The following is a 111,320-nucleotide window of genomic DNA, read 5'->3' as shown; positions in this document are numbered from 1 at the left end:
GGCAGCGCTGACCGAGGCGATCGAGGGCGCGGAGGACGCGTTCGACCCCGCCGATCTCGCCGACCTGACCGAGGCCGACGCGCTCGTCGGGATCACAGCGTCGGGCCGCACGCCATACGTGCTCGGGGCGCTCGAGCATGCGCGCGCGGCGGGCGCGCTGACCGTCGCAATCGTCAACAACCCGGGCAGCGAGGCGTCTGCCGATGTGGTGATCGAGCTGCTGACGGGGCCCGAGGTGCTCGCCGGCTCCACGCGGCTGACCGCGGGGACGGCCCAGAAGGTCGTGCTCAACGCGCTCTCGACGAGCGTGATGATCGCGCTCGGTAAGGCGTACGGACCTTGGATGGTCGACGTGCGCGCCACTAGCGCGAAGCTGCGCCGCCGCGCGGTTCGGATCGTCTGCGACGCGGCCGGCGTCGACGAAGACACCGCGACCGCCGCGCTGGCCGCTGCGGACGGTCACGCCAAGACCGCGATCGTCGCGCTACTCGCGGACGTCGACGCTGCCGAGGCCGCCATCCGGCTCGACCGGGCCCGGGGACGCGTGCGCGACGCGATCAAGAAGCGATAACCGTGTTGGCGATTTCCAGCGCCAGCTGGTACGGCTCGGGCTCGTTCCGGTTGGTCAGCACGACCACCGTGATGTGCCGCTTCGGGTAGCGCACGATCACATTGCGGAAACCCACCGTCTCGCCGGAGTGCCAGAGCGTCTCGCCGGTGATGCGCCAGCCGTAGCCGTACTCGATCTCGGGATTGTCGGTGTGCGTCGCAGGTGTGAACGCCGCCTGTAAGGAGCTCGGACGCAGCAGACGCTCGTCGTACAGCGCTGCATCCCACTTCGCGAGATCGTCGATCGAAGAATATATTCCGCCGTCCCCGAGCACCGCGCTCGTCTGGTCTTGGTCCGTTTGATTCCAGCAGCCCGCCTCTTCCGTGTAGCCGAACGCGCGGTTATTCACCGTCGAAATACCTTTCTGGTGGGCCACGGTGTTTTTCATGCCGAGCGGTTGGAAGATGCGTTCACGCAGGAACATCGCGAAGGTCTTTCCCGACGCCCGCTCCACAATCAGTGCCAGCAATGCATAGCCGCTGTTGCTGTACCGATAGCCGGTGCCAGGGCGGAAGTGGGTGCGATCCTGCGTTTCCAGCAGCCGCAGGACATCCGCGTCGTGCAACTGCGCAGTGACGTTTTCCGGGATCAGATCCTCGTAATCGATGAGACCCGAAGTGTGCGTCAGCAGATGGCGAATCAGGACCGTCTCGTCGGCCTTCGGCAGCGAGGGCAACCACTCGCGGACGCGGTCATCGAGGCTGAGGCGGCCGTCCTCGGCCAGCAGCAGGATGCTCGCGGCGGTGAACTGCTTCGTGACCGATGCGAGCCGGTAGTTCGTCTCGGGCGTGGCCGGCGTGTTCGTTTCCAGTTCCGCGAGACCGTAACCTGCGCGCACGATCGGCTCACCGTCGCGCAGCACGAGCACGGCCGCGCCCGGCACGTCGCCCGTGTAGTTGCTCATCAACGCATCAACTTCCGGTTTCATCGCACAATCGCCCACAAGCGCAATATCCCCTCACTTGTGCGTAGCATCCCCGTATGAAAAGGACTTTCGTCGTTACATTCGCGGTCGGGTTGATCGTCGCGCTGTTCGGTCTGATCTGGGCACTCCAGGGATTCGGAGTGCTCGGTGGTAGCCCGATGAGCAACACCACGACCTGGTCCATCATCGGTCCGATCACGGTGGTGATCGGCATCGTGATCGCGCTATTCAGTTGGCGCAAACTGTCGTCGAAATAGTGCTCATGTCTCCGCCACGGTGAAGTCCACCGTGTGCCAGCCGGTGGCGCCGTCTGGGACCGGACCAACCCGCTCTGCCGTTTGGATAGCTCCGGTGTTGTCGGTGGCGCGCACGGTAATGGTGTGTTTCCCAGGGCTTTTCGCCTGCCAGGGAAAGCTCCACAACCGCCACGTCTGGTTGGAATAGCGCGCGCCCTGTTGCGCGGGCTGCCACACGCCATCGTCGATAAGGACTTCCACGGCCCGCACGCCACGATTCTGTGCCCACGCGACACCGCCAAACACGACGTTCCCCATCGGCACCCTCTGACCGCCTTTCGGCACGTCGATCCGCGACTCGGTCTTGATGGGTGCACGCGGTGCCCAGCCCTGGCGCGTCCAGTACGCCTGTGCTTTGTCGAAGCGAGTCAACTCAATCTCGACGACCCACTTGGTGGCCGACACGTACCCGTAGAGCCCGGGCACTACCAACCGGGCCGGGTAGCCATGTTCGATCGGCAGCGGCTGACCGTTGAGACCCACCGCCAGGAGCGCGTCGCGGCCGTCGGTGAGCGCCTGCACTGGCGTGCCGGCGGTGAACCCGTCGATCGACGTCGAGAGCACCATGTCGGCGTCCGCGTGCACGCCTGCCGCGGCCAGCAGATCAGCTACCCGGTAGCCTGTCCAGACGCCCGTCGAAATCAGGTTGCCTCCAACGGGATTCGACACACAGGTTAGCGTCGTCACCGTTTCTACGACGTCGAAGTGGGCCAGGTCGTCGAAGCTGTAGGTGGCTTCGCGGTCCACCATGCCGTGGATGCGCAGCCGCCAGTCGCCGCGGCCGAGTTGGGGGACCACGAGCGCGGTGTCCACCCGATAGAAGTCGGCGCTGGGGGTGATAAAGCTCGGCAGCGCAACGCCTTTTGGCTGCACATCAGGAGGTATGTGTGGCGCCGATGTGCGCGGACGGGGGAGAGCGAAGGCGTTGCGATCAGTGGCCACCGAATGCACCAAGCGCGTGACAACCGCACCCGCTACGCCACTCACTACTCCGAATCCGAGCAATCCGTATACGACCAACCGGCGTCTGCTGGCGTCCGGCTCGTCGTGATCGGCTCTGTCTTCCGGCCCGGCCCAGAACCGACGGGTCAGCAAGCGGAGGGTCGCTACGCCGCAGGCGGCGCCCGCGACGGTGGGGATGATGTCGAGTGCTGTCGCACCCTGCCGCGACAGCACTGCGATGCATCCCAAGACGCCCGCCGCGGCGATAACGGCGCTGCCGAGCGGACGGCGCTGAGTCTCGAGGGTCCCGGCGATTGCAGCGATCGTAGCGATCACGACGAGCACGACGACGCCCACAAAGAATTTGTCCAGAGAGCCCAGGGTCTGAATCGCCCACTCTTTGATTGGCCCCGGTGTCAGGTCGATGGCCACCGAGCCGATCGCAGTCCGCGCATCGGCTAGCGCGCCGAACGGGATGCCCACCAGCTGGGCTACTCCGAGCGCGACGGACGCGGCGGCGACCCCGGCGATCATCCGCGCATTGGACGGCGCGACAGCCATCGAACTACTGTATTCGCGTCCCCTCAACGACCGCAAACACCTTGCCGTGCAGGCGAACCGGCAGATCGGCGTGCGGCCGTAGCCGCGGCGCTACGGAAGCTCGCCTTGATGGCTTGGGCAGTAGACGTCCACTGATGCAATGACAAATCTGACCGCGGTGCGTCTAACGCGAGGGGCAAGTAGGCGTAAAGACGGATTGTCCCCATACACCCTGTTCATCTCCTCTTGTACTACGGACTGGACGGAGGCGCCGCCATCGAGCTCGCCACAAATTTCATGGGCTCGGTAGACGAGCCCCGGCACATTATCGATGGCGGGAATCTGTTCCTGTTGGAGCAGCGCCACAAACTGGTCATCCTGGCTTGGGTCGGCGCCTGCTGCGCCCGCGCAGATTATTGCGGCCGTCAACATCACCGAAGCGCTAACCAGCGCGTCTGCGACTCTGGTGATGCCGATGCGCACGGCAGGATTCCATTTCTTCGGTGTCACGGCTCGACACCTCATCGAATCGACATCAAGCGGTAACAGTGGAAGCGGCTTGCGCCTGCAATGATGGGTATCGTAACTGGTTGTAACCGTGAATCACCACTGGACTTTCGCGCAAACGAAGACGATGGCTACGCATAGGCGGCGAATACACGCTGAGTATGCGTTGGTCACCGCCTTGATAAGCATTGCCTTGAGCGTGGTCGGTACTGCGCAGTTGCCGGTCGGCATTGCGCTTACAGCATCGATCAAGCCAGCCCCGTTAGGGGAGATCGCGCCGACTCCACCTCAGATCCCAGCGCCGACGGTGAACCCGGTCGCGCCACCTGTCCCGGCGCCGCCACCTCGAGCAGAACAGCCGCTGTCCCCCCCACCACAGCAGCAGGCACCCGCACCGCAACCGGAGGGACCCGCACCACAACCGGAGGAACCCCCGCCACAACCGGAGGTGCCTCCTTCGCCGCCTCCGCCGCGGGGCCATGTCCAGCTCGCGCCGTGAGGCAACATCACTGAAAGTCGCTCGGAGCCGGGCACTTTGCATAGTGGTTCGGCATAGTGACCGGTGCTACAGAAGCGACATACACACCAATTGGCCGGCGCAGCAGCTCATTTCGTGTCGTCGACGAACAGCGCCATCGACGCGGTAAATCCGTACAGCGTTGCGGCCCGCGATCGGGCCGATCTCCCGGCGGCGAAGAAACCGGCGTGCGGATTACTGGCGAACTTTGGGAGCCGAGCGCGGGTTCCCGGACATTCTTCAGACCGTCACTGTTGCGACGGCGATCCCGACGGCTAGCCAGCGGTCGCGAACTTCATTGAGTTGATCGGGGGGTGCGGAAAGTAACAAGCCGAAGGCCGCTGGTGGATTGGCTTCGTCGCGGTAGTAGTCACGGTAGAACGGCATGCAACTGGCAAACCAGGAAAAGGCTTCGGGTTGGTCGGCGAGGATTAGGTGCGCATCGGTGATGTAAGTCAGGTAGGCGGGCGCAGGCGGTCTTCCGGTCGCAGTGTTAACCATCGTTTCTAGGTCACGCATGAAATCATCAAAGGCATGCGAATTGCGGCCGAACCAGGGCGGGAAATGCCAGGCCTCGGCGAAGGCCTCGAATAGGGCATCCAGCGTTTTGGTGTGCGACCCGTCGATTGTTCGAAGTTCGATACCTGCCGGCGCTACGACCGGCGAGGCCGCAGAGGGGTGGATACCGACGCAGGGCCCGTGATCACCGGCCTGTGAGACGAATTCGTTAAGGTTCACGGTTGTGCGCTATCGGATCCGGTGAAACGTGTCGTAATGGTCAGTGGTATACCACGCCGAACCGTCACTGCCGGTGATAATGCGTTCAGTATCGCGGTCCTGTCCCGGCACCCTGGGGTTGACATCCCACTCCTGGTAGGTGATCGGCTTGCCAGAAGCATCCGTGGTCGGTAAGGGATGCTGTCCGCTGGGCGTGACATTTCGGAATACCCCTCCGCCACTCGTGCCTGGCGCGTTGGCTGATCCGGGCCATTTCCCGGCATCGATCTGGTTGAGCGTGTCTTGGACGTTTTGCGGTATTGGCGGTTCGCCCGCGCCACCGCCGCCGGGCTCGCCTGGCGAAGCAGGCACTTCGCCGTCTATTGGTATGCCGAGTTGCCCTAGCCGGGCTCTGATCGCAGCCTGCCTCTCCAGAAGAGGAGCCTGCGAGGCGACGCAGGCGCTGTATTGCGCCGGCGGCAGCAGCCCGACGTTTTCGACGGCGCATCGAGCGTTCCACGCTCGTATCTCCGCATTCACTTCGGCCCATGCTGCGCGCGCTTCATCGGCTGTCATATTTTTCGGGTCGAGCGGCAACGGCGATGGCGGATCTTGCTTGTAGGTGCCATTGCCGAAGGCGCGCACGCCGGTCGGCGCGGCGACAGGCGCGGGGATTTGCGGGAAGCTATTGCCGACGCCGGCCACGGCCGCGGTGACCTTGGCCGCGACCTGAGCATCCAAGCCGACCAGCTGGGCGGCGCGCTGCCGGATATCGCCCGCAAAGGCTTGTGCTGCGGCTTGTCGGGCAACTCGCTGCGCGGCGGATCCACCGGTCATGCGATCGGTGACCGAAAGGTCTTCGCCCACCTGGAATCCCGCCGTGTGGGCGTCCTCGACGGCGTACCGGACTCGCGCGCGGGCCGCATCCAGATCCGAGGCCCCGCCGCGCGCAACGCTGGCCGCCGCCTGCAGCTGGTCGACGACGGCACTGGTGGTTTGCATGTCGGCATGCGTTGCGGTGCGCAGCGCCTCGGCCGCCTCACCCTGCCAGTCGGCCGACATCGCGTCCCGCCACACCTGGTGGGCCACCCCGTAGCTTCGCTCGCCGACGGCCTCCCAATGATCGGCGGCCTCAGTGAGGTGCTCGGTGGGCCAGTCCAACAGCGCCGACAGGCCAGGAACCCCCGTGACCGCCGGCATCGCTACAGGCTGATCACCGGCAGAGCCACAGCAGCCAGCTCGCTCGCCGAAGCAGCTTCCTGGGCGAGATAGCAGCTATCGGCCTGGGCGACGCCCGTGGCGTGAACACCCATTCGTGCCGCCAGCCCGGCGGCGAACGCCGCGACATCACCATGGGCGGCGTTCACTGCGGCCGCACTGACCTGACACGACAACCCCAGCTCTGGCGGAGCTACCGTCGCGTCAAGCTCACCCGCCGACGCACCCCAGCGGGCAGCCATCGCCTGCACACCAGCGGTATCCACACGCAACATCTGCTGCACGGGCGAAAGTGTAGGCAAACCCATCACTCACTAACCAGTCACCGCAAGTACCGTCGGTCGCCCGGCTCGTTCTGAAAGTCGCTACGAGGCGGGCATTTCGGATGGTGGTTCGGCTGCATGACTCCCGTGACAGACGTGACGCTCACGCCACCACGCCGCACTAATAGCTCACTCCACAAACAGCGCCATCGACGCGGTAAACCCGTGCAACGCATTGCGTCCCGCTATCGGGCCGATCTCCCCGGCGGCGAAGAAACCGGCCAGCGGAATCCCGCCCAGCAGGTCTGAGATCGTCGACGCGTCGTGGTCGGCGACCCCGAACATCCGCCGCCCTCGCGCGTTGCAGGTGAACAACAACGCGCCCACCGGACGCCCGGGCAGCGCCGCCGAAGCCCGCTCCAAAGCCAGTCGCAAGTCCTTAGAAGCCCCCGCCGCGTCACGAACCTGGAACTGCACGGTCGCGCCGACCTCGACAATCTCGCCGACCTCAATCGCCCCGCTCGACGGGTCGGCGCCCAGCAGCCCGCGAATCATGAAGTCGCCCTGGCCCGGAGTCGCCAGGTGCTCGTCGACCACGATCCCGATCTGCAGCCCGCGGCTGACCATCTCCTGCTCGTCGCGCGGCAGCCCCTCGACGATCTCCCGCAGCCGCACCAGCGGCGGCCGACCGCCCAGCTCGGTGATCACGTTGTCTTCCGCGCCGGTGACGACATAGGGGTAGCCGATCGGCCGGCAACCCTGCGACACGATCGGCACACCGTGCACGCGGGGCAGGTGCACGCCGACCAGCCCGGAGCTGAGCACGTCGTGGTCGCGGAACAGTCGGGTGTCGCCCGCTCCTCGCCCACCGCTCACCAGGCCGCCCGCGACCGTCGTTCCCGGCATATCGGTGTTGAGGTGCTCGATGAGCAGCTCCGACGGGAACGTGTACGGGTCCGGCAGCAGCAGGTGCAGATCGTCCGCGCTTTGGTCGAACCGGTATCCCGTGAGCAGTCCACCCGAGCCGGTGCGCACGAATTCCAGTTGGAACGTCTCGGCAGCCAGGCCTGACGCCAGCCATACCGCCACCGCGGGCCCGTCCTCGATCTCACGGCGGCCGGCGACAATCGCCTGGGCGATGCATCCGATCAGCGCGGGCGGCTCGACCGCAGCCTGCACCGCCTTGAGGATGTCCACAGCCTTGTCGGTGTGGGCTCGCGATCCGAGCAGCACGGCCAGCGACGGCGCCTCACCCGCGAGCTCGTCGCGTGCCTGCGCCGCAGCCTCCACCGCGCCCTGCCGCCCGTCGGGCACCGTGGACACTCCGACTGCAATCCGCACCCTTCCATCATGCGCCGCCCGGGGCCCGACCAAACTGATCCTCATGCAGATCCCGTTCGCCGACGCGATGCTGGGCCGCCTCGGCCGCCGCGAGGCCGGTCTCGAACTGATCGAGGAGATCGAGTACGAGGCGGTCGAGACCCCCGACGCGGCCGACCTGACATCGGCCGAGCCGGCCCTGCTGCTGCAACGAATGGAAAACCGGCTCATCCGGCACCACCTCGCTAACCCCGAGGTGTTGAGCAGCGATGAGCTGCGCAAGCTGCGCTACATCCTCAACTTCGCCAGGCTCGCCGACTTCGAACCCGGGGCCGCGGGCCCAGGCGGACGCCGCGGGCGAGGAGACGTCTCGGTCGGCGCCGAAATCGGGCCGTGGCGCTCCCGGGTCGCCGACGCTCTGTACGGGCCATTGCGCGAGGAGCCGGATCAGGTCACTGCTCTGACGACAGCGCGAGAAGCGCTGACGACGCTGGCCGCCGACCAGGACGATCAGCGGCAAGTGCTGATCCAACGCCACGGAAATGACTTCTCTCCAACGGAACTGGACGCCGAGGTCGGCTACAAGAAGCTCGTGACGGTGCTCGGCGGTGGCGGGGGAGCGGGTTTCGTCTACATCGGCGGCATGGCGCGGCTGCTGGAGGCCGGGCACGTGCCGGACTACATGATCGGCTCGTCGTTCGGGTCGATCTTGGGCAGCCTCGTGAGCCGCGAATTGCCGGTGCCGATCGAGGAATACATCGCGTGGGCGAAGACGGTGTCATACCGGGCCATCCTCGGGCCCGAGCGGCTGCGCCGCCGCCATGGGCTGGCAGGTATGTTCGCGCTGCGCTTCGACCAGTTCGCCGGCGCCATGCTCCGCCGCGCGGACGGCCAACGGATGCGTATGTCGGACTTGGCAATTCCGTTCGACGTCGTCGTGGCCGGTGTGCGCAAACAGCCCTATTCTGCGCTGCCGTCAAGGTTTCGCCGTCCGGAATTGGCGGCGCTGCAATTGCGCTCGCTTCCGTTTCGGCCGATCGGCATCGGCCCGCTGGTGGCCGCTCGGATGTGGCAGGTAGCCGCCTTCATCGACTTGCGCGTTGTCAAGCCGATCATCATCGGCGGCGACGACCCAGCCCGCGACTTCGACGTCGTCGACGCGGCGTCGTTCTCGTCGGCGATTCCGGTGTGCTGCACCACGAAACGACCGACCGGCGGATGATCCCTCTGCTCGACGCGCTATGCGAAGAAAAGGACGTCGCCGCCCTCGTCGACGGCGGGACCGCGAGCAATGTGCCGGTCGAACTGGCGTGGAAGCGAGTCCGCGACGGCAGGCTGGGCACGCGCAATGCCTGCTATTTGGCCTTCGATTGCTTTCACCCGCAATGGGATCCGCGGCATCTGTGGCTGGTGCCGATCACGCAGGCGGTCCAGTTGCAGATGATGCGCAACGTGCCCTACGCCGATCATCTTGTGCGGTTCGAGCCGACGCTGTCGCCGGCCAACCTGGCGCCCTCCGTGGCCGCCATCGATCGTGCGAGTCGATGGGGCCGCAAGAGCATCGAGGCGGCGATCCCGGTGACGTCGGCGTTGTTGGAGCCGACGTGGTGGGAAGGCGATTGCCCGCCTGCTGGTGAACCCACGCCGCGGGCCAAGTCGGTGGCCTCGCCGATGAGCGCGGTAATGGCGGCGATGCAGGTGCCGACCAGTCGCTTTGCGCGCTGGCGAAACCGCCGCCTGACGTGACGGCGTTGAGGTCTATTCGGCTCGTGCGCGAATGTGCGGTTTCATACGCGACGCGCCGCGGATGCCGTATGAAACTGCATTCCCGGCAACAGGATTCAGCACCAGGCTGCTCGCCGCGTGAACGTGCGACGCTATAGGCCGAGAGCTGCGCGCAGCCGGCCTACGTCCATGCCCCCGCGGGCGGCTGCCCCGGCCGGGAAGCTGTCCAGGAGTTTGATCAGGTCACCGCGCCGGGTCGGGTCGTCGGCGGCCTGCCGCGGCGAGTGGCCGTCGAGCGCGGGGATGGGTTCGTCGAGCCACTTGATCTCGTAGTCGCGGATGAACTCCTCAAAGGCGGCGGCCAATCGTGGATCGTCGGGTTCGAGCGCGTCGTCGTCGGCCATGGGGATCCGCTTGGCCATCTCTGCGGCCCCGACAGTGTGTCTTTCGCCGAAGCAGATCTTGATGGTGTGGTCGGTCACCGACAGGTGACCGATGCCTACCTTGCTCAGCTAGCACGAAGTCGCAAAGGGCAGTTGGCGACTCTCGATAGCGGCCTGGCGCACCTGCACAGCGATGTCGCGGTGCAAATTCCGACAACCACCTGAAGCTCGGTCACAGAGCCATGGTAGCAGTTCTGCTACCATGGCCCCTGTGACGACCATCCCGCAGAAGGAACTTCGCAATAACGTCAGCGAGGTGCTGCGCCGGGCCGAAGCTGGCGAGCAGATCACGATCACGGTCGCGGGCCGGCCGGTGGCGCAGCTTGGCCCAGCGATGCAGAGGCGATGGGTCAGCGGGCCCGCGTTGCATGCGGTCTGGCAGGCCCCGGCTCCGAAAACGCTTGCCGCAGACGTTGAGCGGTTTCCGGCTGCGATTGTCGACCCGTTCGAGTAGCGGATGCGCGCAGTCCTCGATACTTCCGTCCTTATCGGAGAAGAACCGCCGCCATCGCAGGTCGAGGCCGCGATCAGTGTTGCCTCGATTGCCGAGCTCCATTTTGGTGTGCTTGTCGCTCGCGACGATGACGAACGGGCAGTTCGTACCGAGCGGCTGGGCGCAATCGAATCCACCTTTGACCCGTTTCCGGTCACGGTCGCGATCGCTCGGGAGTGGGGTCGGCTGTCAGCCGCCGTTGCTAATCGGGGCGGCCAGCCGCGGCGTCGCTCAATCGATCTCGTAATTGCTGCCACCGCCAACATTCACGGCGTACCCCTCCTCACCCACAACACCGCCGACTTTCAGATCATTGGCGATCTCGTCGACGTTCGCGCGCCCAGTTCGCGCGCGTCCGCCGGGGACGAGTAGTCGCTCAGAGACGGGCATTTAGCATGGTGGTTCACCAGCGTGACTGGTGAGACTGACGTGACCAAAGCGGCCAGCTGAATCTGCGACTTCCAACCGATTCGGAGCCTGCAGCTGGCAGACTTCAGTGATCAGCCGGTGAGCAGGTGATAGCGCTATGCATGCCGCTACAACTGGGATCAGTCTGGCCGCGACGATGAGCGGTGCAGCGATAGTCCCTTCCGCGCCGGCCCCGGATACCCCGTTTGCGACTCCCACCTCGTTGCCTGGGCAATCCCATGAACGGAGCGATCGGATCGGACCGAACAACACCGAAGGGAGTACGCAGATGTTAAACAGCGTTACGGTCCACAACACTCGGGGCGCTCAGCAGCGCACGCAGGATGCCAAGTTATTAAAAGAGTCAGGGGTGCACAAGCTCGTCATCGAAGACCGCGATGGCAACTGCTTGGCGTTCATATTGGCTTGGGACAGCTTCGAATACGACGCCGAGACCGACACCTATGTATGCGTCGCCGACAGCGATGGCAGAGAACTCATGACCATGTACGCCCCCGGTGAGATCAAGTCGGCACCCGGCGCGAACATGTACGTCGTGACTGCACCGGATGGACGCGCTAGCCGCAGGCCACTGCAGGCTCTGTAGGCCTGCGGGCCGCGCCGTCACAACCAGGGGACTTGCGCGGCCAAGTATGATGACCGGTCGTACGGTTAGTTTACGCTGAAGGGTTGAAATGCCCAGGTCGCCGGGCCGGCGAAGCGAGATTCTTGACGCATTCGTCCGTTACGTCGCCGAACGTGGCTACGACAAGACGAACATCGGCGACATCGCCGACGAGCTTGGCATGTCCAAGGGCACCATCGTTCACCACTTCGGAACCAAAGCGCAGATGTTGCGCGAGCTCGAGGAAACCCACTTGGCCCGCCAACTCGATGTATTGCGGATGGTGTGGGGTCGCCTGACCGCCCCGCACGAGCGCATCGCCGCGATCATTTACGCCTCCGCACTGCTACAGGTGATCGCCCGCAACGCGACGGTAGCAAGCCAGCGTGAGGTGGCCCAGTTATCTGATGACCCGGCGATGCAGCAAGTGCGTAAGTTGCGACATCAATTGCAAACGCTCACGATTGACGAGATCCGCAATGGGATAAAGAGCGGCCTATTTCGAAGCGTGGACGTCGAACTGGCGGCACTGCAGCTATGGGGATCGCTGGAGTGGATGTGGGTCTGGTTCGACCCGCTCGGTTCCCGCACACCCGAACAAGTCGGGGCCGCGTTCGTCGACGTGTTCCTCGGCGGACTGCTGCTCGATCGCTTGGGGCTCAGCACGTGGGCGAACCCTTCCGCAGAAGTGGTTTCAGTTGTGCGCGAATGCCTCGCCGAGGTAACGGGCGCGACGGGTTGATCGCGTAGCGACAGCACACGGCTGTCTGACTGTACGTATAGTCGACCGTCTCATCGTTGGGATCCGCAAATACCTGGTAATGGCCGCCCAGCCGCTAGCGCAGCCCTTGATTGTTGACTGTACGGACGGTCGACTGCCATAGTTACGGGGTGGCGCAAAGCAGGGCGACATCCAGCCAGAGCGCGGGTCGACGGAGCCGGAAATCGTTCGCGTTCACAGATAGCGCGAAACACCTTCTAGCGAAGCGCTTTTCACGATGACCACCTCGGACGCCGTTGCCGGCAGAATCCGCGAGCAGATCCGGCCGGGGGTGGAAGTCGCCGGCGGGTTCTTCCGGATGTGCGTGCTGACCGCCAAAGCCCTGAAAAAGCCGTTCGACTGGCGCGAGTTCATCTTGAACGGCTGGTTTTTGATGCGGGTGTCGCTGCTGCCCACTATCGCGGTCTCGATCCCGGAAACCGTATTGCTCATCTTCACGCTCAACGTCCTGCTGGGCGAGTTCGGCGCCGCCGACGTCTCCGGTGCTGGTGCCGGGATCGGCGCGGTCACCCAGCTTGGCCCGATCGTGACCGTGCTGGTGGTTGCCGGCGCCGGGTCCACCGCCATTTGCGCCGATCTCGGCGCCCGCACCATCCGCGAGGAGATCGCCGCGCTCGAGGTGCTCGGCATCGACCCGATCCAGCGGCTGGTGCTGCCCCGCGTCGTCGCCTCGACCGTCGTCGCGGTGCTGATCAACGGGCTCGTGATCGCCGTCGGGCTGGGCGGCGGCTACCTCTTCAGCGTCTACCTGCAGAACGTCTCGAGCGGCGCCTACCTCTCCACGCTGACAACGCTCACCGGCCTACCCGAGGTGGTGATCGCGTTTCTCAAGGCCACGACCTTCGGGATGATCGCCGGGCTGGTCGGCTGTTATCGCGGGCTGATCGTCCGCGGCGGATCCAAGGGCCTGGGCACCGCCGTCAACGAGACGGTCGTGCTGTGCTTCATCGCGCTCTTCGCGGTTAACACCGTGCTGACGACCATCGGCGTCCGGTTCGGAACGGGGCGCTGACATGGCAACTGCCGCCGCCACCCTCCGCCGATACGGCGGTGCCCCCACCCGGCAGCTGACCGAACTCGGAGAGATCGTCTGGTTCGCGGTGACCGCAATCCGGTTGATCCCCTTCGCTCTTCGCCGCTATCCCAGAGAGCTGCTGCGGATGATCGCCCAGATGGGGATGGGGACCGGCGCCCTGGCCGTCGCCGGTGGCACCGCCGCCATCGTCGGCTTCATCACCATGTCCGCGGGCTCACTGGTCGCCATCCAGGGTTTCGCGTCGCTGGGCAACATCGGCGTCGAGGCATTCACCGGATTTTTGGCCGCCATGGTCAACGTCCGGTTTGTGGCGCCGGTGGCCTGCGGTCAGGCGCTGGCAGCCACGGTCGGCGCCGGCGCCACCGCCGAACTGGGCGCGATGCGCATCAGCGAGGAGATCGACGCACTCGAGGTCATGAGTATCCGGTCGATCGCCTACCTGGCCTCCACCCGAGTGGTGGCGGGATTGATCGTCATCATCCCGCTCTACGCATTGGCGATCACGCTGGCCTTCCTGTCCGCGCAGATCACCACCGTCTTCTTCTACGGGCAGTCCATCGGCACGTACAACCACTACTTCCACACGTTCATCCGCACCAACGACGTCGGTTGGTCGTTCGCGGAGGTGATCCTCGTTGCGCTCGTCGTGATGACCACCCACTGCTACTACGGCTACACCGCCAGCGGCGGGCCGGTCGGCGTCGGTGAGGCGGTCGGCCGGTCGATGCGGCTGTCGTTGATCACGATCGTCGTCGTGGTCGTGCTGACCGCGATGGCGGTGTACGGCAAAAACCCGAACTTCAACCTCACGGTATAGCCGTCATGACCACCCCGGTGAAGGAGAACCCGCCCCGCATCCCGCTCTACAAGACTGCGGCCATTGTCTTCTTGTTGGTCGTTGCGTTGGTTCTCACCTTCGTATGGCTGCAGTTTCGGGGCCGGCTCACCCCAAAGGTGCCCTTGACGTTGGTGGCGGCCCGGGCTGGTTTGGTGATGGATCCCGGGTCGAAGGTCACCTACAACGGGGTGGAGATCGGCCGGGTGGCCAGCATTTCGGAGACCCAGCGTGACGGCAAGCCCGCGGCAAAAATCGTCATGGACGTGAATCCGAAGTACATCAGGTTGATCCCGGCGAATGTGGACGCCAATATCAGGGGCACCACGGTATTCGGCAACAAGTACGTGTCGTTGACCTCGCCGAAACACCCTGTGCCGCAGCGCATAACCTCGCAGCACGAGATCGATGCGCGGTCAGTGACGACAGAGTTCAACACGCTTTTCGAAACGCTCACCTCGATCGCGGAGAAGGTGGATCCGGTCAAGGTGAACCTGACGCTGGCCGCGGCCGCGGAGGCGTTGAACGGATTGGGCGACAAGTTCGGGCAGTCGATCGTCAACGCCAACGCCATCCTCGACGACATCAATCCGCGAATGCCGCAGATACGCCACGACATTCAGCAGCTCGCGGCGCTCGGCGACACCTACGCCGACGCCGCACCGGATCTGCTCGATTCGCTCGACCATGCGGTGATCACGGCCCGCACGCTGCACCGCCAGGAAGCCGACCTGGACGCCGCGTTGTTGGCCGCGACCGGGGTGGGCAACACCGGCGAAGACATCTTCCGCCGGGGCGGGCCCTACCTGCAGCGGGGGATCGCCGATCTGGTGCCCACCGCCCAGCTCCTCGACACCTACAGTCCCGAGATCTTTTGCACCATCCGCGGTTACCACGACGAAGAACCCCTGGCCTATGCGACGACGGGCGGCGGCAACGGCTACGCGCTGAAAACGATGACCGAGCTGACCTCCGGGTTGGGCGGCATCCTGACGCTCCCCGGGTTGGCGGGTGTCATCGCCACCCAGGGCCTCCTGGGGCTGGCCGGATTGGTCGGCGGGGCGCCGAATCCCTATGTCTATCCGGACAATCTGCCGCGCGTGAACGCGCGCGGTGGGCCGGGAGGTGCGCCGGGCTGCTGGCAGACGATCACCCGTGATTTCTGGCCCGCGCCCACGCTGGTGATGGATACCGGCGCCAGTCTCGCTCCGTACAACCACGTCGATACCGGCTCGCCGTACGCAATCGAGTACCTCTGGGGCCGCCAAGTGGGGGACAACACGATCAACCCATGAAAGTCACTGGCGCCGCTATCAGACTCGGCATCGTCTCGTTGGTGCTGCTGCTGATCACTGCGTCCATCGTCCTGGTGTTCGGTCAGATGCGCTTCAACCGCACCAACCGCTACTCCGCGGAATTCAGCAATGGCAGCGGGCTGCGCAACGGACAGTTCGTCCGCGCCTCCGGAGTAGAGATCGGCAAGGTCAAAGCGGTCCGGCTGATCGACGGCGGCAGGCGGGTAGCGGTGGACTTCGACGTCGACCGCTCGATACCGCTCTATCAGTCGACCACCGCACAGATCCGCTATCTCGACCTGATCGGTAACCGCTACGTGGAACTCGGCCGCGGCGAGGGTGAAGGCGCCGACCGGATCCTGCCGCCCGGCGGACTCATCCCGCTGTCCCGAACTTCACCGGCGCTGGATCTCGACGCGCTGATCGGTGGTTTCAAGCCGCTGTTCCGCGCGCTCGATCCGGAAAAGGTCAACACCATCGCGTCGGCCATCGTCACCGTATTCTCGGGTCAGGGCGGCACCATCAACGACATCCTCGACCAGACCGCGCAAGTCACTTCGAAACTGGCCGAGCGTGACCAAGCGATCGGCGAGGTGATCAAAAACCTCAACACCGTGCTTGACACCACGGTCCGGCACCGAAAGCAGTTCGACGACACCGTCGACAACTTCGAGAAACTGATCACCGGGCTGTCCAAACATGCCGAACCGCTGGCCGCCGGCACCGCGAACATCAGCAACGCCGCCGGAACGGTAGCCGACCTGCTGGCCGACAACCGCGCTCTGCTGCACAAGGAGATCGACTACCTCCAGGTTCTTCAGCAGCCGCTCGTCGACCAAAGAGATCAGCTGGGAGATCTGATCCACAAGACACCGACCGCGCTCAACCTGATCGGACGCAGCATCGGCCTCTACGGAGACTGGGTGAACTTCTACGTCTGCGACCTCACGATCAAATGGAACGGCCTGCAAGCCGGCGGCCCGGTCCGCACGGTCAGGATCTGGCAGCAGCCAACGGGCAGGTGCACGCCGCAATGAGAACGCTGCTGGAATTCAACCGCTTTCGCGTCGGCCTGATGGGCATCGTCGTACTGGTGCTCGTCGTCGCCGTCGGCCAGAGCTTCACCAGCATCCCGATGCTGTTCGCCAGCCCCGCCTACTACGGAGAGTTCACCAATACCGGTCAACTGAACAAGAACGACAAGGTGCGCATCACCGGTGTCGATGTCGGCAAGGTGCAGGGATTCACAATCGACGGCGACCACGTCGTGATCAAGTTCACCATCGGCAGCAAGACCATCGGCACCGAGAGCCGGCTGGCGATCAAGACCGACACCATCCTTGGTAAGAAAGTGCTCGAGATCGAGCCCCGGGGAAACCAGATACTCAGGCCCGGGGGCGTGTTGCCGCGCGGCCAAAGCACCACCCCCTATCAGATCTACGACGCGGCCTTCGACGTCACCAAGGCCGCCACCGGCTGGAACATCGACACCGTTAAGCAGTCGCTGAATGTGTTGTCGCAGACCGTGAACCAGACATACTCACACCTCACCCCCGCCTTACAGGGTCTGCAAAGATTCTCCGACACCATCGGCAAACGCGACGAACAGATCAAGCACCTGCTTGTCCAGGCCAACAAAGTAGCCGGCGTCCTCGGTGACCGCAGCGAACAAATCAACCGGCTGCTCGTCAACGCCAAGACGCTGCTGGCCGCCTTCAACGAACGTGGACGCGCCATCGACGCACTGCTGCAAAACATCTCCGCGTTCTCGGCGCAGGTGCAGGGGTTCATCAACGACAACCCGAACCTGAACCCTGTGCTGGAGCAGTTGCACGCCATCAGCGATGTCCTGGTAGCACGCAAGGACGACCTGGCTCAAACACTGCGGTATGTCAGCCAATTTGCCGCATCGCTGGGAGAATCCGTCGCCTCGGGACCGTACTTCAAGATAGTCCTGGCCAACTTGCTGCCGTACTGGATCTTGCAGCCGTGGGTCGATGCCGCGTTCAAGAAGCGTGGTATCGACCCAGAAGACTTCTGGCGCAGCGCCGGCCTGCCCGCGTTCCGCTGGCCCGACCCGAACGGCACCCGGTTCCCCAACGGCGCGCCGCCGCCTGCGCCGCCGGTGCTCGAAGGCACCGCGGATCACCCGGGTCCCGCGGTGGCGCCGGGGACACCCTGCTCGTACACGCCACCGCCGGAATTGATTCCGCGGCCGGGCAACCCGATGCCCTGTGCGGGCGTCGCTCAAGGGCAAGGTCCCTTTGGACCCAACGGGCCGTATCCCGTGCTGCCCGATGTTCTTTCGTCGCCGCCGAACCCGAACGGCCTGCCGCCGACGCCGGGGATTCCGATCGCCGGGCGGCCCGGCGCGCCGCCCCCGGACCTGCCGGGCACGCCGGTGCCGTTGCCGCCGAACGCGCCACCGGGCGCACGCACCGAACCCCTGGGGCCGGCCGGTCCGGCGCCGCCGCCGTCGACGTTCGCGCCGGGGCTCCCGCCCGGGCCCGCGGCGCCACCGGGACCAGGGGAGCAGCTGCCGGCTCCGTTCATCACATCGGGCGGAACGGGAGGTAGCGGCGCGGCGGGAGGTAGCCAGAATTGACCGCCTTCTTCGGTAACCGAAACCGGCGGCGCCGCAGCCTCATCGGAGCGCTGGCGGTGGTGCTGGCCCTCGCTGTCGGGTACGTGGGGATCCACCTGTATCAGAGGTTGGTCAACAACACCGTGGTGGCCTACTTCCCGGCGGCGAACGCGCTCTACTCCGGCGACAGGGTCCAGATCATGGGTGTTCGCGTCGGTTCGGTCGACAAGATCGAGCCGGTCGGCGACAAGATGAAGGTGACCTTTCATTACGCCAACAAGTACTCGGTGCCCGCCAACGCGTCGGCGGTGATCGTGAACCCGACTCTGGTGGCGTCGCGCAGCATTGAATTGCAGCCGCCGTACCAGGGCGGTCCGGTGATGGCCGATAACGCGGTGATCCCGATCGAGCGTACCCAGGTGCCGACGGAGTGGGATCAACTGCGCGACAGCGTCGCTAACATCATCTCCAAACTCGGCCCGACACCCCAGCAGCCCAAGGGTCCCTTCGGTGACGTCATCGAGTCGTTCGCCAACGGGCTGGCGGGCAAGGGCAAGCAGATCAACACGACGTTCGACAGCGTGTCGCGGTCGTTGACCGCGCTGAACGAGCGCCGCGGCGACTTCTTCGCGGTGGTGCACAGCCTGGCGCTGTTCGTCAACGCTCTGCACAAAGACGACAAGCAGTTCGTCGCGTTGAACACCAACCTGGCCCAATTCACCGACAGGCTAACCGGTTCCGACCAGGACCTCGCCAACGCGATACAGCAGTTCGACGCCCTGCTCACCACCTTGCGCCCGTTCTTGGTCAAAAACCGTGAGGTGCTCGCGGCCGACGTCAACAACCTCGCCGAGGTTACTACCACGCTGGTGCAACCCGAGCCGCTGAATGGTCTGGAGACCGCGCTGCACGTCCTGCCGACGCTGGAGACGAACCTCAACGAGATTTATCACCCGTCGCACGGCGCGGTGATGTCGATTCCGGCGATCCCGAACTTCGCGAACCCAATGCAGTTCATCTGCAGCATGATTCAGGCCGGTAGCCGACTCGGCTATCAGGAATCCGCCGAGCTCTGTGCGCAATACCTCGCACCGATTCTCGATGCGATCAAGTTCAACTACCTGCCGTTCGGCCTCAACCTGTTCAGCACCGCCGAAACGCTGCCGAAGGAAGTCGCCTATTCCGAGCCGCGGCTGCAGCCGCCGAATGGATACAAGGACACCACGGTGCCGGGAATCTGGGTACCGGATACCCCGTTGTCGCACCGCAATACCCAACCGGGCTGGGTCGTCGCGCCGGGCATGCAGGGCACCCAGGTGGGGCCGATCACCGCGGGCCTGTTGACGCCGGAATCCCTCGCCGAACTCATGGGCGGCCCGGACATCGCACCGCCGCAGTCGGGGCTACAGACCCCGCCGGGACCGCCGAATGCGTACGACGAGTACCCGGTGGTGCCCCCCATCGGCTTGCACGCCCCGCAGGTGCCGATCCCGGCACCGCCGCCCGGGCCGGGCGTAATCCCGGGACCGGTCGCGCCGACGCCGGCGCCCGGACCGGCAGGAGCGCCGCTACCCGCCGAGGCCGGCTCATGAAGCGGGGGCTGGCGCTACTGGTAGCCGTCGTCGCACTGACGTCGTGCGCGAATTGGCATGGAATCGCCAATGTCCCGATGCCCGGCGGGCCGGGCACCCGGGCCGGCTCCTACACCGTCTACGTCCAGATGCACGACACGCTGGCCCTGAACCTCAACAGCCGGGTGCGGGTGGCCGATGTCTTTGTCGGCACAGTGCGCGCGATCAAGCTGACGAACTGGGTCGCCACGCTGACGCTGGGCTTGGACAAGAGCGTCAAGCTCCCCAAGAACGCCACCGCCAAGATCGGGCAGACCAGCCTGCTGGGTTCTCAGCATGTCGAGTTGGCTGCCCCGCCCAACCCGTCGCCCGAACTGCTCAAGGACGGCGACACCATCCCGCTGAAGAACTCGTCGGCTTACCCGACCACCGAGCAGACGCTGGCCAGTCTCGCCCTTATCTTGCGCGGAGGCGGAATCCCGAATCTCGAAGTGGTGCAAAACGAGGCCTACAACATCGTGCACGGGCGGGCCAACCAGATCCGGGCCTTCCTGGGCAAGCTGGACACGTTTACCGCGCGACTCGACGAGCAGGCCGATGACATCACCCGAGCCATCGATTCCACCAACCGGCTGTTGGCCTACGTGGGTCCCCGCGCGGACGTTCTGGATCGGGTTTTCACCGAATTCCCGCCGCTGATCAAGCATTTCGCCGACAAGCAGAACCTGTTGATCGACGCGGTCGACGCCACGGGTCGGCTCGGCCAGGTTTCCAACCAATACCTGTCCGCCTCGCGGAGCAACCTCCACCAGGACCTGCTGGCGCTGCAGTGCCCGTTGCGCGAACTCGGCCGTGGCTCACCGTATCTGATCCAGGCGCTCAAGCTGATCCTCGTGCGGCCGTTCGATGTCGACGCCGTGCCGAAGTCGTTCCGCGGCGACTACTTCAACCTGTCGCTGACACTCGACCTGACCCTCAGCGCCGTCGACAACGCGGTCCTGACCGGAACCGGATTCTCCGGAGCACTGCGCGCGCTCGAGCAATCGTGGGGGCGCGACCCCGAAACGATGATCCCCGACGTCCGCTACACACCGAACCCGAACGACGCCCCCGGCGGGCCGCTCGTCGAAAGGGCGGATCGGCAATGCTGACCCGGTTCATCTGGCGCCAGCTGATCCTGTTCAGCATCCTGGCCGTGATCACCGCGATCGCGCTTGGCTGGTACTACCTTCGGATTCCGAGCCAGGTGGGGATCGGCCAGTACGAGCTGAAGGCGGACCTGCCCGTGTCGGGCGGTCTGTACAGGACCGCCAACGTGACGTATCGCGGCGAGACCATCGGCAAGGTCGTCGCCGTCGAGCCGACCGAGACCGGGGCGCAGGCGACGATGAGTATCGCCAGCAAGTACAAGATCCCGATCGACGCATCGGCGAACGTGCACTCGGTGTCTGCGGTCGGAGAGCAGTATCTGGACCTGGTGTCGGTGGGCAACCCGGGCAAATACTTCGCGCCGGGGCAGACCATCACCAAAGCCACCGTGCCCGCTGAGATCGGGCCCGCACTGGATGCCGCCAACCGCGGGCTTTCCGTGCTGCCCAAGGAGAAGATCAGTCAGCTGCTCGACGAAACAGCCCAAGCCGTCGGCGGATTGGGGCCCGCGCTGCAACGGCTGGTGGATGCAACACAGGCGCTCGCCGGCGACTTCAAGACCAACCTCGGCGACATCGACGACATCATCCAAAACTCCGGGCCGATCCTGGACAGCCAGGTCGACTCGGATCAAGCGATCAAGCGCTGGTCGCACAACCTGGACGTGCTGACTGCGCAGACCGCCGAAAACGACCAGCACGTGCAAAGCATCCTCACCCAGGGGGCGCCGACCGCCGACGAGGTCAACGCCGTGTTCAGCGATGTCCGCGAGTCGCTGCCGCAGACCCTGGCGAATCTCGAGATCGTGCTGGAGATGCTCAAGCGCTACCACAAGGGCGTCGAGCAAATTCTGGTTTCCTATCCGCAGGGCGGCGCGGAAGGCCAGGCGGTGACGGCGTCGTTCCCGGGCTACGCGTCGCTCGGCAGCATGCTGACGATCAACCAGCCCCCGCCGTGCCTGACCGGCTTTCTGCCGGCATCGCAGTGGCGGTCTCCGGCGGATACCAGCCTGGCGCCGATGCCGTCCGGAACATATTGCCGGATCCCACAGGACGCTCAGGCCAACGCCGTGCGCGGAGCACGCAACCTTCCGTGTGTCGACGTCCCGGGTAAACGCGCCGCCACGCCACGAGAATGCCGCAGCAACAAGCCATATGAGCCATTAGGTACCAATCCGTGGTACGGCGACCCGAATCAGATTCGCAACTGTCCCGCGCCCGGCGCGCGCTGCGATCAGCCGGTGAACCCGGGCCAGGTGATACCCGCGCCGTCAGTCAACAACGGGATGAACCCGGCGCCCGCCGACCGGTTACCTCCGGGTGGAAGTCCGCCGCCGAAGAGCGATCCACTGCAACGCCCGGGATCGGGCACCGTCCAGTGCAATGGTCAGCAGCCAAACCCCTGCGTGTACGTCCCGAGTGGGCCTCCCGCGGCCGTCTACAGTCCGCAGAGCGGCGAGCTGGTAGGCCCCGATGGTGCCAAGTACGCGGTCGAAAATTCAAGTGAGACAGGGGATGACGGCTGGAAGACGATGTTAGCGCCGGCCGGTCGGTGAATACGAGGATCGGAGCGAAATGCGGGAAGTGATTGGGCTGGGCCAACTTCGGAGCAATGCGTGTAACTATCTCGAGCGGGTGGTAGCGGGGGAGACGATCGATGTCATCCGTCGCGGCAAGCTGGTGGCCCGGATGGTATCGCCCGGTGACTGGGGACCCGACTCCGGTGGTCGGGTAGGGCTTGACGAACTGCGAAAGCGCGCCGGGCGGTGTTTCGACAAGGTTCAGGCAGGGCAGACGATCGAAGTCATCCGCGGCGGCGCGCCGGTCGCTCGGATCGTGTCGGCCTGAGCGCTGCGAGGAGAGGAGGGCAAATGTCGACCTATCAGACCGTCGTCGTCGGCACCGACGGCTCGGACTCGTCACTGCGCGCGGTCGAGCGTGCAGGCGAGATTGCCGCCGAATCGGACGCAAAGCTGATCATCGCGACGGGCTACACCCGGCCCAAAGAGGATGCGCGCGCGGCCGACGCCCTGGGACAGGAGGCCTACAAAGTGACCGGCGCCGCGCCGATCTACGGGATCTTGCGCGACGCCCGCGAGCGAGCCAAGGCGGCCGGGGCGAAGAACATCGAGGACCGGCCGATCGAAGACGCTCCGGTCCATGCACTGGTAGACGTGGCCGAGGAGGTCGGGGCCGACCTGCTGGTGGTCGGCAATGTGGGACTGAACGCGCGATCCGCGATCGTCGGGCGGGTGTTCTCGATCCCCGGAGCTCTCGCCAGCCGGGCCAAGATCGATGTGCTGATCGTTCACACCACCGGCTGACCGATTCGCGGGCGCGACGATGCCGGCCATGCGGCATGCTAACCATCTATGCGACGCACTCGGGACCTGCTGGCCATAACCCTCCTGCTTACGTTGGCCGCGGCGGCGCTGGTCGGGTGCACCGCCACGGTGTCCGGCGTGGCGACCAAGGTTCGGGCCTCCGACGAGGCGAATGTCGCGTTGATGGACACCGGCGCCTACCCGACGGCAGGGGGTCACCCGTTCGGTCCCGCCGGCGACGATGTGACCCTGCGCGGTTACCTGGAAGGTCAGCGGATGGCCGAGTACGTCGTCGGCCCCTGGCAGGTCGACGTCGCCCTGCGTCAGCGCCCGCCGGTCGAGACAGCGATCCAAAACGGGGCGATCGGCTCGGCACACGATCTCGACCGCATTCTGGATGATCCCCTGCCGGGAATCGCCGGGGCCCATGGGTTTATCGCCGGATTCTCGTCGCAACGGGTATCGGCCACCGGCACGCCGCGCGGACTGCTCAACGCGGTACTGCGGTTCCCCGATCCCGGTGCCGCCAGCGCGGCCGCGACGGAGATGGCGGCCGCCAATCCGACCGGGCCCGCCGAATCGCCGCACCAACCGGTCGCGATTCGCGACCATCCCGAGGCTTTGGCGACGACCTATACCCTGGCTGATCGCACGATGGTGCAGAGTTTCGCCGCGCACGGGCCCTACGTCCTACACCAATACGCATACGTCGCCAAGACCAACGAGATCTTGGGGATCTCCGCGGAGAACATGGTCTTCGACGCTCTGATCCAGCAGCAGAAGCAGATTGATCACTTCCAGCCCACCGACCCGGCAAGGCTAGGCGACTTGCCGAAAGACCCCACCGGAAAGGTGTTGGCCGAAACCCTGTACGGCGACGGCGTGGCGCAGCCGGTCATGATCGGTGCGTGGGGGTCGAAGGCGTGGCTGCACTTCGAGAACGACCCGGTGCAGGCCGCCACGCTGTTCGGGGGAAGCGGCGTCGACTGGGTGACACAACGGTTGGCGACGGTGTATCAGGCCCGCGACGAAGATGCGGCCGGCCAACTCGCCGACCGCATCGCCGACGACATCGACAAGACGGCCGGCGCCAAAGCGTTCGGCGGGGTGCCCGGTCTTCCCGGCGCTCGATGCTTCATGCGGACAAAGGATTTCCTGCCGCCGACGGCGGCGGCGACGTGGAGATGGGTTGCGTGGCACTACAAGTGCGTCGCCTCGGCGGATCGCTATGCCTACACCGTCTTCTCCAACGACAAGAAAGACGTGATGCAGCAGGTATCGGCCCAATACCGGATGTTGGCCGGCAAATAGCCGCTACCGCTTATACATTCGCGTGACGACCGGCAAGGCCAACGGAGTCGGTATGTACCGGGAGGACTTCAGGAAAGACCGCACGTGCGGGCCGCCCGGCACCACCGACGCGCGGCCACGCTCCGCGGCCTTCAGGGCGTCGGCCGCGACCCGCTCGGCGGAGACGTGGGCAAAGCTCGGTAGCCGGCCGACCAGGAAATCGGCGTCGTTGGTGGCCTGAAACTCCGTCGGCACCGGACCGGGGCACACCGCGGTGACCGTCACACCGGCGTCCGCGACTTCGGCGTTGACGGCCTCGGACAACCACAGCACATAGGCTTTCGCGGCGGCATAGCCGGCGTTGTACGGCGCGGGCTGGAATCCGGACACCGATGACAGGTTGATGATCGCGCCGCGCCCGCGATCGACCATGCCCGGCAGGTAGCGCAGCATCAGATCGACCACCGCCTCGACATCGACGCGCAGCATCTGCAGTTCCTTGTCGCGACCCTCGGCGCCGAACTTCGTGTAGATGCCCAGCCCCGCATTGTTCACCAGGATGTCGACCTGCGCGCCCAGCTCGTCAATCCGCGCGGCCAGCCGGTCTCGCTCCTCCGGAACCGCGAGATCGGTACCGACCGCGACCGCGTGCTCGTCGCCGCCGAGTTCGGTGCACAACTTCTGCAGCCGGTCCTCCCGACGGGCAGTGACGACGACGCGGTAGCCGCGGGCCACGAGTTGACGGGCGAATTGCTCGCCGATGCCTGAGGATGCGCCGGTGACCACGGCGACCGATCCTGCCGATGGCGGTGGAAGTGTCATTGACCGAGCGTAGCGGCTCTCAGCGACCCGGAGCAGCGATCGGCAGGCCTGCGTCTGCTGCCGCAGTGAGGAGGCGTTCGTCGTAGGTGACGAACGCGGTCAACTGCGAGCCGAACACCGCATCCCCGGTCGCGAGATGAATTGCATCCAGCGACCGTAACGCGGTGTCCGGATACGCTGCGGCAGCGGCGCGGACCACCTCGTCGATTTCATAGCGCGCTACTCGGGACACGATCGCCGGAACATCGGCAAGCAGCGCGGGCTCAATCCGGCGCAGTGCGTGAGGCAGTTCAACCTCGATGAGCATCGACGACACCCACGGCGCCGGTGCCTGGGTGTCAAGCCAGTCAGCGAGGGCATCGCTTTCGGCTTCACGCCGTATCAGTTTCATCAACGCCGACGTGTCTAGGTACAGCATCAATAGCGCTCGGTGTCTCGCAGCTCCCGCAGCAGTTGCCCGGCCTCATGGTCTGTCTTGATCGGACCGGATGGGCGTGGCGCCGGGCCGCTGAGGGTGGCTGGACGAAGCTTTCCAGCACTGATCATTTCGGCTAGAGGGTTTTCCTGCGCGGGGACCAGGCGGGCCACGACGGCTCCGCGTTCGGTGATATCGATCTGTTCCCCACGTTTGACCCGTGCGAGCACGCCAGCAGTATTTTGGTTCAGCTCACGAACGGGGACCTCAGACATACAGTCAGTGTACTACTTATTCGTAGTACAGTTTGGCGCCGGCGAAACCAGCGCTGTCACCCGGCTTCCCGTGGTGCAATCACCCGATGGGCCACTACCGATCGAACGTGCGAGACCTGGAGTTCAATTTGTTCGAGGTCCTCGGCCTCGACGCCGTGCTCGACTCAGGCGCATACGGCGACCTGGATACCGCGACGGTGCGTGAGATTCTCCGCGAGGTGGCGCGGCTGTCCGAGGGACCTATCGCGGATTCGTTCGTCGACGCCGACCGCAACCCGCCGCGGTTCCTTCCGGACGAGCACACCATCGCGGTGCCGGATTCGGTGCGGCCCGCCGTCGCCGCATTCAAGGACGCGGGATGGTGGCGGATAGGCATGTCCGAGGTGATCGGTGGTATGCCGGCACCGGCCCCGCTGGTCTGGGCGGTCAACGAGATGATGATCTGCGCCAACCCGGCCATTCAGTGGTACAGCACTCCGGTCATGTCGCAAGTGCTCGCGCTTGTCGGCACCGAGCAGCAGAAGCGTTGGGCGCGAATAGGTTTGGAGCGCGGCTGGACGGGCACGATGGCGCTGACCGAGCCTGACGCGGGTTCCGACGTCGGCGCAGGCCGCACCAAGGCGATTCCGCAACCGGACGGCACCTGGCACATCGAGGGTGTGAAGCGGTTCATCTCCGGCGGCGACGTCGGTGACACCGCGGAGAACCTGTTCCACCTGGTGCTGGCACGTCCGGAGGGTGCCGGACCCGGTACGAAAGGCCTCAGCCTGTTCTACGTCCCGAAATACCTGTTCGACCCCGACACACTGGACCTGCGTGAGCGCAACGGGGTGTTCGCGACGGCCCTGGAAGACAAGATGGGCATCAAGGCGTCGCCGACCTGCGAGTTGACCTTCGGCGCGACCGGCATCCCCGCCGTCGGGTACCTGGCCGGCGACGTGCACGACGGCATCGCCCAGATGTTCAAGGCCATCCAGTACGCGCGGATGATGGTCGGCGTCAAGTCCATCGGGACGTTGTCGACCGCGTATCTGCACGCGCTCGACTATGCGCAGCAGCGTGTGCAGGGCCCGGACCTGACCCAGTTCACGGACAAGACCGCGCCCCGGGTGCCCATCACTCGCCATCCGGATGTGCGGCGAAGCCTGATGTTGCAGAAGTCTTATGCCGAAGGGCTGCGCGCACTGTACATGTACGCCGCCTCGTACTACGACGAGTTCGGAGTCGCGCCGTTGGCGGGTGTGGACGCCGACTTGGCGGCGCGTGTGTACGACCTGCTGCTGCCGATCATCAAAGGTGTCGGATCCGAGAAGTCCTACCAGTGGATCAATGAAAGCCTTCAAACCCTCGGCGGCTCCGGCTTTCTGAAGGACTATCCCATCGAGCAATACCTCCGCGATACCAGGATCGACTCGCTCTACGAAGGCACCACCGCGATCCAGTCGCTTGACTTCGTGTTCCGCAAGATCGCACGCGACCAAGGCGTGGCCTTTGCGCACCTCGGCGAGCAGATCGCGGCGTTCATCGACAACATCGCCGGCGACCGGCTCAAGGCCGAGCGTGCACTGCTGGCGGCCGCGCTGTCCGACGTGCAGGCGATGACCGGTACGATCACCACGTATCTGCTTGCCGCACAACGTAACCCGATGGAGCTGTACAAGATCGGGCTGGTGTCGGTGGCTTTCCTACACGCCGTCGGCGACCTGCTCGTCGGGTGGCGACTGCTCGTGCAGGCCGACGTCGCCGCGGCCGCACTCGATGCCGGCGCCGACGACTCCTTCTACCGCGGCAAGCTTGCTGCCGCCTCGTTCTTCGCCAAGACCATCCTGCCGACAATCTCGGCGACCCGGGTCGTCGTCGAGAACGTCGACACCGAGCTGATGGACGTCGCCGACGACGCCTTCTGACACGTTAAGCGCAGCGGGGCATGCTGGTAGGCATGACCAGAAACGAGATCACCGAACAGATCGTCGTCGCGCGGCTGGCCAAGGGTCTGAGCTGGCAGGAGCTGGCCGACGCCATCGACCGGCCGGTCATGTGGACCACGTCGGCACTGCTGGGTCAGCACCCGATTCCCGCCGAGCTCGGCAAGGTCCTGGTCGAGATGCTGGGCCTCGACGACTCAGCGATCGCAGTGCTGGCGGCGCCGCCGATGCGCGGCGGGCTACCCACCGCGGTGCCGACCGACCCGACCATCTACCGGTTCTACGAAGCCTTGCAGGTCTACGGCGGAGCGATCAAAGAGCTCATCCATGAGCAGTTCGGCGACGGGATCATGAGTGCCATCAACTTCAGCGTCGACCTGAAAAAGAAACCGCATCCGTCGGGCGACCGTGTTGTCGTCACCTTCGACGGGAAATTCCTTCCCTACGACTGGATCTCGGCAGAAGGCTGAGAGCATTTAGGGTCAGCGAGACATCCGGTGACGCAGCGCGGGTACACCTGGCCCGTCGAGCGCATCGAGCACGGTTGGGCGGCCCACTGCAGCCATCAGCAATTCGGCTGCCCGCCCGCGGATTTCCTTGCCTTTACCCCACGTTCGGTCCATGTCGGTGGCCCGCAAGCGAATCCCGCGCAGTCGTCCAAGCGGGACGAGACCGAGTGGCGCGGGGCCGGTCAAGAAGTCCAGCGCGATTGCAGTCGTCTGCGGATCGAGTTCCAACGGGAGCCCAAGTGGGATTCTGATGTCGCCGCTATGGGCCAAGACTTCGGCCAGCAGACCCGGCGCTTGCGGCGGGGGCCTCCAGTAGCGGCGATCAGCGAGATCGCGCAGACTTGCAGCGATTTCGGTAGCTGGCCGCTTCGCATAGCGGCGCGCGGCCTCATCGATTGCCCCATCAGGACCGCCGCGGTGCATGCCAAACCGGGTAACCCTGAAATTGCCCTCGGCCAAAAAGCTCACCAGGTGAGCGCCCACCGTCTTTATGTCCCACCCTGTACACAGGCTGGGAGTCGACAGCTGCGCCTCGTCAAGATCGTCAATCAGATCGGCGATGCGGCGGCGCTCCTGGGCCGTAGCCGCATGAATTTGATCCCGATCCATCCGCCAAGGATATGACCGCGGTGGGTTTGTGCCCGCGTTCGAGCGACTAGGGTCGACGCGTCGAGCACTCCACCGTGGGTTGTCGCTACGAGGCGGGCAGAACGTCGCATCCTTCTTCGCGGGGACTGGCGTGGCAGATGTGACAGCGGTGTCGCGGGCCCGTCGCGCCGATGCCCACCCTTAGGCTCGAGTAAGGAGGGGAGCCATGACCGCAACCACGCCATTGAAGGCGGATCTTGTGCTGTCCGGCGGCGGCGTCAAGGGCATCGGCCTGGTCGGCGCAATAGTGGCGCTGATGGAGGCCGGTTACGCCGTCCAGCGCGTCTCGGGCACGTCAGCCGGCTCGGTCGTCGGCGCGATCCTGGCCGCCGGCTCGCGTGGTGGTGATTATCAGCTGACGCCCGAGCAGGTGCGGGAGCTGGCGATGACGGTGCCCTACCGCAAGTTCCTCGACCCCACGCCGATCACCGGCATCCCGCTGCTCGGCCCGGCCTGGGGCGTGCTGAGCGAAGAAGGCATCTACAAAGGCGATTTCGCGCACGACTGGGTTCGCTCTGAGTTGCAGAACCTGGGTGTGCGGACCTTCGGGGATCTGGCCGTCGACGACGACAACCTGCTGCCGGAGCGGCGCTACAAGCTGGTGGTCACCGTCGCCGACGTGACCACCGGCCAGATGGTGCGGCTGCCCTGGGACTACCGCCGCCTCTACGGGCTGGACCCTGACGAGCAGCCGGTCGCCGATGCCGTTCGGGCGTCGATGGCGATCCCGTTCTTCTTCCGCCCAGCCAAGCTGACCAGTGCCGGCGGCACGACGTCGACGTTGGTGGACGGCGGGCTGCTGTCGAACTTCCCGATCGACTCGTTCGCCCGGCCGGACGGCAAACCGCCGCGCTGGCCAACTTTCGGCGTCACCGTGCTACCGAACCTTCCGCAGGGCAACGACAAGGTGATTCCCGGGCTGGCGCCGCTGCATTGGTTCGGCGGTCCGACTCTGCTTGAAGACCTGATTACCACGATGATCGTCGGCCATGACCAGGCCTACCTGAGCCAGCCGTGGGTCAGTGCGCGGGCCATCCGGGTGGATTCGACCGACGTCGGCTTTCTCGACTTCAAGATCTCCCGCAGGCAGATGGATGCGCTCTACGAGCGCGGCTATGACGCGGCGCAGACATTCCTGTCCCACTGGGACTGGGAGGATTACCTCAATCGCTATTGGCGACGCTAACTGGTCAGCACTTGCGGCGAAAGCTGTTTGAGCATCGCGTTGGCCCAACGCATTTGGCGCAGCGTCTCCGGATGGCAGCGCGACGTCAACTCGAGCAGCTCTTCGTCTTTCGCCGCCTGCGCGGCCTGGCCCAGCAGCTCCCAGTCCACCGACGCCCCGGCGGCCAGCCGGTGGAGTTGCCGCAGATCGGCGAGCAGTAACAGTCCGGGTTCCGGACGCTTTCGTAACATGCGACTCATCCGGGTCTGCAGAAAACCGGTCAAGACGCTTGTTCGCGGGTTGGCCGACAGTCGCAGACCATAGTGACGGCCATGCTCGGCCAACTCCCGCAGGTGATTCCGCGACCAGCCGGCCAAGTCGTGCGCCACGTGGTAGATCTCCTGGTCGGTGCGATGCCGGGCCGCCATCACGTTGAGTTGGTGGGCCAGTTTGCGTTCCGAGCGGTGCAGCTCGCGGATCGCCAGTTTGATTTTCATGGCTGGCCCGCCGGGACCTTTGCCGCCACCGGCACCTGGCCGTTCACCGGCGGGGCTTTGGCACCGGTGCGCCGCAGCTGCGCGGCGGCGGTCTTGAAGATCGGCTGCTTGGACGCCGGATCCCAATCGGTGACCGTCAATTCGTTGCCGGCCCGATGGTGGCCCTTGTTGTCGTCGGCGTCGAAATAGCCGTAGTGGAACGGCACAAACAGCACCCCGCCGCGTATGCCGCTGATCCGTGCGGCCGCGCTGATGCTGCCGCGCGGAGTGCTCACCTCGACCATGTCGCCGTCGTTGATGCCCAGACGACGGGCGTCGCCTTGGGACACCTCCACCCACACCTCGGGTGCGGCCTGTGCAAGCTGCGGCGCCCGAGCGGTTTTGGTGCGGGTATGGAAGTGATACAGAGTGCGCCCGGTGATCAACGCGAACGGATAGTGCGAAGACGGGGACTCGTGCGGTGGAATGTATTGCGCCGCCTTGATAATCGCCTTGCCGTCGGGGTTCATCGCCCGGTATTCGGTCGGCTCCAGCGGTGCGCCGGTGATGAGGTCCTTGCCGTAAGCCTCGCAGTAATCCGGCGAAGCCCAGAACTTCGCGTCGGCATACAGTCGTTCGGTGCCGTCGGGATTCTCGTCGTTGCACGGCCACTGGATGCCGCTGCCGCCGCGCAGTTTCGAGTAGCTCAGGCCGGTGTAATCGCAGGGCCGGCCGGCGCTGCACTTCTTCCACGCGTCGAACGCCGACTCGGCGTCCGTCCACGGCGGAAGCGGCTGGCCGTCCTTGTCGCGGAAATCCATCCGCCGCGCGTAGTCGAGGAAGATGTCGAGGTCAGGTCGTGCGGATCCCGGTGGGTCGACAGCCTTTTCGGACAGGTGCACGGTGCGGTCGGCGTTGGTGAACGTGCCGGTCTTCTCGCCCCACGCCGCAGCGGGCAGCACTACGTCGGCCAGCTCCGCGGTCTCGGTCAGGAAGATGTCTTGCACCACCAGGAACAGCCGCTTCTGGGACAGGATGTCGCGGATCCGTCCCAGCTCCGGCAGCGACACCGCGGGATTGGTCGCGGTCACCCACAGCATCTGCAGGCTGCCCTCTTCGGCGAAGCGGAAGATCTGCATGGCGTGCGTCGGCGGTGCGTAGTGCGGAATCTGTTGCGGCTCAATGTTCCACAGCCGAGCCAGCTCGGAGATGTGGTCATCGTTGGCCCAGTTGCGGAACCCGGCCAGATCGCCGTCGGCGCCGCACTCGCGGGTATTCTCCGCGGTCGGCTGTCCATTCATCTGCAGCACACCGCAGCCCGGCTTGCCCAGCATGCCTCGAACCAGGTGAATGTTGTTGACCTGCACCGCCGCCGCCGTCGCCTGATGCGACTGGTAGAACCCCTGCAAGACGGTGGACAGCAGTCGCTCGGCATGCCCGATCAGCAACGCGGCGTGCCGGATGTCGTCGGCGTCCACACCGCAGATCTGCGCGGCGCGCTCCGACGGGAATTCGCCGACCCGGCTGCGCAGCTCGTCGAAACCCACAGTGTGCGAGTCGATGTAGTCGTGGTCCAGCCAGTCGTGGGCGATGATCTCGTGCAGCAGACCGTTCATCAACGCCACGTTTGTTCCCGGCAGCGGCGCCAGGTGCACGGTGGCATGCTGGGCCACCGGGGTGCGCCGCGGGTCGACGCACACGATCGCCGGCGGCGTCGGGCCGGCCAGCCGGTCCAACATCCGCGCCCATAACACCGTTTGCGTCTCGGCGACGTTGTGGCCGAACAGCGCGATGACGTCGGCGTGGTCGACATCGGTGTAGGACCCGGGCTGCCCGTCGCAGCCGAACGACTCCTTCAGCGCCTCAGCGGCAGTCGCGGTGCACAGCCGGGTGTTTCCGTCGACGTGGTTGGTGCCGATGGCACCGTGCGCGATGACCCCTTGCGTGTAGTACTCCTCCAAGAACAGCTGCCCCGAGGTGTAGAAGCCGATCGAACCGGGCCCGAAATCGTCGAGCAGTTCGCGGCTGCGCGCCACGATGCGATCCATCGCGGTGTCCCAGTCGCACGGCTGCAACTCGCCGCGGACACGTATCAACGGCGTGGTGAGCCGGTCCGGCGAGGCGTTGGCCTGCCAGCCGAACATGTCCTTGGGGTCGACTCGCCCGTGGTTGACCCGGTCGACGGCGCGCCCCCGCACGCCTACGATGCGCCCGTCCTTGACGGCGATGTCCAGGCCGTCGCCGTTGGAATGCAAGATCGCCGCGGACTGCACCCAACGATCCACCGACTCGGGGCTGATGCCGTCGGCCAGGAAGTCATCGACACGCTCGGGCCACGGCTCACCGGACGCGTAGGGTGTTCGCGCTCCCCAGGGTTCCGCGATCCGATCCGCCGCCACCATGCCCGATGACGTACCCGAGCCCGGTATTCCGAAACCCTAAAGCCCGAATTCGGCCGCCATGCCGTCGATCCCGCCGCGGATGCCGGTAAGCGCTTCGGCTCGGGTCCGCAATTTCGTCGCGGCGTGGGCCTGTTGATTGAGCGTGGCGAATTCCCGCGCGGCTTCCGCGGCGCGGTCCAGTACCGCCTCGGGCAGCACGATCTCGTCGAGCCAGCCGGCGGCCACCGCGGTCTCGCCGAAGAACGTCTTCGCCAGCCCGGCGGCTTGCTGATACGCCGACGGCGTCAGGCGCAGCTTCATGACTTCCAGTGCCGCGTAGGGAATCGTCATACCGATCGCGACCTCGTTGGCCTGGATGTTGTAGGCGGGCGCGGCGACTCGGTGATCGCCGCTGGACAAGAGGAACGCCCCCATCGCGATCGCGTGCCCGGTGCAGGCCATCACCACCGGCTTGGGGTAGGACAGCAGCCGGTGGGACAACTCGAAGCCGCCCTTGAGCATGTCGATCGCGGGTTGCACCTCGCCGGAGGTCAGGATTTTCAGGTCGAACCCGCCGCTGAAAACCCTGTCGTTCCCGGCGATCACGATGGCCTTGGCCTCGTCTCGGTCGGCGTTGTCGAGCGCGTCGTTGAGCGCCTGCTGCATCGCCGGGCCGAGCGCGTTGACCTTGCCGTCGTCCATCGTGATGAACGCCACGGATTCGTCGAGGCGATAGCTGACCGGTCCGCCCATACGCTCAGACCCGCTCGCTGCGGTGCTTGCCCAATTCGGCTTCGGCGTCACCCCAGCGCAGGCTGACATCGGTCGGCTGGTCGAGCTGGCGGGTGCGCCAGCGGTCCTTGGTCTCCTCCACCGCGCGGTTAATGCGTTCGATCTCGCCGCGGAACACGTCGGAGCGAGTTTCCTTGGTGGCGTAGTGGAAATAGGTCAGCAGGCTGCGCAGCAGTTCGAGCTTCTGCCGTTCCCGCTTGGCCAGGTCGTGCGTCGTCATCAACTCGATCCGCTGCACCGGCGGCAGCGCATCCCAATCCAGCACCACCTTGGCCTCCAGCGGACGCCGAGCGCGTTGCCAGAACTTCCACCCCCGCGGAGTATCGGGGCGGTCGTAGTAGGTCACCGTGCCGGTGAAGCGCGACTCGATGCCCTCACCGAGGTGGGTGCGGTCCAGCGCCGAATCCCACACCGTGCGCCACTCCTGGCCGGGCGCCAGGGTCGCCAGCTGGCGGGGGAGTTTCAGCTCGACGATGTCGGCGTAGCCGTCGTGGGCGTTTTCGTATTCGGCGACGGTGGGCGGATGCAAAAACTTGAACTGGATGTCGTAGGCGGGGGTCTTGCCGAAGTTCCGCACGACGAGCTCGATGACATGCCAGTCGGCGGCGTTGGGCTCCATGAACATCCCGACGTGCGGCCGGGTTTCCTCGTTGTGCAGCCGATGACTGCGCCGGATCTGTCGGTTGGCGTAGACGAGGGCGATCAGTCCGAGGACGAGCAGAGCCCACACCGCCCACGCCAGCCAGGTGCCGGACGCCGCGTCCGCCACCTGGTGCCAGCGATCTTGGATCCATCCCATGGAATCCATCCTCGTCTTATACCACAGCGCTAACGGGCCAGATAATTCGCTGACCAGATGGTAAAGGCCTGTTCACTTGGCTTCAGCCGCCCATGAGCATTCGCCACTGATCGAGGTTGGCGGCTCGATACACGTAGTTGGAACGCTTGACCTCCGACAGCGACGCGCTGGCTTCGATCGAATACCAGTGCCCCGGAAACACCGTCGGGTCGCCGGGCAGCTGCGCGAGCTGCTGCAGGCTGCGATACATCTCGTCGGAGTCGCCGCCGGGGAAGTCGGTGCGCCCGCAGCCCTCCAGGAACAGCGTGTCGCCGGCGACCAGCCGCCCGTCGAGCAGGAAGCACTGGCTGCCCGGGGTGTGGCCGGGGGTGTGCAGCAGCTCGATCTCGATATCGCCGACGCTGACCTTGTCGCCGTGCTCGTGCGTGGTGAGGTCGCCCATGCTGACCCCGGTAACCCGTGAAACCCACAGCGCCTCATGGGAATTGACGTGGACGGGAACGCTGGCGCGGCCCAGCAGCTCGGCCAGCCCCTTGAGTTCGAAGCCCATCATCGAGCCGCCGACATGGTCGGGATGGTGATGGGTGACCAGGACGCCGGAGGCGTGCATGCCGTCGGCCTCGAGCGCGTCGAGCAGATCACCGGCCGCGTATGCGGGGTCGACGACCAGGCAGTCACCGGTCTGCCGGTCGCCGAGCAGGTAGGCGAAGTTGCGCATCTGCGTCGCGAACATGTCGCCCTGGGCGAAGTCGCGACCGGAGAGCAGCTGGCGGAAGTACAACCGGTCCGAATCAGGCACCCGCATAGCGTATGGCGCCCGCCATCAGCTCCGCATCACGTGGGCCCCTAGCTGCACGTTTACCGACGATTCCGTGATTGGCGGCATGCGCAAATGGGTATCGTTTTTGCATGTCGTTTGCCAAGGTTGAGATCGAGGTTGATCAGACCCTGGTCGACGAAGTGATACGCAGATATCACCTTCGGAGCGTCCGGGAAGCCGTCAACCTCGCACTGCGAGTTCTCGTCAACGGGACCGGCTCGGGGTCCGCGCCGGCGGACGAACCGACGGAAGAGGAAGACGACCCATTCGACCTGGGCGCTTTGAACCCCCAACGATCGAGGCACGCAGGGTAATCACTGCGGTTTGGCCGCCCTGCGGCCCAGGCTGTACCCTCTTTTAGGCCCCGGCACGACCGACTGGTCGCTACGGGTGAGCGCCCCCTTAGCTCAGTCGGCAGAGCGTTTCCATGGTAAGGAAAAGGTCAACGGTTCGATTCCGTTAGGGGGCTCGGCGGACGCCGAGCAGGCTGGCGGCGGCTACCCGAGGCGATGTAGCTCAGTCGGTTAGAGCGAACGACTCATAATCGTTAGGTCGCCGGTTCGAGTCCGGCCATCGCTACAAGACAACAACCAGACGTGTGAAAGAGAACCGACGTGGCCTCCAGTACCGATATCCGGCCCAAGATCACCTTGGCGTGCGAGGTGTGCAAGCACCGCAACTACATCACCAAGAAGAATCGCCGCAACGACCCCGACCGGCTGGAGCTGAAGAAGTTCTGCCCGAACTGCGGCAAGCACCAGGCTCACCGCGAGACGCGCTAGCGCCGACCCACGAGCTGATTCGAAAACTGACTAGGTAGGTTCTAGCCGTGTCGTTGGGCGAAAAAATCGTCGGGATGACGTACCGCTATCCCGATCATTACGAAGTCGAGCGGGAAAAGGTCCGGGAGTACGCGGTCGCCGTCAAGAACGACGACCCGCCGTTCTTCGACGAAAACGCCGCCGCCGATCTGGGCTATGACACGCTGCCGGCTCCGCTGACGTTCATCTCGGTCTTCGGCTATCAAGCCGTGGCCGCGTTCTTCGAGCACGCCAACATCGAGACCAACGAAGCTCAGGTGGTCCAGGTCGACCAGGAGCTCAAGTATTTTCGACCCATCAAGGTGGGGGACCGGCTGTACTGCGACGTGGCCGTGCATTCGGTGCGTCAGGCACACGGCACAGACATCATCGTCACCAGGCAGACCGTCACGAATGACGACGGTGACGTGGTGCAGGAGACCTACACGACCCTGGCGGGTCGTGCCAGTGAGGACGGAGAAAAGGGATTCAGCGATGCCACGGCGTGAGTTCAGTTCGGTAAAGGTGGGTGACCAGCTCCCGGAGAAGGTCTATCCCCTGACCCGACAGGATTTGGTGAACTATGCAGGGGTCTCGGGTGACCTCAACCCCATCCACTGGGACGACGAGATCGCCAAGCAGGTAGGGCTCGACACCGCGATCGCGCACGGGATGCTGACCATGGGTCTGGGCGGCGGTTACGTCACCTCATGGGTCGGCGATCCAGGCGCAGTCACCGAGTACAACGTGCGATTCACCGCGGTGGTGCCGGTGCCCAACGACGGCAAGGGTGCCGAGATCGTGTTCAGCGGCAAGGTGAAGTCGGTCGATCCCGACAACAAGTCGGTGACGATCGCGCTCACCGCCACCACCGACGGCAAGAAGATCTTCGGTCGGGCGGTCGCGTCGGCAACGTTGGCCTGAGCATGGCGATCAAAACGGACATCCGCGGGATGGTGTGGGAGTATCCCGACACCTACGTGGTCAGCAGAGAGAAGATCCGCGAGTTCGCCAAGGCGATCAAGGCCGACGACCCGGCCAGCCTGGACGAGAAGGCAGCGGCCGAGCTCGGGTATGACGGCCTCGTCGCGCCGCTGACGTTCGCGACGATCTTCGCGAAGCTGGTCCAGAGCGATTTCATGCGCAAGGTCGACACCGGATACGAGACCATGCACATCGTGCAGGTCGACCAGAAGTTCATCTTCCACAAACCGATCCTGGCTGGCGAGGTGCTGCACGCCCGGATGGAGATCCAGTCCGTCAACGAGCGGTTCGGGGCCGACATCGTCGTCACCAGGAACCTCTGCACCAACGACGCCGGCGAGCTGGTGTTGGAGGCCTACACCACGATGATGGGCCACGAGGGCAACGAGTCCGTCGAGCTCAAGTGGGACATGGAATCCGGGCAGGTCGTCCGAACCGCCTGATTAGTACCTGACACCGCCGCCGATGTACACTCGGACCTCGGGGTTTCCCATCATCAGCGCGCTTTCCGTAGTTGAACAGGCGGAGAGCGCGCGCGTCGGTTAAGCCCCGGCACGCGCAGGTTGGCCTGCCAACCGGCGAAGGGGCGTAGCTCAACTGGCAGAGCAGCGGTCTCCAAAACCGCAGGTTGCAGGTTCAAGTCCTGTCGCCCCTGCTGATGGCAACGTCCGGTGACGATGCGGGCCGGGACGGCCGAGGAGGAGCCGGCCAAATAGGATCGGGCCGTGCGATGGTGGACACTGGAGGGTGACCCTTAACGCACCAGGCGAGTGAAGGTAAGGAGCATGCGGTGAGCGACGAACTCGACGGCACCGACGCCGCAGCCCACGGTAACGAAACCGACGAGTCCCGGGGCGGGCGCACGGCGGTGGTGACGCGGCCGCAACGCCCCAGCGGCAAGCGGTCTCGCCAGCGGGCGGGGGCCGAGTACGAGGAGACGTCGGGCGCGGTCGAGCTCACCGAGAGCGAAGTCGAGAAGAAGACCAAGAAAGCCAAGGCGGCCCGCAAGTCGCGAGGGCCATCGGTCAACCCGTTCGTCTACGTCTACAACTACCTCAAGCAGGTCGTCGCCGAGCTGCGCAAGGTCATCTGGCCGAACCGCAAGCAGATGATCACCTACACCTCGGTGGTGCTGGCGTTCCTGGTGTTCATGGTGGCGCTGATCGGTCTGGCGGACTTGGGCCTGGCCCGGCTGGTGCTGTTGGTGTTCGGCTGAGGGCCGCGCAGAAGTTGAAGAAAGGATTTGTGAACCGTGACTACCTCCGACGGCGATATGCCCGTGGGTGAGACGGTCGACATCGAAGCCGCCTTAGAAAAGGTCCAAGCAGACGCGCAAGCCGAGCCCGACCCCCACGCGGCGGTCGCAGAGGCCACCGCCGCGCTCGAAGAGCCGGCTGAAGAGGCCGCGGCCGAAGAGTCACCTGAGGCTGAGGCTGAGGCTCCGGCTGAGGCTCCGGCGCCCGAAGAGCCGGCCGAAGAGGAAGAGGTCGACCCGGCGGCCGCGCTGAAGGCCGACCTGCGCACCAAGCCCGGTGACTGGTATGTCATCCACTCCTATGCCGGATACGAGAACAAGGTCAAAGCCAACCTCGAGACCCGGGTGCAGAACCTGGACGTCGGCGACTACATCTTCCAGGTGGAGGTGCCGACCGAAGAGGTCACCGAGATCAAGAACGGCCAGCGCAAACAGGTCAACCGCAAGGTGCTGCCGGGCTACATCCTGGTGCGCATGGACCTGACCGATGAGTCCTGGGCCGCCGTGCGCAACACGCCGGGTGTGACCGGGTTCGTCGGAGCGACGTCGCGTCCGTCGCCGCTGTCGCTGGACGACGTGGTGAAGTTCCTGCTGCCGCAAGGGGCGGCCAAGAAGCCCGCCAAGGGTGCGGCGGCTGCGGCTGCTCCCGCCGAGGGTGGGCTGGAACGGGCCCCGGTCGAGGTCGACTACGAAGTCGGCGAATCGGTCACCGTCATGGACGGGCCGTTCGCCACGCTGCCGGCGTCGATCAGCGAGGTCAACGCCGAACAACAGAAGCTCAAGGTGCTGGTGTCCATCTTCGGCCGCGAAACACCTGTGGAACTGACCTTCAATCAGGTCTCGAAGATTTAACTCACGGAAGGACGTTCATGGCCCCGAAGAAGAAAGTCGTCGGGCTGATCAAGCTGCAGATCGAGGCTGGGCAGGCCAACCCCGCGCCGCCGGTCGGTCCGGCGCTCGGCCAGCACGGCGTCAACATCATGGAGTTCTGCAAGGCGTACAACGCCGCGACAGAAAGCCAGCGCGGCAACGTGATCCCGGTGGAGATCACCGTCTACGAGGACCGCAGCTTCACGTTCACGCTCAAGACGCCGCCGGCGGCCAAGCTGCTGCTCAAGGCCGCGGGTGTGGGTAAGGGTTCGCCCGAGCCGCACAAGGAGAAGGTCGCCAAGGTCAGCTGGGATCAGGTCCGCGAGATCGCCGAGACCAAGAAGGCCGACCTCAACGCCAATGACATCGACGCCGCCGCCAAGATCATCGCCGGCACCGCGAGGTCGATGGGGATCACCGTCGAATAGGAATCGAATAGGGGGAGACCCCGTGGGAGGGCCAGCTTCGGCCCGCTTTGTAACCACAACCAACGTCAGATTGGATATCGAATGAGCAAGAAGAGCAAGGCATATCGCGCGGCCGCCGAAAAGGTGGACCGCACCCGGCTGCACACTCCGCTGGAGGCGGCCAAGCTGGCCAAGGAGACGTCGTCGACCAAACAAGACGCGACCGTCGAGGTGGCCATCCGGCTCGGGGTGGACCCGCGTAAGGCGGACCAGATGGTCCGCGGCACGGTCAACCTGCCGCACGGCACCGGTAAGACCGCGCGGGTGGCGGTGTTCGCGGTGGGCGAGAAGGCCGAAGAGGCAAAGGCCGCCGGCGCCGACGTGGTCGGCAGCGACGACCTGATCGAGAAGATTCAGGGCGGCTTTCTGGATTTCGACGCCGCGATCGCCACGCCCGATCAGATGGCCAAGGTCGGCCGGATCGCCCGCGTGCTGGGGCCGCGCGGTCTGATGCCCAACCCCAAGACCGGCACGGTCACCCCGGACGTGGCCAAGGCCGTCGCCGACATCAAGGGCGGCAAGATCAACTTCCGCATCGACAAGCAGGCCAACCTGCATTTCGTCATCGGCAAGGCGTCGTTCGACGAGAAGAACCTCGCGGAGAACTACGGCGCGGCGATCGATGAGGTGTTACGGCTCAAGCCGTCGTCGTCGAAGGGCCGCTACCTGAAGAAGGTCGTGGTGTCGACGACCACCGGTCCGGGCATACCGGTCGACCCCTCGATCACCCGCAACTTCGCCGAGGCCTAACTTCGCCTGCACTCGGCGGCTAACTGAGCTCTGCGATCCGGCGCTGCAGAAACGCCCGGGCGGGCTCGGAGCCGTTGGCCGCCAACGCCTCTCGATACCAGCTAAGCGCCTCGTCGCGGCGTCCCGCGCGCCGCAGTAGGTCGGCGCGGATCGGAGGCAGCACGCGGGCCGCGCGCGGATCGTCGGCCACCGTATCCAATGCGGCCAGCCCGGCGTCCGGGCCGTCGCGGAATCCGATCGCCAGCGCGCGGTTGGCCCGCACCACGGGCGAGTCCGTCATCGCCAACAGCTTGTCGTAGGCCGCGCAGATGGCGCGCCAGTCGGTCTCCTGCCACGATGGGGCCGTCGCGTGCACTGCGGCGATCACCGCCTGCGGCAGATACGGCCCGGTCGAACCATGCGCCAGCCGCAGACGGTCCAGGCCCCGCGCGATGCGGCCGCGGTCCCAGCGGCTTCGGTCCTGCTCCTCGAGCGGCACCAGCGCCCCGGCGGCGTCCACTCTGGTCGCTCGTCGCGAATCATGCAGCAGCACAAGGGCTGCCAGTGCGTGCGCCTCCCGCTCGTCGGGCATCAGCGCGCACAGCTCGCCGGCCAGCCGGACCCCTTCGTCGCAGAGTTCATCGCGAATCGCCGACGGGCCCGCCGTCGACCAGTAGCCCTCGGTGAACACCGAGTAGATGCAGCCGAGCACATGGGGGGTGCGCTCGGGCAGCAGCTCCGCCGGCGGCACCCGCAACGGGATTCGGGCGTGGCGGATCTTGCCTTTGGCGCGGGTAATGCGTTGCGCGACAGCGGATTCCGTTTGCAGCAGCGCGCGTGCGATCTCTGCGACGGTGAGCCCGGACACCAGCCGCAATGTCAGCGCCAGCTGCGAGGTCCGGTCGAGCGCCGGATGTGCGCAGGTGAACATCATCCGTAGCTCGTCGTCGCTGACCGGGTGGACGTCCGCCTCGGTTCGGGCACGCACCTCGTCGACCACAGCCGCCAATTCCTTTCCCGGACGGGCTGACTCGCGACGCAGCCGGTCGCGGGCGCGGTTACGCGCCACCGTCAGCACCCAGGCGGCGGGATTGTCCGGCACGCCGTCGCGTGGCCACGCCCGCAGCGCCTCGGCGAAGGCTTCCTGGACGGCGTCCTCGGCGACGGTCAGGTCACCCGACCACCGGGCCAGCGTGGCCACGGCCGGGCCCCACTCGCGCCGAAAGACGCCGTCCAGGTCCGTCATGGGCTACAGGTGGGACACTCCCGCCAGCTGGCGCAACTCGACCGTCGTCGCGGGGATCTGCGACGCGAGCTTGACGGCCTGGTCGCGGTCGGCGGCGGAGAGCACGTAGAACCCGTTGGCCACCTCGGCGCCTTCGACGTAGGGCCCGTCGGTGATGAGCACCTCGTCGTTGCGTACCCGCACGGTGGTGGCGGTGGCAGGCTCGTGCAGCGCAGCGCCGCCGACGATGTGCTCGTCGGCCGCGGTCGCGAAGGCGCCATGTTGCGCGGCGACCTGTTGCCACTCCGGCGTGCCGGGGACGTAGGCGGATGCCGGCGGCTCCAGCAGCAGCGCCAGCCAGTTGCTGCCCGAGCGGGACCAATCGGGATCGAACGAGTGGAAAACCGGCCAGACTTCCACGGCCCCGTATCTGGCTACTGGGATGCCGCGCGTCAATGCCAATGCCTCGTCGAGGTTTTCGGCTTCGAACACGTAGTAGCCGCAGGCCACCTCGGCGGACTCGGCGAACGGACCGTCGGTGACCACCGGGGCGTCCGGCCCGCCGCTGATGCGCACCCCGGTAGCTGCCGGTGTCAGGGCGTCACCGGCCCGGATCGCCGACCCGGCTTGGGCGTGGAAGCTCTCGAACGCCGGCATCAGGGCGGCCCGCTCGTCGGGCGTCAGCGCATCCTCACTGCTGATCAACAGGGCGAAGTACTGCATGGTCGTCACCTCCGGTAGTGAGCGGAACCCTGTGTCCCACTCTCTACCTCTCCGACGAACGAGGCGAGCCCAATCCGACAAACGCTAGGCAGCCGCCCCCGGCTTCAGGTAGGTGACCAGGCTGCAGTCCAGGCACTCGTCGGCGAAGTAGTCCCGGCAGCCGCGCAGGTATTTCATGTACCGCTCGTAGACCTCTTCGGAGGCCACCTCGATGGCCTTGGCCTTGTTCGCCTCCAGGGAGTCGCTCCAGATCGTGAGCGTCTTGACGTAGTGCGGGCGCAGCGAAAGAGGTTCGGGCACAATAAAACCAGCTTTCTCACCGTGTTCGACCATCATCTGGGTGGTCGGGATGCGACCGCCCGGGAATATCTCGGTGATGATGAACTTGATGAAGCGCGCCACCTCGAAAGTCAGCTTCTTCCCGCGCGCCGCCAGGTCGTAGGGGTGGTAGCCGACGCTGCTCTGAACCGTCATCCGCCCGTCCTCGGGCATGATGTTGAAACACCGCTTGAAGTAGTCGTCGTAGTTTTCGAAGCCGAAGTGCTCGAACGCCTCGATCGACACGATCCGGTCGACGGGGTCGGTGAAATCCTCCCAGCCGCGTAAAAGCACCTGGCGGCTGCGCTTGGTGTCGATGCTGTCCAGCACCTTCTGGGCGCGGGCGCGTTGGTTCTTCGACAACGTCAGACCGATGACGTTGACGTCGTACTTCTCGACGGCGCGCTTCATCGTGGTGCCCCAGCCGCAACCGATGTCCAGCAGCGTCATGCCGGGCTTCAGATCCAACTTGTCCAGGTTCAAGTCGACCTTGGCGATCTGGGCCTCTTCCAGCGTCATGTCGTCGCGGGTGAAGTAGGCGCAACTGTAGGTGCGCGTCGCGTCCTGGAACAGGCCGAAGAAGTCGTCGGACAGGTCGTAATGAGCCTGGATGTCTTCGGGGCGCGTCCGCGTCTGCGTCTGAGTAGCTGGGTTGTCAGGCATCGGTACTTGGTCGCTTTCTAATCAACTTTTCCGCATATGTCTTCGACTGGTGAGAGCACCATACCCGGCTGCTATGCGGCTAAGAGCTACTTCTCCAATGTGAACTGGTTGACGTCGATGTAACCGATCCGGAAGCCTTTCGCGCAGCCGGTCAGGTAGTGCATGTAGCGCTCGTAGACCTCTTCGGATTGGATCTCGATGGCCTTCTCCTTGTTGGCCTCCAGGGCCGCGGACCAGTGGTCGAGGGTCTTTGCGTAGTGCGGCTGCAGCGACTGCCGACGCGTCAGCTTGAAGCCCGCCTTGGACGAGCGGTCCTCGACCATCTCGATCGACGGCAACCGGCCGCCCGGGAAGATCTCGGTCATGATGAATTTGAAGAAGCGGGCCAGCTCGAACGTCAACGGCATGCCGCGCTCGACCATCTGCGGCCCGGTCAGACCGGTGATCGTGTGCAGCAGCATCACCCCGTCGTCGGGCAGCGCGTTGTAGGCCATCTTGAAGAAGTCGTCGTAGCGGTCGTGCCCGAAGTGCTCGAACGCCCCGATCGACACGATCCGGTCCACCGGCTCGTCGAACTCCTCCCAGCCGGCCAGCAGAATCCGTTTGGTGCGAGGGCTGTCCAGCTCGTCGAGCATCTTCTGGACATGTGCGGCCTGGTTCTTGCTCAGTGTCAGCCCGATGACATTGACGTCGTGCTTCTCAATCGCGCGTCGCATCGTGCTGCCCCACCCGCAGCCGACGTCGAGCAGCGTCATCCCCGGCTGTAGACCCAGCTTGCCCAGCGCCAGGTCGACCTTGGCCAGCTGGGCTTCCTCCAGCGTCATGTCGTCGCGCTCGAAGTAGGCGCAGCTGTAGGTCTGGCTGGGGTCGAGGAAGAGCCGGAAGAAATCGTCGGACAGGTCGTAGTGCGCCTGGACGTCTTCAAAGTGCGGCTTGAGCTTTTGCGCCATTGGCCGTGCGCCTTTCTTGGTTTTCCCCCCGGTGATCCGCCAGACATGCTAATCGATCGGCGCTGACGGACCGAATTTGAAACTCGGGCGGTCAGGCCTGAGCAAATGTGGTCGTCAGTTCGCTGATCACCCGATCCCACAGTTGCTCGGGCAGCTCATGACCCATGCCGTCGAACTGCACGAACCGGGCGCCGCCGATCGCGCGCGCAACCGCGCGCCCGCCTGCCGGCCGCTGCAGCGTATCGGCCCGTCCATGCAGGACGACGGTGGGTGCGGTGATCTGCCGGTCGTAGCGTTTGAGACTGCCGCTGGCGATGATTGCGCTGAAATGCTTGGGGATGGCCCACGGGTAGTAGCAGCGTTCGTAGCCCTCGATGGCTTCGGCGCGGACCTGTTCTTCGGCCGCCGGATATGCCGGGCTGCCGATGATCCGGCTCACCCGCACGGCATTTTCGACGATCACGTCCCGCGGCGAATTCGGCGGCGGCGCCTTGAGCAGCGCGAACAGAGCCCGCGGCGCGGGCGGCGGCAGAAACGGCTGGTTGTTGCTGGAGAAGATCACACCCAGCGCGTGCGTGCGCTCGGCAAAGCGCGCGGCAAAGACCTGCGCGATCATGCCCCCCATCGAGGCTCCGACGATGTGGGCGCGGTCGATGCCGAGGTGGTCGAGGACGGCAGCGGCGTCGTCGGCCATGTCTTCCAGCGTGTAGGGCGCATGGCTGGGTAGCCCCAGCCAGAACCTGATCATCCGGGGGATCATCGGTCGCTTGGGTTGGCGTCCGGTCTTGCTGGACAGGCCGACATCGCGGTTGTCGTAGCGGATCACCCGCAGACCTTCGGCGACGAGCTTCTCGCAGAACGCCGTGCGCCACAGCAGCAGCTGCGCACCCAGCCCCATGATCAGCAGTACCGGCGGGTCGTGGAGATCGCCCATGTCCTCGTAGTACAGGTCGATATCACCGGAACGTGCTGTGCCGCTTCGGATTTCCACAGTCGCCTAGACCTCGACGTCGGAGGAGTGCTCGCGGCTGACCTCGACCATGAAGTTGGCGAAGTAGCCGGTGAGCTGCGGGTCGGACATCATCTGCCACTTCGGCGCCAGCAGCTTCATGTAGCGCTCGACGTAGAGGAACTGCTTGCCGATCAGCACCAGCTCGCGGGGCAGCTTGACGTCGTAGGCGTCGGCCAGTGCCGAGAGCTGGCGGCCGATGTCGGCATACGACATGTCGCCCAGCGTCTGCATGGTCAGCGGGGTGGAGAACTTCTCCAGGTCCCTGGCGGCCTCGGCTTCCGGCTTGACGGTGCCGACGGCGCCCATCAGCACGACGATCTTGCCCGCCGCGGCGTGGTCCTTCTTGACCAGCAGCGCGTACACCAGCTCACGCAGCAGCCAGCGGGTGCGCGGGTCGATGCGGCCCATGATCCCGAAGTCGAAGAACACGATCCGGCCCTGGTCGTCGACATAGAGGTTGCCGGCGTGCAGGTCGCCGTGGAACAGCCCGTGCCGCAGCCCGCCCTCGAAGAGGCTGAAGATCAGCGCCTTGACCAGCTCGACGCCGTCGAACCCGGCCTTGCGCAGCTCGGCGACGTTGTCGATGCGGATGCCGTGCACCCGCTCCATCGTCAGCACCCGCTCAGTGGTGTAGTTCCAGTGCACCTCCGGCACGCGGATGTTGCGGCCCAGCGGTGAGGCGTGCAGGTGGGCCACCCAGGCCTCCATCGACTGCGCCTCGAGGCGGAAGTCGAGTTCCTCCGCCAGGTTGTCGCTGAAGTCGGCGACGACGTCTTGGGCTGACAGCCGTCGGCCCAGCTTGGCCAGCTCGACGGCCTGCGCGAAGCGTTTGAGGATCTGCAGGTCGGCGGCGACCCTGCGACGGATGCCCGGCCGCTGGATTTTGACGACGACCTCTTCGCCGCTGTGCAGGGTGGCGTAGTGCACCTGGGCGATCGACGCCGATGCGAACGGCTCCTCGTCGAAGCTGGCGAACAGTTCTGACGGGTCGGCGCCGAGCTCGTCTGCCAAGAGCTTGTGCACCTCGTCCTTGTCCGCCGGCGGCACCCGGTCGAGCAGGCCGCGGAATTCGCGGGACAGCTGTTCGCCGAATGCGCCCGGGCTGGAGGCGATGATCTGACCGAATTTGACGTAGGTCGGGCCCAAGTCGACGAAGGTCTGCGGGAGCTGCTTGATCACCTTCGACTGCCAGGGACCGCGCGCCGGCAGCTTGGTGACGACGCGCGCGGCGGTTCGGGTGAGCTGCCAACCGGTGACGCCGATGCGAGCCGCTTCGACCGGCAGCGGCACCCGGTCGAGCTTGGCCAGCTGACGGTGGTTGTTGGAACTCATCTGAGCCAGTGTGCCAAAACCGGGGTGTCAAGTCCCAATTCCTGTGAGCCCGCTCACCGGGTGCGGGCGCGCGCGAAGTTTTCGGTGAGGGTCTCGACGATCGGCCGCCATACCGGTTCGGGGAGGTCGTGGCCCATGCCGTCGACCACGACGAACCGCGCGTCGGGGATGGCCGCGGCGACCGCCCTGCCGTTGCGCGGCCGCACCATCGGGTCGTGCGAGCCGTGGATCACGACCGTCGGCGCGGTGATCTGTTTGCTGTACGCCAGCAGGCTGCCGGTGCCGAGCAATGCGTCGACTTGGCGCAGCCTGCCGGGCGGATAGTTAGAGCGCTCGGCGAGCTGCTCGACGCGCTTGCGCAGCTCGGCGGCCGGCGGCAGGAAGTTGGGGCCGTTGAACACCGCGACGTTGCGGGCCTCGTAGGCCAGCTTCTCGTCTTCGGAGGCGTCCTTGCCCGGCGCGTCGAACCTCAGCTTGATGACCCGCCAGGCCGGCAGCGCGGAGAGCGGCTTGCCGGTGCTGGACATGACGATGCCCAGCGACGCCACTCGGTGCGGCTCGCTGGCGGCGAGGATCTGGGCGATCATGCCGCCCATCGAGGCGCCGACGACGTGTGCGCGGTCGATGTCGAGGTGATCGAGCAGCGCGACGACGTCGCGCGTCATGTCGACCAACGTGTAGGGCACGGGGCTGGGCCTGCCGGTCACGTACCGCCACGCCCGCCGGTAGACTGAGCCGTCGGCGCGCATCCCGTGCATCTTGGCCGACAGCCCGGTGTCGCGATGGTCGAAGCGGATCACCCGATGCCCGGCATCGACCAGTTGCGCGCAGAACCCGTCGGGCCACATCGGCAGTTGGGCGCCGAGCCCCATGATCAGCAGCACCGGCGGATCGGCCGGGTCGCCGAGGTCCTCGTAGTAGACCTCGACGTCGCCTGACGCGATGCCGCTACGAGTCTGCACGCTTCCTCCACGGCGTCACCCATGGGCGCGGCTCCCAGTTCTCCAGTCCCGCGATCAGCTCGTACATCGTTGCGCCGTCGATGCTCTCCCGAATGATGTCTGCATGCCCGGCGTGGCGGGCCAACTCGTTGATCACATGCAGGATCACCCATCGCACCGACCACGCTTGGATATCCTTCGGAAACCACGGAATGTCTTCGGGCACCGGCACTTTCGCGTCCAGGTCCGCCGTCTCGAACAGCCGCAGCGATTCGGCGTTCTGTGCCTTGAAGGCGTCAAGCAGCCCGGCCAGCGTCTCGTCGTGGCGCATCACGTGCTGGTCGGCGAAGTCGCGGGAGATCTCCTCGAACGGCCGCGGATCCTTCGGCGGTGCGTCGGGCGCGGCGGCGACCCGGGTCATCCAGGTGCGCTGCATACCGGTGGCGTGCTTGACCAGCCCGCCGATCGACAGCGCGCTGACGGTCGGCGTCAACCTGGCTTGTTCATCGGAAAGGCCATAGGACACCGCGAAGTACGCGCTCTGGTGGTAGGCGAGGTATTCGCGCAGCGCGCTGCGTTCGTCGGTGACCGGTCGGGCGAGGGCGGGCATGAGTCGTGCTTATCACGCCGTGATGCCGAGCCTCGAAACGAGGACCAAAAACGCCACCGCGAAGTCATTGTCGGCGGTGTCGCTGCGCACCCGGTCCCAGTCGACCTGCTCGCGGACGGCCCGCACCGACGGCAGCAAGGACCCGAAGTCGCAATGGTGTTCGGTCAACGAACACAGCTTCTCGATCACCACCACTGTCGGCGGCAACACCGGCATGCGGATCGCCAACACGTCACGGTCCTCGCCCGAATGGATCAGCTCGGGGTCTACCGGCAAGCCATTGATCCGGTGCAGCACGTCCACCACCGCGTCGTCGGCGTGGGCCTTGAACAGCCAGTCCTCGGGTGTGCGCTCGATGCTGAATCCGGCCTTGGCGAGTGACACTGCCGCGGCGTCGGCATCGGTTTCGGCGACGACGAAGTCCACGTCGTGCACCGGCTCCGGCGCACCGTACACCCACAGCGCGTAGCTGCCGGCCAGCGCGAACGGCGGCCCGTGCGCCTTGAGCGCCGACGCCGCGCGCCGCAACGCCTCGCGCAATTCGTCATTGCGCGCGAACAGCGGTGATCCATGCGTGGTCATGGTGGGTAGGTATTACCCATGCGGATGGCCACCTTCAACATCCTGCACGGTCGCAGCGTCCACGACGGCGAGGTCGACGTCGACCGGCTCGCCGAGTGTGTGCGGCGGTTGGACGCCGACGTGCTGGCCCTGCAGGAGGTCGACTGCGATCAGCCACGCTCGGCGATGGCCGATCTCACCGCCGTCGCGGCCGAGGCGATGGGCGCGGTCAGCCACCGGTTCGTCGCGGCGATCTCCGGCACGCCCGGCGCGACCTGGATGGCCGCCACCGGCGACGAGCAGCCGGGCACCGCCGCGTACGGCATTGCGCTGCTGTCCCGGTTTCCCGCGCTGAGCTGGCAGGTGCTGCGGCTGCCGCGGATCCCGATGAAATTCCCGATGTATCTGCCCGGGCCCGGTCGAGTGCAGATCGTCGACGAAGAACCCCGGGCCGCGATGGTGGCCCGGCTCGACACCGCGCTGGGGGAGCTGACGGTGGCCAACACGCATTTGTCGTTCGTCCCGGGCTGGAACCGGGTTCAGCTGCGCCGGCTGACCCGCGATCTGCGTGGCTTCCCGGGCCCGCGGGTGCTGATGGGTGATCTCAACATGGACGCCCCTCGCCGGGCGCGGCTGCGCTCGTTGGCGACGGCGCCGACGTTTCCGATCAATGACCCTGACCGTCAGCTCGACCACATCCTGACCGACGATGTCCGGCTGGTCGCCGACACGTGGTCCACGCCGGCGCTGCCGGTTTCGGATCATCGGCCACTCGTTGTCGATGTCTTGCATCGCTGACGGTCGTAGGGTGCGGGGGTGCAGGTCATTTCTGCGGAGTCGACGGAACTGTTCGTCGGCCCGCCGGATGCGCCGCTGCAGCTGGCCCGGGTGACGGTCGACGCCGGCACCGAGCCGACGCTGGTCCGGGTCGACGGCGACGGCCTGGCCGGGGAGGCGCTCGCCCGGATCGGGCAGGGCGTGGTCGAGGTGCCGATCGCCGTCGAGCGCCCGGTGATCGGACAGCGCCGGACGGCCTGGGTGGACGTCGCGGGCAGCGCTGGACCAGCTAGCAAGCCCTTTGCTTTCACCGTCGCCGAGCCCGGCTGGACGATGTTCATGATCAGCCACTTCCACTACGACCCGGTGTGGTGGAACACCCAGGGCGCCTACACCAGTGTCTGGCAAGCGGACCCGCCGAGCAGATGCCGGAACGGTTTTGAGCTGGTCCACGCGCATCTGGAGCTGGCCCGCCGCGAACCCGAATACAAGTTCGTGCTGGCCGAAGTCGACTACCTCAAGCCGTACTGGGACACCCACCCCGAGGATCGCGCCGACCTGCGCCGGCTGATCGCCGAGGGCCGGGTGGAAATCATGGGCGGCGCCTACAACGAGCCCAACACCAACCTCACCAGCCCGGAGACGACAATCCGGAACTTCGTGCACGGCATGGGGTTTCAGCGCGACGTGCTCGGCGGTGATCCGGCTACCGCCTGGCAGCTCGACGCGTTCGGCCACGACCCGCAGTTCCCCGGTATGGCCGCCGATGCCGGCCTGACGTCGAGCTCGTGGGCGCGCGGACCGCACCACCAGTGGGGTCCGATGCACAGCGAAGGCGGACTGGGCGGCATGCAGTTCTGCAGCGAGTTCGAATGGATCGCCCCATCCGGACGCGGGCTGCTCACCCATTACATGCCCGCGCATTACGGGGCCGGCTGGGGGATGGACGACGCCGCATCGCTGGCCGAAGCCGAGCAGGCCACTTACCGGCTGTTCGACGAGCTGAAGAAGGTCGCGCTGACCCGCAACGTGCTGCTGCCGGTCGGCACCGATTACACGCCACCGAACAAGTGGGTCACCGAGATTCACCGCGACTGGGGTTCGCGGTACACCTGGCCGCGGTTCGTGTGCGCGCTGCCGTGCGAGTTCTTCGCCGCGGTGCGGGCCGAATTGGACGCTCGCGCGCTGGCGCCGTCGCCGCAAACGCGGGACATGAACCCCATCTACACCGGCAAGGATGTGTCGTTCATCGACACCAAACAAGCCAATCGCGCCGCCGAGAATGCTGTGCTGGACGCGGAGAAGTTCGCGGTGTTCGCCGCGCTTGCCGGCGGTTGCGACTACCCGCAGGCCGCGCTGGCCAAGGCGTGGGTGCAGCTGGCCTACGGCGCGCACCACGATGCGATCACCGGCTCGGAATCCGATCAGGTCTACCTCGACCTGCTGACCGGCTGGCGCGACGCGTGGGAGCTGGGCTGTACGGCGCGTGACCGGTCGCTGGCGCTGCTGTCCAGCGCGGTCGACCGCGATGTTGTGGTGTGGAATCCGTTGGCGCACAATCGAACCGACGTAGTGAACGTTCGGCTCGACGCCGGGCTGCGGATTGTGGATGCCGACGGCGCCGACGTGCCCGCGGTGGCAGAGCGCGGGTCAGTCACGTTCCTGGCGCACGACCTGCCGTCGCTGGGATGGCGGGCCTATCGGCTGGTACCCGGCCAGTTAGACGCCTGGGAACCGTTGGCCGGCAACGTGATTGCCAATGGGCACTACCGGCTTGAGGTCGACCCGGACCGCGGCGGCGGGGTGACGTCGCTGCTGCACGACGGCCGACAGCTGGTCGCCGACGGCCGGGTGGGCAACGAGTTGGCCGTCTACGAGGAGTACCCGGGACACCCGACCGGCGGCGAGGGCCCGTGGCATCTGCTGCCCAAGGGGCCGGTCGTCTGCTCGTCGGAAACGCCGGCCGAGGTGCAGGCGTATAGCAGCCCGCTGGGACAGCGGCTGGTGATCCGCGGCCGGGTCGACCCGTTGCTGCGCTACACCCAGACGCTGACGCTGTGGCGTGGCATCGACCGGGTGGACTGCCGCACCAGCATCGATGAATTCGCCGACGCCGACCGCCTGGTGCGGGTGCGCTGGCCGTGCCCGGTGCCCGGCGCCATGCCGGTCAGCGAGGTCGGCGACGCCGTCGTCGGGCGCGGTTTCGCATTGCTGCACAATGGATCTCATTCGGTGGACACCGCGACCCACCCGTGGACGTTGGACAATCCCGCCTACGGCTGGTTCGGGTTGTCCTCGGCGGCGCGGATTCGGGTGGGCGACGGCGTGCGGGCGGTATCGGTGGCCGAGGTGGTGGCGCCGACTGAGCCGCTGGCGGGCCTGTTGGCGCGCGACCTGATGGTCGCGCTGGTGCGAGCCGGGGTCACCGCGACCTGCAGCAGCGCCGACAAGCCCCGCTACGGTCACCTCGGTGTCGACTCCAACTTGCCGGACGCCCGTATCGCGCTGGGTGGGCCGGGCCAGAACGCGTTCACCAAAACCGTGCTGGCTGCGGCTGATCCGGCTTACACGATCGAAATTGACCGCCAACTCGCCGACGCCGGCCGGGCCAGAGTATGGGTGCCCGCCGGGGCGCCGTTGGCGGCCGGCTGGGTCCCCGGCGCGGACCTGCGCGATCCGCGGGCGCTGCCGGTGCTGGTGATCGCCAGCCGCGACGACGCCGAGCTCGGGCCGGCGATCGCGTCGGTGGCCGACGACCTCGTCGACGCCGAGATCGTCGTCACCCAGCAGGCGTCGTCGGGCATGCAGCGCTTCGAATCTCGTACGGTCGCGTTGTTCAACCGCGGGGTGCCGAGTTTCGCCGTCGAGGCCGACGGGACGTTGCATACCGCGCTGATGCGCTCTTGCACCGGCTGGCCGTCCGGCATCTGGATCGACGAGCCGCGCCGCACCGCACCCGACGGCTCCAACTTTCAGCTGCAGCACTGGACGCACGTGTTCGACTACGCGCTGGCCAGCGGTGACGGCGACTGGCGTGAAGCCGAAATCCCCACTCGCAGTGCGGAATTCTCCCACCCGCTGATCGCGGTGACGGCATCCGGGCGAGCCGGCGGGCTGCCAGCGACCGGCTCGCTGCTGCAGGTCGAGCCCGCCGGCTCGGTGCAGTTGAGCGCCCTCAAGGCGGCGGGCAATCCCCTGGCGCACGGCAGCGCCCACCCCGTCGATCCCGCGCGGGTGGCCGTGCGGCTGGTCGAAACGCACGGCGGCGACGCCGACGTGGTCGTCCGCTCGCCGCTGGGCAAGGTCTCCGAGCTGCATCAGGCCGATCTGTTGGAACGGCCGCGACGGCGCCGCCACCTGACTGCCCTGCACGGCTACCAGATCGGCACCGCGCTGGCACGACTCGACCTGCCCCGACTGCTCGACGCCGAAGACACCGCGTTGGCTCCGCAGGCCGAGAACTGCCACCCGCTCTACGCGCGCTACTGGCTGCACAACCGCGGGCCGGCGCCGCTCGGCGGCCTGCCGGCCGTCGCTTACCTGCACCCGCATCGGCTGACCGCCGCAGCCGGTGCCGACGTGACGTTGCGGCTCACCGCGGCAAGCGACTGCTGTGACACGCCGCTGGCCGGTGCCGTCGCCCTGGCATGCCCGCCCGGCTGGTCGGCCAGCCCCGCCGAGCTGCCCTTCACCCTGCGGCCCGGCGAATACCTGGAAGCCGACATCCTCGTGACGATGCCCCCGGATACCGCACCCGGGCTGTATCCGCTGCGGGCGCAGCTACAGGTCACCGGCGACGACCTGCCGCCCGCCTGGCGTCAGGTCGTCGAAGACGTGTGCGTGGTCTCGGTCGGTGACGCTGACGATGAACGGCTGGTGTACCTGGTCGACGGGCCAGCCGATGTCGAGGTCGATGCGGGCGACTCGTCTCGCCTGGCCGTCACCATCGGCACCGACGCGCATGCCGAGCTGGCGTTGGAGGCGCACCTGATCAGCCCGTGGGGGACCTGGGAGTGGATGGGCCCGGCCGCTATCGGCGCCGAGCTGCCCGCCGGTGGCACGGTCGAGCTCGGCTTCGAGGTCACGCCGCCTGCATGGGTGGAGCCCGGCGAGTGGTGGGCGCTGGTCCGGGTCGGTTGCGCTGGGCAGCTGCTGTACTCGCCCGCGGCGAAGGTGACGGTCCGATGATCGTCGCGACGGTTGGGGCCATCGGGGTGCCAGTCGACGAGGTCGACGAGCGAGAGGCGAGGCTGCGCGACGGCCCATTGGCGGGCGCGCTGCCGGCGGTCGGCACCAGCGAGGGCCGGCAGCTGCGCCGCTGGCTGACACAGCTGATCGTGACGGAGCGGGTGATCGCCGCGGAGGCCGCCGCGCTGGGTGTGACCGTGGGCGACGCGCCGAGCGAGGCCGAGCTGCTGCCCGACGCGACGGCCCGCCTCGAGATCGGCAGCATCGCCGCCGCGGCGCTGGCCGACCCGTGTGCGCGCGCCGTCTACGCGCGCGTCACGGCCGCGGTCGATGTCAGCGATGACGCCGTCGCGCACTATCACGCCCGCAACCCGCTGCGGTTCGCTACGGCAGGGCCGGACCGCGTCGGTTGGCGCGGTCCTGTCGTCGCCGCGCCGCCGCTAGATCAGGTGCGCGGTTTGATCGCCGAGCACCTGCGGGACGCCGCGCGGCGGCGGGCCTTCCGGGTATGGCTCGACGAACGACGGGCCGCGCTGGTGCGGCTGGCCCCCGGATACGAGCATCCCGGCGATCCGCGTCAACCCGACAACACCCATCGGCACTGAGCATTTAGATGCACACGCTTGCCCTCGACATCGGCGGCACCAAAATCGCTGCCGGCCTGGTCGATTCCACCGGCTCCCTGGTGCACTCGGCCCGTCGGCCCACGCCCACCGGCGAGGTTTGGGCCGTGGTCGAGGCGATGATCGCCGACGGGGTCGACACCGCCGGCGGTGCCGTCGGCGGCGTCGGCGTCGCCGCGGCCGGTCCCGTCGACCTGGCAGCGGGCACCGTCACGCCGATCAACATCGCCAGCTGGCAAGGGTTTCCGCTACTGGACCGGGTCGCGGCGGCGGTGCCGGGTGTGCCGGTGCGGCTGGCCGGTGACGGTGTGTGCATGGCGCTCGGGGAACACTGGCGCGGCGCCGGGCAGGGCGCCGACTTCCTGCTCGGCATCGTGGTGTCCACCGGCGTCGGCGGCGGACTGGTGCTCGAGGGTGCGCCGTATCACGGCCGCACGGGCAACGCGGGGCACGTCGGCCACGTCGTCGTCGACCCGGACGGGCAGCCCTGCTCCTGCGGGGGGCGCGGCTGCGTCGAGACCGTCGCGGCCGGCCCGTCGATGACGCGGTGGGCGCGGGCGAACGGCTGGTCCGGGACCGACGCGTTGGCGCTGGCCGAGGCGGCCCGCGCCGGTGACCCCGTAGCTGTGCGCGCGTTCGAACGCGGCGCCACCGCGCTGGCCGCGATGATCGCGTCGGTGGCCGCGACGTGCGATCTGGACCTGGTGGTCATCGGTGGGGGTGTCGCGAAATCCGGTGAGGTGCTTTTTGACCCACTGCGTGCGGCGTTGGCGTGCTACGCCGGCTTGGATTTCCTGGGCGGCTTGCGCGTGGTGCCGGCCGCGCTGGGCGGCGACGCGGGCCTGGTCGGGGCCGCCCGGCTGGTCCCATCTGTCACATGAGCCACTCGACGGGACCAGGTGGCTTTTTGCCCGCCTCGTAGCGACAACGCGGGGATGTCAGACCGCCGTGCGACGGTCCGACAATGGATAACTCACGGCGGCTGCGGGGCATCGACCTTCGCTATGTACTGACAATGCATTTGTTCAGCCACGGCCGAGCGACGATCGCCGAGCTGATCGAAGCGCTAGCGTGGCACGGCTTTGACGTCGACGGCCGCCCATCCAAGTCGGTGTCGGACGCATTGCGGTGGGAGGTCCGCCGCGGCAGGGTGTATCGACTCGGGCGCGGGCGCTACGGTCCGGGATGGATGCCGCGTGGCACCGAGCACCGGATACACCGACGGGTGATGGCGCTGCGGGCCGAAGCTTCGCGATTGTCGCTACGAGGCGGCCAAAAAGCCACCCGGTTCTGATCAGTGACTTGTGTGGCTGGTGGGGCGTCGATGCTGCGGGCGGCGATTCTGGCGGCGATGTTCGCCTTGTTGACCGCCGCCTGTTTTGGCTGATAAGCCACGGCCACGCTATTGTGGTTGCCGATCCACCGAAGACCGTCGGTCACCGAGCAATCGGTTGAAGGTCCGGGAACTCCCGGCGGCCCACGCAGGAGGACGAGGCATGCCGATGCTGCACGCCCCGACCGCTTCCTGCGTCGGGGCGTTTGTGATTTCCGGGCCGAGACTCCAAGGAGGCATGCATGGCCCGGGCTGACAAGGCCACCGCCGTTGCAGACATCGCTGAGCAGTTCAAGGCTGCCACCGCGACCCTGATTACCGAGTATCGCGGTCTGTCCGTGGCCAACCTGGCCGAGCTGCGTCGCTCGCTGGCTGGATCCGCGACCTACTCGGTCGCCAAGAACACCCTGGTCAAGCGGGCCGCCGCGGAGGCAGGCATCGAAGGGCTCGACGAGCTGTTCATCGGGCCGACGGCGATCGCCTTCGTCTCCGGCGAGGCGGTCGACGCCGCGAAGGCCATCAAGACCTTCGCCAAGGACCACAAGGCGCTGGTCATCAAGGGTGGCTACATGGACGGCCACCCGCTGACCGTCGCCGAAGTCGAGCGCATCGCCGACCTCGAGTCCCGCGAGGTGCTGCTGGCGAAACTGGCCGGCGCGATGAAGGCCAACCTGTCGAAGGCGGCCGGGCTGTTCAACGCGCCCGCGTCGCAGGTGGCCAGGTTGGCCGCCGCCCTGCAGGAGAAGAAAGCCGCGGAGGCGCCCGCGGTCGCCGAAAACCCAGAAGCTCCCGAAACCACTGAATAACCCACCCCAGGAAGGACCCACACCATGGCCAAGCTCTCCACCGACGAACTGCTCGACGCGTTCAAGGACCTGACCCTGTTGGAGCTCTCGGAGTTCGTCAAGAAGTTCGAGGAGACCTTCGAGGTCACCGCGGCTGCGCCGGTCGCCGTCGCCGCCGCCGCTCCGGGCGGGGCCGCTCCTGCCGCCGAGGCGGCCGAGGAGCAGTCCGAGTTCGACGTGATCCTCGAGGCCGCCGGCGACAAGAAGATCGGCGTCATCAAGGTCGTGCGCGAGATCGTCTCGGGCCTGGGCCTCAAGGAGGCCAAGGACCTCGTCGACGGCGCCCCCAAGCCGCTGCTGGAGAAGGTCGCCAAGGAAGCTGCCGACGAGGCCAAGACCAAGCTCGAGGCCGCAGGCGCCACCGTCACCGTCAAGTAGTTCGACCCGACAGCGCCAACCGCTGCGACTGCTGTACTCGCTCGGGTGAATCCCCAAGCGCGACAAGCAGATTCGTAGTCATCGTCGCGAGCACCGGGCCGACGGCAGCGCCGTCGTCGCCGTAGTATCCGGCCAGTTCGAGCATCACGAACCCGTGGATCGCCGCCCAGAACTGGGCGGCGATCGCCACGACGGCGGCGTCGTCACCCGCCGGGCCCGCGCTGATCCGGCCGGCGAGAACCGACCGGTGCACCGGGCGCACCACGCACGCGAAGCTGGGATAGCGCTCGCTGATCTCGGCCACCGACAGGCTGACGACGTTGTGCGCGGGCGCGTTGATGCCGTGCGCGCTGGTGCTGCCGAACATCAGCCGGTACATGTGCGGGCGCTCGATGGCGTAGCGCCGATATGCGATGCCGGTGGCCACCAGATCGGCCACCGGGTCGGCCGTCTGCGGCACCGATAGTGCGTCGGCGAACTGCCGCAGGCCCTCCTCGGCGACCTCGGCAATCAGTGCCTGCATCCCTCCGAAATGGGTGTACACCGCCATCGTCGAGGTTCCGGCCGCACCCGCGATCTTGCGGGTCTGCAAGGCGTCAGGACCGTCGTGGTCGAGCAGCCGCACCGCCGCGTGCACCAGCTCGTCGCGCACGCTGCGTTCGGTGCCTGAGATCAGCCGGGAAGTCATCGTTGCCATCTTGACATAGCGGGCATACGACGAGTATAACAATGAAATATCAATGTTATGCCGCTAGGAGCTAGTGATGACCACTGCCGCCAAAGCCGCCACCCGGAACCCCTACCTCGAGGGCTTCCTCGCGCCGGTGAAGACCGAAGTGACCGCCACCGACCTGCCGGTCACCGGTCAGATCCCCGACTACCTCGACGGCCGCTACTTGCGGAACGGACCCAACCCGGCCGCCGAGGTTGATCCGGCCACCTATCACTGGTTCAGCGGCGACGGCATGGTGCACGGCGTGGCACTGCGCGACGGCAAGGCCTGCTGGTATCGCAACCGCTGGGTGCGCAGCCCGTCGATAAGCTCCCGTCTTGGCGAGAAGGCTCCCCGACTGGACCCTCGAGCGGGCATGCTGGCCCTCGGCGCCAACACCAATGTGCTGGGCCATGCCGGACGGACATTGGCGCTCATCGAGGGCGGCGTGGCCAACTACGAGCTGACCGACGAGCTCGACACCGTCGGCACGTGCGACTTCGACGGCACCCTGACCGGGGGCTACGCCGCGCACCCACACCGCGACCCGGCCACCGGCGAGCTGCATGCGGTGTCCTACTCGTTCGCTCGCGGACGAACCGTGCAGTACTCGGTGATCGACACCGCCGGACGCGCCCGCCGAACCGTCGACATCAAGGTGTCGGGTTCGCCGATGATGCATGACTTTTCACTCACCGAGAAGTACGTGGTGCTCTACGACCTGCCGGTGACATTCGACCCGATGCAGGCGTTGCCGACCAACGTGCCGCGCTGGCTGAGCCTGCCCGCGCGGCTGGTGATGCAGTCGCTGATCGGGCGCGTGCGGGTGCCCAGCCCGATCACCGCGATGATCAACCGCGATCCGACGCCGTCCGACCGGCTGCCCTACGCCTGGAACCCCAACTACCCGGCGCGCATCGGCGTCATGCCCCGCGACGGCGGCAACGCCGACGTCCGGTGGTTCGAGATCGAACCCTGCTACGTCTACCACCCGCTCAACGCGTACTCCGAAGACCGCGAAGGCACCGAAATCTTGATCCTCGACGTGGTGCGCTACGACAGGATGTTCGACCGCGACCGTCGCGGCCCCGGCGACAGCCGGCCCACCCTGGACCGCTGGACCATCAATCTGACCACCGGCGCAGTGAGCAGCGAGCGCCACGACGATCGGCCACAGGAGTTTCCCCGGATCAACGAGACTTTGCTGGGCGGGCGGCACCGATACGGCTACGCCGTCGGCACCGACGGCGGCTACCTATCGGGCGGCGCAAACGACTTCTCCACCGCGCTCTACAAGCACGACTACACGACCGGGTCCAGCGTGACCGCGCGGCTCGACGCCGACCTTTTGATCGGCGAGATGTCTTTCGTCCCCCGCCCCGACTGGCGCTCCGAGGATGACGGCCTGCTGATGGGCTACGGCTACCACCGCGGCCGCGACGAGGGCCAGCTGCTGCTGCTCGACGCGGCAACCCTCGAGTCGGTGGCCACCGTGCATCTTCCGCAGCGGGTGCCGATGGGCTTTCACGGCAACTGGGCGCCCACCGCTTGACAGCGGGTGCCGATGTTGTTCAAGTTGTGACGGCGCATGTACGAGATGACGCTCAGCTGCGTGCGCTACAGTGACTCATGCCACAAATCTTCGATGAGTGGCATTGAGCAACATCGGCGGGAGGATTTCGCATGGGTATCGCTATCGAGGTTGAGGGGCTTACAAAGTCCTTCGGAGCCCAGCGGATCTGGGAAGACGTCACGATGGAGATCCCCGCCGGTGAGGTCAGCGTGCTGCTCGGCCCGTCGGGTACCGGCAAGTCAGTCTTCCTGAAGTCCCTGATCGGCCTGCTGCGCCCGGAGCGTGGTTCGATCATCGTCGACGGCACAGACGTCACCGAGTGCTCGGCCAAGGAGCTCTACGACATCCGCACGCTGTTCGGCGTCATGTTCCAGGACGGCGCCCTGTTCGGGTCGATGAGCCTCTACGACAACACCGCGTTCCCGCTGCGCGAGCACACCAAGAAGAAGGAAAGCGAAATCCGTGACATCGTCATGGAGAAGCTGAACATGGTCGGGCTGGGCGGTGACGAGAAGAAGTTCCCCGGCGAGATCTCCGGCGGTATGCGCAAGCGCGCCGGCCTGGCCCGCTCGTTGGTGCTCGACCCGCAGATCATCCTCTGCGACGAGCCCGACTCCGGTCTGGACCCGGTCCGCACCGCCTATCTGAGCCAGCTGCTGATCGACATCAACGCACAGATCGACTGCACGATCCTGATCGTGACGCACAACATCAACATCGCCCGCACCGTGCCGGACAACATGGGCATGCTGTTCCGCCGCAAGCTGGTCATGTTCGGCCCGCGCGAGGTGCTGCTGACCAGCGACGAGCCGGTCGTGCGGCAGTTCCTCAACGGCCGTCGGATCGGACCGATCGGTATGTCCGAGGAAAAGGACGAGGCCACCATGGCCGAGGAGCAGGCCCACATGGAGGCGGGCCACGTCGACGGCGGGGTCGAGGAGATCGAGGGCGTTCCGCCGCAGATCACCGCCACCCCCGGCATGCCCGAGCGCAAGGCGGTCAAGCGTCGGCAGGACAGGGTCCGGGAGAATCTGCACCTCCTGCCGAAGAACGCCCAGGCGGCGATCCTGGACTCCCTTGAGGGCACGCACAAATACGCGGCGCACGAGTTGCCCGACGAAGCCGGCCCCGGCCGGCACCGCGACGACGAGGACGACACCGCGTCGATCCCAACCCAACGCCGGTAACGACCGTCGCCAATCCCCGCCGGAAGGAGATTTCCCCACCATCTTGGCGCGTCACCTCTTGACGGAAGCGCCCGAAGGGGCCAGTCTGTTGGGCAGCATGCGTGCACGGGTAGGACGAGGCGCCAGCCAGCGCAGATGTCCCCGGGCACGGTAGTTGAGGAATGCGCCGTCCTGCGCTATTGTTGGACGTTGCGCTGGCTGCCTCCTGCCCATCTCATCCGCCACTTGACACCGTGGTCCTAGCCTGAGCCGTTGCTGGCTCAGCCATCTAGCTGCGTGCGTGAGATCCGGACAGATCGTTCGCCAGCCGAACCGACACAGTTATAGCGGCGAACAGGTCGAACCCACTAGCCGCATGAGGTGCTGGAAGGATGCATCTTGGCAGTCTCCCGCCAGAGCAAAACAAAGAGCCGACCCCAACCTTCTTCCAATAGCTCCGTTCCTGGAGCACCCAATCGAATTTCCTTTGCCAAGCTGCGTGAACCGCTCGAGGTTCCCGGTCTGCTGGACGTGCAGACCGACTCGTTCGAGTGGCTGATCGGTGCGCCGCGCTGGCGCGAGAAGGCCGTCGAACGCGGCGAGCCCGAGCCCAAGGGCGGCCTGGAAGAGGTGCTCGACGAGCTGTCGCCGATCGAGGACTTCTCCGGCTCGATGTCGCTGTCCTTCTCCGACCCACGGTTCGACGAGGTCAAGGCCCCTGTCGACGAGTGCAAAGACAAGGACATGACGTACGCGGCCCCGCTGTTCGTCACCGCCGAGTTCATCAACAACAACACCGGTGAGATCAAGAGCCAGACGGTGTTCATGGGTGACTTCCCGATGATGACCGAGAAGGGCACGTTCATCATCAACGGGACCGAGCGGGTGGTGGTCAGCCAGCTGGTCCGCTCGCCGGGTGTGTACTTCGACGAGACCATCGACAAGTCCACCGAGAAGACGCTGCATTCGGTCAAGGTGATCCCGAGCCGCGGTGCGTGGCTGGAGTTCGACGTCGACAAGCGAGACACGGTCGGTGTGCGCATCGACCGCAAGCGCCGTCAGCCGGTGACCGTGCTGCTCAAAGCGCTGGGCTGGACCAGCGAGCAGATCACCGAGCGGTTCGGCTTCTCCGAGATCATGATGTCGACGCTGGAGAAGGACAACACCGCCGGCACCGACGAGGCGCTGCTGGACATCTACCGCAAGCTGCGCCCGGGCGAACCGCCGACCAAGGAGTCCGCGCAGACCCTGCTGGAGAACCTGTTCTTCAAGGAGAAGCGCTACGACTTGGCCCGGGTCGGCCGCTACAAGGTCAACAAAAAACTCGGCCTGGCCGGAAACCCCGCGGACACCAGTTCGACGACTCTGACCGAAGAGGACGTTGTCGCCACCATCGAGTACCTGGTGCGCCTGCACGAGGGTCAGGCCACGATGACCGTCCCCGGCGGCGTCGAGGTGCCGGTGGAGACCGACGACATCGACCACTTCGGCAACCGTCGGCTGCGCACGGTCGGCGAGCTGATCCAGAACCAGATCCGGGTCGGCATGTCCCGGATGGAGCGGGTGGTACGCGAGCGGATGACCACTCAGGACGTCGAGGCGATCACGCCGCAGACCCTGATCAACATCCGCCCGGTAGTCGCCGCGATCAAGGAGTTCTTCGGCACCAGCCAGCTGTCGCAGTTCATGGACCAGAACAACCCGCTGTCGGGTCTGACCCACAAGCGTCGGCTCTCGGCGCTGGGCCCGGGTGGTCTGTCCCGCGAGCGGGCCGGCCTGGAGGTGCGCGACGTGCACTCGTCCCACTACGGCCGGATGTGTCCGATCGAGACCCCGGAAGGCCCGAACATCGGCCTGATCGGGTCGCTTTCGGTGTACGCGCGGGTCAACCCGTTCGGGTTCATCGAAACGCCGTACCGCAAGGTCCGCGACGGCGTGGTCACCGACGAGATCGAATACCTGACCGCCGACGAAGAGGACCGCCACGTCGTCGCGCAGGCCAACTCGCCGATCGACGACGACGGCCGGTTCACCGAGCCGCGTGTCCTGGTGCGCCGCAAGGCCGGCGAGGTCGAGTACGTCTCCTCGTCGGAGGTGGACTACATGGATGTGTCGCCGCGCCAGATGGTTTCGGTGGCCACCGCGATGATCCCGTTCCTCGAGCACGACGACGCCAACCGCGCCCTGATGGGTGCCAACATGCAGCGCCAGGCGGTTCCGCTGGTGCGCAGCGAGCGGCCGCTGGTGGGCACCGGCATGGAGCTGCGTGCCGCGATCGACGCCGGCGACGTCGTCGTCGCCGACAAGAGCGGCGTCATCGAGGAGGTGTCCGCCGACTACATCACGGTGATGCACGACGACGGCACCCGGCACACCTACCGGATGCGCAAGTTCGCCCGCTCCAACCACGGCACCTGCGCCAACCAGCGTCCGATCGTCGACGCCGGCGAGCGCGTCGAGGCCGGCCAGGTGATCGCCGACGGCCCCTGCACCGACCAAGGTGAGATGGCGCTGGGCAAGAACCTGCTCGTCGCGATCATGCCGTGGGAGGGCCACAACTACGAGGACGCGATCATCCTGTCCAACCGCCTGGTCGAGGAGGACATCCTCACCTCGATCCACATCGAGGAGCACGAGATCGACGCCCGCGACACCAAGCTGGGCGCCGAGGAGATCACCCGGGACATCCCGAACGTCTCCGACGAGGTGCTGGCCGACCTGGACGAGCGCGGCATCGTGCGCATCGGTGCCGAGGTCCGCGACGGCGACATCCTGGTCGGCAAGGTCACCCCGAAGGGTGAGACCGAGCTGACCCCGGAAGAGCGGCTGCTGCGCGCGATCTTCGGTGAGAAGGCCCGCGAGGTCCGCGACACCTCACTGAAGGTGCCGCACGGCGAGTCCGGCAAGGTCATCGGCATCCGGGTGTTCTCCCGCGAGGACGACGACGAGCTGCCGGCCGGCGTCAACGAGCTGGTGCGCGTCTACGTGGCCCAGAAGCGCAAGATCTCCGACGGCGACAAGCTCGCCGGACGACACGGCAACAAGGGTGTGATCGGCAAGATCCTGCCGGTCGAGGACATGCCGTTCCTGCCGGACGGCACTCCGGTGGACATCATCCTGAACACGCACGGTGTGCCGCGACGGATGAACATCGGCCAGATCCTGGAAACTCACCTGGGCTGGTGCGCGCACAGCGGCTGGAAGATCGACACGGCCAAGGGCGTGCCGGACTGGGCCGAGCGGCTGCCCGAGGAGCTGCTGGACGCCGAGCCCAACAAGATCGTGTCCACGCCGGTGTTCGACGGCGCCCAGGAGGCGGAGCTGCAGGGTCTGCTGTCCTCGACGCTGCCCAACCGCGACGGCGATGTGCTGGTCGACGGGGACGGCAAGGCGATCCTGTACGACGGGCGCTCCGGTGAGCCGTTCCCGTACCCGGTGACCACCGGCTACATGTACATCATGAAGCTGCATCACCTGGTGGACGACAAGATCCACGCCCGCTCCACCGGCCCGTACTCGATGATCACCCAGCAGCCGCTGGGCGGTAAGGCGCAGTTCGGTGGCCAGCGCTTCGGCGAGATGGAGTGCTGGGCCATGCAGGCCTACGGCGCGGCGTACACGCTGCAGGAGCTGTTGACCATCAAGTCCGACGACACCGTCGGCCGGGTCAAGGTGTACGAGGCGATCGTCAAGGGGGAGAACATCCCCGAGCCGGGCATCCCGGAGTCGTTCAAGGTGCTGCTCAAGGAGCTGCAGTCGCTGTGCCTCAACGTGGAGGTGCTCTCCAGCGACGGCGCGGCGATCGAGATGCGCGACGGCGACGACGAGGACCTGGAGCGCGCTGCGGCGAACCTGGGAATCAACTTGTCCCGCAACGAATCTGCGTCCGTTGAGGACCTAGCGTAATTGTTTTCTAGTCCCGAAAGGGGAAAGGGAGTTACGTGTTAGACGTCAACTTCTTCGATGAACTCCGGATCGGCTTGGCCACCGCCGACGACATCCGGCAGTGGTCGTACGGCGAGGTGAAGAAGCCGGAGACCATCAACTACCGCACATTGAAGCCGGAGAAGGACGGCCTGTTCTGCGAGAAGATCTTCGGCCCCACTCGCGACTGGGAGTGCTACTGCGGCAAGTACAAGCGGGTGCGCTTCAAGGGCATCATCTGTGAGCGCTGCGGCGTCGAGGTGACCCGTGCCAAGGTGCGCCGCGAGCGGATGGGCCACATCGAGCTGGCCGCGCCGGTGACGCACATCTGGTACTTCAAGGGCGTGCCGTCGCGGTTGGGGTATCTGCTGGACCTGGCGCCCAAGGATCTCGAGAAGATCATCTACTTCGCGGCGTATGTGATCACGTCCGTCGACGAGGAGATGCGGCACAACGAGCTATCCACGCTCGAGGCCGAGATGACCGTCGAGCGCAAGGCGGTCGAGGACCAGCGCGACGCCGACCTCGAGGCGCGTGCGCAGAAGCTGGAAGCCGACCTGGCCGAACTGGAGGCCGAGGGTGCGAAAGCCGATGCGCGGCGCAAGGTTCGCGACGGCGGCGAGCGGGAGATGCGTCAGATCCGCGACCGGGCACAGCGCGAGCTGGACCGGCTGGAGGACATCTGGAACACCTTCACCAAGCTGGCCCCCAAGCAGCTGATCGTCGACGAGAACCTCTACCGCGAGCTGGTCGACCGCTACGGCGAGTACTTCACCGGTGCCATGGGTGCGGAGTCGATCCAGAAGCTCATCGAGAGCTTCGACATCGACGCCGAGGCCGACGCGCTGCGTGAGGTCATCCGAAACGGCAAGGGGCAGAAGAAGCTTCGCGCCCTCAAGCGGCTCAAGGTGGTCGCGGCCTTCCAGCAGTCCACCAACTCGCCGATGGGCATGGTGCTCGACGCCGTGCCGGTGATCCCGCCGGAACTGCGTCCGATGGTGCAGCTCGACGGTGGCCGGTTCGCCACGTCCGACTTGAATGACCTGTACCGCCGGGTGATCAACCGCAACAACCGGCTCAAGAGGCTGATCGATCTGGGTGCGCCCGAGATCATCGTCAACAACGAGAAGCGGATGCTGCAAGAGTCCGTCGACGCGTTGTTCGACAACGGCCGTCGCGGCCGTCCGGTCACCGGGCCCGGCAACCGTCCGCTGAAGTCGCTCTCCGATCTGCTCAAGGGCAAGCAGGGCCGGTTCCGCCAGAACCTGCTCGGTAAGCGTGTCGACTACTCGGGCCGTTCGGTGATCGTGGTCGGCCCGCAGCTCAAGCTGCACCAGTGCGGTCTGCCCAAGCTTATGGCGCTGGAGCTGTTCAAGCCGTTCGTGATGAAGCGGCTGGTCGACCTCAACCACGCGCAGAACATCAAGAGCGCCAAGCGGATGGTGGAGCGTCAGCGTCCGCAGGTGTGGGATGTGCTGGAAGAGGTCATCGCCGAGCACCCGGTGCTGCTGAACCGCGCGCCGACCCTGCACCGGCTGGGTATCCAGGCCTTCGAGCCGATGCTGGTGGAGGGCAAGGCGATTCAGCTGCACCCATTGGTGTGTGAGGCGTTCAACGCCGACTTCGACGGCGACCAGATGGCCGTGCACCTGCCGTTGAGCGCAGAGGCGCAGGCCGAGGCCCGCATCCTGATGCTGTCGTCGAACAACATCCTGTCGCCGGCGTCGGGCCGCCCGTTGGCCATGCCGCGGCTGGACATGGTGACCGGGTTGTACTACCTGACCACCGAAGTTCCCGGCGACACCGGCGAATACGTGCCCGCTGCCAAAGACCGGCCCGAGTCGGGCGTGTACGCGTCGCCGGCGGAGGCCATCATGGCCGCCGACCGCGGCGTCTTGAGCGTGCGCGCGAAGATCAAGGTGCGGCTTTCCCAGCTGCGTCCGCCGGTCGAACTCGAAACCGAGTTGTTCGGCCAAAACGGTTGGCAGCCAGGTGATTCCTGGATGGCCGAGACCACGCTGGGTCGGGTGATGTTCAACGAGCTGCTGCCGGTGGGCTACCCGTTCGTGAACAAGCAGATGCACAAGAAGGTGCAGGCTTCGATCATCAACGATCTGGCCGAGCGGTACCCGATGATCGTGGTCGCGCAGACCGTCGACAAGCTCAAGGATGCCGGTTTCTACTGGGCGACCCGGTCGGGTGTCACCGTGTCGATGGCCGACGTGTTGGTGGCGCCGGGCAAGCAGGAGATCCTCGACGCCTACGAAGAGCGGGCCGACAAGGTCGAAAAGCAGTTCCAGCGTGGTGCTTTGAACCACGACGAGCGCAACGAGGCGCTGGTGGAGATCTGGAAGGAAGCCACCGACGAGGTCGGCGAGGCGCTGCGCAAGCACTACCCCGACGACAACCCGATCATCACGATCGTCGACTCCGGTGCCACGGGTAACTTCACCCAGACCCGGACGCTGGCGGGCATGAAGGGTCTGGTGACCAACCCGAAGGGTGAGTTCATCCCGCGGCCGATCAAGTCGTCGTTCCGTGAGGGCCTGACGGTGTTGGAGTACTTCATCAACACCCACGGCGCGCGGAAGGGCTTGGCCGACACCGCGTTGCGCACCGCCGACTCGGGTTATCTGACCCGTCGTCTGGTGGACGTGTCGCAGGACGTCATCGTGCGCGAGGGCGACTGCGGCACCGAGCGCGGCATCACCGTCGAGCTGGCCGAGCGTCAGCCCGACGGCACGCTGATCCGCGACGCGTTCATCGAAACCTCCGCCTACGCCCGCACTTTGGGTGCCGACGCGGTCGACGAGAAGGGCAAGGTGATTGTCGAGCGCGGTCAGGATCTGGGTGACCCCGAGATCGAGGCCCTGCTGGCCGCGGGCATCACGCACGTGAAGGTGCGTTCGGTGCTGACCTGCGCCACCGGAACCGGGGTCTGCGCGGTCTGCTACGGGCGTTCGATGGCAACCGGCAAGCTGGTCGACATCGGCGAGGCCGTCGGTATCGTCGCCGCCCAGTCCATCGGTGAGCCCGGCACGCAGCTGACCATGCGCACGTTCCACCAGGGTGGTGTCGGTGAGGACATCACCGGTGGTCTGCCGCGGGTGCAGGAGCTCTTCGAGGCCCGGGTGCCGCGCGGTAAGGCGCCGATCGCAGACGTCACCGGCCGGGTGCGGCTCGAGGAGGGCGACCGCTTCTACAAGATCACCATCGTCCCTGACGACGGCGGCGAGGAAGTGGTCTACGACAAGCTCTCCAAGCGCCAGCGCCTGCGGGTGTTCAAGCACGAGGACGGCACTGAGCGGCTGCTCGCCGACGGCGACCACGTCGAGGTGGGCCAGCAGCTGATGGAAGGCTCCGCCGACCCGCACGAGGTGCTACGCGTGCAGGGCCCCCGCGAGGTGCAGATCCACCTGACCAAGGAGGTCCAGGAGGTCTACCGGGCGCAGGGTGTGTCGATCCACGACAAGCACATCGAGGTGATCGTCCGGCAGATGCTGCGCCGTGTGACCATCATCGACTCGGGCTCGACGGAGTTCCTGCCCGGTTCGCTGATCGACCGTGCGGAGTTCGAGGCCGAGAACCGTCGGGTGGTGGCCGAGGGTGGCGAGCCCGCCGCCGGTCGCCCGGTGCTGATGGGTATCACCAAGGCGTCGCTGGCCACCGACTCGTGGCTCTCCGCGGCGTCGTTCCAGGAGACCACGCGAGTGTTGACGGATGCGGCGATCAACTGCCGCAGCGACAAGCTCAACGGTCTGAAGGAGAACGTGATCATCGGCAAGCTGATCCCGGCCGGTACCGGGATCAACCGCTACCGCAACATCCAGGTGCAGCCGACCGAGGAGGCCCGGGCCGCGGCGTACACGATCCCGTCGTACGAGGATCAGTACTACAGCCCGGACTTCGGCCAGGCCACCGGCGCCGCCGTCCCGCTGGACGACTACGGTTACTCCGACTACCGCTAGTCAGAGGTGCGAAGAGCCCCGGGCCTCGGCCCGGGGCCTTTTCGTGCGACGAGTGTGCGGCTAGCTTCACATTCGGCGTCGAGTGTGCGGCCAGCTTCACGTTCGCCGCTCGTGGACCACCACTAAACTGGCCGACGTGCTCATTGGTTCGCACGTCCACCAAGACGATCCCCTGGCCGCCGCGCAGGCGGACGGCGCCGACGCGGTGCAGTTCTTCCTCGGCAACCCGCAGAGCTGGAAAAAGCCGAAGCCGCGCGACGACGCCGAGACGCTGAAGGCGTCGACCATGCCGCTGTACGTCCACGCGCCGTACCTGATCAACGTGGCCTCGGCCAACAACCGCATCCGCATCCCGTCGCGCAAGATCTTGCAGGACACTTGCGACGCGGCCTCGGCGATCAATGCGACGGCAGTGATCGTGCACGGCGGTCATGCTGACGACAACGACATGGAGGCCGGCTTCGCGCGTTGGGTCAAGGCTCTGGATTACCTGGAAACAGACGTTCAGATGTATTTGGAGAACACGGCGGGCGGCGACCACGCAATGGCTCGCCACTTCGACACCATCGGTCGGCTCTGGGATCATATCGGCGACAAGGGAATCGGCTTCTGCCTGGATACCTGCCACGCGTGGGCCGCGGGCGAGGAGCTGATCGACGCGGTCGAGCGGATAAAGGCACTGACCGGCCGCATCGACCTGGTGCACTGCAACGACTCAAGGGACGCGGCGGGCTCGGGTGCTGACCGGCATGCCAACTTCGGCACCGGTCAGATCGATCCCGAGCTGCTGGTGGCGGTGGTGCGGGCAGCGGACGCACCGGTCATCTGCGAAACAGCCGACGAGGGACGCAAAGACGACATCGCGTTCCTGCGCGAGCGACTCGGCTGACCGAACCGCAACGCCATGCTCAGGGTTGTCGCAATTCTCGGTGTGGTGCTGGTAGTGGCGGGCTGCCTCACGCGGCAAACGACAGAGCCGTCGACCTTCATCGACGGCACCAGCGTGCACACCATCAATGTCGGCGGACTCGAGCGCACCTACCGCCTCTACAAGCCGAAAGGACTACCGCCGTCGGCGCCGCTAGTCGTCATGCTGCACGGTGGCTTCGGCAGCGGACAGCAGGCCGAAAAAGCCTACGGCTGGGATGATTTGGCGGACGCGTCGAAATTCGTGGTGGCCTATCCCGACGGCCTCAACCGGGCCTGGAACGTCGACGGCGGTGGCTGCTGCGGCCGGCCCGCGAAGGAAGGCGTCGACGACGTCGCCTTCATCACCGCGGTCGTCGGCGACATCGGCAGGAACATCGGCGTCGACCCGTCCCGCGAGTACGCCACCGGCATAAGCAACGGCGGCATCATGTCCTACACGCTGGCGTGCAGGACCGACGTCTTCGCTGCGATCGGCCCGGATGCGGCCACTCAGCTGGACCGGTGTAAGTCTCCGCACCCGACGTCGATCATGCATATTCACGGCACCGCCGATCGGCTCGTTCGTTACGAGGGCGGACGCGGGGAGGGCTGGGCCCACATCGACGGTCCACCGGTGCCGAAGGTGAATGCGTTCTGGCGCAACGTGGATCACTGCGGCGCCCCGGCCATCAGCACCAGCGGTTCGGTCACCACGTCGATTGCCGGATGCCCCGACAACCGCAGCGTCGAACTGGTCACCGTCGACGGCGGCGGCCATCAATGGCCGCGCTTCGCCACGGAGAAGTTGTCGGAATTCTTCGCCGACCACCCACGCTGACCATTACATGCCTTGTGCAGTTGTAGAAAAAATGTAACATTGACGCCATGCCAGATACTCATGCCGTCACCAACCAGGTTCCACCCCTGGAGGAGCACAACCCGGCGTCATCCCCGGTCCTCATCGAGGCGCTGATCCGCGAGGGCGGGCAGTGGGGCGTGGACGAGGTGACCGCGATCGGTGCGATATCCGGTTCCAAGCAGGCGCAACGCTGGGGTGAGCTGGCCGACCGCAACCGGCCGATCCTGCACACCCACGACCGCTACGGCCACCGGATCGACGAGGTCGAATACGACGCCGCCTACCACGAGCTGATGCGCACGGCCATCGAGCACGGTCTGCACGCAGCGCCGTGGGCAGATCCACGGCCCGGCGCGCATGTGGTGCGCGCGGCGAAGACCAGTGTGTGGACCGCCGAAGCCGCCCACATGTGCCCGATTTCGATGGCCTACGCCGTCGTTCCTGCGCTGCGTTGCAACCCCGAGCTCGCCGCCATCTACGAGCCGCTGCTGACCAGCCGGTCATATGACCCCGAGCTCAAGGTGCCGACCACGAAAGTCGGTATCACTGCGGGCATGTCGATGACCGAAAAACAGGGCGGCTCCGACGTCCGCGCCGGCACAACCCAGGCCACCCCGAACGCCGACGGCAGTTATCGGCTGACCGGTCACAAGTGGTTCACCTCGGCGCCGATGTGCGACATCTTCCTGGTGCTCGCCCAGGCGCCGGGTGGGCTGTCGTGTTTTTTCCTGCCTCGAGTGTTGCCCGACGGCACCCGCAACCGGATGCTGTTGCAGCGGCTCAAGGACAAGCTGGGCAATCATGCCAATGCCTCCAGTGAGGTGGAGTACGACGGTGCGACGGCGTGGCTGGTCGGTGAGGAGGGCTGCGGTGTTCGCACCATCATCGAAATGGTCAACCTGACCCGGCTGGACTGCACGCTGGGTAGCGCCACCAGTATGCGCACAGGGCTGACGTTCGCGGTGCATCATGCGCAGCACCGCAAGGCGTTCGGCGCGTATCTGATCGATCAGCCGCTGATGCGTAATGTACTGGCGGATTTGGCCGTTGAGGCCGAGGCCGCCACCATGGTGGCGATGCGGATGGCCGGCGCCACTGACAACTCGGTGCGCGGCGATGAGACCGAGACGTTGTTGCGCCGCATCGGGCTGGCCGCCGCCAAGTACTGGGTGTGCAAGCGCTCCACCCCACACGCTGCCGAGGCGCTGGAGTGTTTGGGCGGCAACGGCTATGTGGAGGACTCGGGGATGCCGCGGCTGTATCGCGAGGCGCCATTGATGGGCATCTGGGAGGGCTCGGGTAATGTCAGCGCACTGGATACCTTGCGCGCCATGGCAACTCGTCCGGAGTGTGTCGAGGTGCTGTTTGACGAGCTGGCCAAGAGCGCGGGCCAGGATCCGCGGCTGGACGCCCACGTCGAGGAGCTGCGCCGGCAGTTGACCGACCTCGAGACCCTCGAGTATCGGGCCCGCAAGGTGGCCGAAGACATCTGCCTGGCGCTGCAGGGCTCGCTGCTGGTGCGGCACGGACATCCGGCAGTGGCCGAAGCTTTCCTGGCTACCCGCCTTGGCGGGCAGTGGGGCGGCGCGTTCGGCACCATGCCGTCCGGGCTGGATCTCGCGCCGATTCTCGAGCGGGCGATGATCAAGGGATGACACGCGCCGGCGACGATCTATTGGGCAGTGATGAGGTGGGGGCACCGCCCGCTTGCGGGGGAGAGCGCCGCTCATGACCTACGCGATCAGACCGGTCGACTTCGACAACCTGAAGACGATGACCTACGAGGTCACCGGTCGGGTTGCGCGGATCACCTTCAACCGCCCCGAGAAGGGCAACGCGATCATCGCCGATACCCCGCTCGAACTGTCGGCCCTCGTGGAGCGGGCCGATCTGGACCCTAACGTCCACGTCATCCTGGTGTCCGGCCGCGGCGAGGGGTTTTGTGCCGGTTTCGATCTGAGCGCCTACGCCGACCGCAGCGGCTCAGCCGGCGGCACCGGCGCATACCAGGGCACGGTCCTCGACGGTAAAACCCAGGCTGTCAACCACTTACCCGATCAGCCGTGGGATCCGATGATCGACTATCAGATGATGAGCCGGTTCGTGCGCGGCTTTTCCAGCCTGATGCACGCCGACAAGCCCACGGTGGTCAAGATCCACGGCTACTGCGTGGCCGGCGGCACCGATATCGCGCTGCACGCCGACCAGGTGATCGCCGCATCCGACGCCAAGATCGGCTACCCGCCGACCCGAGTGTGGGGTGTGCCGGCAGCCGGGCTGTGGGCGCACCGGCTGGGCGACCAGCGAGCCAAACGCCTTCTGCTGACCGGTGATTGCATCACCGGCGCTCAGGCCGCCGAATGGGGGCTGGCGGTCGAGGCGCCGGAGCCGAAAGACCTCGACGAGCGCACTGAGCGACTCGTGGAGCGGATCGCCGCCGTGCCGGTCAATCAGCTGATCATGGTCAAGCTCGCGCTGAATTCCGCTCTGCTGCAACAAGGTGTAGCGACCAGCAGAATGGTCAGCACCGTTTTCGACGGTATCGCCAGGCACACGCCGGAGGGGCATGCGTTCGTCGCCGACGCCGTCGAGCACGGCTTCCGGGACGCCGTCAAGCATCGCGACGAACCGTTCGGCGACTACGGCCGCCAGGCATCCCAGGTGTAGACATGCCGGACATGACAGCGCGGTCGGTGGTACTCAGCGTGCTGCTCGGCGCCCATCCCGCGTGTGCCAGTGCCGGCGAATTGGTCAGGCTCACTTCCGATTTCGGAATCAAGGAGACGACGTTGCGGGTCGCGCTGACCCGCATGGTCGGCGCCGGCGACCTGATCCGCTCCGCAGACGGCTACCGGCTCTCGGAGCGCTTGCTGGCTCGCCAGCGCCGGCAGGACGACGCCATTGATCCACCGGTGCGGCACTGGCAGGGCGAATGGTTCATGCTGATCGTGACCAGCGTGGGCAGTGACGCGCGCACCAGGGCCGCCCTGCGAACTGCGCTGCACGCCAGCCGCTTTGGCGAACTACGTGAAGGGGTGTGGATGCGGCCCGACAACCTGGTGCTGAACCTGGATCCCGAGGTTAACGCACGGGTGCGGGTCCTGCGGGCCCGCGATGACGCCCCCGCCGTGCTGGCCGGCCAGTTGTGGGACCTGCACGGCTGGGCGGCAGCAGGTCACCGGCTGCTCGACGAAATGGCCTCCGCGACCGACATTCCCGGCCGTTTCGTGGTGGCCGCGGCGACGGTACGTCACCTGCTCACCGACCCGGTGCTGCCCCACGAACTCCTGCCGGCCGACTGGCCGGGTGCAGGGCTGCGTGCGGCCTATCACGGCTTCGCGGCCGAGCTGCTCGCACGACGGGAAACAACCCAACTTGTGGAGGCGACATGAGCGATCCGGTACGGGTAGAGCGCAAGGGTCCGGTGACCACGGTGATCCTGGACCGGCCGGAGGCCCGCAACGCCGTCAACGGGCCCACGGCCGCGGGGCTGTTCGCGGCGTTCGAGGAGTTCGACCGCGACGACACCGCGTCGGTGGCAGTGCTGTGGGGCGACAACGGAACCTTCTGCGCTGGCGCCGATTTGAAGGCGTTCAACACACCGGAAGCCAACCAGGTGCACCGGACGGGGCCGGGCCCGATGGGGCCGACGCGGATGGTGCTGTCCAAACCGGTGATCGCCGCGGTCAGTGGTTATGCGGTCGCCGGCGGCCTGGAGCTCGCGTTGTGGTGCGACCTGCGGGTCGCCGAGGAGGACGCGGTGTTCGGGGTGTTCTGCCGCCGCTGGGGCGTGCCGCTGATCGACGGCGGGACCATCCGGTTGCCCAGGCTGATCGGGCAGAGCCGGGCGATGGACATGATCCTCACCGGCCGCGGCGTCGCGGCCGCCGAAGCGCTGGCAATCGGGCTGGCCAACCGCGTTGTGCCCAAGGGGCATGCCCGCGAAGCAGCCGAGCAGCTGGCGGCCGAGTTGGCAGCATTGCCGCAGCAGTGCATGCGGTCGGACCGGATGTCCGCGCTGCACCAGTGGGGGTTCGCCGAATCAGACGCGCTGGATTACGAATTCGCCAGCATCTCCCGAGTGGCCGCCGAAGCGATGGAGGGCGCAGGGCGTTTCGCCGCCGGTGCCGGCCGCCACGGGGCCAGCGCCTAGCCCTTTTTGATCGTGTTGTTCGACCCGAGGTTCTCGACCTTGGGGTCGCCGTTCTTGTAAGTGATCGTGTTGTTGAATCCGACAACGTTGAGTTGGCTGTCGATCTTGTCCAGGGTGATCTTGTTATCTGCACCGCCGATGGTCACCGTCCCGCAGCTGCCTTTGACGGTCAGCGTGTTGTTGGACCCACCGACGTTCAGGGATTTACCGTTGGCGCAATCGATTTCGGTGGTCGTTCCAAACGACCCGTAGTTGATCGTGTTGCCGATGTCGAACTGCGCGGTCGTCGCAGAGCTGCTAGAGGATGAAGTCGAAGAGGAGGTCGGAGCCGCGGGCTTGTTCTTCGGTCCGCAGGCGGCCAGCCCTGCCACGACCACCAGGGCAGACAACGTCAAAACAAACGCGCGCATATTTCCTCGATTCGTCGATTTACGTCGAGACATGATTGATGCGGTTGACCATGCCCAGTTCGCGCCCACGGTCCCAGACGACGGGATCGCCGTTCTTGTAATAGATCGACTCGTCCCAGCCGTAGACGGTGATGTCGTGGACGACGGTGTCGGCGATCACGGTGTGACCCGAGCCCATCACCGTCACCGCCCAACAGGTTCCTAGCGCGTTGATGGTGTTCGATGTGCCGTCGACTATCAGCGTCGCGTTGTTGCAGTCGATCGTCTGGTCCAGGCCCTGCCCCGTGATGTGGGTGTCACCGTTTTTGGCGTGTGCGATCGGCGCGCCCGCGGCGAGTACAAAAGGGATCGCGATCGCGCTCGCGGCCAAGACCCGGCCTGGGCTTGTCGGTTTCAACCGCGGGCTCCTCTCGGAATGGCGGGTGATCTGCAGGACTGAGCGTACGTGTTCCAAGACGCAGTCAACTAGAGTTCTTCGTCGACTACGCAAGAAGGGCGACCGTCATGGCAGCTGAGCCGGAGCCACCGAGCACCCGGTCGCGTGCCACCGGAAAGTCGGGGGCCCGTCCGGCGAAACTGAGCCGCGAGATCATCGTCAACGCCGCGCTGACCTTTCTGGACCGCGAGGGGTGGGACGCGCTGACGATCAATGCGCTGGCGACGCAGCTCGGAACCAAAGGACCGTCGCTGTACAACCACGTGGAAAGCCTCGAGGACCTGCGGCGCACGGTGCGGATGCGGGTGATCGACGACATTCTCACGATGCTGAACCGAGCCGGCGAAGGTCGGGTCGGCGACGATGCGGTGCTGGTGATGGCCAGCGCCTACCGCAGCTACGCCCACCACCACCCAGGGCGGTATTCGGCGTTCACCCGGATGCCGCTGGGCGGCGACGACCCGGAGTTCACCGCCGCCACCAAGGGCGCGGCGGCACCGGTGATGGCGGTGTTGTCCTCCTACGGTCTCGACGATGAGCAGGCCTTTTACGCGGCGTTGGAGTTCTGGTCGGCGATGCACGGGTTTGTGCTGCTGGAGATGACGGGCGCCATGGACGACATCATCGACACCGACACGCTGTTCTCCGACATGGTGCTGCGGCTGGCGGCGGGGCTGCAGCGCCGGTAGTAGGGGTGCGCGCGCTTTGACCTGCACGACCACCGGCGGGTATTGTGTGTGCTCGTGCCTGGCGGCTCTAGGCGCAGACCTAAGGCGCGCACGCCGGGCCAATTCGCATGTCCATGACGCAACGACGAGTTCAGCGGCGGGTGCGTGCGACACACCCGGCCGCGGGGGACGTGGTTGATCCCAAGGCTGGGCATAACTGCACTACAGAGACGACACAGAAAGCCGGTAGATGCCAACCATTCAGCAGCTGGTCCGCAAGGGTCGCCGCGACAAGATCGGAAAGGTCAAGACCGCGGCCCTCAAGGGGAGCCCGCAGCGCCGTGGCGTGTGCACCCGCGTGTACACCACGACTCCGAAGAAGCCGAACTCGGCGCTTCGCAAGGTCGCGCGCGTCAAGCTGACCAGCCAGGTTGAGGTCACGGCTTACATTCCCGGCGAGGGCCACAACCTGCAGGAACACTCGATGGTGCTGGTGCGTGGCGGCCGGGTGAAGGACCTGCCGGGCGTGCGCTACAAGATCATCCGCGGCTCGCTCGACACCCAGGGCGTCAAGAACCGCAAGCAGGCTCGCAGCCGCTACGGTGCCAAGAAGGAGAAGGGCTGATGCCGCGCAAGGGTCCCGCGCCGAAGCGTCCGCTGGTCAATGACCCGGTCTACGGGTCGCAGCTGGTCACCCAGCTGGTGAACAAAGTTCTCCTGAAAGGGAAGAAATCGCTCGCCGAGCGCATTGTTTACGGTGCGCTCGAACAGGCTCGCGAAAAGACAGGCACCGACCCGGTGATCACGCTCAAGCGGGCTCTCGACAACGTAAAGCCGGCCCTCGAGGTGCGCAGCCGCCGTGTCGGTGGTGCCACCTATCAGGTGCCCGTCGAGGTGCGGCCGGACCGGTCCACCACGCTGGCACTGCGGTGGCTGGTCAGCTTCTCCCGGCAGCGTCGGGAAAAGACCATGGTCGAGCGCCTGGCAAACGAGATCCTGGATGCCAGCAACGGCCTCGGGGCTTCGGTCAAACGACGCGAGGACACCCACAAGATGGCCGAGGCAAACCGCGCCTTCGCGCACTATCGCTGGTGATACCGGGCCGGCGAGCAGCGGAGCCGCCGAGCCCAACAGCGAACGACTAACTAGAGCAACCGAAAGAGTGGGAAGACTTCTGTGGCACAGAAGGACGTACTGACCGACCTGAGCAAGGTCCGCAACTTCGGCATCATGGCGCACATCGATGCCGGTAAGACGACGACGACCGAGCGCATCCTGTACTACACCGGCATCAACTACAAGATCGGTGAGGTGCACGACGGCGCCGCCACCATGGACTGGATGGAGCAGGAACAGGAGCGGGGCATCACCATCACCTCCGCGGCCACCACCACGTTCTGGAAAGACAATCAGCTCAACATCATCGACACCCCCGGGCACGTCGACTTCACCGTCGAGGTGGAGCGCAACCTGCGGGTGCTCGACGGCGCCGTCGCGGTCTTCGACGGCAAGGAGGGCGTCGAGCCGCAGTCCGAGCAGGTGTGGCGGCAGGCCGACAAATACAACGTTCCGCGTATCTGCTTCGTCAACAAGATGGACAAGATCGGCGCCGACTTTTACTTCTCGGTCAAGACGATGGAGGAGCGCCTCGGTGCCAACGCGGTGCCGATCCAGCTGCCCATCGGCTCGGAAAGCGAGTTCGAGGGCGTCGTCGACCTGGTCGAGATGAACGCCAAGGTCTGGCGCGGCGAAACCAAACTCGGTGAGAAGTACGACGTCGTCGACATTCCGGCCGAGCTCGCCGAGACGGCCGAGGAATACCGCACCAAGCTGATCGAGACCGTCGCCGAGTCCGACGAGGATCTGCTGGAGAAGTACGTCGGCGGCGAGGAGATCACGGTCGACGAGATCAAGGCCGCGATCCGCAAGCTGACGGTCGCCATTCAGATCACCCCGGTGCTGTGCGGCAGCGCGTTCAAGAACAAGGGCGTGCAGCCGATGCTCGACGCGGTCGTCGACTACCTGCCGTCGCCGCTGGACGTGCCGCCCGCCGTGGGCCACGCGCCCGGCCACGAGGACGAGGAGGTCGTCCGCCACGCCAGCACCGACGAGCCGTTCTCGGCGCTGGCCTTCAAGATCGCCTCGCATCCGTTCTTCGGCAAGCTGACCTACATCCGGGTCTACTCCGGCAAGGTCGACTCCGGCAGCCAGGTCATCAACGCGACCAAGGGCAAAAAGGAGCGGCTGGGCAAGCTCTTCCAGATGCACTCCAACAAGGAGAACCCGGTGGACACCGCCTCGGCGGGCCACATCTACGCGGTGATCGGCCTGAAGGACACCACCACCGGTGACACCCTCTCCGACCCGAACCACCAGGTCGTGCTGGAGTCGATGACCTTCCCCGACCCGGTCATCGAGGTGGCCATCGAGCCGAAGACCAAGAGCGACCAGGAGAAGCTGAGCCAGTCGATCCAGAAGCTGGCCGAGGAGGACCCGACGTTCAAGGTGCATCAGGACACCGAGACCGGGCAGACCGTGATCGGCGGCATGGGCGAGCTGCACCTTGACATCCTGGTGGACCGGATGCGCCGGGAGTTCAAGGTCGAGGCCAACGTCGGCAAGCCACAGGTGGCGTACAAGGAGACGATCCGCCGCAGGGTGGAGAACGTCGAGTACACCCACAAGAAGCAGACCGGTGGCTCCGGGCAGTTTGCCAAAGTCATCATCACCGTGGAGCCGTTCACCGGTGAAGACGGCGCCACCTACGAGTTCGAGAACAAGGTCACCGGCGGCCGCATACCGCGCGAGTACATCCCGTCGGTGGACGCCGGCGCCCAGGACGCCATGCAATACGGGGTGCTGGCCGGCTACCCGCTGGTGAACCTGAAGGTCACGCTGCAAGACGGCGCCTACCACGACGTCGACTCGTCGGAGATGGCGTTCAAGATCGCCGGCTCGCAGGCCTTAAAGAAGGCGGCCGGACAGGCGCAGCCGGTGATCCTGGAACCGATCATGGCCGTCGAGGTCATCACGCCAGAGGACTACATGGGCGACGTGATCGGCGACCTGAACTCCCGCCGTGGCCAGATCCAGGCCATGGAGGAGCGCAGCGGTGCGCGCGTGGTCAAGGCGCACGTGCCGCTGTCGGAGATGTTCGGCTACGTCGGCGACCTGCGGTCCAAGACACAGGGCCGGGCTAATTACTCCATGGTGTTCGACTCGTATGCCGAAGTGCCGGCAAACGTCTCGAAGGAGATCATCGCGAAGGCGACGGGCGAGTAAACAACCAGGATTTGCTGGGGGTAACCTGACTCGGTCACTACCGCGGCACAACTGAAAACATCAACACTGCTTTAACGAGCACCAACAAGTCCAGGAGGACACAGAAGTGGCGAAGGCGAAGTTCGAGCGGACGAAGCCGCACGTCAACATCGGGACCATCGGTCACGTTGACCACGGCAAGACCACACTGACCGCGGCTATCACCAAGGTCCTGCACGAGAAGTATCCCGACGTGAACGAGACGAAGGCGTTCGACCAGATCGACAACGCGCCCGAGGAGCGTCAGCGCGGTATCACCATCAACATCGCGCACGTGGAGTACCAGACCGAGAAGCGGCACTACGCCCACGTCGACGCCCCGGGCCACGCCGACTACATCAAGAACATGATCACCGGCGCCGCCCAGATGGATGGCGCGATCCTGGTGGTCGCCGCCACTGACGGCCCGATGCCGCAGACCCGTGAGCACGTGCTGCTGGCCCGTCAGGTCGGCGTGCCCTACATCCTGGTCGCGCTGAACAAGGCCGACATGGTCGACGACGAGGAGCTGCTCGAGCTCGTCGAGATGGAGGTCCGTGAGCTGCTGGCCGCCCAGGAGTTCGACGAGGACGCCCCGGTCATCCGGGTATCGGCGCTGAAGGCGCTCGAGGGCGACCCGAAGTGGGTCGGTGGCATCGAGGAGCTGATGAACGCGGTCGACGAGTCGATCCCCGACCCGGTCCGCGAGACCGACAAGCCGTTCCTGATGCCCGTCGAGGACGTGTTCACCATCACAGGCCGCGGCACCGTGGTGACCGGCCGTGTCGAGCGCGGCGTGATCAACGTCAACGAGGAAGTCGAGATCGTCGGCATCCGGCCCGAGACCACCAAGACCACGGTCACCGGCGTGGAGATGTTCCGCAAGCTGCTGGACCAGGGTCAGGCCGGTGACAACGTCGGTCTGCTGCTGCGTGGTGTCAAGCGTGAGGATGTCGAGCGCGGCCAGGTCGTCACCAAGCCCGGCACCACCACCCCGCACACCGAGTTCGAGGGCCAGGTGTACGTGCTGTCCAAGGACGAGGGTGGTCGGCACACGCCGTTCTTCAACAACTACCGTCCGCAGTTCTACTTCCGCACCACCGACGTGACCGGTGTGGTGACGCTACCGGAGGGCACCGAGATGGTGATGCCCGGTGACAACACCAACATCCAGGTGAAGCTGATCCAGCCCGTCGCCATGGACGAGGGTCTGCGCTTCGCGATCCGCGAGGGCGGCCGCACCGTCGGCGCCGGTCGGGTCACGAAGATCATCAAGTAGTTTCCTGCGCGACCGCGACGGCAAGCGGCGCTCATCCGAAAGGGTGGGCGCCGTTTTGCATGAAGCGCTACTCTCACGCAATGTTCTGGCGCTATCTCAAATCGCAACTGTTGGTCCTGCTGTGCGGGGGCCTGGTGGGCCCGATCTTCTTGATCACGTACTTCGCGCTGGGCCAATACAGCTTGATCAAGTGGATGTTCTACGTCGGTTTGCTGATCACCGCCGTCGACGTGCTGATTGCTCTGGCCCTCGCCAACTTCGGGGCGACATCGGCCGCCAAGAACGCCGCGCTGGAGCAGAGCGGAGTGCTGGCGCTCGCGCAGATCATGGGAATCAAGGAGACCGGGACACGCATCAACGAACAGCCGTTGGTCAAACTGCAGTTGCATATCTCCGGATCCGGCTTCACGCCATTCGACAGCGAAGACCGGGTGATCGCCAGCGTCAGCAGGCTGGGCAACATCACCGCGCGCAAGCTGGTGGTCCTCGTCGATCCGGCCACCCAGGAGTACCGGATCGATTGGGAGCGAAGCGCCTTGGTCAACGGCCTGGTGCCCGCGCAGTTCACCCTCGCAGAGGACAACCAGACTTATGACCTGAGCGGGCAGGCCGGCCCGCTGATGGAGATACTGCAGATCCTGAAGGCCAACAACATTCCGCTGAACCAGATGGTCGACATCCGCTCCAACCCGGCGCTGCGTCAGCAGATCCAGGCCGTGGTTCGCCGAGCGGCTGCCCAGCCGGCCACGGCCCCCGCGGTTGGCGGCGCAGCACCGGAAAAGCCGTCCGTCGGCGAACGGCTGCAGGAGCTCGAGGCGCTGCGCCATTCCGGCGCGCTGACCGACGAGGAATACGCCAGCAAGCGGGCCCAGATCATCGCCGACATCTGACTTCCCAGCCGATTAGAACACGTTCCAGTTTCGCTGCTAGCCTGGTCGGCAGCCCGGCGAAAGGGGCGTGTGTTGTCCGAAGCATTGCAGGGGCGGGTGGCCTTTGTCACCGGTGCCGCGCGCGGCCAGGGGCGCGCGCACGCGATCCGGCTGGCCCGCGAGGGCGCCGACGTCATCGCCTTGGACATCTGCGCTCCGGTGTCCGACTGCATCACCTACCCGCCGGCCACTCCCGAGGAGCTGGCAGAGACCGCCCACGGGGTGGAGGCCGAAGGGCGCAAGGTTCTGGCCCGCGAGGTCGACATCCGCGACGATGCCGCGCTGCGCCAGCTGGTCGCCGACGGCGTCGAGCAGTTCGGCCGACTCGACATTCTGGTTGCCAACGCGGGCGTGCTGGGTTGGGGACGGCTCTGGGAGCTCTCCGACGAGGAGTGGGACACCGTGATCGGGGTCAACCTAACGGGCACCTGGCGCACAGTGCGAGCGGTTGTGCCGGCGATGATCGAGGCCGGCAACGGCGGGTCGATCGTGGTGGTCAGCTCGTCGGCCGGGCTGAAGGCCACGCCGGGCAACGGCCACTACGCGGCGACCAAGCACGGGCTGGTAGCACTGACCAATACGCTGGCGATCGAGCTGAGCGAGTTCGGCATCAGGGTCAACTCCATTCATCCCTACTCGGTCAAAACGCCGATGATCGAGCCGGACCTGATGGCGCAGGTGTTCTCCGAGCACCCCCACTACATCCACAGTTTCGGGCCAATGCCGCTGCAGCCCAAGGGCTTCATGACACCGGAGGAAGTGTCCGATGTCGTGGTATGGCTCGCCGGTGACGGCTCGGGTACGTTGACGGGGGCGCAGATCCCTGTCGACAAGGGCGTTTTGAAATACTAGCTTCGGCCAGCGCCTCAGCGAATCGGTCTATGGCCCAGTCGATTTCCGCTGCGGTGATGACAAGCGGCGGAGCGAAACGCAACGTCGACTCTTGGGTGTCCTTGACCAGGACGCCGCGCTCGACGAGTCGCAGGCTCAGTTGTCGCGCGGTGCCCAGCTCTGCGTCGACGTCGACGCCGGCCCACAACCCACGGCCGCGCACCGCGAGCACGCCATGACCGATCAGTCCTCGCAACCGCTCATGCAGTTGCTCACCGAGATGCGCTGAGCGCTGCTGGAATTCACCGCGCTCGAGCATCGAAACCACAGTGCACCCGATGGCCGCGGCGAACGGGTTCCCACCGAACGTCGACCCGTGCTCGCCGGGCCGCAGCACGCCCAAGACGTCGCGGTCGGCGACCACCGCCGACAGCGGCACCACTCCACCGCCCAATGCCTTGCCCAGCAGGTAGATGTCGGGCACCACATCCCAGTGGTCACACGCGAAGGTGCGTCCGGTGCGGGCCAGCCCGGACTGGATCTCGTCGGCGATCAGCAACACGTTGCGGGCGCTGCAGATCGCCCGCACGGCGGGCAGATACTGCTCCGGGGGCACGATGACGCCGGCCTCGCCCTGAATCGGCTCCAACAGCACCGCGACGGTGTTCTCGTCGATGGCGTCGGCCAGTGCGTCGGCGTCACCGAACGGCACCGAAAGAAAACCGGGCGTGAACGGGCCGAAACCTCGGCGGGCTGTCTGGTCGGACGAAAAGCTGACGATGCTGATGGTTCGGCCGTGAAAGTTGTTGTCCGCCACCACGATGTTCGCGCAATCGGCGGGCACGCCATTGACCTCGGTGCCCCACTTGCGCGCGACCTTCAGGCCGCTCTCCACTGCTTCGGCGCCGCTGTTCATCGGCAACACCATGTCTTTGCCGCACAGCGTCGCCAGTGCCCCGCAGAACCGGCCCAGCGCTTCGGCGTGAAACGCGCGGCTGACGAGCGTCAGGGTGTCCAACTGAGCATGGGCGGTCGCGGTGATCTCGGCGTTGCGATGCCCGAAGTTCACCGCGGAATAGGCGGCCAGGCAGTCCAGGTAGCGACGGCCCTCGACATCGGTGATCCACGCGCCCTCGGCGCTGGCGGCCACCACCGGCAGCGGGCGGTAGTTGTGCGCGGTGTAGCGTTCATCGACGCCGATGGCCGACGCGGTGCGCGTTCCGGTAGTCGCGGTGTCTAGGACGCTCACGAATACACCTCCAGCGTGCAGCATTTGGCTGATCCGCCGCCCTTGAGCAGCTCGGACATCTGCACGCCGATCGGCTCGAAGCCGGCCTGGGCCAACTGCTCGGCGAAGCCGACCGCCCCGGCCGGGTAGACCACGTGGCGGCCGTCCGAGACGGCGTTGAGTCCGAAGGCCTGGGCGTCGGCGGCGCCGACCACGATCGCGTCTGGGAACAGGGCCTTCAGTTGCGCGCGGGAATGTGCGCTAAAGGCCGGCGGGAAATACGCGACGGTAGTGTCGTCGAGCACCGCCAGCGCGGTGTCGAGGTGGTAGAAGCGCGGATTCACCAGCTGCAATCCGACAACCGGGAGGCCGACGATCTCGGCGATCTCGGCGTGCGCCCGCACGTCGGTACGGAAACCCGTTCCGGCCAAGATCATTTCGCCGACCGGCAGCAGGTCGCCTTGGCCTTCGTTGACGTGGCGCGTGGACACCGGTGTATAGCCCCGCCGTCTCATCCAGTGCGCGTAGGCGATCGACTCCCGTTGGCGCTGCGGATATTTGAACCGAGCGACAACCGCTGTGCCGTTGACGATCAGCCCGCCGTTGGCCGCGTAGACCATGTCGGGCAGGCCGGGAGCCGGATCGACCAGCTCGACAACGTGACCCAGCCGGCGGTAGGTGTCGCGCAGGTTCTCCCACTGCGCCACCGCGATACCGCGGTCCACGGGCGTGGCGGGGTCCATCCACGGGTTGATTGCATAGTCGACGGCGAAAAACCTCGGCGGTGTCATGACGTAGTGCCGTATCCGCGCCGTGCGGCTGGGCGCGTCGAGGACATCGCGTGCCGCGGCCACTATCGAGTCGGCGAAGATCGTCATAATTCGACGATATGGGAGGCCGGTGACGCAAGGCATGATCACCTCTTGCGTCCATAGGCGCGATCTATTGTGTAAATTCGCGTGTCGCGGCAGTCTGTTGTGTCAGGAGGGCCAATGAGCCGGTTGGACGTTATCGACGAGCAGATTCTGGCCGAGCTTGCGCAGCATGCCCGGGCAACCTTCGCCGAGATCGGCGAGCGGGTGAAGCTATCTGCCCCAGCGGTCAAACGCCGCGTCGACCGGATGCTGGACAGCGGTGTGATCCGAGGGTTCACCACCATCATCGACCGCAATGCGGTGGGCTGGAACACCGAGGCCTACGCGCAGGTCTACTGCCACGGCAGGATCTCGCCCGACGAGCTGCGGCGAGCCTGGGCCGACATTCCCGAAGTGGTCAGCGCCGCAACGGTAACCGGTACGGCCGATGCCATCCTGCATGTGCTGGCCCGCGACATGAGCCATCTGGAGGACGCTCTGGAGCGCATCCGCACCGCCGCTGACATCGAACGCACCGAGAGCATCGTCGTGCTCTCCAACCTCATCGACCGCTCGAGGGCCGGGTGAACAACCATACGGCGGCTCAATCGTGTAAGAAATCCAGGTGACCAGTAGCGCAAGCGGCGGCCCCGAAAAGGGAATTCTGATCGTCGGCGGGGGGCTGGCAGCCGCCCGGACCGCCGAGCAACTGCGCCGGGCCGACTATGACGGCCCGCTGACCATCGTCAGCGATGAGGTGCACTTGCCGTACGACCGGCCGCCGCTGTCCAAGGAGGTCTTGCGCAGCGAGGTCGACGACGTGACCCTCAAACCGCGTGAGTTCTACGACGAGCACGACATCACGCTGCGGCTGGGGTCGGCGGCCACCAGCCTGGACACCGCGGCGCAAACCGTAACCCTCGACGACGGGAGCGTGCTCGGCTACGACGAGCTCGTCATCGCGACCGGTCTGGTGCCGCGGCGCATTCCGGCGTTTCCCGATCTGGACGGCATCCGGGTATTGCGTTCGTTCGACGAAAGCCTCGCGCTGCGCCGGCATGCCTCCGCCGCGCAGCGCGCCGTGGTGGTCGGCGCCGGATTCATCGGCTGCGAGGTGGCGGCCAGCCTGCGCGGGCTGGGCGTGGATGTCGTGCTGGTGGAGCCGCAGCCGGCGCCGCTGGCGTCGGTGCTCGGCGAGCAGATTGGTGCACTGGTGGCCCGGTTACACCGCGACGAGGGCGTCGACGTGCGCACCGGGCTCGGGGTGGCCGAGGTCCGCGGCGACAAGCACGTCGACACCGTGGTGTTGACCGACGGCACCGAGGTGTCGGCCGACCTGGTGGTGGTCGGCATCGGCTCGCGGCCCGCGACCGAGTGGCTCGACGGCAGCGGCATCGAGGTCGACAACGGCGTGATCTGCGACGCGGCCGGGCGCACCAGCGTGCCGAACGTTTGGGCGCTCGGCGACGTCGCGTCCTGGCGCGACCCGACGGGACACCAAGTGCGCGTGGAACATTGGAGCAACGTCGCCGAACAGGCCCGGGTGGTGGTGCCCGCGATGCTCGGGAGAGAAACGCCGTCGAACGTCGTCGTCCCGTATTTCTGGAGCGACCAGTACGACGTCAAGATTCAATGCCTGGGTGAGCCGCTTGCCACCGACATCGTGCACCTCGTCGAGGACGACGGTCGCAAGTTCCTCGCATACTACGAACGCGACGGCGTGGTCGCCGGTGTGGTCGGCGGCGGCATGCCCGGCAAGGTGATGAAGACCCGAGCCAAAATCGCTGCCGGAGCACCGATCTCGGACGTGCTTGACTAACCCACACCGTCGAGCGTCGACTTCCTGTGCTTGAAACCCATTATTTTCCACAATAACTCGACGTTCGTGCGGGGAGGAACACCCTAATACCAGATCACAGGTGGGCCGTGCGGCGAACACTCGGCCAGCAGCGTGTCGTCACCGTCCGGCCAGATGCGGGCCCGGACGACGAACTCGATCGGCGAGTCGGGTGCTCGCCGCTGCGGCTCGAGCGCCAGATGCACGAACGGTGCGGCAAATCGGGCTTGGGCTGCCAGCGCGTCGATCCCGGTCTGGACGCCGGCCTGCTCGTCGGCGGAGAGGTACTGCCACGTGATGGAGTGCCACAGCACGGTCGTCGCGCCCTCGGCGACGTCGAGACTGGCGACGGCGTCGGCAGCGTTGCGGCGGTGCAACGGTGCCGGAACGCCCCGGGCGATCTCGATCGCGCCACGCAACCGATCCAGCCGCGCGGTCATGTCCGGCCAGACGTAGCTGAGCAGCGTGAGTTCGCCGTCGTGGGTGGTGGCGTCGAGCGGGGCGATGTCGAAACCATGCCGTTCCTCGATGTGCAGGGCAGCGGGTGCAGGCAGTCGGCCACGCCACGCGTCGTCGATGGTCACCGGTGAGTCGGCCGGGCCCCAGTGCTCGTCAGGATAGCGGTAGCAGTAGTGGTCGGCGCGCAGGTTCAGCCCGGCGCTGCATCCGATCTCGAAAAGCCTTATCGGCAAACCGAATCGGCGAGCCAGTATCAGCAGGGCGCCGATCAGAGCGGCGGAACGGCCCACCTCGTTGGTCTGCGGCGGGTGATCGAGGGCGGCGCGCAGTGCCTCGGCATGGTCGGAGGCGGCCAACTTGACTTCGGGCCACGCCGCTTCGGCGTCCCACTGCCCGCCGGTACTCGGATACCAGCGGCGCAACGCCGGTGCCCGGGCGTCGAGCACCAGCCGGTGTAGGCCTCCGAGCAGACGCAGCGGCAACGCTTGGCGGACCGGATCATTTTCGTGCCCGGACAGAATCTCGGAGAAGATCCCGCGGGCCTCCACGTCGGCGCCCACTCGATCCAGCAGGTCGCCGTACATCGGCGAACCGAGGTCCGCGCACGCCCGCCCCTGCAGTCGGAGGGACCGCGTCAGGCGGCTCTCGGGAGTCATCTGTCGAGCTCGTCGAGTCCGGCCCGGACGACGTCGAAGGCGTCCCCGAGCGCCTGCGGCAGCGGCACCGATTCGTCGTTCAGCCAATGCGCGTAGGCGCTCAATGCGGCGCCGAGCATCATCCATGCGACCGTCTGTGGCAACAGGTCATAGGTCCCGAGGCCGATTCGGCGTCCCACGAACTCTGCGATGACCTCCCGCCAACCGGCATACATGGTCATCGAATACGCCTGCAGTTCAGCGGTTTGCAGGATCACCCGCATCCGCTGCCGGTGCCGCACCGTCTCGGAGTCGTCAAAGGTGTTGAACGCCAACAGTGCCGCGCGCAAGGCCTCACCGAGCGGCACGCCGGGGTCGACATCGTCGAGCACCGCACGCAGGTGCTGCAGATGAGCGTCGAAGTCGCCCCACGGGATCGCGTTTTTGGAGGCGTAGTAGCGAAACAGCGTGCGGCGGGCGATGCCGGCGGCTTGTGCGACGTCGTCCACGCTCACCTCTGCGAAACCGCGGTCGGCAAACAACCCCAGCGCGACGTCGGTGATGTGGTGCGGCGTCGTCGAACGGCGCCGGCCCACCCGCGATTCAGGCTGCATGCGACCCCGCTCTTCCATTACGGCACTCGATGCCATATTCTGTCGAAGATTCTGACCAGCTCGACGCGACTTGTCGAGCCCCGATTACGAGAGGCAACGTCATGGAGCCGAACCAGCAGAGCGACACCGAGACCGAACTGGTCACCGAGACCCTGGTGGAAGAGGTGTCCATCGACGGGATGTGCGGGGTCTACTGAGCGTGGCCGCGCCGAGCGGTTTCGACGCCGACTTGGGCTGGCGACTACATCCGCAAGTGGCGGTGCGGCCGGAGCCATTCGGCGCGCTGCTGTATCACTTCGGGACCCGCAAGCTGTCGTTCCTGAAGAACCGCACCATTCTTGCGTTGGTGCAATCGCTGGACGACTACCCCGATGTTCGGACCGCCTGTCGCGCCGCCGGAGTCGACGACGCCGAGCAACGCCCGTACTTGCACGCGCTGGGCGTGCTGGCCGGCTCCAACATGCTGGTGCCCAAGGAGAATCAATGACATCGGTGCTGCCGCGGCTGGTCGAGCAGTTCGAACGGGGCCTGGACGCGCCCATCTGCCTGACCTGGGAGCTGACCTACGCATGCAACCTGGCATGTGTGCATTGCCTGTCATCGTCGGGTAAGCGCGACCCACGCGAACTGTCGACGCAGTCCTGCAAGGACATCATCGACGAGCTGGAGCGCATGCAGGTGTTCTATGTCAACATCGGCGGCGGGGAACCGACTGTGCGCCCGGACTTTTGGGAGCTGGTGGACTACGCCACCGCCCACCATGTCGGCGTCAAGTTCTCGACCAACGGGGTGCGGATCACCCCCGAGATAGCCGCCCGGTTGGCCGCCAGTGACTACGTCGACGTGCAGATCTCGCTCGACGGAGCGACCGCTGAGGTCAACGACGCCGTCCGTGGCCAAGGGTCATACGCGATGGCGGCGCGTGCCCTGGAAAATTTGGCCGCCGCCGGATTCACCGACGCCAAGATCTCCGTGGTCGTCACCCGCCACAACGTGGACCAGCTCGACGAATTCGCCGCGCTGGCACGCCGTTACGGGGCAACGTTACGAATCACCCGGTTGCGACCGTCCGGACGAGGCGCTGACGTCTGGGACGAGCTGCATCCCACGGCCGAGCAGCAGGTACAGCTGTACGACTGGCTGGTCGCCAAGGGTGATCGGGTGCTGACCGGTGATTCGTTCTTTCACCTGTCGGGACTCGGCGAACCGGGCGCGCTGGCAGGCCTGAACATGTGTGGGGCGGGCCGGGTGGTATGCCTGATCGACCCGGTCGGCGACGTGTACGCCTGTCCATTCGCCATCCACGACCGCTTCCTGGCTGGAAACGTCCTGTCCGACGGCGGTTTTGACCAAGTCTGGAAGAATGCTCCGCTGTTTCGGGAGCTGCGCGAACCGCAGTCGGCAGGCGCCTGCGGCAGCTGCGGACACTACGACAGCTGCCGGGGCGGATGCATGGCGGCCAAGTTCTTCACCGGCCTGCCGCTCGACGGGCCTGACCCGGAATGCGTTGAAGGCCACGGTGTTCCGGCTTTGGCACGCGAACGCCTCAAACCCCGTCCCGGGGGCGACCACTCCCACGGACGGCGCGCCGGCGGTCCGGTTCCGCTGACCCTGTCCACGCGCCCACCGCAACGTCTCTGCAATGAAAGCCCGGTCTAGCCGTGGCCCGTGTCGTCTGGTTCGAGACGGTCGCCATCGCCCAGCAACGGGCAAAGCGGCGACTGCCGAAGTCGGTCTACTCGGCGTTGGTCGCTGCCAGCGAAAAGGGGCTGACCGTTTCCGACAATGTCGAGGCGTTCAGCGAGCTCGGTTTCGCGCCTCACGTGGTGGGCGCGATCGAAAAGCGCGATCTATCGACGACCGTTATGGGACAAGATGTTTCGTTGCCCGTCATCATCTCGCCGACTGGCGTGCAGGCGGTCGATCCGGACGGTGAGGTGGCAGTCGCGCGCGCGGCGGCCGCCCGCGGAACAGCGATGGGTTTGTCGTCGTTCGCCAGCAAGCCGATCGAGGACGTCGTCGCCGCCAACCCCAAAGTATTCTTCCAGGTGTACTGGCTGGGCGGGCGCGAGGCGATCGCCGAGCGCGTCGAGCGGGCGCGGCAGGCCGGCGCCGTCGGGCTGATCGTCACCACCGACTGGACGTTCTCGCACGGACGGGACTGGGGCAGCCCGAAAATCCCCGAACAGATGAACCTTCGGACCATCCTGCGGATGTCGCCGGAGGCGATCACCCGCCCGGCGTGGTTGTGGAAGTTCGGCAAGACACTGCGTCCACCCGACCTGCGGGTGCCCAACCAAGCCAAGCGCGGCGAACCCGGCCCGCCGTTCTTCGCCGCCTACGGCGAATGGATGGCGACGCCGCCGCCGAGCTGGGATGACATCGCGTGGTTGCGGGAGCTATGGGGCGGTCCGTTCATGCTCAAGGGCGTCATGCGTGTCGATGACGCGAAAAAGGCTGTGGATGCTGGTGTTTCGGCGATCTCGGTATCCAACCACGGCGGCAACAACCTGGACGGGACACCGGCGACGATTCGCGCACTGCCCGCGGTCGTCGAGGCCGTCGGCGACCAGATCGAAGTGGTGCTCGACGGCGGTATCCGGCGCGGCAGCGACGTCGTCAAGGCGCTGGCGTTGGGAGCGCGCGCGGTAATGATCGGCCGCGCGTATCTGTGGGGCCTCGCGGCCGCCGGGCAGCCGGGTGTCGAGAACGTGCTCGACATCCTCCGCGCGGGCATCGACTGCGCCCTGATGGGGCTGGGGCGGGCCTCCGTGCACGACCTCACTCCGGACGACATTGTGGTCCCGCCCGGGTTTGCTCGGGCGCTGGGTGTGCGCGGTGCGGGCGACACCTGAGCCCGCCGCGCGCCGAGACCAGCGAGCCGCCTGATACTCACGTGGCGGACGTGGCGCGGCGACCGGCGGTCCGGGGCGGCCAGGAGCGGAAAAAAATTTTGTCGAGAGAGCCAACAACCGATGCACGCCAGGTGAATTCGTCTTACCATCGGCAAGTGCCCGTCCCTGGAGACCTCGGGGGCTCGACGTCGAGCCAGCTGCTGAGCATGTCGTTGGCCGTGATGATCCCGCTGGGCTCCACAGAACAGCACGGCCCCCACCTGCCGCTGGACACCGACACCCGCATCGCGGCTGCCGTCGCCCGCGGGGTCGCTGCCCGCCTCGCGGGTACGCCTGCGCCGAGCTGGCTGGTGGCACCGGCCATCGGCTATGGCGACAGCGGCGAGCACCAGAGCTTCCCCGGAACAATCTCCATCGGCACCGACGCGCTGACCACGCTGCTGGTGGAGTACGGCAGGTCGGCCACCTGCTGGGCACAACGGCTGCTGTTCGTCAACGGCCACGGCGGCAACGTCACCGCCCTGAACCGCGCAGTGGGCCTGCTGCGCTCAGAAGGCCGTGACGTCGGCTGGTGCAGTTGCCTGGCCAGCGGAGCCGACGGCCACGCCGGCCACACCGAAACCTCGGTCTTGCTGCACATTTCACCGGCCGACGTGCGAGCCGACCTGCGGCGGGCGGGTAACGGTGCGCCATTGTCCGAGCTGCTTCCGTCGATGCGGCGCGGGGGTGTCGCGGCGGTCAGCGAGACGGGCGTACTCGGTGACCCGACGACCGCGACCGCGGCAGAAGGGGAGCGGATCCTGGCAGAAATGGTCGACGGCTGCCTGAGCCGGATCGCGCGGTGGGCGCCCGCGGCGGACGGGATGCTGACATGACCCAGACCCGGCTGCCGGATGGGTTTGCTGTGCAGGTTGACCGACGCGTCCGGGTGCTGGGCCGCGGCTCCGCTTTGCTGGGCGGGTCGCCGACCCGGCTGCTGCGCCTGGCGCCGGCCGCCCAGGACTTGCTCGCCAACGGTCGCCTTCAGGTCCGCGACGCGGTGAGCGCGGAGCTGGCCCGCACGCTGCTGGATGCGACAGTGGCCCACCCGCGGCCAGCCGGCGGGCCGTCGCATCGCGACGTCACTGTCGTTATTCCGGTGCGGGACAACGCATGTGGCCTTCGTCGGTTGGTGGCATCGTTGCGTGGCCTGCATATCATCGTCGTCGACGACGGGTCGGCGAACCCGATCGAGCCAGCCGACTTTGCGGATGCTCACTCTGACATCGAGGTGCTGCGCCATCCGCGCAGCAAAGGGCCGGCGGCAGCCCGCAACACCGGCCTGGCCGCCTGCACGACGGACTTCGTCGCATTCCTGGACTCCGATGTGGTTCCGCGGCGCGGTTGGCTCGAGGCCCTGCTCGGCCACTTCTGCGACCCGACCGTCGCGCTGGTAGCCCCACGCATTGTCGGGTTGGCGCAAAGCGACCATTTGGTGGCTCGCTACGAAGCGGTGCGCTCATCACTTGACCTCGGCCAACGCGAGGCGCCCGTAATCCCTTATACCCCAGTCTCATACGTGCCGAGCGCGGCAATCATTTGTCGTCGCTCCAAAATGTGTGAAGTCGGCGGGTTCGACGAAACCATGCGGTCCGGTGAAGATGTCGACCTGTGCTGGCGGCTCGTCGAAGCCGGTGCCCGCCTCCGCTACGAGCCAATTGCATTGGTGGCACACGACCATCGCACGGAATTACGGGATTGGATTGCGCGCAAAGCCTTTTACGGAGGGTCCGCTGCGCCGCTGTCGGCGCGGCATCCGGACAAGATGGCGCCGCTGGTGATTTCCGGCTGGGCGCTTGCGGCGTGGATCCTGATGGCGATCGGCTCGGGGCTGAGCTACCTGGCATCCCTGCTCGTCGCCGCCGTGACGGGTCGCCGAATCGCTAAGGCCATGCAGGGGGATGACACTCAGATCGGTGACGTTCTGGTGATAGCGGCGCGCGGGTTGTGGTCGGCGGCGCTGCAACTGGCGTCTGCGATCTGCCGGCACTACTGGCCTGTGGCATTGGTTGCCGCCATCATGTCGCGGTACTGTCGCCGGGTCGTCGTGATCGCTGCCATCGCCGACGGCGTGGTGGACTGGGCCAACCGCAGGGCATCCACCGGCGACGACACCAGACCGATCGGGCTGCTGACCTACCTGGTGCTCAAACGGGTGGATGACCTGGCCTACGGCCTCGGACTGTGGTACGGCGTGATGCGGGAGCGCAATATCAGACCGCTCAAGCCGCAGATTAGAGTCTGACTCTCCTTGACCGCCGCTGGCCCGCACAGCGATGTGCTGATCATCGGTGCGGGGAGCGCTGGATCCGTTGTAGCGGAACGGCTTTCTGCTGACCCGGCCTGTACCGTGACGGTGGTCGAAGCGGGCTTCGGCGTGGCTGATCCCGCAGTGCGGGCACAGATCGCGAACGGCCTGCAGCTGCCGATCGGGGCGGCCAGTCCGCTGGCGCACCGCTATGTGACCACGCTTACCGAGCAATGGGTGCGACGAGCGCATATCGTGCGGGGGGCCGTGGTGGGCGGCTCCGGGGCGGTCAACGGCGGCTACTTCTGCCGGGGGTTGCCGCGCGACTTCGACGGCATCGGTCTGCCGGGCTGGTCGTGGTCCGATGTGCTGCCGCATTTCCGGGCGATCGAAACCGACCTCGACTTTCGCAACGAACTGCACGGCGAGCATGGTCCCATCCCTGTTCGTCGCATGCATGAACTCAGCGGCAGCACAGCATATTTCGTTGACGGTGCGCTTCGCGCCGGATATCCATGGATCGACGACCTCAACGGCGATGAGGGCACTGCAGGGATCGGCGCAGTGCCGCTCAACATCGTCGACGGGGTCCGCACGGGCCCGGGAGCGGCCTACCTGCAGCCTGTTCTGGCACGGCCGAACCTGACCTTGCTTGCTTCGACGCGAGTGTTACGGGTGCGAATCAGCGACGGCCGAGCCGTCGGCGTGGACGCGGTCGCCGCCGGGGGCCCGCTGTCGCTGAACGCAGCCCGTATCGTGTTGTGCGCCGGTGCGATCGAGTCCGCGCACCTGCTCATGCTCTCCGGTGTAGGCGACACCTCGGATCTACGCCGCGCGGGCATCCCGGTGCAAGCCTCGCTGCCTGTCGGCAAGCGGTTCGCCGATCACCCCGAATGGGTGCTGCGCACCGACTGGGCGGTAACGCCGAACCGGCCGGTGCTCGAGGTGGTGTTGAATACCGCCGACGACCTCGAGATCCGGCCCTATACCGGCGGGTTCGTGGCGATGGTCGGCGACGGCACACCGGGCCATCCCGACTGGCCGCATATCGGCGTGGCGTTGATGCAACCACGCTCGTGTGGCCGCATGACCGTCGTCTCCGCCGATCCCCGGGTCCCTCCGCATATCGAGCATCGTTACGACCGCGATCCCCAGGACGTCGCGGCATTGCAGCGCGGCAGCGCGCTGGTTCGCGAATTATTCGGGTCGACAACGAAAATCGGTAGTCCAGCGTGGTCGACCTCGCAGCACCTGTGCGGAACCGCGCCAATGGGCACAGAACAGGATTCAGCCGCCGTCGTCGATCAGCGTTGCCGGGTCCACGGTGTCGACGGCCTGTGGGTGATCGACGGATCGGTCCTGCCGACGATTACCAGCCGCGGTCCGCATGCCAGCATCGTCATGCTCGCGCACCGGGCCGCCGAGTTCGTCGTGTGATTCGGCGCACCAGGCGCAGTTGTCGGCCGTCGCGGCCGGGCGCCCAGGCGCCGATCACAAATGCTGCCACCGCGATGATCACGGCCAGCACCAGAAACGACGACTCCATCGCCTGCAGGAACGCGGTGCGGCTGATGTCGGAGAGTTGGGTACCTTGCGAGCCAAGTGTTTTGGAGATCTCGAGCGCCTGGGCCAGCGAATGTGATGCCGGTGCGCGCAGTGGCTGCGGGAAGACCGCCAGATGCGACACGATGAGGTGGCCGTAACGGGCCGCCAGGATCGACCCGGCCAGCGCAATCCCGAGGGCCGCACCCACCTCTCGCGTGGTGTCGTTGACCGCGGAGGCAACCCCCTGTTTCTCGTCGGGCACTGCCGCCATGATGGCCGATGTGCTTGGCGCCGTGCAGAATCCGATCCCGGTGCTGATCACCACCAGCGGCCACATCATGTCCCAGTACGGCGAGTTCACCTCGAGGACACGCACCCACATGAACCCGGCAGATATCAGCAGCAGGCCGGTGAACGTCACGAGTCGCAGCCCCAGCCGCGGCAGATACCAGTTAGACAGCACGGAGAGGGTGAGCATGGGCAGCATCAGCGGACTGAACGCGAACGCCGTCTGAATGGGGCTGTAGCCCAGCACCAGCTGGACGAACTGCATCATCACGAAAAAGAAGCCGAACATCGCCATGAAAAAGATGGTGATCGTGGCCGAGCCGGTGGCGAAGTCCGGCCTGCGGAACAACCGAACGTCCAGCAGCGGATGGCGCCGTCGCACCTCGACGAATCCGAACAGCACCGCCAACACCACCCCGGCGCTCAGCGACCCGTACACAAGTGGGTCACTCCATCCGCGCGCAGGGGCTTCGACCACACCGAAGACGAAAATCGCGACAGCGCCGCCGATCAGCGCCGCGCCGGGCCAGTCCAGGGGCGTGGCCTCCTCGTCGCGTGAGGACGACACCGTGCACGCCAGCACGAAGATCAGCGCCGCAGACCCCGCGAATGCCCAGAAGATGGATTGCCACGGCCAGAAATACAGCAGCGCGCCCGATCCGAGCATCCCCAGGACGCCACCACATCCCGCGACGCCCGCCCAGATACCCACTGCCTTCGTGCGCTCGTCGTTGCGATAAGCCGCTGTCAACAGCGACAAAGTGGACGGCATGATGAACGCCGCGCCCGCGCCGGCCACGCCGCGGGCCACGATGATCTGAAGGGGGCTGCTGAATACCGTCGGCGCCAGCGAAGCGACCGCGAACGTCGCCAGGCCGACCAGCAGTGCTCCGCGCCTACCGTAGCGGTCGCCGATGGCCCCCGCAGGCAACAGCAGGCATGCCAGCACCACCGTGTAACCGTCGACCACCCAGGTCAATTGGGACTGCGTCGTCGAGGTGGCCACCGCGATGTCGCGCAGCGCCGTGTTCAACGCGACCATCGACGCGATCACGAGCGACACGCCCATGCAGGCGACGACCATGGTCCAGATTCGGGCCCGGTTCGAGCCGAGCGCAGTCACGGCCTCGGTACGCTGGTCAGGCCGGATGAAGGTATCGACCATCGCGACGGCCTCGCTTTCGGCATGGGAGCAGTTTCGAGACTAACAGTCTCGTACCGAGACTTACAGTCTTGTTTTCAGACGGGAGGTGGTATCCATCACCGGAAGCAGTACCGATCCCCGCCCGGCGCGTTCTCGGGCTCGTTTGCTCGAAGCTGCCACCGCGCTACTGCGCACGGGCGGCCCGAGTGCGGTGACCGTCGACGCGGTCACTCGAGGGGCCAATGTAGCCCGGGCCACCTTGTATCGCCACTTCCCGAGCGGAAACGATTTGCTGGCAGCGGCTTTCAACAGTTTGATACCTCCGGCGCCCATGCCTTCCGACCAAGGCACGCTGCGCGATCGGCTCATCGAGTTGGTGCTGGCCCAGGGGCAATTGATCGCCGAGGCCCCTGGCATGCTGACGGCGATGTCCTGGCTGGCCCTGGGACCCGATTTGGAGCATTTGCCGGAAGCTCGTCACAAGCGCGCCGCCGACAGCGCGGCGATCAGCACCTTGCGGGAGCGCATTGCCCAGCAGTACGCCGCGCCCTTCGACGCCATTTTCGATAGCCCGGAGGCAGCCGAGCTGGGTGAAATCGACCGGTCCCGTGCCTTCGCGCTGCTGATCGGGCCGCTGGTGGTGGGCCGGTTGTCCACGTTGCCCGATTTCGACTACTCCGAGTGCGCCCGCGCCGCCGTCGATGGCTTTCTGCACGTGCAGCGCACGCAGAACACGTCGCTCAGGAAAGCTCGTAGCGAATCGGCAGATGCTTGAGGCCGCCGACGAACGTGGTGGCAATGAGCTCCGGTTCACCGCCGGGCTCAATGGATTTCAACCGGGGTAGCAGTTCGGTGAAAAAGCTGCTCACCTCCATGCGGGCCAGCGCTGCGCCCAGGCAGAAGTGCACGCCGTAGCCAAATGCCAAGTGCTTGTTGGGATCCCGGCCGATGTCGAAGCTGAAAGGGTCGTCGAACACTTCCTCATCGCGGTTGGCGGAGACGTAGGACAAATACACCGATTCGCCTTTGGCGATCGGCACCCCGCGCACGGTGGTGTCCGCGGTGGCGGTGCGCATGAACTCTTTGACCGGGGTCACCCAGCGGATCATCTCCTCGACCGCGGTCTGCATCAGGTCGAGGTTGTCGGTCAGGCGCTGACGTTGGTCGGGGTTTTCGATCAGCGCTTGTAGCCCACCGGAGATGGTCGCGCTCGTGGTGTCATGTCCGGCGGTGGCGATGATGACGTAGTAGGACGCGGTGTCGACATCCGACAGCGGTTCGCCGTCCACGCGGGCGTTGGCGATCGCCGACGCGAGGTCCTCGGTGGGGTGCTCGCGCCGGGATGCCGTGATGGCATTGAAGTAGCCGAAGAAATCAAGCAGGACACCCATCATCTCTTCCGGGCCGCTGCCGCGGCGGAACTCGGTGTCGTCGCCGCCGAAGAGTTCCTGGGTGAGCCTGAGCATGCGGGGAAAGTCCGATTCGGGCAGGCCCAGTAGTGACAGGATCACGTACAGCGGGTAATTCACCGCGACCTCCTGCACGAAGTCGCATTCGGTACCCGCGGCCGCCATTTTGTCGACATAGCTCTTGGCCAGTTCGTCCACCCGCACCTTGAGCGCGCGCATCGCCTTGGGGCGGAACCAGTCTGCGCCGATCGCGCGCACCACCCGATGTTGCGGGTCGTCCATGTGGATCAGCGTGCGCAGCCCCATCCCGGCCTCCAGTTGCTCGCGCAATGCATCGTCGACGTCTGCCGGCTGTAGCACCGCCCGAGGTTCGTTGATCCACAGATCGTTGGCCCGCTCGATGGCCATGATGTCGGCGTGTTTGGTGATCGCCCAGAACGGCCGGTACGGCGGACAGTCGACCAGCGTCACCGGCGCATGGGCGCGCAGGTGGGTCAGCGCCGCATGCAGCCGCGGCTCGTCGGCGTAGGACGTCGGGTCGGCGAACACCCTCGCGGCTTCGTCAATGATCGGCGTGCTCATGGGCCTCCTCGAAGCGGGCGAGGGCATTTTCTTGACACGTGTCAAGCCAGTCTACGTGATCCCGAAATACCACTGAAGCGGTTTGGCGTGGATACGTAGGCTGTGGTTTCGTGCCGATCCGATTGCCACGTCGCCGACGGGTTCGCGCCGTGCTGGCGGTGGCCGCAGTGTTGCTGATGGGCTGCGGCCCGGGCACCGCACTGACGTCGCGGCGCTCGGAACCCGCCTATGCCGGCCCGCTCGACGCCGGGGTGGTGCGGACGTCGATGGGGCCGGTGCGCGGGCTGGTTGCCCCTGATTACCGGGTGTTCCATGGCATTCCGTATGCGGCACCGCCGGTGGGGCCCCTGCGATGGCAACCACCGCGCCCGGCGCTGCGCTGGGCGGGGACGTTGGACGCCAGTAAGCCTGGGCCGCAATGCATACAGGACACCGGACGTGATCTCAAGGAGGGCAAAGCGACCAATGAGAACTGCCTGACGCTCAATGTGTGGACACCGTCATCTGGGCACGGCGCCACCGAGAAGCACCCGGTGATGGTGTGGATTCACGGCGGCGGCTTCGTCAACGGCAGCGGCGACATCTACTACTCGCGCTGGCTGGCGGGCAAGGGCCGCATTGTCGTCGTCACGATCAACTACCGTCTGGGTGCGCTGGGGTTTCTGGCTCATCCCGCGCTGGGCGCGCCGGGGGACATCGGGAACTACGGGCTGGCCGACCAGCAGGCGGCGCTGCGCTGGGTACGGGACAACATCGGAGCCTTCGGCGGCGATCCGGCCAAGGTGACCATCGCCGGCGAATCCGCGGGCGGCATGTCGGTATGCGATCACCTGGTCGCCCCCGGTTCGGCAAAGCTGTTCCGCGCCGCAATCATTCAGAGCGCGCCGTGTCAGGCGCAGGCCGACCCGGCGACCGCGCAGCGAATCAGCCTGGACTATGCGGCGAAGGCGGGTTGTGCCGACCCGGCCACCGCCGCGGCGTGCCTGCGCGCGCTGCCGGCCACGGCGCTGGTCCCGACACTTTGGTATTCGCACATCGGCGATTCCGACGCGTTGTCCGGTCCGGTCGTCGGGACGACGACGCTGCCGGTGAGCCCGGTGGCGGCGATTGCCGCGGGCAGCGCCGCCCGGGTCCCGGTATTGATCGGCACGAATCACGACGAGTTCACCATGTTCGCGGCGCTGCGTTATCTCCATACGGGCCATGGGGTTCGGCTTGCCGAGTATCCCCACGTGCTGGCGGACATCTTCGGCGCCGACGGTAAGGCGGTGCTCGCGCGGTATCCCCCCGACCACTACGGCGGGGACGTGTCGCTGGCCTACTCCGCGGCGGTCACCGACGGCGTCTTCGCCTGCGTCGCCGACCGAATGGCCGACGCGCTGGGCCGAAGCGCGCCGGTATATGCCTACGAGTTCGACGACCCTCATGCACCGGCGCCAGAGCTGTTGCGGCATGCACCATTTCCGCTCGGCGCCAGTCACTCGCTCGAGCTGCGCTACCTGTTCAATGTGGGAGGCGCGCCACCACTGGATCCCGCACAGCGGGTGCTCTCCGACCAGATGATCAAGTATTGGAGCCAATTCGTGACCACAGGCTCACCGCAGACCGCCGGCCAGCCGGGCTGGCCCGTCATGGGCGGCGACCCCGGTCGGTGGATGTCCTTGCGTCCCGACGGGAGCAGGGTGGTGACCACCTTCGCGGAGTCGCACCAATGCCCGTTCTGGGCGTCGCTGAAGGGCAAATCGTGAGCGCGTCAGCGCGCGGGCGTCACCCAGGTGGTGATGTCGGCGTGCACGACCTCTTTGCCGCTGCGATCGGTCACGCTGACCGGCACGACGAGGTCGACGCCGTCGGTGATCTCCCCGAAGTCCGGCGGGTCCATCCGCGCAACCGCCCGCAGCGACGTCGTCGCCTTCTCGAGGTACTCCACCGTCATCGATTTCGGGATCCAGCGGTGGCTGCGCGGGACGGTGGCCTCCATCAACATCCCCATCGCGATCTCGGCGGTGTTGCACGACGCGATCGCGTGCACGGTCCCCAAGTGGTTGTAGACCATGAACCACTTGGGCACTCGCACCTCGGCCAGGCCCGGCTCCATCCGCACGACGTGGGGTAGGACCGAGGCGAAGTATGGGACTCGCGCCATCGCCGCCACGGAGAAGAGCCGGGTGCCGCCGGGATGGCCGGAAAGCCGCTTCCATGCCGCATAGGTGCTGGTAGGACCCGTCATGCCGACATACCTTACTGTGGAGTAAGGATCCCGCATGTTTGCCCTGCTCCGGTGGGGCGCCGGGATTTGGCCGATGCCGGGTTCTGGGGCATACTGTTCAGGTTGCCTTGCGTCAGGCTTACGCCTGGTGGGGGCATACGACCGGCGCCCAAACGGGCGCGTCCGGTCCCATCCGTGGAGCGCGACGAAATTTCGGCCTTGAAATGAGCGCGCCAGGGCTGCGTGCGGGCGACACACCCGACCGCGGGGGCCGGTTGGACCAAGACAGGTAAACAGCGGCGCAACATCCGGCGCGACGCCAGACCAACGGCGCGCCGTGGGGACCTAGGTCCGGACATTGGGAGAGTGAGGTAGCAGAAGCGTGGCGGGACAGAAGATCCGCATCAGGCTCAAGGCCTACGACCACGAGGCCATTGATGCCTCGGCGCGCAAGATCGTCGAGACGGTCGTCCGGACCGGGGCCAGCGTCGTGGGTCCGGTGCCGCTGCCGACCGAGAAGAACGTGTACTGCGTCATTCGCTCTCCGCACAAGTACAAGGATTCGCGGGAGCACTTCGAGATGCGCACCCACAAGCGGCTGATCGACATCCTCGATCCGACACCGAAGACCGTGGACGCGCTGATGCGCATCGATCTGCCCGCCAGCGTCGACGTCAACATCCAGTAGGAGATCTGCGAGCAATGGCGAGAAAGGGCATTCTGGGCACCAAGCTTGGCATGACGCAGGTGTTCGACGAGAACAACCGGGTTGTGCCGGTGACGGTGGTCAAGGCCGGTCCGAACGTGGTGACCCGAATCCGCACGCCGGAGCGCGACGGCTATAGCGCCGTGCAGTTGGCTTACGGCGAGATCAGTCCCCGCAAGGTCAACAAGCCGCTGAACGGTCAGTACACCGCCGCAGGTGTCAACCCGCGTCGCCATCTGGCCGAGCTGCGGCTCGACGACCCGGATGCTGCCGCCGAGTACCAAGTCGGCCAGGAAGTGACCGCCGAGATCTTCACTGACGGAAGCTATGTCGACGTGACCGGCACCTCCAAGGGCAAGGGCTTCGCCGGAACCATGAAGCGGCACGGTTTCCGCGGGCAGGGCGCCAGCCACGGCGCTCAGGCGGTACATCGTCGGCCGGGCTCCATCGGCGGTTGCGCGACACCGGCGCGAGTGTTCAAGGGCACGCGGATGGCCGGCCGGATGGGTAACGACCGGGTGACCACGCAGAACCTTTTGGTGCACAAGGTCGATGCCGAGAACGGCGTGTTGCTGATCAAGGGTGCCATTCCCGGCCGCAATGGCGGGCTGGTCATGGTCCGCAGCGCGATCAAACGAGGTGAGAAGTAATGGCTGCCATCAAGATTGACGTCATAGCACCGGATGGCAAGAAAAGCGGCTCCGTCGAGCTGCCGGCCGAGCTGTTCGACGCGCCCGCGAATATCGCGTTGATGCACCAGGTGGTTACCGCTCAGCGGGCGGCGGCCCGCCAGGGCACGCACTCGACCAAGACCAGGGGCGAGGTCCGTGGTGGCGGTCGCAAGCCCTATCGGCAGAAGGGAACTGGGCGCGCCCGGCAGGGATCGGTGCGGGCCCCGCAGTTCACCGGTGGCGGCACCGTGCATGGCCCCAAGCCGCGTGACTACAGCCAGCGCACTCCGAAGAAGATGATCGTCGCTGCGCTGCGCGGTGCGCTGTCGGACCGGGCGCGCAACGGCCGTATCCACGCCGTCACCGAGCTGGTGTCGGGTCAGACGCCGTCGACCAAGAGCGCCAAGGCTTTCCTGGGGACGCTGAGCGATCGCAAGCGGGTACTGGTGGTCATCGGACGCAGCGACGAGACCGGCGCCAAGAGTGTGCGCAACCTGCCCGGTGTGCACGTCCTGGCGCCAGACCAGCTCAACACCTACGACGTGCTGCGCGCCGACGATGTGGTGTTTTCCGTGGAGGCGCTCAACGCTTACATCGCTGCCAATACCAAGACTTCCGAGGAGGTTTCGGCCTGATGGCGACCGTCACCGACCCGCGCGACATCATTTTGGCCCCGGTCATCTCGGAGAAGTCCTACGGCTTGATCGACGACAACGTGTACACGTTCCTGGTACACCCGGACTCGAACAAGACGCAGATCAAGATCGCGATCGAGAAGATCTTTTCGGTCAAGGTGGCGGCGGTCAACACCGCGAACCGCCAGGGTAAGCGCAAGCGCACCAGGACCGGATACGGCAAGCGAAAGAACACCAAGCGCGCCATCGTGACCCTGGCGCCGGGCAGCAAGCCGATCGACCTGTTCGGAGCTCCGGCGTAGCCAGGAAAAGACGAGGATAGAAAGACTTAACAGCCATGGGAATTCGCAAGTACAAGCCGACGACTCCGGGTCGCCGCGGTGCCAGTGTCTCCGATTTCGCCGAGATCACTCGCTCCACTCCGGAGAAGTCGTTGGTGCGACCCCTGCACGGTAAGGGTGGACGTAATGCGCACGGCCGGATCACCACGCGCCATCGGGGTGGCGGGCACAAGCGTGCCTACCGGGTGATCGACTTCCGTCGCAACGACAAAGACGGCGTCAATGCGAAAGTCGCGCATATCGAGTACGACCCGAACCGCACCGCCAACATCGCGTTGCTGCATTATCTGGACGGCGAGAAGCGCTACATCATCGCGCCGCAGGGACTTTCGCAGGGCGACGTCGTGGAGTCGGGCGCCAACGCCGACATCAAGCCGGGTAATAATCTGCCGCTGCGCAACATTCCGGCCGGTACTTTGATCCACGCCGTGGAGCTGCGACCGGGCGGAGGCGCCAAGCTCGCCCGCTCGGCCGGCTCGAGCATCCAATTGCTCGGCAAGGAGGGCACTTACGCGTCGCTGCGGATGCCCAGCGGCGAGATCCGCCGCGTCGACGTGCGCTGCCGTGCCACCGTCGGCGAGGTGGGCAACGCCGAGCAGGCCAACATCAACTGGGGTAAGGCCGGGCGGATGCGCTGGAAGGGCAAGCGCCCGTCGGTGCGTGGTGTGGTGATGAACCCGGTGGACCACCCGCACGGCGGTGGTGAGGGCAAAACGTCCGGTGGTCGTCATCCGGTCAGTCCGTGGGGCAAGCCCGAGGGGCGCACCCGTCGCCGCCACAAGCCCAGCGACAAGCTCATCGTCCGACGCCGGCGCACCGGCAAGAAGCACGGGCGCTAGGAAGTTCAGGAGTAGCCGAATATGCCACGCAGCCTGAAGAAGGGTCCGTTCGTCGACGACCATCTGCTCAAGAAGGTCGACGCGCAGAACGAGAAGAACACCAAGCAGGTCATCAAGACCTGGTCGCGACGGTCGACGATCATTCCTGACTTCATCGGTCACACGTTCGCGGTCCATGACGGACGCAAGCACGTGCCGGTGTTCATCACCGAGGCAATGGTGGGTCACAAGCTGGGTGAGTTCGCGCCGACCCGCACCTTCAAGGGACACATCAAAGACGACCGGAAGGCGAAGCGCCGATGAGTGCCCCGACTGAATTCCCTTCTGCGATCGCCAAGGCGCGGTTCGTGCGGGTGTCGCCGACCAAGGCGCGCCGGGTGATCAACCTGGTGCGCGGTAAGTCGGTGGCCGACGCGCTGGACATCCTGCGCTGGGCGCCGCAGGCGGCCAGCGTGCCGGTGGCCAAGGTCATCGCGAGCGCCGCCGCCAATGCCCAGAACAACAACGGCCTGGATCCGGCCACTCTGGTGGTTGCCGCCGTAGCCGCCGACGACGGCCCGACCGCCAAGCGGATCCGCCCGCGGGCTCAGGGCCGCGCCTTCCGGATTCGCAGGCGCACCAGCCACATCACCGTCGTGGTGGAAAGCCGGCCGGAGAAGGGGCAGCGGTCCGCGCAGTCGGCACGCTCGCGGCGTGCGCAGGCCAGCAAGGCTGCCGGCCAGAAGGCGCCGGCCAAGAAGGCGACTGCCGAGAAGGCGCCCGCCAAGAAGGCGACTGCCGAGAAGGCGCCGGCTAAGAAGGCAACAGCTGAGAAGGCAACAGCTGAGAAGGCGCCCGCGAAGAAGACGCCCGCCAAGAAGACGCCGGCCAAGAAGGCGGCCGCCAAGAAGACGGCCGCGAAAAAGGCATCCGCCACGAAGTCCACGGAATCCGCCAAGACGACTTCTGAGACTTCTGAAGCGAAGGGAGGCTCGCAGTAGTGGGCCAGAAGATCAATCCGCACGGCTTCCGGCTGGGCATCACCACCGACTGGAAGTCTCGCTGGTACGCCGACAAGCAATACGCCGAGTACGTCAAGGAGGACGTCGCGATCAGGCGGCTGCTGTCCACCGGCTTGGAGCGTGCGGGCATTGCCGATGTAGAGATCGAACGCACCCGCGACCGGGTTCGGGTCGACATCCACACCGCGCGGCCCGGCATCGTCATCGGCCGTCGTGGCACCGAAGCAGACCGCATCCGTGCAGACCTGGAGAAGCTGACCGGCAAGCAGGTCCAGCTCAACATCCTGGAAGTGAAAAACCCCGAGTCCCAAGCACAATTGGTGGCCCAAGGGGTCGCGGAACAGTTGAGCAACCGGGTGGCGTTCCGGCGCGCGATGCGTAAGGCGATCCAGTCGGCGATGCGGCAACCCAACGTCAAGGGCATCCGTGTCCAGTGTTCCGGCCGTCTGGGCGGCGCCGAAATGAGTCGCTCGGAGTTCTATCGAGAAGGCCGGGTTCCGCTGCACACCTTGCGCGCAGACATCGACTACGGCCTGTACGAGGCGAAAACCACCTTCGGCCGCATCGGCGTCAAGGTGTGGATCTACAAGGGCGACATCGTCGGTGGCAAACGCGAATTGGTCGCCCCGTCGTCGACCGGTGCCGAACGTCCCCGCCGGGAGCGGCCGTCGGGCACCCGTCCGCGCCGTAGTGGCGCTGCCGGTACCACCGCGACCGGCACCGAGGCCGGACGCGCCGCCTCGGGCGCCGAGGAGGCTAGCGCCGCTCCGGCCACCGGTGAGCCGGCCCTCGAGCCACAGAGTACGGAGAGCTGAATCATGTTGATTCCCCGCAAGGTCAAGCACCGCAAGCAGCATCATCCGCGTCAGCGCGGAATCGCCAGCGGCGGGACATCGGTGAGCTTCGGCGATTACGGCATCCAGGCACTGGAGCACGCCTACATCACCAACCGGCAGATCGAGTCCGCTCGTATCGCCATCAACCGCCACATCAAGCGTGGCGGCAAGGTGTGGATCAACATCTTCCCGGACCGCCCGCTGACCAAGAAGCCGGCGGAGACCCGCATGGGTTCGGGTAAGGGCTCACCCGAGTGGTGGGTGGCCAACGTCAAACCGGGCCGGGTGCTCTTCGAGTTGAGCTACCCGAATGAATCGATCGCGCGGGCCGCGCTCACTCGGGCAATCCACAAGTTGCCGATCAAGGCACGCATTATCACCCGAGAGGAACAGTTCTGATGGCAGTGGGAGTTTCCGCCGGCGAACTGCGCGAACTCACCGGCGAAGAGCTGATCGAGCGGCTGCGGGAATCGAAAGAAGAGCTGTTCAACCTGCGCTTCCAGATGGCGACCGGACAGCTCAACAACAATCGTCGGCTCCGCACAGTGCGTCAGGAAATCGCGCGCATCTACACCGTGCTGCGCGAACGTGAACTCGGCCTGGCTTCCGGGCCCGAGGGTGAGGAATCGTAATGGCAGAGGCGAAGACTGCTGGCAAGGCCGCTGCGAAAAAGGCCGCTCCCAAAAAGGCGGCCCCTAAAGAGGCGGCCCAGAAAGAAAAGGGTCCCAAGCACACGCCGCGCACTCCCAAGCCCCGGGGTCGGCGTAAGACCCGCATCGGCTATGTGGTGAGCGACAAGATGCAGAAGACCATCGTGGTCGAGCTGGAGGACCGGGTTAAGCACTCCCTCTACGGCAAGATCATCCGCACCACCACCAAGGTCAAGGCGCACGACGAGAACGGCATCGCCGGCATCGGCGACCGAGTGTCGCTGATGGAGACACGTCCGCTGTCGGCGACGAAGCGCTGGCGGCTCGTCGACATCTTGGAGAAGGCCAAGTAATTTCGGCTGCGCTGGGTCGCGTTATATCGGCAGCACCGTGAGTGTGCCGTCGGCCTCGCCGCGAATCGTGGTTCCGAACCATTGGCTAGCGTCTTCGAGCGTGCAGCGCAGCCATTCGGCATCGTCGCGCGAGGCATGCTCCAGCCGCATCCGGCACGCCCGCATCGGGACCATGTGCAAGACGATCAGCGCGCCACTGGCTCGGTCGATCGAGGCGAAATACAGCAGCCGTAGTTCGTCGCGGTAGTCCTCGTAGCCCGAGATGCCTTCGTAGTCATCGATGGTGTCGCCACAGCCGTAGAGGATCAGCTTCCCGCGATACACCTCGATCGGCCGTGCATGGTGGGACGAGTGGCCGTGCACGACGTCGACGCCCGCATCGATCAGTCGGTGCGCGAAGCGCACTTGGCGCGACTCGACGTCGTAGCCCCAGTTGGAGCCCCAGTGCAGCGACACGATCGCGACGTCGTCCGCCCGCTTCAGCCGCAGTACCCGATCGGCGATCTCGACCGCACCACGCTCGGAGAGCTCGCCGACGACTACTCCTGGCCGATCATCCGTTGCGGCCCAACTCCGCGGCACGCCACTACATGGCATGCCGGCAGCGGCAATAACGACTCGGGTCCCGTCGGGAATCGCGATCAGCGCGGGGCGTTCTGCTTGCTCGGCGTCGAGACCGGCCCCGACCGTTGGAATTCCGGCCATGGCTAGGGTGTGCAGTGTCTCGGCGAGTCCAGCGGTCCCGAAGTCCAGGATGTGATTGTTCGCCAGGACACAGACATCGGGCCGGACGGTTGTCAGGCACGCGACGTTGTTTGGGTGCATCCTGTAGTGCACCGGTTTGCCCGATGCGAAGTTGCCATCGCTGGTGACGCTCGTCTCCAGATTGAGCACCCGGACGTCCGGTGCGAACTGGTCGAGAACAGCCAATGCGTCACCCCACGGCCACTCGAAACCCACCGGGCGAGGAATGGGGCCGTTGGCTCGTTCGGCCAGCCGTACGTAGCTCCTCGCATCGAGCACGGCGGGCTCACACAAGCCGGGATCGCCGCCATGCGGGAGTATCTGGTCGATGCCGCGACCGGTCATCACATCGCCGCACAAGAAGAGGGTGGTCACATCACGGGTGTAGCCGCTGCGCTGTTGATCCGAACCTCAATGGCAAGGCAAGCGGTGTAGTCTCGCCCGCACCGACACGCTTGGTGGTCGTGCGAATCGCGGAACGGAGCCGGTGATGGCGACAGAGTTTCAAGGCAAGATCGAACTGGACATCCGTGACTCGGAGCCGGATTGGGGCCCGTTCGCCGCACCGACCGCCCCGGAGAACGCACCGAACATCCTCTACTTGGTCTGGGACGACACCGGTATCGCGACGTGGGACTGCTTCGGCGGCCTGGTGGAGATGCCCGCAATGACCCGGATCGCCGAGCGTGGGGTGCGGCTGTCGCAGTTTCACACCACCGCGCTGTGCTCGCCGACACGGGCGTCATTGCTGACCGGTCGCAACGCCACCACCGTCGGCATGGCCACCATCGAAGAGTTCACCGACGGCTTCCCGAACTGCAACGGACGCATCCCGGCCGACACCGCGCTGATCTCGGAGGTACTCGCCGAACGGGGCTACAACACGTATTGCGTCGGCAAGTGGCACCTCACCCCGCTCGAGGAGTCAAACCAGGCGTCGACCAAGCGGCACTGGCCGACATCGCGGGGCTTCGAACGGTTCTACGGCTTCATGGGTGGCGAGACCGACCAGTGGTATCCCGACCTGGTGTATGACAACCACCCGGTCAACCCGCCCGGCACACCGGAGGACGGCTACCACCTCTCAAAAGACATCGCGGACAAGACGATCGAGTTCATTCGCGACGCCAAGGTGATCGCGCCGGATAAGCCGTGGTTCAGCTACGTGTGCCCCGGCGCCGGGCATGCCCCGCACCATGTCTTCAAAGAGTGGGCCGATCGATACGCCGGCCGCTTCGACATGGGCTATGAGCGCTACCGCGAGATCGTGCTGGAAAAGCAGAAGTCGATGGGTATCGTGCCGCCGAATACCGAGTTGTCGCCGGTGAACCCGTATCTCGATGTGAAGGGACCGTCCGGTGAGCCGTGGCCGCTGCAGGACACGGTGCGGCCGTGGGACTCGCTCAACGATGAGGAAAAGAAGCTCTTTTGCCGGATGGCCGAGGTGTTCGCCGGGTTTTTGAGCTACACGGATGCTCAGATCGGTCGGATCTTGGACTATCTGGAGCAGTCCGGTCAGCTCGACGACACCGTCATCGTGGTGATCTCCGACAACGGCGCCAGCGGTGAAGGCGGACCGAACGGATCGGTGAACGAAGGCAAGTTCTTCAACGGCTACATCGACACCGTCGAAGAGAGCATGAAACTCTTCGACCATCTCGGTGGGCCCGAGACCTACAACCATTATCCGATCGGGTGGGCGATGGCGTTCAACACCCCTTACAAGCTGTACAAGCGCTACGCCTCGCATGAGGGCGGTATCGCCGATCCGGCGATCATCTCCTGGCCCAACGGTATTGCGGCGCATGGGGAGGTTCGCGACACTTACGTCAACGTCTGCGATATCACTCCGACGATCTATGACCTGCTGGACATGACGCCGCCGGAGAGGGTCAAGGGCATCGAGCAGAAACCGCTGGACGGTGTGAGTTTCAAAGCGGCGCTGGCTGATCCGAACGCCGATACCGGCAAACACACCCAGTTCTACACGATGCTCGGAACTCGCGGCATCTGGCATGACGGCTGGTTTGCCAACACCATTCACGCCGCCACACCCGCAGGCTGGTCGCATTTCGACGCCGACCGCTGGGAGCTTTTCCACATCGAGGCCGACCGCAGTCAATGCCACGACCTTGCTGCTGAGCAGCCGGAGAAGCTGGAAGAGCTCAAGGCGCTGTGGTTTTCCGAGGCAGCCAAGTACAACGGGTTGCCATTGGCGGATTTGAACCTGCTGGAAACCCTGACCCGGTGGCGGCCCTACCTGGTCGGCGAACGGTCCACCTACACCTACTATCCCGACTGCGCCGACGTGGGCATCGGTGCCGCAGCCGAGATTCGCGGGCGGTCGTTCTCCGTGCTGGCCGACGTGACCGTGGATACCACCGGAGCCGAGGGAGTGCTGTTCAAGCAGGGCGGTGGGCACGGCGGGCACGTGTTGTTCATCCAGGACGGACGGCTGCACTACGTCTACAACTTCCTCGGCGAGCGCCTGCAGGAGATCTCTTCGTCCGACGCGGTTCCGTTGGGCAGACACGTTTTCGGCGTCAGCTATGCGCGAACGGGAACCGTGGAGAACAGCCACACCCCACTGGGTGACGTCACGTTGTTCGTCGACGACACGGTGGTCGGAACGCTTTCGGACGTGACAACGCACCCCGGGACGTTCGGGTTGGCGGGAGCCGGTATCACGGTCGGGCGCAACGGTGGTTCGGGGGTATCGAGCCGCTACAAAGCACCCTTCGCGTTCACCGGCGGCACCATCGCCCAAGTCACCGTCGACCTGTCCGGACGGCCGTATCAAGACCTCGAAAAGGAAGTAGCGCTTGCCTTTTCGCGTGACTAGGGCATTCGCCTTGATATGCCTGATGGGCTTGCTGTCCGGATGCGTCGAGACCAGTGGGGGAACGGCGGTCAGAGCGAATGAGCCGGTCACGTCTGCCACAACCGAGAAGGCATTCATCTGCTCTCCGCAACCGACCGGCATCGGCAGAGGCACCGTCGCTCAAGTTTCCGACCCGGCGGCACCAAGGCTCACCGTTGCGGTGCCCGACGGCTGGAGGGCTGAGCCGGGACAAGGCGATGTGGCGCTGACGCTCAGCGGACCCGACGACATGACCGGAACGGTGACAATCGCCGAGACAAAGCTCGACCCTGCCAATGCCTTCGCCGACTACGCCGCCACGCTGCGGCGCTCGAAGCCCGACCTACAGGTGGAGACTGCAGGCGCAAAGTTCTGCGGATACAGCAGCCAGAAGCTGAGCGGCACATTCCTCGGACCGTCGGGCACGCTTGGCTTCGCCGACCGCATCACCCACATCTGGACCAACACCGACAAATACCTCGTCACCATCCACCTGGAAGGTCCGGCGGATGCGCCCGGATTCGCCGAGGCGAAAACCGCGCTGATGCAGGAATTCGCGGTGGTCATACCCTGAACCTATGCTCACCGAGCTGGTTGAACTGCCGGGCGGATCGTTCCGGATGGGGTCGACGAGCTTCTACCCCGAAGAGGCACCGATCCATACCGTGACAGTGCGCCCTTTCGCGGTGGAACGGCATCCGGTGACCAATGCTCAGTTCGCCGAATTCGTCGCCGCCACAGGCTATGTGACCGTCGCCGAGCAGCCGATCGATCCCGCGCTGTATCCCGGCGCCGACCCGCGTGATCTGGTTCCCGGCGCGATGGTGTTCCGCCCGACGACAGGTCCCATCGACTTGCGGGATTGGCGGCAATGGTGGGCCTGGGAGCCGGGAGCCAGCTGGCAGCACCCGCTCGGGCCGAACAGCAACATCGCAGACAAAGCCGAACACCCGGTCGTGCAGGTCGCCTATCCCGATGCCGCAGCCTACGCGCGCTGGGCCGAGCGCCGGCTGCCCACCGAGGCCGAGTGGGAATACGCCGCCCGCGGCGGAGCCACGACGACGTATGCCTGGGGCGACGAGGAGAAACCCCGCGGGGAGCTGATGGCCAACACGTGGCAGGGCAGCTTCCCGTACCGCAACGACGGCGCCCTCGGTTGGGTCGGAACATCGCCGGTGGGTACGTTCCCGCCCAATGGATTCGGGCTGCTGGACATGATCGGCAATGTCTGGGAATGGACGACCACCCAATTCTCCGCGCACCACCGGCTCGATCAGCCGCCAAAGGCGTGCTGTGCACCCTCGGGCCCGGCCGACCCGTCGATCGCCCAGACCCTCAAGGGCGGCTCGCACCTGTGCGCGCCGGAGTATTGCCACCGCTATCGACCGGCGGCCCGGTCGCCGCAGTCGCAGGACACGGCGACCACCCACATCGGCTTCCGGTGTGTCGTTGACCGTGACTAGCGCTGTCGTAGGGGATTGGTAGTATCGAACGCATGTTCGAAGCAAGCTGTCGTGGACCGGATCTGCTCGTCGTCGCGCGCGGAGAACCGGGCTGCTGCTGCGCAGTTGGTGGCGATTGGGGAATTGTTCGCCTA

General features: G+C 66.0%; 114 protein-coding genes, 3 tRNA genes and 4 pseudogenes (1 of these 121 running past the window's edge). 83 read left to right on the top strand and 38 right to left on the bottom strand.

The window, feature by feature from the left end; genetic code table 11:
- Positions 1-571, top strand: partial view of an N-acetylmuramic acid 6-phosphate etherase gene (gene murQ / locus AWC06_RS23880; protein ID WP_372458063.1) — the 3' portion only. 332 nt of this gene lie to the left of the window's left edge; only the last 571 of its 903 coding nucleotides appear in the window; its start codon lies off the left edge, out of view; its stop codon occupies positions 569-571.
- On the opposite strand, the gene AWC06_RS11455 is transcribed toward murQ, so the two are convergent.
- Positions 558-1,514 carry a serine hydrolase domain-containing protein gene (locus tag AWC06_RS11455; RefSeq protein ID WP_211281952.1) on the bottom strand — a complete coding sequence of 319 codons (957 nt, stop codon included), beginning with the start codon at positions 1,512-1,514 and terminating at the stop codon, positions 558-560. The genes murQ and AWC06_RS11455 overlap by 14 nt on opposite strands.
- 77 nt (positions 1,515-1,591) lie before the next feature.
- Between AWC06_RS11455 and AWC06_RS11450 the strand changes: the two genes are divergently transcribed.
- Positions 1,592-1,792 carry a hypothetical protein gene (locus AWC06_RS11450; RefSeq protein ID WP_085197415.1) on the top strand — a complete coding sequence of 67 codons (201 nt, stop codon included), beginning with the start codon at positions 1,592-1,594 and terminating at the stop codon, positions 1,790-1,792.
- Between the two features lie 3 nt (positions 1,793-1,795).
- On the opposite strand, the gene AWC06_RS11445 is transcribed toward AWC06_RS11450, so the two are convergent.
- The 7 genes and pseudogenes from AWC06_RS11445 to AWC06_RS11420 all read right to left on the bottom strand — a co-directional run bounded on the left by AWC06_RS11445 (position 1,796) and on the right by AWC06_RS11420 (position 7,876).
- A complete protein-coding gene (locus AWC06_RS11445; protein WP_169715337.1) occupies positions 1,796-3,334 on the bottom strand; it encodes a molybdopterin-dependent oxidoreductase in 1,539 nt (512 codons plus the stop codon).
- 90 nt (positions 3,335-3,424) lie between these two features.
- Positions 3,425-3,823 carry a DUF732 domain-containing protein gene (locus AWC06_RS11440; RefSeq protein ID WP_169715336.1) on the bottom strand — a complete coding sequence of 133 codons (399 nt, stop codon included), beginning with the start codon at positions 3,821-3,823 and terminating at the stop codon, positions 3,425-3,427.
- 603 nt (positions 3,824-4,426) lie between these two features.
- Positions 4,427-4,531 (bottom strand): annotated as a pseudogene (locus tag AWC06_RS23970) (hypothetical protein); the annotation flags it as partial.
- A 46-nt stretch (positions 4,532-4,577) separates the two neighbouring features.
- Positions 4,578-5,075: a barstar family protein gene (locus tag AWC06_RS11435; protein ID WP_085197409.1), complete on the bottom strand. Its 498-nt coding sequence runs from the start codon at positions 5,073-5,075 to the stop codon at positions 4,578-4,580.
- Positions 5,076-5,084: 9 nt separating this feature from the next.
- Positions 5,085-6,254: a ribonuclease domain-containing protein gene (locus AWC06_RS23875; protein ID WP_085197407.1), complete on the bottom strand. Its 1,170-nt coding sequence runs from the start codon at positions 6,252-6,254 to the stop codon at positions 5,085-5,087.
- Positions 6,255-6,256: 2 nt separating this feature from the next.
- On the bottom strand, positions 6,257-6,547 hold the full coding sequence (locus AWC06_RS23405) for a hypothetical protein (RefSeq protein WP_227371034.1): 291 nt from the start codon (positions 6,545-6,547) through the stop codon (positions 6,257-6,259).
- A gap of 177 nt (positions 6,548-6,724) precedes the next feature.
- Positions 6,725-7,876 (bottom strand): FIST signal transduction protein, encoded by a 1,152-nt coding sequence (locus tag AWC06_RS11420; RefSeq protein WP_085198021.1) that lies wholly within the window; start codon positions 7,874-7,876, stop codon positions 6,725-6,727.
- A 43-nt stretch (positions 7,877-7,919) separates the two neighbouring features.
- Between AWC06_RS11420 and AWC06_RS11415 the strand changes: the two are divergent.
- A pseudogene (locus AWC06_RS11415) lies at positions 7,920-9,601 on the top strand (patatin-like phospholipase family protein).
- Between the two features lie 131 nt (positions 9,602-9,732).
- Here the strand turns inward: AWC06_RS11415 and AWC06_RS22980 are convergent.
- Positions 9,733-10,026 (bottom strand): annotated as a pseudogene (locus AWC06_RS22980) (hypothetical protein); the annotation flags it as partial.
- Here AWC06_RS22980 and AWC06_RS22975 point away from each other — a divergent pair.
- The 16 genes and pseudogenes from AWC06_RS22975 to AWC06_RS11335 form a co-directional block, all read left to right on the top strand.
- Positions 10,000-10,188: pseudogene (locus AWC06_RS22975) on the top strand (PIN domain-containing protein); the annotation flags it as partial. The pseudogenes AWC06_RS22980 and AWC06_RS22975 overlap by 27 nt on opposite strands.
- A gap of 46 nt (positions 10,189-10,234) precedes the next feature.
- Positions 10,235-10,477 carry a type II toxin-antitoxin system Phd/YefM family antitoxin gene (locus tag AWC06_RS11405; RefSeq protein WP_085198019.1) on the top strand — a complete coding sequence of 81 codons (243 nt, stop codon included), beginning with the start codon at positions 10,235-10,237 and terminating at the stop codon, positions 10,475-10,477.
- 3 nt (positions 10,478-10,480) lie between these two features.
- Positions 10,481-10,888: a PIN domain-containing protein gene (locus AWC06_RS11400; RefSeq protein ID WP_085197403.1), complete on the top strand. Its 408-nt coding sequence runs from the start codon at positions 10,481-10,483 to the stop codon at positions 10,886-10,888.
- Between the two features lie 325 nt (positions 10,889-11,213).
- A complete protein-coding gene (locus AWC06_RS11395) occupies positions 11,214-11,531 on the top strand; it encodes a hypothetical protein (protein WP_085197401.1) in 318 nt (105 codons plus the stop codon).
- Positions 11,532-11,619: 88 nt separating this feature from the next.
- On the top strand, positions 11,620-12,291 hold the full coding sequence (locus AWC06_RS11390; RefSeq protein ID WP_085197399.1) for a TetR/AcrR family transcriptional regulator: 672 nt from the start codon (positions 11,620-11,622) through the stop codon (positions 12,289-12,291).
- Between the two features lie 337 nt (positions 12,292-12,628).
- Positions 12,629-13,342, top strand: coding sequence for an MlaE family ABC transporter permease (locus AWC06_RS11385; RefSeq protein WP_372458062.1), 714 nt, complete (start codon positions 12,629-12,631; stop codon positions 13,340-13,342).
- Between the two features lies 1 nt (position 13,343).
- Positions 13,344-14,183 (top strand): MlaE family ABC transporter permease, encoded by an 840-nt coding sequence (locus AWC06_RS11380; protein ID WP_085197395.1) that lies wholly within the window; start codon positions 13,344-13,346, stop codon positions 14,181-14,183.
- A gap of 5 nt (positions 14,184-14,188) precedes the next feature.
- Positions 14,189-15,496, top strand: coding sequence for an MCE family protein (locus AWC06_RS11375; protein ID WP_085197394.1), 1,308 nt, complete (start codon positions 14,189-14,191; stop codon positions 15,494-15,496).
- Positions 15,493-16,533: a virulence factor Mce family protein gene (locus AWC06_RS11370; RefSeq protein WP_085197392.1), complete on the top strand. Its 1,041-nt coding sequence runs from the start codon at positions 15,493-15,495 to the stop codon at positions 16,531-16,533. Before AWC06_RS11375 ends, AWC06_RS11370 begins: the two co-directional genes overlap by 4 nt.
- Positions 16,530-18,101 (top strand): MCE family protein, encoded by a 1,572-nt coding sequence (locus AWC06_RS11365; RefSeq protein ID WP_085197390.1) that lies wholly within the window; start codon positions 16,530-16,532, stop codon positions 18,099-18,101. The genes AWC06_RS11370 and AWC06_RS11365 overlap by 4 nt, the downstream gene beginning before the upstream one ends.
- A complete protein-coding gene (locus AWC06_RS11360) occupies positions 18,098-19,672 on the top strand; it encodes a virulence factor Mce family protein (protein ID WP_085197388.1) in 1,575 nt (524 codons plus the stop codon). The genes AWC06_RS11365 and AWC06_RS11360 overlap by 4 nt, the downstream gene beginning before the upstream one ends.
- On the top strand, positions 19,669-20,802 hold the full coding sequence (locus AWC06_RS11355; RefSeq protein WP_085197386.1) for a virulence factor Mce family protein: 1,134 nt from the start codon (positions 19,669-19,671) through the stop codon (positions 20,800-20,802). The genes AWC06_RS11360 and AWC06_RS11355 overlap by 4 nt, the downstream gene beginning before the upstream one ends.
- The gene (locus AWC06_RS11350; RefSeq protein ID WP_085197384.1) at positions 20,796-22,355 is read left to right on the top strand and encodes an MCE family protein; all 1,560 of its coding nucleotides are present in this window, start codon (positions 20,796-20,798) and stop codon (positions 22,353-22,355) included. The genes AWC06_RS11355 and AWC06_RS11350 overlap by 7 nt, the downstream gene beginning before the upstream one ends.
- A gap of 19 nt (positions 22,356-22,374) precedes the next feature.
- On the top strand, positions 22,375-22,647 hold the full coding sequence (locus tag AWC06_RS11345; RefSeq protein WP_085197382.1) for a type II toxin-antitoxin system Phd/YefM family antitoxin: 273 nt from the start codon (positions 22,375-22,377) through the stop codon (positions 22,645-22,647).
- A gap of 23 nt (positions 22,648-22,670) precedes the next feature.
- Positions 22,671-23,123, top strand: coding sequence for a universal stress protein (locus AWC06_RS11340; RefSeq protein ID WP_085197380.1), 453 nt, complete (start codon positions 22,671-22,673; stop codon positions 23,121-23,123).
- A 48-nt stretch (positions 23,124-23,171) separates the two neighbouring features.
- The gene (locus tag AWC06_RS11335; protein WP_085197378.1) at positions 23,172-24,434 is read left to right on the top strand and encodes a DUF7373 family lipoprotein; all 1,263 of its coding nucleotides are present in this window, start codon (positions 23,172-23,174) and stop codon (positions 24,432-24,434) included.
- 3 nt (positions 24,435-24,437) lie between these two features.
- Here AWC06_RS11335 and AWC06_RS11330 read toward each other — a convergent pair whose 3' ends face one another.
- The 3 genes from AWC06_RS11330 to AWC06_RS11320 are packed head-to-tail and all read right to left on the bottom strand — an operon-like array spanning position 24,438 to position 25,925.
- Positions 24,438-25,235, bottom strand: coding sequence for an SDR family NAD(P)-dependent oxidoreductase (locus AWC06_RS11330; protein ID WP_085197376.1), 798 nt, complete (start codon positions 25,233-25,235; stop codon positions 24,438-24,440).
- Between the two features lie 19 nt (positions 25,236-25,254).
- Positions 25,255-25,653 carry a type II toxin-antitoxin system VapC family toxin gene (locus AWC06_RS11325; protein WP_085197375.1) on the bottom strand — a complete coding sequence of 133 codons (399 nt, stop codon included), beginning with the start codon at positions 25,651-25,653 and terminating at the stop codon, positions 25,255-25,257.
- Complete coding sequence (locus tag AWC06_RS11320) at positions 25,653-25,925, bottom strand: type II toxin-antitoxin system Phd/YefM family antitoxin (RefSeq protein ID WP_085197373.1); 273 nt, start codon at positions 25,923-25,925, stop codon at positions 25,653-25,655. The genes AWC06_RS11325 and AWC06_RS11320 overlap by 1 nt, the downstream gene beginning before the upstream one ends.
- Positions 25,926-26,011: 86 nt before the next feature.
- Here AWC06_RS11320 and AWC06_RS11315 point away from each other — a divergent pair, with 86 nt between their 5' ends.
- Complete coding sequence (locus AWC06_RS11315; protein ID WP_085197371.1) at positions 26,012-27,832, top strand: acyl-CoA dehydrogenase; 1,821 nt, start codon at positions 26,012-26,014, stop codon at positions 27,830-27,832.
- Between the two features lie 32 nt (positions 27,833-27,864).
- A complete protein-coding gene (gene cynS / locus AWC06_RS11310) occupies positions 27,865-28,320 on the top strand; it encodes a cyanase (RefSeq protein WP_443677342.1) in 456 nt (151 codons plus the stop codon).
- 12 nt (positions 28,321-28,332) lie between these two features.
- On the opposite strand, the gene AWC06_RS11305 is transcribed toward cynS, so the two are convergent.
- Positions 28,333-28,968 (bottom strand): maleylpyruvate isomerase family mycothiol-dependent enzyme, encoded by a 636-nt coding sequence (locus AWC06_RS11305; protein WP_085197367.1) that lies wholly within the window; start codon positions 28,966-28,968, stop codon positions 28,333-28,335.
- A 205-nt stretch (positions 28,969-29,173) separates the two neighbouring features.
- Here AWC06_RS11305 and AWC06_RS11300 point away from each other — a divergent pair, with 205 nt between their 5' ends.
- On the top strand, positions 29,174-30,193 hold the full coding sequence (locus AWC06_RS11300) for a patatin-like phospholipase family protein (RefSeq protein ID WP_085197365.1): 1,020 nt from the start codon (positions 29,174-29,176) through the stop codon (positions 30,191-30,193).
- On the opposite strand, the gene AWC06_RS11295 is transcribed toward AWC06_RS11300, so the two are convergent.
- The 5 genes from AWC06_RS11295 to AWC06_RS11275 form a co-directional block, all read right to left on the bottom strand.
- Complete coding sequence (locus AWC06_RS11295) at positions 30,190-30,669, bottom strand: hypothetical protein (RefSeq protein ID WP_085197363.1); 480 nt, start codon at positions 30,667-30,669, stop codon at positions 30,190-30,192. The genes AWC06_RS11300 and AWC06_RS11295 overlap by 4 nt on opposite strands.
- Positions 30,666-33,047, bottom strand: coding sequence for a molybdopterin oxidoreductase family protein (locus tag AWC06_RS11290; RefSeq protein ID WP_085198017.1), 2,382 nt, complete (start codon positions 33,045-33,047; stop codon positions 30,666-30,668). Before AWC06_RS11290 ends, AWC06_RS11295 begins: the two co-directional genes overlap by 4 nt.
- Positions 33,048-33,086: 39 nt before the next feature.
- Positions 33,087-33,782: a crotonase/enoyl-CoA hydratase family protein gene (locus AWC06_RS11285; protein ID WP_085197361.1), complete on the bottom strand. Its 696-nt coding sequence runs from the start codon at positions 33,780-33,782 to the stop codon at positions 33,087-33,089.
- 4 nt (positions 33,783-33,786) lie between these two features.
- Positions 33,787-34,620 (bottom strand): hypothetical protein, encoded by an 834-nt coding sequence (locus AWC06_RS11280; RefSeq protein ID WP_085198015.1) that lies wholly within the window; start codon positions 34,618-34,620, stop codon positions 33,787-33,789.
- Positions 34,621-34,702: 82 nt separating this feature from the next.
- Entirely contained in the window at positions 34,703-35,425 is a 723-nt protein-coding gene (locus tag AWC06_RS11275) for an MBL fold metallo-hydrolase (RefSeq protein WP_085197359.1), read from the bottom strand.
- Positions 35,426-35,529: 104 nt separating this feature from the next.
- Here AWC06_RS11275 and AWC06_RS11270 point away from each other — a divergent pair, with 104 nt between their 5' ends.
- The 12 genes from AWC06_RS11270 to rplA all read left to right on the top strand — a co-directional run bounded on the left by AWC06_RS11270 (position 35,530) and on the right by rplA (position 40,566).
- Entirely contained in the window at positions 35,530-35,754 is a 225-nt protein-coding gene (locus AWC06_RS11270) for a type II toxin-antitoxin system VapB family antitoxin (RefSeq protein ID WP_085197357.1), read from the top strand.
- Between the two features lie 82 nt (positions 35,755-35,836).
- A tRNA-Thr gene (locus AWC06_RS11265) sits at positions 35,837-35,909 on the top strand.
- 36 nt (positions 35,910-35,945) lie between these two features.
- Positions 35,946-36,019, top strand: a tRNA-Met gene (locus AWC06_RS11260).
- 35 nt (positions 36,020-36,054) lie between these two features.
- Positions 36,055-36,222: a 50S ribosomal protein L33 gene (rpmG, locus tag AWC06_RS11255; RefSeq protein WP_069395712.1), complete on the top strand. Its 168-nt coding sequence runs from the start codon at positions 36,055-36,057 to the stop codon at positions 36,220-36,222.
- Between the two features lie 74 nt (positions 36,223-36,296).
- Positions 36,297-36,749, top strand: a complete 453-nt coding sequence (gene hadA, locus AWC06_RS11250) for a (3R)-hydroxyacyl-ACP dehydratase subunit HadA (RefSeq protein ID WP_264480017.1) — start codon at positions 36,297-36,299, stop codon at positions 36,747-36,749.
- On the top strand, positions 36,736-37,164 hold the full coding sequence (gene hadB / locus AWC06_RS11245; protein ID WP_085197354.1) for a (3R)-hydroxyacyl-ACP dehydratase subunit HadB: 429 nt from the start codon (positions 36,736-36,738) through the stop codon (positions 37,162-37,164). The genes hadA and hadB overlap by 14 nt, the downstream gene beginning before the upstream one ends.
- 2 nt (positions 37,165-37,166) lie before the next feature.
- Positions 37,167-37,667, top strand: a complete 501-nt coding sequence (gene hadC / locus AWC06_RS11240; protein ID WP_085197352.1) for a (3R)-hydroxyacyl-ACP dehydratase subunit HadC — start codon at positions 37,167-37,169, stop codon at positions 37,665-37,667.
- Between the two features lie 139 nt (positions 37,668-37,806).
- Positions 37,807-37,879 (top strand) — tRNA-Trp (locus tag AWC06_RS11235).
- A 135-nt stretch (positions 37,880-38,014) separates the two neighbouring features.
- Entirely contained in the window at positions 38,015-38,440 is a 426-nt protein-coding gene (secE, locus tag AWC06_RS11230; RefSeq protein ID WP_085197350.1) for a preprotein translocase subunit SecE, read from the top strand.
- Positions 38,441-38,476: 36 nt separating this feature from the next.
- Positions 38,477-39,331: a transcription termination/antitermination protein NusG gene (nusG, locus tag AWC06_RS11225; protein WP_085197349.1), complete on the top strand. Its 855-nt coding sequence runs from the start codon at positions 38,477-38,479 to the stop codon at positions 39,329-39,331.
- A gap of 17 nt (positions 39,332-39,348) precedes the next feature.
- A complete protein-coding gene (rplK, locus tag AWC06_RS11220; protein WP_085197347.1) occupies positions 39,349-39,777 on the top strand; it encodes a 50S ribosomal protein L11 in 429 nt (142 codons plus the stop codon).
- An 81-nt stretch (positions 39,778-39,858) separates the two neighbouring features.
- Entirely contained in the window at positions 39,859-40,566 is a 708-nt protein-coding gene (rplA, locus tag AWC06_RS11215; RefSeq protein WP_085197345.1) for a 50S ribosomal protein L1, read from the top strand.
- A 19-nt stretch (positions 40,567-40,585) separates the two neighbouring features.
- Here rplA and AWC06_RS11210 read toward each other — a convergent pair whose 3' ends face one another.
- The 9 genes from AWC06_RS11210 to AWC06_RS11170 all read right to left on the bottom strand — a co-directional run bounded on the left by AWC06_RS11210 (position 40,586) and on the right by AWC06_RS11170 (position 48,901).
- Positions 40,586-41,791, bottom strand: coding sequence for an RNA polymerase sigma factor (locus AWC06_RS11210; protein ID WP_085197344.1), 1,206 nt, complete (start codon positions 41,789-41,791; stop codon positions 40,586-40,588).
- A gap of 3 nt (positions 41,792-41,794) precedes the next feature.
- The gene (locus tag AWC06_RS11205; protein WP_085198013.1) at positions 41,795-42,493 is read right to left on the bottom strand and encodes a YciI family protein; all 699 of its coding nucleotides are present in this window, start codon (positions 42,491-42,493) and stop codon (positions 41,795-41,797) included.
- 84 nt (positions 42,494-42,577) lie between these two features.
- The gene (gene mmaA4, locus AWC06_RS11200) at positions 42,578-43,474 is read right to left on the bottom strand and encodes a hydroxymycolate synthase MmaA4 (protein ID WP_085197342.1); all 897 of its coding nucleotides are present in this window, start codon (positions 43,472-43,474) and stop codon (positions 42,578-42,580) included.
- 86 nt (positions 43,475-43,560) lie between these two features.
- Entirely contained in the window at positions 43,561-44,424 is an 864-nt protein-coding gene (locus AWC06_RS11195; protein ID WP_085197340.1) for a cyclopropane mycolic acid synthase family methyltransferase, read from the bottom strand.
- A 91-nt stretch (positions 44,425-44,515) separates the two neighbouring features.
- Positions 44,516-45,358 carry an alpha/beta fold hydrolase gene (locus AWC06_RS11190; RefSeq protein WP_264480015.1) on the bottom strand — a complete coding sequence of 281 codons (843 nt, stop codon included), beginning with the start codon at positions 45,356-45,358 and terminating at the stop codon, positions 44,516-44,518.
- Positions 45,359-45,421: 63 nt separating this feature from the next.
- Positions 45,422-46,768 (bottom strand): ABC1 kinase family protein, encoded by a 1,347-nt coding sequence (locus AWC06_RS11185; RefSeq protein ID WP_211281950.1) that lies wholly within the window; start codon positions 46,766-46,768, stop codon positions 45,422-45,424.
- Between the two features lie 53 nt (positions 46,769-46,821).
- Positions 46,822-47,730, bottom strand: coding sequence for an alpha/beta fold hydrolase (locus AWC06_RS11180; protein ID WP_085197337.1), 909 nt, complete (start codon positions 47,728-47,730; stop codon positions 46,822-46,824).
- On the bottom strand, positions 47,717-48,319 hold the full coding sequence (locus AWC06_RS11175; protein WP_085197335.1) for a DinB family protein: 603 nt from the start codon (positions 48,317-48,319) through the stop codon (positions 47,717-47,719). The genes AWC06_RS11180 and AWC06_RS11175 overlap by 14 nt, the downstream gene beginning before the upstream one ends.
- A gap of 12 nt (positions 48,320-48,331) precedes the next feature.
- Positions 48,332-48,901 (bottom strand): nucleotidyltransferase, encoded by a 570-nt coding sequence (locus tag AWC06_RS11170; protein WP_085197333.1) that lies wholly within the window; start codon positions 48,899-48,901, stop codon positions 48,332-48,334.
- An 18-nt stretch (positions 48,902-48,919) separates the two neighbouring features.
- Here AWC06_RS11170 and AWC06_RS11165 point away from each other — a divergent pair, with 18 nt between their 5' ends.
- The 7 genes from AWC06_RS11165 to rplL all read left to right on the top strand — a co-directional run bounded on the left by AWC06_RS11165 (position 48,920) and on the right by rplL (position 57,024).
- Complete coding sequence (locus tag AWC06_RS11165) at positions 48,920-49,678, top strand: endonuclease/exonuclease/phosphatase family protein (protein WP_085197332.1); 759 nt, start codon at positions 48,920-48,922, stop codon at positions 49,676-49,678.
- Between the two features lie 18 nt (positions 49,679-49,696).
- Positions 49,697-53,845 (top strand): glycoside hydrolase family 38 N-terminal domain-containing protein, encoded by a 4,149-nt coding sequence (locus AWC06_RS11160; protein WP_085197330.1) that lies wholly within the window; start codon positions 49,697-49,699, stop codon positions 53,843-53,845.
- Positions 53,752-54,450 carry a DUF7158 domain-containing protein gene (locus AWC06_RS11155; RefSeq protein WP_372458050.1) on the top strand — a complete coding sequence of 233 codons (699 nt, stop codon included), beginning with the start codon at positions 53,752-53,754 and terminating at the stop codon, positions 54,448-54,450. Before AWC06_RS11160 ends, AWC06_RS11155 begins: the two co-directional genes overlap by 94 nt.
- A gap of 8 nt (positions 54,451-54,458) precedes the next feature.
- A complete protein-coding gene (locus AWC06_RS11150; protein WP_085197326.1) occupies positions 54,459-55,349 on the top strand; it encodes an ROK family protein in 891 nt (296 codons plus the stop codon).
- A gap of 83 nt (positions 55,350-55,432) precedes the next feature.
- On the top strand, positions 55,433-55,762 hold the full coding sequence (locus AWC06_RS11145) for a hypothetical protein (protein WP_085197324.1): 330 nt from the start codon (positions 55,433-55,435) through the stop codon (positions 55,760-55,762).
- A gap of 281 nt (positions 55,763-56,043) precedes the next feature.
- Entirely contained in the window at positions 56,044-56,607 is a 564-nt protein-coding gene (gene rplJ / locus AWC06_RS11140; protein ID WP_085197323.1) for a 50S ribosomal protein L10, read from the top strand.
- 24 nt (positions 56,608-56,631) lie between these two features.
- Entirely contained in the window at positions 56,632-57,024 is a 393-nt protein-coding gene (rplL, locus tag AWC06_RS11135) for a 50S ribosomal protein L7/L12 (protein ID WP_085197321.1), read from the top strand.
- Here rplL and AWC06_RS11130 read toward each other — a convergent pair.
- On the bottom strand, positions 57,017-57,721 hold the full coding sequence (locus AWC06_RS11130; RefSeq protein WP_372458048.1) for a TetR/AcrR family transcriptional regulator: 705 nt from the start codon (positions 57,719-57,721) through the stop codon (positions 57,017-57,019). The two genes, rplL and AWC06_RS11130, sit on opposite strands and share 8 nt — an antisense overlap.
- Positions 57,722-57,788: 67 nt before the next feature.
- Between AWC06_RS11130 and AWC06_RS11125 the strand changes: the two genes are divergently transcribed.
- The 10 genes from AWC06_RS11125 to AWC06_RS11080 all read left to right on the top strand — a co-directional run bounded on the left by AWC06_RS11125 (position 57,789) and on the right by AWC06_RS11080 (position 74,288).
- Positions 57,789-59,288: a carotenoid oxygenase family protein gene (locus AWC06_RS11125; protein ID WP_085197319.1), complete on the top strand. Its 1,500-nt coding sequence runs from the start codon at positions 57,789-57,791 to the stop codon at positions 59,286-59,288.
- A gap of 131 nt (positions 59,289-59,419) precedes the next feature.
- On the top strand, positions 59,420-60,496 hold the full coding sequence (locus AWC06_RS11120) for an ABC transporter ATP-binding protein (RefSeq protein ID WP_085197317.1): 1,077 nt from the start codon (positions 59,420-59,422) through the stop codon (positions 60,494-60,496).
- Positions 60,497-60,874: 378 nt separating this feature from the next.
- Complete coding sequence (rpoB, locus tag AWC06_RS11115) at positions 60,875-64,381, top strand: DNA-directed RNA polymerase subunit beta (RefSeq protein WP_139820013.1); 3,507 nt, start codon at positions 60,875-60,877, stop codon at positions 64,379-64,381.
- A gap of 35 nt (positions 64,382-64,416) precedes the next feature.
- Positions 64,417-68,367: a DNA-directed RNA polymerase subunit beta' gene (locus tag AWC06_RS11110; protein ID WP_085197313.1), complete on the top strand. Its 3,951-nt coding sequence runs from the start codon at positions 64,417-64,419 to the stop codon at positions 68,365-68,367.
- Between the two features lie 136 nt (positions 68,368-68,503).
- Positions 68,504-69,256, top strand: coding sequence for a deoxyribonuclease IV (locus tag AWC06_RS11105; RefSeq protein ID WP_085198004.1), 753 nt, complete (start codon positions 68,504-68,506; stop codon positions 69,254-69,256).
- A 15-nt stretch (positions 69,257-69,271) separates the two neighbouring features.
- Positions 69,272-70,114 (top strand): CE1 family esterase, encoded by an 843-nt coding sequence (locus AWC06_RS11100; RefSeq protein WP_085197311.1) that lies wholly within the window; start codon positions 69,272-69,274, stop codon positions 70,112-70,114.
- A 47-nt stretch (positions 70,115-70,161) separates the two neighbouring features.
- Positions 70,162-71,790, top strand: coding sequence for an acyl-CoA dehydrogenase family protein (locus tag AWC06_RS11095; RefSeq protein ID WP_085197310.1), 1,629 nt, complete (start codon positions 70,162-70,164; stop codon positions 71,788-71,790).
- 73 nt (positions 71,791-71,863) lie between these two features.
- A complete protein-coding gene (locus AWC06_RS11090; protein WP_085197308.1) occupies positions 71,864-72,802 on the top strand; it encodes a crotonase/enoyl-CoA hydratase family protein in 939 nt (312 codons plus the stop codon).
- Between the two features lie 2 nt (positions 72,803-72,804).
- Positions 72,805-73,527, top strand: coding sequence for a PaaX family transcriptional regulator C-terminal domain-containing protein (locus tag AWC06_RS11085; RefSeq protein WP_085197306.1), 723 nt, complete (start codon positions 72,805-72,807; stop codon positions 73,525-73,527).
- On the top strand, positions 73,524-74,288 hold the full coding sequence (locus AWC06_RS11080; RefSeq protein ID WP_085197304.1) for a crotonase/enoyl-CoA hydratase family protein: 765 nt from the start codon (positions 73,524-73,526) through the stop codon (positions 74,286-74,288). The genes AWC06_RS11085 and AWC06_RS11080 overlap by 4 nt, the downstream gene beginning before the upstream one ends.
- On the opposite strand, the gene AWC06_RS11075 is transcribed toward AWC06_RS11080, so the two are convergent.
- Both AWC06_RS11075 and AWC06_RS11070 read right to left on the bottom strand, forming a co-directional pair.
- On the bottom strand, positions 74,285-74,698 hold the full coding sequence (locus AWC06_RS11075) for a DUF3060 domain-containing protein (RefSeq protein ID WP_085197302.1): 414 nt from the start codon (positions 74,696-74,698) through the stop codon (positions 74,285-74,287). The genes AWC06_RS11080 and AWC06_RS11075 overlap by 4 nt on opposite strands.
- Positions 74,699-74,717: 19 nt before the next feature.
- Positions 74,718-75,095, bottom strand: a complete 378-nt coding sequence (locus AWC06_RS11070; RefSeq protein ID WP_085198001.1) for a DUF3060 domain-containing protein — start codon at positions 75,093-75,095, stop codon at positions 74,718-74,720.
- Positions 75,096-75,202: 107 nt separating this feature from the next.
- Here AWC06_RS11070 and AWC06_RS11065 point away from each other — a divergent pair, with 107 nt between their 5' ends.
- The 7 genes from AWC06_RS11065 to AWC06_RS11035 all read left to right on the top strand — a co-directional run bounded on the left by AWC06_RS11065 (position 75,203) and on the right by AWC06_RS11035 (position 82,162).
- On the top strand, positions 75,203-75,823 hold the full coding sequence (locus tag AWC06_RS11065; RefSeq protein ID WP_085197300.1) for a TetR/AcrR family transcriptional regulator: 621 nt from the start codon (positions 75,203-75,205) through the stop codon (positions 75,821-75,823).
- A 229-nt stretch (positions 75,824-76,052) separates the two neighbouring features.
- Entirely contained in the window at positions 76,053-76,427 is a 375-nt protein-coding gene (rpsL, locus tag AWC06_RS11060) for a 30S ribosomal protein S12 (RefSeq protein ID WP_003923350.1), read from the top strand.
- Entirely contained in the window at positions 76,427-76,897 is a 471-nt protein-coding gene (gene rpsG / locus AWC06_RS11055) for a 30S ribosomal protein S7 (RefSeq protein WP_045382601.1), read from the top strand. The genes rpsL and rpsG overlap by 1 nt, the downstream gene beginning before the upstream one ends.
- Positions 76,898-76,978: 81 nt before the next feature.
- Positions 76,979-79,084 (top strand): elongation factor G, encoded by a 2,106-nt coding sequence (gene fusA, locus AWC06_RS11050; protein ID WP_085197298.1) that lies wholly within the window; start codon positions 76,979-76,981, stop codon positions 79,082-79,084.
- Positions 79,085-79,190: 106 nt separating this feature from the next.
- Positions 79,191-80,381, top strand: a complete 1,191-nt coding sequence (gene tuf, locus AWC06_RS11045; protein WP_085197296.1) for an elongation factor Tu — start codon at positions 79,191-79,193, stop codon at positions 80,379-80,381.
- A gap of 80 nt (positions 80,382-80,461) precedes the next feature.
- Complete coding sequence (locus tag AWC06_RS11040; RefSeq protein WP_085197294.1) at positions 80,462-81,271, top strand: SHOCT domain-containing protein; 810 nt, start codon at positions 80,462-80,464, stop codon at positions 81,269-81,271.
- Positions 81,272-81,343: 72 nt separating this feature from the next.
- Positions 81,344-82,162 (top strand): mycofactocin-coupled SDR family oxidoreductase, encoded by an 819-nt coding sequence (locus AWC06_RS11035; protein WP_085197999.1) that lies wholly within the window; start codon positions 81,344-81,346, stop codon positions 82,160-82,162.
- On the opposite strand, the gene rocD is transcribed toward AWC06_RS11035, so the two are convergent.
- On the bottom strand, positions 82,053-83,414 hold the full coding sequence (rocD, locus tag AWC06_RS11030) for an ornithine--oxo-acid transaminase (RefSeq protein WP_085197292.1): 1,362 nt from the start codon (positions 83,412-83,414) through the stop codon (positions 82,053-82,055). The two genes, AWC06_RS11035 and rocD, sit on opposite strands and share 110 nt — an antisense overlap.
- Positions 83,387-84,247: a dimethylargininase gene (gene ddaH / locus AWC06_RS11025; RefSeq protein WP_085197290.1), complete on the bottom strand. Its 861-nt coding sequence runs from the start codon at positions 84,245-84,247 to the stop codon at positions 83,387-83,389. The genes rocD and ddaH overlap by 28 nt, the downstream gene beginning before the upstream one ends.
- 114 nt (positions 84,248-84,361) lie before the next feature.
- Here ddaH and AWC06_RS11020 point away from each other — a divergent pair, with 114 nt between their 5' ends.
- Entirely contained in the window at positions 84,362-84,811 is a 450-nt protein-coding gene (locus AWC06_RS11020; RefSeq protein ID WP_085197288.1) for an Rv2324 family transcriptional regulator, read from the top strand.
- Between the two features lie 37 nt (positions 84,812-84,848).
- On the top strand, positions 84,849-86,042 hold the full coding sequence (locus AWC06_RS11015; protein ID WP_085197286.1) for an NAD(P)/FAD-dependent oxidoreductase: 1,194 nt from the start codon (positions 84,849-84,851) through the stop codon (positions 86,040-86,042).
- Positions 86,043-86,125: 83 nt separating this feature from the next.
- Here the strand turns inward: AWC06_RS11015 and AWC06_RS11010 are convergent, their stop codons facing one another.
- Together AWC06_RS11010 and mftR are read right to left on the bottom strand one after the other, a co-directional pair.
- Positions 86,126-87,175, bottom strand: coding sequence for a DUF2332 domain-containing protein (locus AWC06_RS11010; protein WP_085197285.1), 1,050 nt, complete (start codon positions 87,173-87,175; stop codon positions 86,126-86,128).
- Entirely contained in the window at positions 87,172-87,768 is a 597-nt protein-coding gene (gene mftR / locus AWC06_RS11005; RefSeq protein ID WP_211281949.1) for a mycofactocin system transcriptional regulator, read from the bottom strand. The genes AWC06_RS11010 and mftR overlap by 4 nt, the downstream gene beginning before the upstream one ends.
- Positions 87,769-87,869: 101 nt before the next feature.
- Here mftR and mftA point away from each other — a divergent pair, with 101 nt between their 5' ends.
- The 7 genes from mftA (at position 87,870) to mftG (ending at position 94,347) form a co-directional block, all read left to right on the top strand.
- Positions 87,870-87,965, top strand: a complete 96-nt coding sequence (gene mftA, locus AWC06_RS11000; RefSeq protein WP_085197281.1) for a mycofactocin precursor MftA — start codon at positions 87,870-87,872, stop codon at positions 87,963-87,965.
- Positions 87,950-88,255, top strand: a complete 306-nt coding sequence (gene mftB, locus AWC06_RS10995; RefSeq protein ID WP_211281948.1) for a mycofactocin biosynthesis chaperone MftB — start codon at positions 87,950-87,952, stop codon at positions 88,253-88,255. The genes mftA and mftB overlap by 16 nt, the downstream gene beginning before the upstream one ends.
- The gene (gene mftC / locus AWC06_RS10990) at positions 88,252-89,427 is read left to right on the top strand and encodes a mycofactocin radical SAM maturase (protein ID WP_085197277.1); all 1,176 of its coding nucleotides are present in this window, start codon (positions 88,252-88,254) and stop codon (positions 89,425-89,427) included. Before mftB ends, mftC begins: the two co-directional genes overlap by 4 nt.
- 2 nt (positions 89,428-89,429) lie before the next feature.
- Positions 89,430-90,623: a pre-mycofactocin synthase MftD gene (gene mftD, locus AWC06_RS10985; RefSeq protein ID WP_085197275.1), complete on the top strand. Its 1,194-nt coding sequence runs from the start codon at positions 89,430-89,432 to the stop codon at positions 90,621-90,623.
- Between the two features lie 131 nt (positions 90,624-90,754).
- Complete coding sequence (gene mftE, locus AWC06_RS10980) at positions 90,755-91,498, top strand: mycofactocin biosynthesis peptidyl-dipeptidase MftE (protein WP_085197273.1); 744 nt, start codon at positions 90,755-90,757, stop codon at positions 91,496-91,498.
- Positions 91,495-92,907 carry a mycofactocin biosynthesis glycosyltransferase MftF gene (mftF, locus tag AWC06_RS10975; protein WP_085197995.1) on the top strand — a complete coding sequence of 471 codons (1,413 nt, stop codon included), beginning with the start codon at positions 91,495-91,497 and terminating at the stop codon, positions 92,905-92,907. The genes mftE and mftF overlap by 4 nt, the downstream gene beginning before the upstream one ends.
- Positions 92,908-92,913: 6 nt before the next feature.
- On the top strand, positions 92,914-94,347 hold the full coding sequence (gene mftG / locus AWC06_RS10970; protein ID WP_085197271.1) for a mycofactocin dehydrogenase MftG: 1,434 nt from the start codon (positions 92,914-92,916) through the stop codon (positions 94,345-94,347).
- On the opposite strand, the gene AWC06_RS10965 is transcribed toward mftG, so the two are convergent.
- The gene (locus AWC06_RS10965; protein WP_085197269.1) at positions 94,310-95,908 is read right to left on the bottom strand and encodes an MFS transporter; all 1,599 of its coding nucleotides are present in this window, start codon (positions 95,906-95,908) and stop codon (positions 94,310-94,312) included. The genes mftG and AWC06_RS10965 overlap by 38 nt on opposite strands.
- Positions 95,909-96,050: 142 nt before the next feature.
- On the opposite strand from AWC06_RS10965, the gene AWC06_RS10960 reads away from it, so the two are divergent.
- A complete protein-coding gene (locus AWC06_RS10960) occupies positions 96,051-96,662 on the top strand; it encodes a TetR/AcrR family transcriptional regulator (protein ID WP_227371168.1) in 612 nt (203 codons plus the stop codon).
- Here AWC06_RS10960 and AWC06_RS10955 read toward each other — a convergent pair.
- Positions 96,628-97,878 (bottom strand): cytochrome P450, encoded by a 1,251-nt coding sequence (locus AWC06_RS10955; RefSeq protein ID WP_085197265.1) that lies wholly within the window; start codon positions 97,876-97,878, stop codon positions 96,628-96,630. The two genes, AWC06_RS10960 and AWC06_RS10955, sit on opposite strands and share 35 nt — an antisense overlap.
- A gap of 176 nt (positions 97,879-98,054) precedes the next feature.
- Between AWC06_RS10955 and AWC06_RS10950 the strand changes: the two genes are divergently transcribed.
- Positions 98,055-99,626 (top strand): carboxylesterase/lipase family protein, encoded by a 1,572-nt coding sequence (locus AWC06_RS10950; protein WP_085197993.1) that lies wholly within the window; start codon positions 98,055-98,057, stop codon positions 99,624-99,626.
- 5 nt (positions 99,627-99,631) lie between these two features.
- On the opposite strand, the gene AWC06_RS10945 is transcribed toward AWC06_RS10950, so the two are convergent.
- Positions 99,632-100,108, bottom strand: coding sequence for a hotdog fold domain-containing protein (locus AWC06_RS10945; RefSeq protein ID WP_085197263.1), 477 nt, complete (start codon positions 100,106-100,108; stop codon positions 99,632-99,634).
- Positions 100,109-100,469: 361 nt separating this feature from the next.
- On the opposite strand from AWC06_RS10945, the gene rpsJ reads away from it, so the two are divergent.
- The 11 genes from rpsJ to rpsQ are packed head-to-tail and all read left to right on the top strand — an operon-like array spanning position 100,470 to position 106,119.
- The gene (rpsJ, locus tag AWC06_RS10935) at positions 100,470-100,775 is read left to right on the top strand and encodes a 30S ribosomal protein S10 (protein ID WP_003873519.1); all 306 of its coding nucleotides are present in this window, start codon (positions 100,470-100,472) and stop codon (positions 100,773-100,775) included.
- A gap of 14 nt (positions 100,776-100,789) precedes the next feature.
- The gene (rplC, locus tag AWC06_RS10930) at positions 100,790-101,443 is read left to right on the top strand and encodes a 50S ribosomal protein L3 (protein WP_085197261.1); all 654 of its coding nucleotides are present in this window, start codon (positions 100,790-100,792) and stop codon (positions 101,441-101,443) included.
- Positions 101,443-102,099, top strand: coding sequence for a 50S ribosomal protein L4 (gene rplD / locus AWC06_RS10925; protein ID WP_085197259.1), 657 nt, complete (start codon positions 101,443-101,445; stop codon positions 102,097-102,099). Before rplC ends, rplD begins: the two co-directional genes overlap by 1 nt.
- The gene (rplW, locus tag AWC06_RS10920) at positions 102,099-102,401 is read left to right on the top strand and encodes a 50S ribosomal protein L23 (protein WP_045373352.1); all 303 of its coding nucleotides are present in this window, start codon (positions 102,099-102,101) and stop codon (positions 102,399-102,401) included. Before rplD ends, rplW begins: the two co-directional genes overlap by 1 nt.
- Before the next feature lie 35 nt (positions 102,402-102,436).
- Entirely contained in the window at positions 102,437-103,279 is an 843-nt protein-coding gene (gene rplB, locus AWC06_RS10915) for a 50S ribosomal protein L2 (protein ID WP_085197257.1), read from the top strand.
- Between the two features lie 21 nt (positions 103,280-103,300).
- On the top strand, positions 103,301-103,582 hold the full coding sequence (gene rpsS / locus AWC06_RS10910; protein ID WP_045373356.1) for a 30S ribosomal protein S19: 282 nt from the start codon (positions 103,301-103,303) through the stop codon (positions 103,580-103,582).
- Positions 103,579-104,259, top strand: coding sequence for a 50S ribosomal protein L22 (gene rplV, locus AWC06_RS10905; protein ID WP_085197255.1), 681 nt, complete (start codon positions 103,579-103,581; stop codon positions 104,257-104,259). The genes rpsS and rplV overlap by 4 nt, the downstream gene beginning before the upstream one ends.
- Positions 104,259-105,095, top strand: a complete 837-nt coding sequence (gene rpsC / locus AWC06_RS10900; protein WP_085197253.1) for a 30S ribosomal protein S3 — start codon at positions 104,259-104,261, stop codon at positions 105,093-105,095. Before rplV ends, rpsC begins: the two co-directional genes overlap by 1 nt.
- A gap of 3 nt (positions 105,096-105,098) precedes the next feature.
- Positions 105,099-105,515, top strand: a complete 417-nt coding sequence (rplP, locus tag AWC06_RS10895) for a 50S ribosomal protein L16 (RefSeq protein WP_085197251.1) — start codon at positions 105,099-105,101, stop codon at positions 105,513-105,515.
- A complete protein-coding gene (rpmC, locus tag AWC06_RS10890) occupies positions 105,515-105,748 on the top strand; it encodes a 50S ribosomal protein L29 (RefSeq protein ID WP_085197249.1) in 234 nt (77 codons plus the stop codon). Before rplP ends, rpmC begins: the two co-directional genes overlap by 1 nt.
- Complete coding sequence (gene rpsQ, locus AWC06_RS10885) at positions 105,748-106,119, top strand: 30S ribosomal protein S17 (RefSeq protein ID WP_085197247.1); 372 nt, start codon at positions 105,748-105,750, stop codon at positions 106,117-106,119. Before rpmC ends, rpsQ begins: the two co-directional genes overlap by 1 nt.
- Positions 106,120-106,140: 21 nt before the next feature.
- Here the strand turns inward: rpsQ and AWC06_RS10880 are convergent, their stop codons facing one another.
- Positions 106,141-107,238, bottom strand: a complete 1,098-nt coding sequence (locus AWC06_RS10880; protein ID WP_085197246.1) for a CapA family protein — start codon at positions 107,236-107,238, stop codon at positions 106,141-106,143.
- A gap of 115 nt (positions 107,239-107,353) precedes the next feature.
- Between AWC06_RS10880 and AWC06_RS10875 the strand changes: the two genes are divergently transcribed.
- From AWC06_RS10875 to AWC06_RS10865, 3 genes are read left to right on the top strand one after another with little or no spacing between them, the layout of a single operon-like run.
- Entirely contained in the window at positions 107,354-109,705 is a 2,352-nt protein-coding gene (locus tag AWC06_RS10875; protein ID WP_085197244.1) for an arylsulfatase, read from the top strand.
- Positions 109,698-110,297 carry a hypothetical protein gene (locus AWC06_RS10870; RefSeq protein ID WP_227371167.1) on the top strand — a complete coding sequence of 200 codons (600 nt, stop codon included), beginning with the start codon at positions 109,698-109,700 and terminating at the stop codon, positions 110,295-110,297. The genes AWC06_RS10875 and AWC06_RS10870 overlap by 8 nt, the downstream gene beginning before the upstream one ends.
- A 4-nt stretch (positions 110,298-110,301) precedes the next feature.
- A complete protein-coding gene (locus AWC06_RS10865) occupies positions 110,302-111,186 on the top strand; it encodes a formylglycine-generating enzyme family protein (protein WP_085197242.1) in 885 nt (294 codons plus the stop codon).
- The last annotated feature ends 134 nt before the right edge of the window (positions 111,187-111,320 follow it).

It is taken from the genome of Mycobacterium fragae, from assembly GCF_002102185.1.
Classification (GTDB): Bacteria; Actinomycetota; Actinomycetes; order Mycobacteriales; family Mycobacteriaceae; genus Mycobacterium; species Mycobacterium fragae.
This window is presented reverse-complemented; position numbering and strand designations above follow the sequence as displayed.

What these genes read in the sequence shown, in the direction of transcription:
- AWC06_RS11075 (WP_085197302.1), bottom strand. Translation starts at nt 74,698, where the DNA reads ATGCGCGCGTTTGTTTTGACGTTGTCTGCCCTGGTGGTCGTGGCAGGG.
- rpsG (WP_045382601.1), top strand. Translation starts at nt 76,427, where the DNA reads ATGCCGCGCAAGGGTCCCGCGCCGAAGCGTCCGCTGGTCAATGACCCG.
- hadC (WP_085197352.1), top strand. Translation starts at nt 37,167, where the DNA reads ATGGCGATCAAAACGGACATCCGCGGGATGGTGTGGGAGTATCCCGAC.
- rplW (WP_045373352.1), top strand. Translation starts at nt 102,099, where the DNA reads ATGGCGACCGTCACCGACCCGCGCGACATCATTTTGGCCCCGGTCATC.
- rpsS (WP_045373356.1), top strand. Translation starts at nt 103,301, where the DNA reads ATGCCACGCAGCCTGAAGAAGGGTCCGTTCGTCGACGACCATCTGCTC.
- AWC06_RS11350 (WP_085197384.1), top strand. Translation starts at nt 20,796, where the DNA reads ATGCTGACCCGGTTCATCTGGCGCCAGCTGATCCTGTTCAGCATCCTG.
- AWC06_RS23875 (WP_085197407.1), bottom strand. Translation starts at nt 6,254, where the DNA reads ATGCCGGCGGTCACGGGGGTTCCTGGCCTGTCGGCGCTGTTGGACTGG.
- AWC06_RS11370 (WP_085197392.1), top strand. Translation starts at nt 15,493, where the DNA reads ATGAAAGTCACTGGCGCCGCTATCAGACTCGGCATCGTCTCGTTGGTG.
- rplV (WP_085197255.1), top strand. Translation starts at nt 103,579, where the DNA reads ATGAGTGCCCCGACTGAATTCCCTTCTGCGATCGCCAAGGCGCGGTTC.
- AWC06_RS10950 (WP_085197993.1), top strand. Translation starts at nt 98,055, where the DNA reads ATGGGCTGCGGCCCGGGCACCGCACTGACGTCGCGGCGCTCGGAACCC.
- AWC06_RS11300 (WP_085197365.1), top strand. Translation starts at nt 29,174, where the DNA reads ATGACCGCAACCACGCCATTGAAGGCGGATCTTGTGCTGTCCGGCGGC.
- AWC06_RS11365 (WP_085197390.1), top strand. Translation starts at nt 16,530, where the DNA reads ATGAGAACGCTGCTGGAATTCAACCGCTTTCGCGTCGGCCTGATGGGC.
- rplL (WP_085197321.1), top strand. Translation starts at nt 56,632, where the DNA reads ATGGCCAAGCTCTCCACCGACGAACTGCTCGACGCGTTCAAGGACCTG.
- mftF (WP_085197995.1), top strand. Translation starts at nt 91,495, where the DNA reads ATGACCCAGACCCGGCTGCCGGATGGGTTTGCTGTGCAGGTTGACCGA.
- hadB (WP_085197354.1), top strand. Translation starts at nt 36,736, where the DNA reads ATGCCACGGCGTGAGTTCAGTTCGGTAAAGGTGGGTGACCAGCTCCCG.
- mftC (WP_085197277.1), top strand. Translation starts at nt 88,252, where the DNA reads ATGACATCGGTGCTGCCGCGGCTGGTCGAGCAGTTCGAACGGGGCCTG.
- rplD (WP_085197259.1), top strand. Translation starts at nt 101,443, where the DNA reads ATGGCTGCCATCAAGATTGACGTCATAGCACCGGATGGCAAGAAAAGC.
- AWC06_RS11270 (WP_085197357.1), top strand. Translation starts at nt 35,530, where the DNA reads ATGTCGTTTGCCAAGGTTGAGATCGAGGTTGATCAGACCCTGGTCGAC.
- AWC06_RS11120 (WP_085197317.1), top strand. Translation starts at nt 59,420, where the DNA reads ATGGGTATCGCTATCGAGGTTGAGGGGCTTACAAAGTCCTTCGGAGCC.
- AWC06_RS10965 (WP_085197269.1), bottom strand. Translation starts at nt 95,908, where the DNA reads ATGGTCGATACCTTCATCCGGCCTGACCAGCGTACCGAGGCCGTGACT.
- rplJ (WP_085197323.1), top strand. Translation starts at nt 56,044, where the DNA reads ATGGCCCGGGCTGACAAGGCCACCGCCGTTGCAGACATCGCTGAGCAG.
- hadA (WP_264480017.1), top strand. Translation starts at nt 36,297, where the DNA reads ATGACGTACCGCTATCCCGATCATTACGAAGTCGAGCGGGAAAAGGTC.
- AWC06_RS11210 (WP_085197344.1), bottom strand. Translation starts at nt 41,791, where the DNA reads ATGACGGACCTGGACGGCGTCTTTCGGCGCGAGTGGGGCCCGGCCGTG.
- mftR (WP_211281949.1), bottom strand. Translation starts at nt 87,768, where the DNA reads ATGCAGCCTGAATCGCGGGTGGGCCGGCGCCGTTCGACGACGCCGCAC.
- AWC06_RS11275 (WP_085197359.1), bottom strand. Translation starts at nt 35,425, where the DNA reads ATGCGGGTGCCTGATTCGGACCGGTTGTACTTCCGCCAGCTGCTCTCC.
- AWC06_RS11150 (WP_085197326.1), top strand. Translation starts at nt 54,459, where the DNA reads ATGCACACGCTTGCCCTCGACATCGGCGGCACCAAAATCGCTGCCGGC.
- AWC06_RS11125 (WP_085197319.1), top strand. Translation starts at nt 57,789, where the DNA reads ATGACCACTGCCGCCAAAGCCGCCACCCGGAACCCCTACCTCGAGGGC.
- AWC06_RS10945 (WP_085197263.1), bottom strand. Translation starts at nt 100,108, where the DNA reads ATGACGGGTCCTACCAGCACCTATGCGGCATGGAAGCGGCTTTCCGGC.
- AWC06_RS11295 (WP_085197363.1), bottom strand. Translation starts at nt 30,669, where the DNA reads ATGAAAATCAAACTGGCGATCCGCGAGCTGCACCGCTCGGAACGCAAA.
- AWC06_RS10865 (WP_085197242.1), top strand. Translation starts at nt 110,302, where the DNA reads ATGCTCACCGAGCTGGTTGAACTGCCGGGCGGATCGTTCCGGATGGGG.
- AWC06_RS11355 (WP_085197386.1), top strand. Translation starts at nt 19,669, where the DNA reads ATGAAGCGGGGGCTGGCGCTACTGGTAGCCGTCGTCGCACTGACGTCG.
- mftA (WP_085197281.1), top strand. Translation starts at nt 87,870, where the DNA reads ATGGAGCCGAACCAGCAGAGCGACACCGAGACCGAACTGGTCACCGAG.
- AWC06_RS11345 (WP_085197382.1), top strand. Translation starts at nt 22,375, where the DNA reads ATGCGGGAAGTGATTGGGCTGGGCCAACTTCGGAGCAATGCGTGTAAC.
- AWC06_RS11100 (WP_085197311.1), top strand. Translation starts at nt 69,272, where the DNA reads ATGCTCAGGGTTGTCGCAATTCTCGGTGTGGTGCTGGTAGTGGCGGGC.
- AWC06_RS11175 (WP_085197335.1), bottom strand. Translation starts at nt 48,319, where the DNA reads ATGCCCGCCCTCGCCCGACCGGTCACCGACGAACGCAGCGCGCTGCGC.
- mmaA4 (WP_085197342.1), bottom strand. Translation starts at nt 43,474, where the DNA reads ATGCCTGACAACCCAGCTACTCAGACGCAGACGCGGACGCGCCCCGAA.
- AWC06_RS11195 (WP_085197340.1), bottom strand. Translation starts at nt 44,424, where the DNA reads ATGGCGCAAAAGCTCAAGCCGCACTTTGAAGACGTCCAGGCGCACTAC.
- rocD (WP_085197292.1), bottom strand. Translation starts at nt 83,414, where the DNA reads ATGCTGCACGCTGGAGGTGTATTCGTGAGCGTCCTAGACACCGCGACT.
- AWC06_RS11395 (WP_085197401.1), top strand. Translation starts at nt 11,214, where the DNA reads ATGTTAAACAGCGTTACGGTCCACAACACTCGGGGCGCTCAGCAGCGC.
- AWC06_RS11450 (WP_085197415.1), top strand. Translation starts at nt 1,592, where the DNA reads ATGAAAAGGACTTTCGTCGTTACATTCGCGGTCGGGTTGATCGTCGCG.
- AWC06_RS11095 (WP_085197310.1), top strand. Translation starts at nt 70,162, where the DNA reads ATGCCAGATACTCATGCCGTCACCAACCAGGTTCCACCCCTGGAGGAG.
- AWC06_RS11330 (WP_085197376.1), bottom strand. Translation starts at nt 25,235, where the DNA reads ATGACACTTCCACCGCCATCGGCAGGATCGGTCGCCGTGGTCACCGGC.
- AWC06_RS11320 (WP_085197373.1), bottom strand. Translation starts at nt 25,925, where the DNA reads ATGTCTGAGGTCCCCGTTCGTGAGCTGAACCAAAATACTGCTGGCGTG.
- AWC06_RS11190 (WP_264480015.1), bottom strand. Translation starts at nt 45,358, where the DNA reads ATGGGCGATCTCCACGACCCGCCGGTACTGCTGATCATGGGGCTGGGT.
- AWC06_RS11165 (WP_085197332.1), top strand. Translation starts at nt 48,920, where the DNA reads ATGCGGATGGCCACCTTCAACATCCTGCACGGTCGCAGCGTCCACGAC.
- AWC06_RS11130 (WP_372458048.1), bottom strand. Translation starts at nt 57,721, where the DNA reads ATGGCAACGATGACTTCCCGGCTGATCTCAGGCACCGAACGCAGCGTG.
- AWC06_RS11010 (WP_085197285.1), bottom strand. Translation starts at nt 87,175, where the DNA reads ATGACTCCCGAGAGCCGCCTGACGCGGTCCCTCCGACTGCAGGGGCGG.
- AWC06_RS11020 (WP_085197288.1), top strand. Translation starts at nt 84,362, where the DNA reads ATGAGCCGGTTGGACGTTATCGACGAGCAGATTCTGGCCGAGCTTGCG.
- AWC06_RS11085 (WP_085197306.1), top strand. Translation starts at nt 72,805, where the DNA reads ATGCCGGACATGACAGCGCGGTCGGTGGTACTCAGCGTGCTGCTCGGC.
- AWC06_RS11325 (WP_085197375.1), bottom strand. Translation starts at nt 25,653, where the DNA reads ATGCTGTACCTAGACACGTCGGCGTTGATGAAACTGATACGGCGTGAA.
- rplC (WP_085197261.1), top strand. Translation starts at nt 100,790, where the DNA reads ATGGCGAGAAAGGGCATTCTGGGCACCAAGCTTGGCATGACGCAGGTG.
- AWC06_RS11375 (WP_085197394.1), top strand. Translation starts at nt 14,189, where the DNA reads ATGACCACCCCGGTGAAGGAGAACCCGCCCCGCATCCCGCTCTACAAG.
- AWC06_RS11205 (WP_085198013.1), bottom strand. Translation starts at nt 42,493, where the DNA reads ATGCAGTACTTCGCCCTGTTGATCAGCAGTGAGGATGCGCTGACGCCC.
- AWC06_RS11340 (WP_085197380.1), top strand. Translation starts at nt 22,671, where the DNA reads ATGTCGACCTATCAGACCGTCGTCGTCGGCACCGACGGCTCGGACTCG.
- AWC06_RS11445 (WP_169715337.1), bottom strand. Translation starts at nt 3,334, where the DNA reads ATGGCTGTCGCGCCGTCCAATGCGCGGATGATCGCCGGGGTCGCCGCC.
- AWC06_RS11185 (WP_211281950.1), bottom strand. Translation starts at nt 46,768, where the DNA reads ATGAGTTCCAACAACCACCGTCAGCTGGCCAAGCTCGACCGGGTGCCG.
- rpmC (WP_085197249.1), top strand. Translation starts at nt 105,515, where the DNA reads ATGGCAGTGGGAGTTTCCGCCGGCGAACTGCGCGAACTCACCGGCGAA.
- AWC06_RS11305 (WP_085197367.1), bottom strand. Translation starts at nt 28,968, where the DNA reads ATGGATCGGGATCAAATTCATGCGGCTACGGCCCAGGAGCGCCGCCGC.
- AWC06_RS11400 (WP_085197403.1), top strand. Translation starts at nt 10,481, where the DNA reads ATGCGCGCAGTCCTCGATACTTCCGTCCTTATCGGAGAAGAACCGCCG.
- AWC06_RS11280 (WP_085198015.1), bottom strand. Translation starts at nt 34,620, where the DNA reads ATGGGATGGATCCAAGATCGCTGGCACCAGGTGGCGGACGCGGCGTCC.
- rpsQ (WP_085197247.1), top strand. Translation starts at nt 105,748, where the DNA reads ATGGCAGAGGCGAAGACTGCTGGCAAGGCCGCTGCGAAAAAGGCCGCT.
- AWC06_RS10875 (WP_085197244.1), top strand. Translation starts at nt 107,354, where the DNA reads ATGGCGACAGAGTTTCAAGGCAAGATCGAACTGGACATCCGTGACTCG.
- AWC06_RS10955 (WP_085197265.1), bottom strand. Translation starts at nt 97,878, where the DNA reads ATGAGCACGCCGATCATTGACGAAGCCGCGAGGGTGTTCGCCGACCCG.
- AWC06_RS11170 (WP_085197333.1), bottom strand. Translation starts at nt 48,901, where the DNA reads ATGACCACGCATGGATCACCGCTGTTCGCGCGCAATGACGAATTGCGC.
- AWC06_RS23405 (WP_227371034.1), bottom strand. Translation starts at nt 6,547, where the DNA reads ATGTTGCGTGTGGATACCGCTGGTGTGCAGGCGATGGCTGCCCGCTGG.
- rplB (WP_085197257.1), top strand. Translation starts at nt 102,437, where the DNA reads ATGGGAATTCGCAAGTACAAGCCGACGACTCCGGGTCGCCGCGGTGCC.
- AWC06_RS11455 (WP_211281952.1), bottom strand. Translation starts at nt 1,514, where the DNA reads ATGAGCAACTACACGGGCGACGTGCCGGGCGCGGCCGTGCTCGTGCTG.
- AWC06_RS11080 (WP_085197304.1), top strand. Translation starts at nt 73,524, where the DNA reads ATGAGCGATCCGGTACGGGTAGAGCGCAAGGGTCCGGTGACCACGGTG.
- AWC06_RS11040 (WP_085197294.1), top strand. Translation starts at nt 80,462, where the DNA reads ATGTTCTGGCGCTATCTCAAATCGCAACTGTTGGTCCTGCTGTGCGGG.
- rplA (WP_085197345.1), top strand. Translation starts at nt 39,859, where the DNA reads ATGAGCAAGAAGAGCAAGGCATATCGCGCGGCCGCCGAAAAGGTGGAC.
- ddaH (WP_085197290.1), bottom strand. Translation starts at nt 84,247, where the DNA reads ATGACGATCTTCGCCGACTCGATAGTGGCCGCGGCACGCGATGTCCTC.
- AWC06_RS11065 (WP_085197300.1), top strand. Translation starts at nt 75,203, where the DNA reads ATGGCAGCTGAGCCGGAGCCACCGAGCACCCGGTCGCGTGCCACCGGA.
- AWC06_RS11385 (WP_372458062.1), top strand. Translation starts at nt 12,629, where the DNA reads ATGTGCGTGCTGACCGCCAAAGCCCTGAAAAAGCCGTTCGACTGGCGC.
- AWC06_RS11390 (WP_085197399.1), top strand. Translation starts at nt 11,620, where the DNA reads ATGCCCAGGTCGCCGGGCCGGCGAAGCGAGATTCTTGACGCATTCGTC.
- rpsL (WP_003923350.1), top strand. Translation starts at nt 76,053, where the DNA reads ATGCCAACCATTCAGCAGCTGGTCCGCAAGGGTCGCCGCGACAAGATC.
- AWC06_RS11380 (WP_085197395.1), top strand. Translation starts at nt 13,344, where the DNA reads ATGGCAACTGCCGCCGCCACCCTCCGCCGATACGGCGGTGCCCCCACC.
- AWC06_RS11145 (WP_085197324.1), top strand. Translation starts at nt 55,433, where the DNA reads ATGGATAACTCACGGCGGCTGCGGGGCATCGACCTTCGCTATGTACTG.
- AWC06_RS11090 (WP_085197308.1), top strand. Translation starts at nt 71,864, where the DNA reads ATGACCTACGCGATCAGACCGGTCGACTTCGACAACCTGAAGACGATG.
- cynS (WP_443677342.1), top strand. Translation starts at nt 27,865, where the DNA reads ATGACCAGAAACGAGATCACCGAACAGATCGTCGTCGCGCGGCTGGCC.
- AWC06_RS11315 (WP_085197371.1), top strand. Translation starts at nt 26,012, where the DNA reads ATGGGCCACTACCGATCGAACGTGCGAGACCTGGAGTTCAATTTGTTC.
- AWC06_RS11285 (WP_085197361.1), bottom strand. Translation starts at nt 33,782, where the DNA reads ATGGGCGGACCGGTCAGCTATCGCCTCGACGAATCCGTGGCGTTCATC.
- rplK (WP_085197347.1), top strand. Translation starts at nt 39,349, where the DNA reads ATGGCCCCGAAGAAGAAAGTCGTCGGGCTGATCAAGCTGCAGATCGAG.
- rplP (WP_085197251.1), top strand. Translation starts at nt 105,099, where the DNA reads ATGTTGATTCCCCGCAAGGTCAAGCACCGCAAGCAGCATCATCCGCGT.
- AWC06_RS11155 (WP_372458050.1), top strand. Translation starts at nt 53,752, where the DNA reads ATGGGTGGAGCCCGGCGAGTGGTGGGCGCTGGTCCGGGTCGGTTGCGC.
- AWC06_RS11335 (WP_085197378.1), top strand. Translation starts at nt 23,172, where the DNA reads ATGCGACGCACTCGGGACCTGCTGGCCATAACCCTCCTGCTTACGTTG.